Here is a 111,320-nt window from a genome sequence, read left to right as displayed (position 1 = left end):
GGGACGACGTTCGCACTCCGCGCACAATCTTGACCAGCCCTTTACCCCGATCACTGCGTTGGATCCAAGGATCTTTGTGCTCCGCGCCTAGTGCACTTCCTGTGCGCTGCGACCAAAGTGGTGGCCGTCACACCGGGGCCCCACCCTCGACCTGGTCGACACCGTCCTCCCGCGGCGCCACCCCGCCGCGCGCGACCGACCCGCGACCGACCTGCGACGACCCCCGCCGACCCCCCGACGAAAGGGCGCGATGTCCGCGACCTCCTCCCCCGCTGCGCCGTCCCCCGGGGCCGCCTCGGCCACCGGCCCCGTGCTCGAGCTGCGCGACGTGACCGTCACCTTCGGCGGCGTCACGGCCCTCTCGGGCGTGGGCCTCGCCGTCCGTCCGCACCAGGTGCTGGGGGTCATCGGCCCCAACGGCGCCGGCAAGACGACCCTCTTCAACGTCGCGTGCGGCTTCGTCACCCCCGACACCGGCACGATCGTGCGGGAGGGTCGCGAGCTGGGCCGCCTGCACGCCCACCAGCTGGCCGGCCTCGGCATGGCCCGCACGCTGCAGGGCCTCGGCCTCTTCGACCGGATGAGCGTGCTCGACAACGTCGTCGTGGGCGCCGACCGCCACGCGAGCGTGGGGTTCCTGGGCTCGTTGCTCGCCCTGCCCCGGGCGGCCCGCGAGGAGCGTGAGCTGCGCGAGCGGGCCCGCGCCGTGCTCGAGGAGCTCGGCATCGCGGCGTACGCCGACCGCTACCCGCCCAGCCTGCCCTACCCCGTGCGCAAGCGGGTCGCCCTCGCCCGGGCGCTGGCCGCCGAGCCGACGCTGCTGCTCCTCGACGAGCCCGCCAGCGGGCTGTCCGCCGACGAGATGGACGAGCTCGGAGACCTGGTGCGCAGCCTGACCGACCGGATGTCGGTGATGCTCGTGGAGCACCACATAGACCTGGTCATGCGGGTCTGCGACGAGATCACGGTGCTCGACTTCGGCCGCGTCATCGCCCACGGCACACCGGCCGAGGTCCGCGACGACCCCGCCGTGCTGGCCGCCTACCTCGGCGAGGTCGTCGGCGACGAGGACGCCCCCGGCGCCCTGCCCGCGACGACCGAGGGAGGTCGCTGACGTGCTGACCCTCCACGAGCTGTCGACCAGCTACGGCCCCGTCAAGGCGCTGCAGCAGGTCTCCTTCACCGCCCGCGAGGGCGAGATCACCGCCGTCCTCGGGGCCAACGGCGCCGGCAAGACCACGCTGCTGCGCACGGTCTCGGGCCTGCAGCGCGCCGACTCCGGCACCATCGAGCTCGAGGGCAGGCGGCTGGGCAAGGTCGCGGCCGACCGGATGCCCGGGCTCGGCATGGCCCACGTGCCCGAGGGCCGCGGGGTGATCACCGAGCTGACCATCGAGGAGAACCTCCGCCTCGGGGGCCTGGGGCGCGGGCGCCGCGTGCAGCCCGCCGACCTCGACCGCGTCTACGACCTCTTCGCCATCCTCGGCGACCGTCGGGCGGCGCTGGCCCACACGCTCTCGGGCGGGGAGCGGCAGATGCTGGTCATCGGCCGCGCGCTGATGGCCGGGCCCCGGATGCTGCTGCTCGACGAGCCCTCCCTCGGCCTGGCCCCGCGCATCGTCGCCCAGATCTTCGACCTGCTGCGCGGGCTCGTGCAGTCCGACGGGCTGAGCGTGCTGCTCGTGGAGCAGAACGCCCGCAGCGCCCTGTCGGTCGCCGACCACGGCGTCGTGCTCAACCTCGGCCGTGTGGTGGCCGACGACGACGCGGCCACGCTGGCGGCCGACGACCAGCTCCGACACGCCTACCTCGGGTTCTGACCCGTGCGACGAGAAGGAGAGACCTCGTGCAGCAGCTGCTGAACACCGCCCTCGGCGGTCTGACCCTCGGCATGGTCTACGCCGCGTTCGCGCTGGCCCTCGTGCTGATCTTCCGCTCCACGCGGATCGTGAACTTCGCCCAGGCGCCGATGGCGATGGTGACCACCTTCATCGCCCTCACCCTCATCGACGCCGGCTACTCCTACTGGATCGGCTTCGCCGCCGCCCTGCTCGCGGGCCTCGTGCTCGGCGCGGTCGTCGAGCGGGTGCTGATCCGCCCGGTCGAGGACAAGCCCGAGATCAACGCCGTCATCCTCACCCTGGGCCTCTTCATCGTGCTCCACGCCCTCGCGGCCGTGGTGTTCGGCAACGCCTACCGCTCCTTCCCCGCGCCGTTCGGGATCCGCGGCTTCGAGGTCGGCGGCAGCACCATCGCGCTGACCGGCTTCGGGGTCTTCACCATCGGCGCGGTCGTGGTGGTGATGGCGCTGCTGGTGGCGCTCTTCCGCTTCACCGACGTGGGCCTGCGCATGCGGGCCGCGGCCTACAACCAGGAGGTCGCCCGCCTGCTGGGCGTCAGGGTCGGGCGCATGCTCACCCTCGGCTGGGCCCTGGCCGCGCTGGTCGGCTCCCTGGCCGGCATCCTCATCGCCGGCGGCAGCCTGGTCCACCCGGGCTACATGGACTCCGTCGTCGTCTACGGCTTCGTGGCCGCCGTGCTCGGCGGCCTGGAGAGCCCCATCGGCGCGGTGGTCGGGGGCCTGACCCTCGGTGTCTCGCTCAGCTTCGTCAGCGGCTACGTCGGCTCCGAGCTCGTCGCCCTGGCCGCCCTGGGCATCCTCATGCTGGTCCTGACCCTGCGACCCGGGGGCCTGTTCTCCCAGGCCGCGGAGAGGCGCGTCTGATGCCCGCGAAGCTGCAGCGCCTCTGGCGCGACTCCGTCCTGGGTCGCCACGTCCTCGTCGCGCTCGTCGGCCTGCTGGTCGTCCTGCTGCTGCTCGAGACGGTCAACGACTTCCGGGCCATCCAGCTCTCCTCGATGGCCTACCTCGGCATCGCCGCGGGCGGGCTGACCATCCTCACCGGCCTCAACGGCCAGATCTCGCTGGGCCACGGGGCGCTCATGGCGATCGGGGCCTACACCGCGGCCCTCATGCTGCCCGACCGCGACGCCTCGACGCCGCTGCCGCTGGTGGTGCTGGTGTCGGTGCTCGTCACGCTCGCGGTCGGTACGGCGGTCGGCGCGGCCGCCGCCCGTCTCCACGGCCCCTACCTCGCCGGCGCCACCCTCGCCCTGGCCGTCGCCGTGCCCGGCATCGCGCTCTACTTCGGCGAGACCCTCGGCGGGGAGCAGGGCCTGCGGGTCTCGATGCCCGACGTGCCGGTCTGGGCGCTGGACGCGGAGTACCTCCTCACCGGCACCGAGATGACCCGCAGCGGCTGGGTCGCCCTCATGGCGTGGACCACCCTCGCGATCACCTACGTGCTGCTGGCCAACCTCTCCCGCGGCCGGGTCGGCCGCCGGTGGCGCGCCGTGCGCGACGGCGAGGTCTCCGCGGAGCTGGCCGGCATCCGGCTGGGCCGCTCGCGGGTCTCGGCCTTCATGGTCAGCGCCGCCGCGGCGGGGGCGGCCGGCGCCATGCTGGCCTTCACCGTGCGGCTGGCCGCGCCCAGCGGCTTCACGCTCACCCTCAGCCTCACCCTGCTCACCGCGGTGGTCCTGGGCGGTCTGGGCAGCCTGGGCGGCGCCCTGGTCGGAGCGGCGCTGCTGACCTTCCTGCCGCCCTTCGTCACCAGCGTCGGCAGCGACGCCGGCCTCAGCGACCTGCGGGCCGCCGAGCTGGCGCCACTCGTCTACGGCCTGGTCATGATCGCGGTCATCCTGCTCGCCCCGGCCGGCATCGCCGGCTCCTTCCGCGCCTGGCGCATCCGCCGCCAGGCCCGGGTCGCCCTTGCCCCGGCGCCGGTCGCGGCCAGCACTACCGGCACGACCGGCACCCCCGACTCCCCCACCCGCAGCACCGTCCCCACCTCCTCGAAGGGAACACCCACATGACAAGACGAGCCAGGCTCATCGGCCCGCTGGCCGGACTGGTCGCCGCCTCCACGCTGCTCGCAGCGTGCGGCGCCGGCGGCGACCGCGAGTCCGACGGGGGCGGAGGTGACAGCGGCGGGTCGACCGACATCGGCGTCACCGACGACACCATCACCATCGGCGCGCACTTCCCGCTGACCGGGGTCGCGGCCCCGGGCTACAGCGAGATCCCGCTGGGCGCCGCGGCGTACTTCGACTACGTCAACGCCGCCGGCGGCATCAACGGCCGCCAGATCGACTACATCGTGCGCGACGACGGCTACAACCCCACCAACACCAGCACCGTCACCAACGAGCTGGTGCTCCAGGACGAGATCTTCGCGATGGTCGGCGGCCTCGGCACCCCGACCCACAGCGCGGTCGTGGACTTCCTCAACGACGAGGGCGTGCCCGACATGTTCGTCTCCTCGGGCTCGCTGCAGTGGGGCGACGACGTCGAGAACCGGCCCTACACCTTCGGCTGGCAGCCCGACTACGAGATCGAGGGCAAGATCATCGGCCAGTACGTCGCCGAGAACATGCCCGACGCCAAGGTGGGCCTCTTCCTCCAGGACGACGACCTGGGCGCCGACGCCGAGGTCGGGGTGCGCCAGTTCCTCGACGAGCAGATCGTCGAGGTGCAGCGCTACACCTCCGGCAACACCGACGTGGGCCCGCAGATCGCCGCGCTCCAGTCGGCCGACGCCGACCTCGTGCTGTCCTTCAACACCCCGTCCTACACCGCGCTGAGCCAGCTCGTGGCGCTGCGGCTGGGCTACGAGCCGCAGTGGTTCTACTCCAACATCGGCTCCGACCCCGAGCTCGTCGGCTCCCTGCTCTCGCGCTTCTCCGAGGGCGCGGTCGAGGGCGACAACTCCTCCCTCGACGGGATCCTGACCTCGGAGTACATCCCCGGCGTCGAGGACACCGACAACCCGTGGACCCAGCTGTGGCAGAAGGTCTGGGACCAGGAGGGCGAGGAGGGCGAGCTGAGCAACTTCCGCATCTACGGCATGTCCAGCGCCTACGCCTTCGTGCAGACCCTGGCCGCGGCCGGCGAGGACCTCACCCGCGACGGCCTCGTCGAGGCCCTCGAGGAGTCCGGCGAGTCGCTGGAGGGCCCGCAGCTGGCGCCCTTCCGCTACTCCGCCGACAGCCACCTCGGCATCTCCGGCGTGCAGCTGGTCGAGCTCAACGGCGGCGCCAGCGACCCGATCACCCCGGTGCTGGTCACCGACATCGGCGACGCCCCGATCGAGGAGGACAGCTCCGGCCAGGCCGACGACGCCCCGCCGGAGTCCGGCATCCCCGAGGCGCCCTGAGCCGGCCGCACCACCTGAGCCGCACAGCACGCCGAGCCGCACGGCACGGGCCGTCCGTCCCTCCGGGGGCGGGCGGCCCGTCTGCGTCCGTCCTCGGCCGGGCCTCAGCCCCGCCGCGTCTCCAGCACGCGGAAGCCCTTGGCGCTGGCCAGCCGCTCGGTGGGCCAGCCCTGCTCGCCCAGCCAGCGCTGCAACGAGTCGGCGCCGAGGTTCTTGCCCACCACCATCACCGCGCGCCCGCCCGGCGCCAGGCGCGGCAGCCAGGTGAGGAGCAGCTCGTGGAGCGCGGCCTTGCCGATGCGGATGGGCGGGTTCGACCAGATCTCGTCGTACGTCGCGCCCTCGGCCACCGCGTCGGGCGTGAGCGCGGTGAAGCGGTCCGCGACGCCGAGCGCCGCGGCGTTCTCCCCCGCCAGCAGCACCGCGCGCTCGTTGACGTCGACGGCGGTGACCTCGGCGCCGGGCACGGCGACGGCCACGGCCAGCCCGATGACGCCGTAGCCGCAGCCCAGGTCGAGCACCCGCCCGGCCGACGGCGGCTCGGTCTCGCGGAAGAGCACCGCGGTGCCGACGTCGACCCGGCCGCGGGCGAAGACGCCCGACCCGGAGACGAGCTCGAGGTCGTGGCCCCACACGTGCGCCGCGACGACGGCGCGGGTGAAGGGCACCGAGGGGTCGGCGGTGAAGTAGTGGTCCTCGGAGCGGTCCTCGGGCTGGTCAGTCACAGGTCCTCCTGGCGCGGGTCTGCTCGGCGCGGGCGGCGAGCTGGTCGTCCTCGGCGTAGGCGACCTCCTCGAGCGTGAGGCCGTGGGCGTGGGCCACGGCCACCGCGGGCGAGCGGACGCCGGCGGCCAGCACCTCGGCGGGCCACGTCGTGGGCCGGCGGCCGTCGCCGACGGCGAGCAGGCAGCCGACCAGCGAGCGCACCATCGAGTGGCAGAAGGCGTCGGCCCGCACGGTGGCCACGGCGAGACCGTCGGCGTCGCGGGACCACGCGAGCTCCAGCAGCGTGCGGATGGTGGTGGCCCCCTCGCGGCGGCGGCAGAAGGAGGCGAAGTCGTGCTGCCCGACCAGGTCGTCGGCGGCGGTCTGCATGGACGCCAGGTCCAGCGGGCGCGACCAGGCCAGCACGTGCAGCCGCGCGAGCGGGTCGACGAGGTCGGGTCGGTCGGCCACGCGGTAGGCGTAGCGGCGCCAGGTGGCCCCGAAGCGGGCGTCGAAGCCCGGCGGGGCCTCGCTCACGCGGTGCACCCGCACGTCGGCGGCGAGGATGCCGTTGAGGCGACGGGCCAGCGCCTCCAGCGGCGGCTCGGTCGCGCGCCCGGCCGAGGCCGCGAGCACCGCGGGGTCGACGTCGAGGTGCAGCACCTGACCGCGGGCGTGGACACCGGTGTCGGTGCGCCCGGCGCAGACCACCGGCACCCGCTCGCTGCGCAGCGCCGTGGCCAGCGCCGCCTCGACGTCGCCCTGCACGGTGCGCAGCGTCGGCTGCGCCGCCCACCCGTGGAAGCCGGTGCCGTCGTAGGCGAGATCGATCCGCAGGCGCACGGTGGACGATCCTAGGGCCCGGGCGGGCCGGGCGGCGGGCCGCCCGGTGTGCGCGGCGGTGCGGGTCGCGCGGCCGGGGCGGTGGCGGCGGCGGCGGCAGGCGCGTCGGCGGGCACGTCGTCCGGCGCGACGCCCGCGAGCCCGGCGGCGCGCAGCTCGAGGGTGGCCAGGGCGGCCACGGTCGCGGGGTCGCCGCGCCGCCAACCGGCGGCTGCGTCGGGCACGCGGGCCAGGACGCGCACGGGCTGGCGGGCGAGCGCCCGCACGGCGTAGAGGTCGGGGTCGCCGCCGGCGCGCAGGTAGCGCCGCGCCAGGGTCGCGGTGAGCACGAAGCGCACCCGCCCGGGCAGCCACCACGGCAGCGCGACCAGCACCAGCAGCAGGGCGGTGACCACCCCCGACCAGAAGGCCACGCGGTCGACGGCGTCGGCGCCGTCGGCGCCGGCCTGCGCGATGCCCGCGGAGGCCTCGGCGGCCCGGTCGAAGGGGGCGGCGACCTCGTCGCCCACGACCGGGGTGCCGTCGAGGGTGTCCCCGGCGCCGGTGAGGTTGTCGGCCAGGCTGGTCCCCGCGTCGTCGACCTGGCGCACCTGGTCGGCCACCCCGCCGAGGGCGTCGGTGACCTGGGTGCCGGCCCAGACGGCCAGCACCACCCACAGCACCACGAGGAGGTCGAGGAGCAGCTGCCACGTGCGGCGGGCCGGGTCGGCGGCGTAGAGCACCATCGGGCCACCCCACCACGCGCTGCCCCGGGTCCGGTTCACCCGCCTAGGCTCGGGGCGTGAGCGACGACCCGGCCACCGTGGTGCCCCTGCAGCACCCCACCGCCCCCACCATCGTGCTGGTCTCCGAGACCCGCGCCGACGAGCTGCGCGAGCACTTCGGGCGCTACGAGCGCGAGTACGACCTGCGCACGGCCACCTCGTGCGCCGAGGCCGAGGAGGTCGCCGCCCGGGTGCGCACCGAGGGCGGCACGGTCGCCCTCTTCGTCACCGAGTCGGTGCTGCCCGACTGCCACGTGCTCGAGGCCTTCGGGCGCTGGCGCACCGTGGTGCCGACCGCCCGGCGGATGATCGCCGCCCACTGGGAGCGCTTCATCCCCGACGGCCCCCCGCTGCGCGCGGGCATGGCGGCCGGCAAGTACGACGCCTACCTGCTGATGCCGCGCGGCACCCGCGACGAGGAGTTCCACCACGCCGTCACCGACCTGCTCTCCGACTGGGGCTCCACGGTCGCCGACCCCGAGGTCGTCTCGGTCACGATCGTCGCGCCGGAGCAGGACGGCCTCACGCTGGCCATCCGCGACTACCTCGACCGGATGGGCATGCCCAGCCGGGTCCACCACCCCGACAGCGAGGGCGGCCGGCACGTGCGGGCGCTGGCCCGGCCGGACGCGGCGTACCCGCTGGTCCACGCGCTGAACCGCGAGGTGGTCGAGGCGCGCAGCGTGCGCGACGTCGCGCTCTCGGTCTACGGCGCCCCCGGCGACGTCGCCGTGGACGAGGTCGTCGACCTGGTCGTGGTCGGGGCCGGGCCGGCGGGCCTGGGCGCGGCCGTCTACGCCGCCTCCGAGGGGCTCTCCACCGTCGTGCTCGAGGCCGAGGCGATCGGCGGCCAGGCCGGCACCAGCTCGATGATCCGCAACTACCTGGGCTTCCCCCGCGGCATCTCGGGCATGCGGCTCTCCCAGCGCGCCCGCAACCAGGCCCTGCGCTTCGGCACGCAGTTCTTCACCGGCTGGTCGGTCGAGGCACTCCTGCCCGGCGTCGACGGGGGGCCGCACGTCGTGCGCACGGAGGCCGGCGAGGTCAGGGCCCGCGCGGTCGTCGTCTCGACCGGCGTGGCCTACCGCAAGCTGCGCGTCGAGCCGCTGGAGGAGCTCGTGGGACGCGGCGTCCACTACGGCGCCGCGCTCACCGCGGCCCGCGAGATGGAGGGCCAGGACGTCTACGTCGTGGGCGGCGGCAACTCCGCCGGCCAGGCCGCGGTGCACCTGTCGCGCTTCGCCCGCTCGGTGACCGTGCTGGTGCGCCGGCCCTCGCTGGCCGAGACCATGTCGCAGTACCTCGTCGGCGAGATCGACCACAACCCGCGCATCGCGGTGCGCACCTGCACGGCCGTCGTCGACGGCGGCGCGGGCCGGCTGGAGCGCCTCGTGCTCGAGGACACCCGCAGCGGCGCCCGCGAGGAGGTCGCCGCCGGCGGGCTGTTCCTGCTGCTGGGCGCCGAGCCGCACTGCGAGTGGCTGCCGGCGGAGGTCGAGCGCGACGCGCAGGGCTTCGTGCTCACCGGGCGCGACGTGCCCCGCGAGCGCTGGACCGACGGCCTGCCGCCCGCCGACCTCGCCACGACGCTGCCGGGCGTCTTCGCGGCCGGCGACATCCGCTCGGGCTCGATGAAGCGGGTCGCCGCCGCCAGCGGCGAGGGCGCCTCGGTGGTGCCGCTGGTCCACCGGTGGCTGGCCGGGCGCTGACGTGCGGGCGCCGGGGCGTCAGGCCATCTCGTGGCGCCACGGCGGGTCGGCGCCGGGACGCGAGACGGTGATCGCCGCCGCCCGCGCCGCGTGCTCGAGCACCTCGACCACCACGTCGTCGCCGATCGGCCCGAGCCGGCCCCCGAGCAGCCCCCGCTCGGCGAGGGCGTCGACCAGCGCCGCGCCGAAGGTGTCGCCCGCGCCGATGGTGTCGGCCACCTCGACGCGTCGCGAGGCGACCACGACCTCGCCCTGGGCCGAGGTCCACGACGCACCGTCGGCGCCGCGCGTCACCACGACCACGGCCGCGCCGAGACCCCGCAGGTGCGCGACGGCCTCGGCGAGGTCGAGCTCGGGCCACAGCGCCTCGAGGTCCTCGTCGCTGGCCCGCACCAGGTCGGCGAGCCGGGCCACCCGCTCCACGCGCGCCACCACGTCGGGCCCGGTGCCGGTGATCGCGGGCCGGGCGTTGACGTCGTAGGTCACCGTGGCGGCGCCGCGCAGCTCCTCCAGCAGAGTCAGCACGTCCTCGGCCCCCGGGGCCAGCACGGCGCCCAGCGAGCAGGTGTGCACGGCCACCGGCGCCGGCTCGCGCTCCACGGGCAGCAGCCGCCAGTCGAGGTCGAACTCGTAGGACGCCGCCCCGTCGGCGCCGATCGTCGCCGCCGCGGTCGCCGTGCGGTCGATCGCCGCCGGGTCGCAGGCCAGCCGCACCCCGGCGGCCTCGAGGTAGTCGCGCACCATGGACCCGTGGTGGTCGTCGGCGAAGGCCGTCGCGAAGCGCACCGGGCGCCCCAGCCGGGCCAGCGCGACCGCGACGTTGGCCGCGCTGCCCCCGGCGTACTCGACCCGCTCCCCGCTCGCGCGGTGCACCACGTCGACCAGCGACTCCCCCACCACCAGCACCTGTGCATCCATAGGCATGCTTCTACCACGCCGGGCCCGGCCGCGGCCCGCGCCGGGCACTAGCGTGCAGCCCATGACCGTCCACCCGCTCGACCCCGCCTCCGGCGAGGCGCCCTTCGAGCAGCTGCGCACCCAGATCGCCCGCCGAGCCGCCTCCGGCGACCTTCCCGCCGGCACCCGGCTGCCGACCGTGCGCGCCCTGGCCGCCGAGCTCGGCGTCGCCGCCGGCACCGTGGCGCGCGCCTACCGCGAGCTCGAGGCCGACGGCGTGGTCGTGACCGAGGGACGCCGCGGCACCTCGGTCACCGCGGGCGCCGCCGCGTCCGGTCCGGCGGCCGGCGCCGCCGCGGCGGCGTACGTCGAGTCCGCGCGGCGCCTCGGCCTCTCCCTGGCCGAGGCGACCCGGCTCGTCGAGCAGGCCTGGCGCGGGTGAGCGGCCGGTGAGCCGGCTCCACCACGTCGTGGTCGGCGCCGGGGCGATCGGCGGCGCCGTGGCCGCGCTCCTCCACGAGTCCGGCGCCCGGGTCACCCTCGTCGCCCGGGGTGCCCACCTGGAGGCCCTGCGCGCCCGGGGGCTGTCCCTGGCGGTCGGCGACGACGTGCGCCGGGTCGACGTGCCCGTCGTCGGCGGGCCCGGCGAGGTCGCCTGGGACGCCGACGCCGTGGTCCACCTGGCCGTGAAGTCCCACCAGAGCGCCGACGCCCTCGACGCCCTGCTCGCCCATGCCCCGGCCACCACGCCGCTGGTGTGCCTGCAGAACGGCGTGGCCAACGAGCGCGCCGCCCTGCGGCGCATGCCCGCGGTGCACGGCGTCTGCGTGATGATGCCGGCCAGCCACCTGCGCCCCGGCGAGGTCGTGCTGCACTCGCTGGGCCGACCCGGCCTGCTCGACGTGGGCCGCTGCCCCGTCGGCTCCGACGAGGTCGACCACGCGGTGGGCGCCGCCTACCGCGCCGCGGGCTTCGACAGCGTCGTGCGCGAGGACGTGATGGCCTGGAAGCACCGCAAGCTGCTGCTCAACCTCGGCAACGGCGTCGACGCCACCTGCGCCGACTCCCCCGCCGCCGAGGAGCTCGTGCGCCGCGTCCGCGCCGAGGGCGAGGTGGTGCTGGCCGCGGCCGGGGTCGACGTGGTGACCGAGGTGGCCGACCGGGAGCGGCGCGGCGACCTGCTGCGCCCGCTGGCGCGACGCGACGAGGCGGGCAGCTCCACCTGGCAGAGCCTGGCCCGCGGGGCCGGCAGCAGCGAGGTCGACTACCTCAACGGCGAGATCGTGCTGCTGGGGCGCCTGCACGGGGTCGCGACCCCCGCCAACGCGCTGGTCCAGGAGGCGACGGCCGCCGCGGCGCGCACCCGTGCCGCACCGGGCACCCTGGATGCGGCCGGGCTGCTCGCCCGGCTGCCGGTGAGGCCGTGAACGGCACGAGGCCCGCCACCCCAGCGGGGTGGCGGGCCTCGGTGCGGTGAGGACCAGGCTCAGGCCTTGGTCTCGTCCTTGCTGTCGCCCTCGTCGGAGTCGGCCTCGGCGGCCTGCTCCTCGGCGACGACGCTGCCCTCGGGCGAGGCCTCGTCGGTCATCTCGACGGGCGCCTCGTCGGTGGCGGTCTCGTCGCTGGTGGTCTCCTCAGCGGGAGCCTCCTCGGCGGGCGCGGCCGGGGCTGCGGCGCCCGGAGCGGCGGTGCGGGGAGCCGAGGGGGTGTAGGCCTCGGTCACCAGCTCGATGACGGCCATGGGGGCGTTGTCGCCCTTGCGGGGGCCGAGCTTGGTGATGCGGGTGTAGCCACCGGGACGCTCCGACATGGTCGGGGCGATCTCGGTGAAGAGCACGTGCACGACGCCCTTGTCGCGGATGGTCTTGAGGACCTCGCGGCGGTTGTGCAGGTCGCCCTTCTTGGCCTTCGTGATCAGCTTCTCCGCGTAGGGACGCAGCGTGCGCGCCCGCGACTCGGTGGTGGTGATCCGGCCGTGCTCGAAGAGCGCGGTCGCGAGGTTGGCCAGGATGAGGCGCTGGTGGGCCGGGCTACCGCCGAGGCGGGGACCCTTCTTGGGCTTGGGCATGGCTCTCTCTCATTTCTCCCGGGCCGTACCAGGTACCCGGGTAGTCGACCGGCGCGGTGCCGGTCAGGGCTGGGTGCTGCGGGTGGTGCGGGGGTGGAGCGGGGTGGTGCTGGGACTCAGTACTGCTCGTCCTCGACGAAGGCGTCGTCGTCGTCCTCGCCGTAGGCGGCGAGAGCGGCGTGGGGGTCGAAGCCGGGGGCGCTGTCCTTGAGGGACAGGCCCATCTCGACCAGCTTGGCCTTGACCTCGTCGATCGACTTCGCGCCGAAGTTGCGGATGTCGAGCAGGTCCTGCTCGGAGCGGCTGATGAGCTCACCCACGGTGTGGATGCCCTCGCGCTTGAGGCAGTTGTAGGACCGCACGGTCAGCTGCAGGTCCTCGACCGGGAGGGCGAGGTCGGCGGCGAGCTGCTCGTCGACCGGCGAGGGGCCGATGTCGATGCCCTCGGCCTCGACGTTGAGCTCGCGGGCGAGGCCGAAGAGCTCGACGAGGGTCTTGCCGGCCGAGGCGATCGCGTCGCGGGGACGGATCGAGGGCTTGGTCTCGACGTCGATGACGAGCTTGTCGAAGTCGGTGCGCTGCTCGACGCGGGTGGCCTCGACCTTGTAGGTCACCTTCAGCACGGGGCTGTAGATCGAGTCGACCGGCATGCGGCCGATCTCGTTGTCGGCGCCCTTGTTCAGCACGGCCGAGACGTAGCCGCGGCCGCGCTCGACGACGAGCTCCATCTCGATCTTGCCCTTCTCGGACAGGGTCGCGATCTTGAGGTCGGGGTTGTGCACCTCGACACCGGCCGGGGGCGCGATGTCGGCCGCGGTGACGTCACCGGCACCCGACTTGCGCAGGTACATGGTGACCGGCTCGTCGTGCTCGGAGGAGACCACGAGGCCCTTGAGGTTCAGGATCAGCTCGGTGACGTCCTCGCGGACGCCGTCGATGGTCGAGAACTCGTGCAGGACGTTGTCGATCTTGATGCTGGTGACCGAGGCGCCGGGGATGGAGCTGAGCAGCGTGCGGCGCAGCGAGTTGCCGAGCGTGTAGCCGAAGCCGGGCTCGAGGGGCTCGATGACGAAGCGCGAGCGGAACTCGTCGACGGACTCTTCCGAGAGGGTGGGGCGCTGTGCGATGAGCACTGGTGTTTTCCTTTCCGGGCCCACCCGCTATTTGACGGGCCCGAACTGCGAGGATGTGGAAAGGGAGGGTGGAGCAGCAACAGGCGCCGCCCCCGGCCCGGAGGACGGGGGCGACACCCGAGGGTCACTTCTTCGAGTAGTACTCGACGATGAGCTGCTCCTGGACCGGAAGGTCGATCTGCGCCCGGGTCGGCACCTGGTGCACCAGGATCCGCATGCGGTTCGGCAGGGCCTCGAGCCAGGCCGGGACGACGCGCTCGCCGTGGGTCTCACGCGCGACGATGAACGGCGTGGTCTCCAGCGACTTCTCGCGGACGTCGATGATGTCGTGCGCGGTCACCTGGAACGACGGGATGTCGACCTTGTGGCCGTTGACCAGGAAGTGACCGTGGGTCACCAGCTGGCGGGCGTGGCGGCGCGTGCGGGCGAAGCCGGCACGGTAGACCACGTTGTCGAGACGGCACTCGAGCAGCTGCAGGAGGTTGTCACCGGTCTTGCCGGTGCGGCGCGAGGCCTCCTTGTAGTAGTTCAGGAACTGCTTCTCGAGCACGCCGTAGGTGAAGCGGGCCTTCTGCTTCTCGCGCAGCTGCAGGAGGTACTCGCTCTCCTTGATGCGGCCGCGGCCGTGGGCGCCGGGCGGGTAGGGACGACGCTCGAAAGCCTGGTCGCCACCGACGAGGTCGACACCGAGACGGCGCGACTTCCGGGTCATGGGTCCGGTGTAACGGGCCATGGTTCAGTCTCCTTCTAGGTCTCGGGTCAGACGCGGCGGCGCTTGGGAGGGCGGCAGCCGTTGTGCGGGGTGGGCGTGACGTCCTGGATGGTGCCGACCTCGAGGCCGATGGCACCCAGCGAGCGAATCGCGGTCTCACGACCCGACCCCGGACCCTTGACGAAGACGTCGATCTTCTTCATCCCGTGGTCCATGGCCCGACGCCCGGCGGCCTCGGCGGCCATCTGCGCGGCGTAGGGGGTGGACTTGCGCGAGCCCTTGAAGCCGACGGTGCCGGCCGAGGCCCACGAGATCACCGCACCGGTGGGGTCGGTGATCGTGACGATGGTGTTGTTGAACGTGCTCTTGATGTGGGCTTCGCCCTGAGCGACGTTCTTCTTCTCCTTGCGGCGCACCTTCTTGGCGCCAGCCGCTGCGCGGCTCTTGGGAGGCATGCGTTATCTCCTGGGGTAGCTGGTCGTTGAGGTGAGGAAGGGCAGGTGGGACGGCGCGGGCCGTCGCGTCACTTGGCCTTCTTCTTGCCGGCAACCGTGCGCTTGGGACCCTTGCGGGTGCGCGCGTTGGTCTTGGTGCGCTGACCGCGGACCGGAAGGCCCATGCGGTGGCGGCGACCCTGGTAGCTGCCGATCTCGATCTTGCGACGGATGTCGGCCTGGACCTCGCGACGGAGGTCACCCTCGATCTTGAAGTTGGCTTCGATGGCGTCGCGGAGCTTGACCAGCTCCTCGTCACCCAGCTGGTGCACGCGGGTGTTCGGGTCGACCCCGGTCTCGGCGAGCAGCTGCTGGGAGCGGGTACGGCCGATGCCGTAGATGTAGGTGAGAGCGATCTCGATGCGCTTGTCGCGCGGGAGATCCACTCCAACGAGGCGTGCCATGTGTCTGGCGGTCCCTTCGGGTAGTCCACAGAGGTTTCTGGTCGTGTCGCGCCCCGGGGGGATCTCGACGGCGAGCCGTCGTGCCCGGGCCCCGGCCTCTGCTCCGGGGGTGGTTCGCCGCGTCCAGGGCGGCTAAGCGATCACGTTGAGGTGTGTTCAGTTGTGGTGGTGCGGGTGGTGCGGGGTGCAGCCGGGCTGCAGCGGGCCTCTCAGCCCTGGCGCTGCTTGTGGCGCGGGTTCTCGCAGATGACCATGACGCGGCCGTGGCGACGGATCACCTGGCACTTGTCGCAGATCTTCTTGACGCTGGGGTTGACCTTCATCGCGGAGGTCCTTTCGTGGCCCCGGGGGGCTGTCGGCTTGACGCGTGCGCCGGCGAGCGGTCTCGCGGCACCGCTTACTTGTAGCGGTAGACGATGCGACCCCGGGTGAGGTCGTACGGCGAAAGCTCCACCACCACGCGGTCCTCGGGGAGGATCCGGATGTAGTGCTGGCGCATCTTGCCGCTGATGTGGGCGAGGACCTTGTGGCCGTTGCTCAGCTCGACGCGGAACATGGCATTGGGCAGGGCCTCCGTGATGGTGCCCTCGAGCTCGATCACGCCTTCTTTCTTCGGCATGTCCTCCACAATCTGTTGTCCGGTTGTCTACCGTGTGCTGCACCGCGGGGCGGGTGCCCTGCGGGTGGCCCGGGAACCTCCTCCGCCCGGGGGCGGGGGTGGACCTCGTGAAGCCGACCGGCGCTCCTCACCCGGCGGACGGGCAGCCTCGAGGAGCGCAGGACAGACCCACGTTGGGCCGACACGCCAGTTTAGTTCGCGCGCGCCCCAGAACCCTAATCAGCTCGGGCGCTGCGCTCGGATCACGCGGCGAGCAGCCGCAGCGTCTCCACGCGCGCGGGCGAGCTGCCCGGCTCGGTGCCCACGTGGGCCCCGGCCACCGGCACGACCATGACCTCGTCGACGTCGTACGTCGAGGCCAGCTCGGCGACCCGGGCGCGGGCCGCCTCGGGGGCGTCGATGACCCAGCGCGCGGCCATCGCGTCGATGACGTCCTGCTGCGCGGGCGAGGCCTGGACCTTCTCGGCCTCCTCCACCAGCACCTGGGCCTGCAGCGGCTGCCCGGTGCGCAGGGCCAGCATCATCTGCAGCTGCGGCAGGGCGCGCAGGCGGGCCTCCTCCGCGGTCGGCGCCACCGAGACGTTGACGGTCAGGAAGGTGCGCGGCTCGGCCAGTGCGGCGGACGGGCGGAAGGTCGAGCGGTAGAGCTCGAGCGCCTCGGCGGTGCCGCTGCCGGAGAAGTGGTGCGCGAAGACGTAGGGCATGCCCTTCTCCGCGGCCAGGCGGGCGGAGTAGTCGGAGGAGCCCAGCAGCCACATCTCGGGCACACCGGCGGCCGCCGGGGTCGCCTTGAGCACCTGCTGGCGACCCGCCACCGCGACGGCGACGCCCTCAGGCTCCATCATGGCCAGCACGTTGTCGACGTACTCGGGGAACCGGGTGACGGCCTCGTCGCTGACGCCGCCGGCCCCGTGGCGCAGCGCGTAGCTGGTGACCGGGTCGGTGCCGGGGGCGCGCCCGATGCCGAGGTCGATGCGACCCGGGTAGGCGGCCTCGAGGAGCGAGAACTGCTCGGCCACCACCAGCGGGGCGTGGTTGGGCAGCATGACGCCGCCCGAGCCCACGCGCAGCCGCTCGGTGGCGCCGGCGATCATCGCCATCACCACCGGGGGGTTGGTCGAGGCCACGGCCGGCATGTTGTGGTGCTCGGCCACCCAGTAGCGCCGGTAGCCCAGCGCGTCGGCCTCGCGCGCGAGCTCGAGAGTGGCGGCGAGGGCGTCGCCCGAGGTCTGGTCGCTGCGCACCGGCACGAGGTCGAGCACGGAGAGGGTGGGGCTGGTCTGGTGGCTGCGTGACTGGGTCATCACCGTCCCAACCCCACCCCGCGGAGGGCTATTCCGCGCCGATCGAGGCTTTGCGCCGGGTGCTGCGGTCCTTGAGCAGGCTGAGCACGGTGGTCACCGCGAGGGTGCCGACGATGACGAGCAGCGAGAGCCAGATCGGCACCTCGGGCGCCCACTCGATGTGCTCGCCGCCGTTGACGAAGGGCAGCTCGTTCTCGTGCATGGCGTGCAGGACGAGCTTGACGCCGATGAAGAAGAGCAGGAAGGCCAGGCCGTAGGAGAGGTAGACCAGGCGCTGCAGCAGGTCGCCGATGAGGAAGTAGAGCTGGCGCAGGCCCATCAGCGCGAAGACGTTGGCGGTGAAGACCAGGTAGGGCTCGCTGGTGAGGCCGTAGATGGCCGGGATCGAGTCAAGGGCGAAGAGCAGGTCGGTCACGCCGAGGGAGAGCACCACGATGAACATCGGGGTGAGCATCCGCTTGCCGTTCTCCGAGACGGTGAACTTCACGCCGTTCCAGTGCTCGGTCAGCGGCAGCCGCTTGCGCGCGATCGCGACCAGCTTGGGCTCCTCGTAGTGCTCGTCGTCGTCGCCGCCCTCCTTGGCCAGCTTGACGGCGGTGTAGATGAGGAAGGCGCCGAAGAGGTAGAAGACCCAGCTGAAGTTCTCGATCGCCGCGGCGCCGACGCCGATGAAGATGCCGCGCAGCACCAGGGCGAGCACGATGCCGATGAGCAGCGCGGTCTGCTGGTACTGCCGCGGCACCTGCAGCTTGGTCATGATGATGATGAAGATGAACAGGTTGTCGACCGAGAGCGAGTACTCGGTCAGCCAGCCGGCGAAGAACTCCCCGCCGTACTGGCCGCCGGCGAAGTACCAGACCCCCAGGCCGAAGACGACCGCGAGGGCGACGAAGCCGGCCAGGTGCAGCGAGGTCTCGCGGGTGGTGGGCTCGTGGGGCCGGCGTCCGATGACGAAGACGTCGACGAGGAGCAGGCCGGTGGTGAGGAGGACCGTGGTCCACCACAGCCAGGGGGCGACGTCCACGACGGGACCTTTCCGATTGGTGTCAGTGGTGCAGCCGGGTCGGGGACCCGGTGCGGAGCGGGCTCACGGTACCCGCCGGGGTCACCGTCCGCCGAACGGGACCCCGAGGCCGGTGAGGGCCTCCTCGCCGCCGTCGAGGGCGGTCAGGACCCAGGCGCCGTCGGCGGTGAGGGCGAAGGTGTGCTCGAAGTGCGCGGCGCGGCTGCCGTCGGTGGTCACGACGGTCCAGTCGTCGTCGAGCACGTCGGTCTCGGCGCTGCCGAGGGTGATCATGGGCTCCACGGCCAGGGCCAGACCGCGGACGAGCTTGGGGCCCTTGCCGGGCTTGCCGTAGTTGGGCACGTTGGGCGGCAGGTGCATCTCGGTGCCGATCCCGTGCCCGGTGTAGTCCTCGAGGATGCCGTAGTCGCCCTGCGAGCGGACGTAGGTCTCGACCGCGTGACCGATGTCGGAGACCCGTCCGCCGAGCCGCGCCGCGGCGATGCCGCGCCACATCGACTCCTCGGTGACGCGCATCAGCTCCACGAGCTCCGCCGACACCTCGCCGACCGCCACGGTGATCGCGGCGTCGCCGTGCCACCCCTCGACGATCGCGCCGCAGTCGATGGAGATGACGTCACCGGGGGCCAGCACCTCGTCGGGGCCGGGGATGCCGTGCACCACCCGGTCGTTGACCGAGGCGCAGATCGAGGCGGGGAACCCGTGGTAGCCCTTGAAGGAGGGCACTCCCCCGCCGCTGCGGATCGCGTCCTCGGCCACGGCGTCGAGCTCGGCGGTGCTGATGCCGGGACGCACCGCGGAGCGCAGCAGCTCCAGGGTCTCCCCCACGAGCAGGCCGGCGCGACGCATCGCGACGACCTGCTCCGGGGTCTTGATCTCCAGGCCGCGGTCGAGCAGGCCCACGGTCAGCTCTGCGGCAGGTCGTCGAGGGCGTCGAAGATCCGCTTGGTCACGTCGGCGACCTCGCCCATGCCGTCGACCTCGACCAGCAGGCCGCGGTCGCGGTAGACCCCGATGAGCGGCTCGGTCTGCTCGGCGTAGACCTCCTGGCGGCGTCGGATGACGTCCTCGGTGTCGTCGGCGCGACCCTCGACCTGGGCGCGCTGCACCAGCCGGGCCACCAGCTCGTCCTCGTCGACGGTGAGCACGACCACGGCGTCGAGGGAGTGGCCGGTGAAGGCGATCATCCCGTCGAGCTCCTCGACCTGCGCCAGCGTGCGCGGGTAGCCGTCGAGCAGGAAGCCGGGCGTGGCGTCGTCCTCGTCGATGCGGTTGCGCACCATGAGGTTGGTGACCTCGTCGGGCACGTAGTCGCCGGCGTCCATGTACCGCTTGGCCTCGACGCCGAGGGGGGTGCCCTGGGAGACGTTGGCGCGGAAGATGTCGCCGGTGGAGATGGCGGGGATGCCGAAGTGCTCGGCGACGAACTTGGCCTGGGTGCCCTTGCCGGCCCCGGGCGGGCCCATGAAGATCATTCGCATGTCAGCGGAGGAATCCTTCGTAGTTTCGCTGCTGGAGCTGGCTCTCGATCTGCTTCACCGTGTCCAGCGCGACGCCGACCATGATGAGGATCGAGGTGCCACCGAACGGGAAGTTCTGGTTGGCGTCGATCAGCACGAGGGCGATGAGCGGGATGAGGGCGATCAGTCCGAGGTAGAGCGCGCCCGGCAGCGTGATGCGGGACAGGACGTAGGACAGGTAGTCCTCGGTCGGCTTGCCCGCCCGGATCCCGGGGATGAAGCCGCCGTACTTCTTCATGTTGTCGGCCACCTCGACGGGGTTGAAGGTGATCGAGACGTAGAAGTAGGTGAAGAAGACGATGAGCAGGAAGAACGTCGCCATGTAGAGCGGGTGGGCCCCGGTGACGAAGTACTTGCTGATCCACTCCACCCACGGCGAGGGGTTGGTCTGGTTGAACTGCACCGCCATCGCCGGCAGGTAGAGCAGCGAGGAGGCGAAGATGACCGGGATGATGCCGGCCTGGTTGACCTTCAGCGGGATGTAGGTCGAGCTGCCGCCGAACATCTTGCGTCCGACCATGCGGCGTGCGTACTGCACCGGGATCCGGCGCTGGGCCTGCTCGATGAAGATGACCGCGGCGATGATGACCAGGCCGATCGCGATGACCAGGCCGAAGACCCACCAGCCCTGGCTCTTCTGCACCTCCCAGAGCGCGGCCGGGAAGGTCGCGACGACCTGGGTGAAGATCAGGATCGACATGCCGTTGCCGATGCCGCGCTCGGTGATGAGCTCGCCGAGCCACATGATCACCGCGGTGCCGGCGGTCATGGTGATGACCATGACCAGGAAGGTCTGGGTGCCGTTGCTGTGCAGCAGCGGCAGGTTGCACTGCAGCAGGCTGCCCGATCGCGCCAGCGCGACGATGCCCGTGGCCTGCAGCAGCGCGAGGCCCAGGGTGAGGTAGCGGGTGTACTGGGTGATCTTCGTCTGGCCCGCCTGGCCCTCCTTCTTCAGCGCCTCGAGCCGCGGGATGACCACGACGAGCAGCTGCAGGATGATGCTGGCGGTGATGTACGGCATGATGCCGAGCGCGAAGATCGTGAGCTGGAGCAGCGCTCCGCCCGAGAACAGGTTCACCAGGCTGTAGAGGCTGGCGTTGTCACCTGTCTGCGCGATGTCGATGCACTGCTGGACGTTGGCGACGTTCACGCCGGGGGCGGGGATCTGCGACCCGGCCCGGAAGATCACGATGATCCCCAGGACGAAGAGCAGCTTGCGACGCAGGTCCGGTGTCCGGAAAGCGTTGGCGAAGGCGCCTAGCACGGGCAGATCCTCTTTCCTCACAACGATGAGCGGCTCCCACGGACGACCATGGAAGCCTCGGGAAGCCTAACAGGGGTGGTGACCCACACCTCGTCGGCCTCACGAGTGACGGCAAAGGCGCGGCCAGCACGCTGGTGAGCGGTGCCGGCCGCGCCTTGACGGGGCTGGGTCAGACCAGGCTGGTGGTGCCGCCTGCGGACTCGATCTTCTCCTTGGCCGACGCCGAGAACGCGTGGGCGCTCACGTCGACCTTGACCGAGCAGTCGCCCTGGCCGAGGACCTTGACCGGGTGACCGTCACGGACGGCACCGCGGGCCACGAGCTCGTCGACGGTGACGGAGCCACCCTCGGGGAAGAGCGCGCTGATCCGGTCCAGGTTCACGACCTGGAACTCGACCTTGAACGGGTTCTTGAAGCCCTTGAGCTTGGGCAGACGCATGTGGATCGGCATCTGGCCACCCTCGAAGGCCACCGGGACCTGGTACCGGGCCTTGGTGCCCTTGGTACCGCGACCCGACGTCTTGCCCTTCGAGGCCTCACCGCGACCCACACGGGTCTTCGCGGTCTTGGCGCCCGGAGCGGGGCGCAGGTGGTGCAGCTTGAGCGTCATGTCAGTCGACCTCCTCGACCGTCACCAGGTGACGGACCGTGTTGACCATGCCGCGGATCTCGGGACGGTCCTCCTTGACGACGACGTCACCGATCCGCTTCAGGCCGAGGGTGCGCAGCGTCTCGCGCTGGTTGGCCTTGAGGCCGACCGTGCCCCTCTTCTGCTGGACCTTGAGCTGTGCCATCAGGAGGACACCTCCTGCGAGACGCCCGCGGGCACCTCGGTGCGCGCCTTGAGCAGCGCCGCCGGGGCGACGTCCTCGACCGGCAGGCCACGACGGGCGGCCACGGCCTCGGGCTGCTCGAGCATGCGCAGCGCCTCGACGGTCGCGTGCACGATGTTGATCTGGTTCGACGACCCGAGCGACTTGCTCAGGATGTCGTGGATGCCGGCGCACTCGAGCACCGCACGCACCGGGCCACCGGCGATGACGCCGGTACCGGGCGAGGCGGGACGCAGCATGACCACGCCGGCCGCCTTCTCACCCTGGACGGGGTGCGGGATCGTGCCCTGGATCCGGGGGACCCGGAAGAAGGCCTTCTTGGCCTCCTCGACGCCCTTGGCGATCGCCGCGGGCACCTCCTTGGCCTTGCCGTAGCCGACTCCGACCAGACCTTCGCCGTCACCGACGACCACGAGGGCGGTGAAGCTGAAGCGACGACCACCCTTCACGACCTTCGCGACGCGGTTGATCGCCACGACGCGCTCGATGTAGGCGGTCTTGTCAGCCTGGCCACCGCGACGGTCGTCGCGACCGCGACGGTCACCAGACTGGCGCTCGCCACTGCGCTGTCCGCGCTGGGCTCCGCTCATGAGACTGTTCCTCTTCTCTTCACTTGCGATGTCTGGATCAGAACGTCAGGCCGCCCGAACGGGCGCCGTCCGCGAGGGCCGCGACGCGGCCGTGGTACTTGTTGCCGGCGCGGTCGAAGACGACCCCGTCGACACCGGCAGCCTTGGCGCGCTCGGCGACGAGCTCGCCGACCTTCTTCGCCTTGGCGGTCTTGTCGCCCTCGTAGCCGCGCAGGTCGGTCTCCATGGTGGAGGCCGAGGCCAGCGTCTTGCCGACCAGGTCGTCGACGACCTGGACGGTGATGTGCTTGGAGGAGCGGGTCACGACCAGGCGAGGGCGCTCGGCGGTGCCGGCGACCTTCTTGCGGCCACGGACCTGGCGACGCAGGCGCGACTTGACGCGAGCGGCGGTGTGCTTGTTGTTCGAGAGCGAGATGCCCATGTCACTTACCAGCCTTTCCGACCTTGCGGCGGACCTGCTCGCCGGCGTAACGAACACCCTTGCCCTTGTAGGGCTCGGGCTTGCGCAGCTTGCGGATCTTCGCGGCCGTCTCGCCGACGAGCTGCTTGTCGATGCCCTGGACACCCAGGCGGGTCGGGCCGTCGACGGTGAAGGTGATGCCCTCGGGGGCGTCGAAGATGATCGGGTGGGAGTACCCGAGCTGGAACTCCAGCTGGGTCGGGCCCTTCGACAGGACGCGGTAGCCCACGCCGACGATCTCGAGCTTCTTCTCGTAGCCGTCGGTGACACCGACGACCATGTTGTTGATGAGCGTGCGGCTCAGGCCGTGCAGCGACTTGCTGATGCGGTGGTCGTCGGGGCGGGTGACGTCGAGGACGCCCTCCCCCTTCACCACGGCGATCGGCTCGGCGACGGTGTGCGTCAGGGCACCCTTGGGGCCCTTGACGGTCACCAGCTGGCCGTCGATCGCCACGTCGACACCGGACGGAACCGCGACGGGGAGCTTGCCAATACGCGACATGCTTTCAGTTCTCCTATCTCGGTTTCGTCGTCACCAGACGTAGGCGAGGACTTCTCCGCCCACGCCCTTCTGGTTGGCCTGTCGGTCGGTCAGCAGGCCCTGGCTCGTCGAGATGATCGCGACGCCCAGCCCGCCCAGCACCTTCGGGAGACCCGTGTGCTTGGCGTAGACCCGCAGGCCCGGCTTGCTGATCCGGCGCACGCCCGCGATGGAGCGCTCCCGGTTGCGGCCGTACTTGAGCGTGATGGTCAGCGTCTTGCCGACCTCGCCCTCACCCGGCTCGGTGACGTCGTAGGAGGTGATGTAGCCCTCCTGCTTGAGGATGTCGGCGACACCCTGCTTGATCTTGCTGTACGGCATGGAAACCGCGTCGTGGTACGCCTGGTTGGCGTTACGCAGACGAGTGAGCATGTCTGCGATCGGGTCTGTCATCGTCATGGCCTGCTGCGGCCCTTTCTCCACCGTGGTTTCGCACCTGTAGCTCAGGTGCGACCTGCAGCGATCTTTGAATTGGGAAGGATTACCAGGAGGACTTGGTCACGCCGGGCAGCTCGCCCCGGTGCGCCATCTCTCGCAGGCAGATGCGGCACAGGCCGAACTTGCGGTAGACGGCCTTAGGCCGGCCACAGCGCTGGCAGCGGGTGTAGCCGCGGACAGCGAACTTCGGCTTGCGAGCGGCCTTGACCTTCAGAGCGGTCTTCGCCATGTCAGTTCTCCTTGAACGGGAAGCCCAGCTGCTTGAGCAGCGCGCGGCCCTGGTCGTCGGTCGTGGCCGTCGTGACGATGGTGATGTCCATGCCGCGGGAACGGTCGATCCGGTCCTGGTCGATCTCGTGGAACATGACCTGCTCGGTCAGACCGAAGGTGTAGTTGCCCCGGCCGTCGAACTGCTGGGGCGAGAGGCCGCGGAAGTCGCGGATGCGCGGGAGCGCCAGCGACAGCAGCCGGTCGAGGAACTCCCACATGCGGTCGCCGCGCAGCGTGGTGTGCGCACCGATCGGCATGCCCTCGCGCAGCTTGAACTGCGCGATCGACTTGCGGGCCTTGGTCACGAGCGGCTTCTGGCCGGTGATCGCGGTGAGGTCGCGCACGGCGCCCTCGATCAGCTTGGAGTCGCGGGCAGCCTCGCCCACACCCATGTTGACCACGATCTTGACCAGGCCGGGGACCTGCATGACGTTCCCGATCTCGAACTCCGACTGCAGCGCGGGGAGGATCTCCTCGCGGTAGCGGGTCTTGAGGCGGGGGGTGACCTTCGCGGACGCAGCCACGTCGGGGGTCTGGGTCTCGGTCATCAGATCTCCTTGCCGCTCTTGCGCGAGATGCGGACGCTGCGCTCGGCCTGGTACGTCGAGCCGTCGGGGCGACGCTTGGTGACCTCGTCACGGCGGAAGCCGATCCGGGTCACGCCGTCGCCCTCGACGAGCATCACGTTGGACACGTGGATGGGGGCCTCGGCGGTGATGATGCCGCCGGTGCTGCCCGAGCCGCCCTGGTTGACGACCTTGGTGTGCCGCTTGACGCGGTTGACACCCTCGACGATCACCCGCTGCTCCTCACGGAGCACCTGGATGACCTTGCCCTCGGCGCCCTTGTCCTTGCCGGCGATCACCTTGACGGTGTCGCCCTTCTTGATGTTCACGGACGACTTGGCCATCAGAGCACCTCCGGTGCGAGCGAGATGATCTTCATGAAGCGCTTGTCGCGCAGCTCGCGGCCCACGGGGCCGAAGATGCGCGTGCCGCGGGGCTCGCCGTCGTTCTTGAGGATCACGGCGGCGTTCTCGTCGAAGCGGATGTAGGAACCGTCGGGACGGCGACGCTCCTTGACGGTGCGCACGATCACGGCCTTGACGACATCGCCCTTCTTGACGTTGCCACCGGGGATCGCGTCCTTCACGGTGGCGACGATGACGTCACCGATGCCCGCGTAGCGCCGACCCGAGCCGCCGAGAACACGGATGCAGAGGATCTCCTTCGCACCGGTGTTGTCGGCGACCTTGAGTCGCGACTCCTGCTGGATCATTGAGTTTCTCCTGGTTGTCGAGCTGGTTCTCGCCGGCCGCGCGGGCCGTGAGCCTTGCCGAACTGGTGGGGTTGGATCTCGCCCGGCGAGGGCGAGGGGTTACTTCGCCTTCTCGAGGATCTCGATGACGCGCCAGCGCTTGGTCGCCGACAGCGGTCGGGTCTCCATGAGCAGGACGCGGTCACCGATGCCGCACTCGTTGGCCTCGTCGTGCGCCTTGAGCTTGCTCGTGCGGCGCAGGACCTTGCCGTAGAGGGCGTGCTTCACGCGGTCCTCGACGGACACGACCACGGTCTTGTCCATCTTGTCGCTCACGACCAGGCCCTCGCGGACCTTGCGGGCGTTGCGCTCCGTGGTCTCGGCAGTCTGCTCGCTCATGCGGCACCATCCTCGTTGTCAGAACCCGGCGCCGTGCGGATGCCGAGCTCGCGCTCGCGCACCACGGTGTAGATCCGGGCGATGTCCTTCTTGACCGTGCGCAGCCGGCCGTGGCTCTCGAGCTGGCCGGTGGCGGCCTGGAACCGGAGGTTGAACAGCTCCTCCTTGGCCTCGCGCAGCTTCGCCTCGAGGTCGACGTCGTTCATCTCGTCGAGCTCGTGGGCAGCGATACCGTTGGGCATCAGAATTCACCCGCCTCTCGCGAGATGAACCGGCACTTCATCGGGAGCTTGTGCATCGCGCGGCGCATGGCCTCGCGTGCGGTGCCCTCGTCGACGCCGGAGAGTTCGAACATGACGCGGCCGGGCTTGACGTTCGCCACCCACCACTCGGGGGAACCCTTACCGGAACCCATGCGGGTCTCGGCAGGCTTCTTGGTCAGCGGGCGGTCGGGGTAGATGTTGATCCACACCTTGCCGCCTCGCTTGATGTGACGGGTCATCGCGATACGGGCCGACTCGATCTGTCGGTTCGTGACGTAGTGACCCTCGATGGCCTGGATCCCGAACTCGCCGAAGGCGAGACGGGTGCCACCCTTGGCCGCACCGGTCCGCTTGGGGTGGTGCTGCTTGCGGTGCTTGACGCGTCGGGGCATCAGCATGTCGGTCAGGCCTCCGATCCGGACTCAGCGGCGACGGGGGCAGCGGCCTCGGCCGGCGCCTCCGTGGTGGTGGCGGGAGCCTCGGCGCCGCGGTCGGCACGCGTCGGGCGGTCGCCGCGCGAGCCACGGCTCGGGCGCTCCCCGCCACGCTGCGGGCGACCACCGCGACCGGGGACCCCGGCGCGGGCGGCAGCCTGGGCCTGGCGCTCGGCACGGGTGCCGGCGACCTCGCCCTTGTAGATCCAGACCTTCACGCCGATGCGGCCGAAGGTCGTCTTGGCCTCGTAGAAGCCGTAGTCGATGTCGGCGCGCAGCGTGTGCAGCGGCACGCGACCCTCGCGGTAGAACTCGGTCCGCGACATCTCGGCGCCGTTGAGGCGGCCCGAGCACTGGATCCGGATGCCCTTGGCACCCGAGCGCATCGTGGTCTGCATCGCCTTGCGCATGGCGCGACGGAACTGCACACGGCCGGCGAGCTGCTCGGCGACGCCCTGGGCGACCAGCTGCGCGTCGACCTCGGGGTTCTTGACCTCGAGGATGTTCAGCTGCACCTGCTTGCCGGTGAGCTTCTCGAGCTCGCCGCGGATGCGGTCGGCCTCGGCGCCGCGGCGACCGATGACGATGCCGGGACGCGCGGTGTGGATGTCCACACGCACACGGTCACGGGTGCGCTCGATCTCCACCTTCGAGATCCCGGCGCGCTCCATGCCCTTCGACAGCAGCTTGCGGATGGCGACGTCCTCGCCGACGTACGACTTGTACAGCTTGTCGGCGTACCAACGGGACTTGTGGTCCGTCGAGATGCCGAGGCGGAAGCCGTTCGGGTTGATCTTCTGGCCCATCAGGCCTTCCTGCCCTTCTTCTCGGCGACCACGGCAGCCGGCTGGACGACCAGCGTGATGTGGCTGGTGCGCTTGTTGATCCGCGTCGCACGGCCCTGGGCCCGGGGGCGCCAGCGCTTCATGGTGGGACCCTCGTCGACCATCGCGACGGAGACCACCAGGTCGCCACGGTCGAGACCCTCGGTGGTCTCGGCGTTGGCGACGGCGCTCTCCAGCACCTTGTAGACGGTCTCCGAGGCGGCCTGCGGCGCGAACTGCAGCAGGGCCAGGGCCTCGTCGACGTGCATGCCGCGGACCAGGTCCACGACACGACGGGCCTTCAGCGGGGTGATCCGCGTGTGACGCGCGCTCGCGAAGGCGCCCGGCTGGTCGCCGAGCAGCGACTCGCGTCGGGCGCTCGTGCGCCCTCGCTCAGTAACGCTCATAGCTCGTTCTCTCCAGTTCCCAGAGCCGGCCGCATCAGCGGCGGCGGCCCTTCCGGTCTTCCTTCACGTGCCCGCGGTAGGTGCGGGTGGGGGCGAACTCGCCCAGCTTGTGGCCGACCATCGAGTCGGTCACGAACACCGGGACGTGCTTGCGCCCGTCGTGCACGGCGATGGTGTGACCGATCATGTCGGGCACGATCATCGACCGGCGCGACCAGGTCTTGATGACGTTGTGCGAGCCCTTCTCGTTCTCGGCGTCCACCTTCTTCTGAAGGTGGTCGTCGATGAAGGGGCCCTTCTTCAGGCTGCGAGGCATGTCGGTTACTTCCTACCCTTGCCGGACTTGCGACGACGGATGATCTGGGAGTCGGAGGCCTTGCGCTTGCGCGTGCGGCCCTCGGGCTTGCCCCAGGGGGACACCGGGTGACGACCACCCGAGGTCTTGCCCTCGCCACCACCGTGCGGGTGGTCGACCGGGTTCATCACGACGCCTCGCACCGTCGGGCGCTTGCCCTTCCAGCGCATGCGGCCGGCCTTGCCCCAGTTGATGTTCGACTGCTCGGCGTTGCCGACCTCGCCGATCGTGGCGCGGCAGCGCACGTCGACGAAGCGCATCTCGCCCGAGGGCATGCGCAGCGTGGCGCGGCTGCCCTCACGGGCGACCAGCTGGGCGCTGTTGCCGGCGGAGCGGGCGATCTTCGCGCCGCCGCCGGGCCGCAGCTCCACGGCGTGGATGGTCGAACCGACCGGGATGTTGCGCAGCGGCAGGTTGTTGCCGGTCTTGATGTCGGCGTGGGGGCCGCTCTCGACCGGGGTGCCCTGCGTCAGGCCCTTCGGCGCGATGATGTAGCGCTTCTCGCCGTCGGCGTAGTGCAGCAGCGCGATGCGCGCGGTGCGATTCGGGTCGTACTCGATGTGGGCGACCTTCGCCGGGACGCCGTCCTTGTCGTAGCGACGGAAGTCGATGATCCGGTAGGCGCGCTTGTGACCGCCGCCCTGGTGCCGGGTGGTGATCCGACCCTGGTTGTTGCGACCGCCCTTCTTGGGCAGCGGCACGACCAGGGACTTCTCCGGCGTGGTGCGGGTGATCTCGACGAAGTCGGCGACCGACGAGCCACGACGGCCCGGGGTGGTCGGCTTGTACTTGCGGATAGCCATTGTCTATGTCCTCGTATCCAGCTGCCCGGTCAGGAGACCGGACCCCCGAAGATGTCGATGCGGTGACCCTCGGCGAGGCTGACGATCGCGCGCTTCGTGTCCTTGCGCTTGCCCAGACCGTTGCGGGTCCGACGGGTCTTGCCCGCGCGGTTCAGCGTGTTCACCGAGGTGACCTTGACGCCGAAGATCTTCTCGACCGCGATCTTGATCTCGGTCTTGTTGGCGTCGGGGTGCACGACGAACGTGTACTTGTTCGCGTCGAGCAGGCCGTAGCTCTTCTCCGACACGACCGGCGCGAGCAGGACGTCGCGGTGGTCCTTGTGCAGGGTGCTCACTTGGCATCCTCCTTGGCGCTCACGAGCACGTCGTACGCGCCCTTGCTGAAGACCACGTCGTCGGCAGCGAGCACGTCGTAGGTGTTGAGCTGGTCGACGGCCACGATGTGCACGTGCTGCGCGTTGCGCAGCGAGAGCCAGGTGACGGAGTCGTTGCGCTCGAGCACCACGAGGAACTTCGTGCGCTCCGAGAGGCCGGCCAGGTTGGCCAGGGCGCTCTTGGTCGAGGGGACGTCGCCGGTGACGAGCGACTCCACGACGTGGATGCGGTCGTTGCGGGCCCGGTCGGAGAGGGCGGCGCGCAGGGCGGCGGCCTTCATCTTCTTGGGGGTGCGCTGGTCGTAGCTGCGCGGCTGCGGGCCGTGGACCACGCCACCGCCGGCGAACTGCGGCGCGCGGGTCGAGCCCTGGCGGGCGCGGCCGGTGCCCTTCTGCTTGTAGGGCTTGCGACCACCACCGCGGACCTCGGCCCGCGTCTTGGTGGCGTGCGTGCCCTGGCGCGCAGCGGCCTGCTGGGCCACGACGACCTGGTGCATCAGGGGGATGTTGACCGCCACGTCGAAGATCTCGGCGGGCAGGTCGACCTTGACGGTCTTGATAGCCATGTGCTCAGGCCTCCTGCGTCTTCTTGGCAGCCGAGCGGAGCACGATCAGCCCGCCGCGGGGGCCGGGAACGGCACCCTTGAGCAGGATCAGGCCCTTCTCGACGTCGACGGCGTGCACGGTGACGTTCTGGGTCGTGACCGTGTCACTACCCATCCGGCCGGCCATGCGGACGCCCTTGAACACTCGGCCCGGCGTGGCGCAGGCGCCGATCGAGCCGGGCTTGCGGTGGTTGCGGTGGGCACCGTGCGAGGCGGACACACCGGCGAAGCCGTGACGCTTCATGACACCGGCGAAGCCCTTGCCCTTGCTGGTGCCGGTGACGTCGATCTCCTCGCCCGCGGCGAAGGTGTCGACGGCGAGCTCCTGGCCCACGGTGTAGTCGCCGGCCGCAGCGGTGCGGATCTCGACGAGGTGACGGCGGGGGGTGGTGCCCGCGGTCTTGGTGAAGTGACCGGCCTGCGGCTTGTTGACCTTGCGGGCCTCGATCTCGCCGAACCCGATCTGCACGGCGTTGTAGCCGTCCTTCTCGGGGGTGCGGACCTGGGTGACCACGTTGGTGCTCGCGGCGATCACGGTCACGGGGACGATGCGGTTGTTCTCGTCCCACAGCTGGGTCATGCCGAGCTTCGTGCCCAGCAGGCCCTTCTGGTTGCGTTCCATCGTCATGTCAGTGACCTCAGAGCTTGATCTCGATGTCGACGCCGGCAGGCAGGTCGAGGCGCATGAGCGAGTCGACCGTCTTCGGCGTCGGGTCGATGATGTCGATGAGGCGCTTGTGGGTGCGCATCTCGAAGTGCTCGCGGGAGTCCTTGTACTTGTGGGGCGAGCGGATCACGCAGTACACGTTCTTCTCGGTCGGCAGCGGCACCGGGCCGGCGACCTTGGCACCCGTGCGGGTGACCGTGTCCACGATCTTGCGCGCCGAGGTGTCGATCACCTCGTGGTCATAGGCCTTGAGCCTGATGCGGATCTTCTGTCCCGCCATAGGTCTCGTCCGTCCTTCTTCTCAGCTGCCGCGTGCGTGTCCGGGATTCCTCGGGCTTGAGTGGGTCCCGCCCTGTTGCCATCACCTAGTGGCCGACCCCCGCGGTCGGGCGTGTCGCGCGGCCTGCACAAGGATCTGCGCTGGGCACGACACAGGACCGGGATCCTGCTCACGTCTGATCGGTGACGCCCGACGGTTCGTCAGGCTGATCGGGTCTCCTGGTGCGGTGCCGCCACGGGCCGACCACCACCGATCTCCCCATCACTGGGTGCCCCTCGAGGGAGCGGAGACGCGATTCAGTAGTCAAGATGTGGCGCACCCCGGCAACCCGCCGAAGCAACCGGACTATCTTGGCAGATCCCTCCGGTGGGGCCAAATCGTCCTGGCGGCCGCCGGTGGAGGTCGGGTCGGGCGCCGGGTCGAGCACCGCCGATCGGGCCCACCTGCGAGGATGGCGACCCACGCAGGTCGTGCCGGACCGGGCACGCACGACGGGAGAGCGATGTCGAACGACCACGGCCATCCGCCGCCCGGCGGCTGGGGCCCGCCGCCTCCGGGGTGGACCCCTCCTCCCCCGGGTCCGACCCCGCCGCCCGGCATGTGGGGCCCGCCCCCGGTCCCACGGCCGGTGCACCGGCCCGGCGCGGTGCCGCTGCGCCCGCTGGGCCTGGGCGACCTCTACGACGCCGCCTTCCGCACGATCCGGCACAACCCGCAGGCCACCGTCGGTGCCGCCGTGCTGGTCGCCGCGGTGGCGATGGTGGTCCCCGTGCTGGTCACCAGCGTGCTGACCTTCACCGTCGACCTCAGCCTGCTCTCGGCCGACTCGCCGTCGACGGAGTCGGTGGTGGGCTTCCTCGGGTCGTTCGGCGCCCTGGGTGTCGGCGCGCTCCTGCAGCAGGTGGGGCTCATCCTCGTGGCGGGCATGGTGGCCCACGTCGTGGCCGCGGCCGCCGTCGGTCGCCGCCTGAGCCTCGGCGAGGCGTGGCGGGCCACGGCCGGCCAACGGCTGCGGCTCGTCGGCCTCGCCGCGCTCCTCCTCGTGCTGACGCTGACGGTGGTGGCGCTCTACGCCGCCACCTACGTGCCCGTCGTGCTGCTGTCGACCGCCACCTGGCAGGTCGTGGTCTACGCCGTGCTCAGCGGACTGCTCCTCGTGGCGTTCATGACGTGGTTCTGGATCCGGGTCTACTACCTGCCCGCGCCGGCGCTGATGATGGAGGGCCTCACGATCCGCCAGGCCCTGCGCCGCGGCTACGGGCTGACCCGGGGCGCCTTCTGGCGCACCTTCGGCATCGCGCTGCTCACCGTCGTGCTCACCGGCGTGGCGAGCTCGGTGCTCACCCTGCCCTTCTCCTTCGGCGGACAGCTCGCCCTGCTGGCGGTCGGGCCGGAGTACCAGGTGCTCGGCCTGGTGCTGCTCCAGGCCCTGTCGACGGTCGTCTCCACGGCGTTCGTGGCCCCCTTCACCACCGCCGTCACGGCGCTGCAGTACCTCGACCTGCGCATCCGCCGCGAGGCCTACGACGTCGACCTGATGACCCAGGCGGGGATCACCCGGCCGTGACCCCGCTGCTCGTGGCGGGGCCGACCCCCTCCCCCGACGACGCCCGCACGGCGCTGCGCCAGGAGCTGCTGCGCCCGGAGTACCACGAGCGCGACGTGCTCCAGCAGGTCCTCGACGCGCTCCAGCGACTCGTCGACGACGCCCTCGTCGCCGCGTCGGGGGCGCCTCCGCTGACCGCGCTCGCCGCCGTCGTCGTGGCGCTGCTGCTCGTGCTCGCCCTCGGCTGGCTCCTCTCGCGGACGCGCGGGTCGGCGCGCCTCGCTGGGCCCGACGACGCCGTGCTCGCCGGCACCGGTGTCGGAGCCGACGAGCTCACCCGCCGCGCGCACGCCGCCGCGGCCGACGGGCGCTGGGACGACGTGGTCGTCGAGGCCTTCCGTGCGCTCACCCTGCGCGAGGTCGAGCGCGGCCTGCTCGCCGACAACCCCGGGGCGACGGCCCGCGAGGTGGCCCACGCCCTCGGTGCGGGCCACCCCCCGCTGGCCGACGCGGCCGCAGCCGCCGCCCGGACCTTCGACCTGGTGCGCTACGGCGAGCGGCGCGCCGACGAGGCCTCCGCGCGCGGTGTGCTCGACCTCCTCGACACCCTGGTCGGGGCGCGCCGGTGAGGCGGCTGCGGCGCCACACCTCCGCCCTGGTCGTCGCGACCGCCCTCGCGGTCGCCGTGGTCGTCGCCGTGCTCCTCGGCGGCGGCGCCCGCACCACCGACCCCCTCGACCCCGACAACCCCGACCCCGACGGGGCGCAGGCCGTGGCCCGGGTGCTCGCCGACCGTGGCGTGCGGGTGGAGGTGGCCCGCGACACCGCGGCGCTCGACGCGGCCGACGTCGACGCCGACACCACCGTGGTCGTCACCGGCACCGAGGCGCTGGGCCGCAGCACGGCCGAGGGCCTGCTGCGCGCCGCCGCCCCCGGCCGCCTGGTCGTGGTCGACGCCCGCCCGGGAGCGCTCGACGCCCTCGGCCTCGCCGCCGAGCCCCTGGCCGTCGACCCCGGCGACGGGCTCGCCGCCGGGTGCGGCACCCCGGCGCTAGCCGGACTCGTGCTCGCCACCGACACGGCCACGGCGTACGACGCGCCGGGCTGCTTCGGCAGCGGCGGACGCGCGGTGGTGGCCGAGGTCGGGGGCGTGACCCTCCTCGGGGCCGGGCAGGCGCTGGGCAACGACCAGGTGCTGCGCGCCGACAACGCCGCGGTGGCGCTGCGCCTGCTCGGCCAGGGGCAGCGCCTGGTGTGGTACGTGCCGTCGGCGGGTGACCTCGAGGGTGGCGACGCCGTCGGTCTTTCCGGGCTCGTGCCCCGCTGGGTCGCACCCGGTCTCGTGCTCGCCGTGGTCGTGCTCCTGGCCGTCGTGCTCTGGCGCGGGCGGCGGCTGGGCCGGCTGTCGGTCGAGCCGCTGCCGGTGGCGGTGAGCGCCGTCGAGACCACCCTGAGCCGTGGACGGCTCTACCACCACGCCTCCGACCGCGGCCACGCCGCGCGGGCGCTGCGCGAGGCCGCCCGACGGCGCGGTGCGGCCCGGCTGCGCCTCCCGATGGGCGCCGGGCCCGACGTCGTCGCGGAGCAGGTCGCCGCCCGCACCGGCCGGTCCGCGGCCGACGTCGCCCGTCTGCTCGACCCCGACGCCCCCGCTCCCGGCACCGACCGGGACCTGATCGCCCTGGCCGGCGCGCTGGCCGAGCTCGACCGAGAGGTACGCACCCCGTGACCGACACCCCCCGACCCCTGACCGGGACCCCCGCCCCGACCGGCGACCCCCGCGAGCGCATCGCGGCGGTCCGCGCCGAGGTGGCCAAGGCCGTCGTCGGCCAGGACGCCGCCGTCTCCGGCCTGCTCGTGGCCCTGCTGTGCGGCGGCCACGTGCTCATGGAGGGGGTGCCGGGCACGGCCAAGACCCTGCTCGTGCGCAGCCTCGCCGGTGCGCTCTCGGTCGGCACCCGGCGCGTGCAGTTCACCCCCGACCTGATGCCGGGCGACATCACCGGCTCGATGGTGATCGAGGGCCAGGGCGGTGAGCTGCGCTTCCGGGAGGGGCCCGTCTTCACCCAGCTGCTGCTGGCCGACGAGATCAACCGGACCCCGCCCAAGACCCAGTCGGCGCTGCTGGAGGCGATGGAGGAGGGCCAGGTCTCGGTGGACGGCACCTCCCACCCGCTGCCCGTGCCCTTCCTGGTGGCGGCCACCCAGAACCCCGTGGAGCACGAGGGCACCTACCCGCTGCCCGAGGCCCAGCTCGACCGGTTCCTGCTCAAGGTCGTGCTGCCGGTGCCCGGGCGCGACGACGAGCTGGAGGTGCTGCGCCGCCACGCCGCGGGCTTCGACCCTCGCGACGTGGCCGCCGCCGGCGTCGGCCCGGTCGCCGGCCCCGACGACGTCGCCGCGGGACGCGCTGCCGTGGCCGCCGTGCAGGTCTCCCCGGAGGTCGTCGGCTACATCGTCGACATCGCCCGCGCCACCCGGACCTCCCCCTCGCTCAGCCTCGGGGTCAGCCCCCGCGGCACCACCGCGCTGCTGAGGACCTCCCGGGCGTGGGCCTGGCTCAACGGACGCGACTTCGTCACCCCCGACGACGTCAAGGCCCTCGCCCACGCCACGCTGGTGCACCGGCTGGGGCTGCGGCCCGAGGCCGAGCTCGAGGGCGTCGACGTCGGCCAGGTGCTCTCCTCGGCGATCGGCTCCGTGCCGGTCCCGCGCTGAGGAGCGCCGTGGCCGTCTCCGGTCGCCTCCCCCTGCTGCTGGCCCTCGGGCTGGTCGCGGTGGTGCTGCGCCCCGCCGTGGGCACGGTGTGGCTGTGGGTGCTGGTCGTCGGCGTGCTCGCGACGGCCGACCTCCTGCTCGCCCCGCGACCCGCCGCCCTGCACCTGGAGCGCCGGCCGGTGCCGACGACCCGGCTGCACGAGGAGGTCGAGAGCGCGCTGCTGGTGCGCAACGACGGGCGCCGACGGGTGCGCGGCGTCCTGCGCGACGCCTGGCAGCCCACCGCCGGGGCCGGCCCCGACCGGCACCGGCTCGACCTGGCTGGCGGCGCGACGGTGCTGCTGCGCACCCCGCTGCGCCCGCGCCGGCGCGGCGACCTGCGCGCCGTCGGCATCACCGCGCGCTGCTGGGGGCCGCTCGGGCTCGTCGCCCGCCAGGCCACGACGGACCTGCCGGGCAGCGTGCGGGCGCTCCCGGCGTTCGAGTCGCGCAGGCACCTGCCCTCGCGCCTGGCCCGGCTGCGCGACCTCGACGGGCGCGCCGCGGTGCGGGTGCGGGGCCAGGGCACCGAGTTCGACTCGCTGCGCGAGTACGTGCGCGGCGACGACGTGCGCTCCATCGACTGGCGCTCCACGGCCCGCAACCGCTCGGTGGTCGTGCGCACCTGGCAGCCCGAGCGCGACCGCCGGGTGGTGCTCGTGCTCGACACCTCGCGCACCTCGGCCGGCCGCGTCGACGACGTGCCGCGCCTGGACTCCGCCATGGACGCCGCGCTGCTGCTGGGGGCGCTGGCCGCGCGCGCCGGCGACCGGGTCGACCTCCTGGCCGGTGACCGGGTCGTGCGGGCCCGGCTGCGCGCGGCCGGGGCCCGCGACGTCGCGGCGCGGCTCCAGGAGCAGATGGCCGACCTGGAGCCCGTGATCGTGGAGGCCGACTGGCGCGCGCTGGCCGGCGCCGTCACCGGCCTGGGGCGGCAGCGGGCGCTGGTCGTGCTGCTGACCCCGCTCGAGCCCGCCGCGGTCGAGGAGGGTCTGCTGCCCGTGCTGCCCGTGCTGGTGCGCCACCACCGAGTGGTGCTGGCCTCCGTGCGCGACCCCGCGCTCGACCGGCTGACCGCCGCCCGCGGCACCGCCGAGGAGGTGTACGCCGCCGCGGCGGCCGAGCAGGTGCTCGAGCGCCGGACCCGCACCGCCGAGCTGCTGCGCGCCCTCGGGGTCGACGTGGTCGACGCCGACGCCGAGCGGCTGCCCCCTGCGCTGGCCGACCACTACCTCGGGCTCAAGGCCCGCGGGCTGCTGTAGGGGCTCAGGCCTGGGTGGCGACCCTGTCCTCGAGCAGCGCGGCGTCGAGGTCGCCGGTGTGGCCCCGCTGCACCGCGCGGCGGCCCAGCACGAGGACGTAGGCGAGGAACACCGCCTCGGCGAGCACGCCGATGCCCACCCGGGCCCAGGTGGGTAGCCCCGAGGGCGTCACGAAGCCCTCGATGGCCCCCGAGACGAGGAGCACCACGACCAGGCCCAGTGCGACCGTGCCCGCCGTGCGGCCCTCGCGCGCGATCGACTGCGCCCGCGACAGCGCGCCGGGCTCGATCCACGACCAGAACAGCCGCAGGCCCACCCCGCCGGCCACGAAGACGGCCGTGAGCTCGAGCAGCCCGTGGGGCAGGATGAGGCCCCAGAACTGCTGCCCCCGGTCGGCGCGGTGCATGATCGAGCCGATGATCGCGAGGTTGCTGATGTTGGTGAAGAGCACGTAGACCACCGGCAGGCCCAGCACCCCGAGGGCGATGCAGAGCGCGGCGACCCAGGCGTTGTTGACCCACACCTGGGTGGCGAAGCTGCCAGCGGCGTACTCGCTGTAGTAGCCCTCGAAGTCCTGCTGCACCAGCTGGTCGACCTCGGCGGGCGAGAGCAGCGACTGCTCGACCACTGGGTTGTCGAGCAGCCACAGCATCATCACCGCGGTCACCACCACGTTGCCGGCCAGGCAGCCCAGCCACCACCAGCGCAGCCGGTAGAGAGCGGCGGGGAAGCGGTCGACGAAGAACGACGCCACCGTGCGCCACGAGCCGACCCGGGTGCCGACGGCGCGGTTGCGGGCGCGCGCCAGCAGCGAGGAGAGGTGGGCCACCAGCGTCGGGTCGGGAGCCGAGGCCCGCACGACCGAGAGGTGGGTGCCGACGCGCTGGTAGAGCTCGACCAGCTCGTCGCTGGCCGCCCCGTCGAGGCGCCGGCGGCCCACGAGCTCCTCGAGCTGCTGCCAGTCGCGCGCATGCGCCTGCACGTAGGCGTCGAGGTCCACGCGCCCAGCCTAGACTGGCGGCGATGTCGACCCCCGAGCGCGCGCACCTCACCGCCGACGACCTCGTCACCGGCGACGCGGTCGCCCTCGACCTTCCGGCGGCCGGGCTCGGCGCCCGGATGGTGTCGGGGCTCATCGACGTGGTGCTCACCGTGGCGCTGCTCGTGGCCGTCGTGCTCCTGCTGCTCACCGCGACCCTGCAGGCCGACCAGGCCCTCGCCACCGTGGGCATGATCGGCTCGCTGATCGTGGTCTTCCTGGTCGTGCCGACCACGGTCGAGACGCTCACCCGCGGCAAGTCGCCGGGCAAGTGGGCGATGGGGCTGCGCACGGTGCGCGACGACGCCGGGCCGATCTCCTTCCAGCACGCCTTCGTGCGGTCGCTGGTCGGCTTCGTGGAGGTCTACGCCTTCACCGGGGCCCCGGCCTTCCTCTCCGCGCTGGTCAGCTCCCGGGGCAAGCGGCTGGGCGACTACGCCGCCGGCACCTTCGTCGTGCGCGAGCGGGTGCGTCTGCAGCTGGCGCCGCCGCTGCCGATGCCGCCACCGCTCGCCGCGTGGGCCCGCGGCGCCGACATCGCGCCGCTGCCCCTGGGCCTCGCGGTCGCCGTGCGTCAGCTGCTGGGGCGCATGGGTCAGGTGGACCCCGCGGCGCGCGCGGGCCTGGCGGCGCGCCTGGCCGAGCAGGTGGCCCCGCACGTCTCACCGCCCCCGCCGCCCGGCACCCCGCCCGAGGCGTTCCTGGTGGCCGTCGTGGCCGCGCGCCGCGAGCGCGACACCGCTCGCCTGGAGCGCGAGGCCCGGATGCGCCAGCGGCTCACCGCACGCGGCTGAGCCCCCGACCGCGTCAGTCGGGGGCTCAGCGCGGGGAACCTGCTCAGTAGCTGGTGAAGAGCAGGCGGTTGGGCGAGCCGTTGACGCCGGAGACCACGTTGGTGGTGGCGTTGCCGAGGAGGGCGTTGGTCACCGTGGCCGGGGAGGCCGAGGGGTTGGTCTGGAGGTACTGCGCGGCCACGCCCGCGACGTGCGGGGAGGCCATCGAGGTGCCCGAGATGGTGTTGGTGGCCGTCGAGCTGCCGATCCACGCCGAGGTGATCGAGGAGCCCGGAGCGAAGATGTCCACGCAGGAGCCGTAGTTGGAGTACGACGCACGGGCGTCGCTCGACGTCGTGGCGCCGACGGTGATGGCCGACGCGGCGCGGGCGGGCGAGACGTTGCACGCGTTCTGGTTCTCGTTGCCGGCCGCGACGACGGTGGTGACACCGGCGTTGACCATGCGCTGGATGGCGGCGTCGGTGGCGCTGTCGGCGGGGCCGCCCAGGCTCATGTTGGCCACGGCCGGGCGCACGCCCTGGCCGGCGACCCAGTCCATGCCCGCGATGACGCCGGAGTTGGCGCCCGAGCCCTGGCAGTCGAGCACGCGCACGGGCACGAGGGTGACCTGCTTGGCCACGCCGTAGGTCGAGCCGCCGACGGTGCCGGCGACGTGGGTGCCGTGGCCGTTGCAGTCGCTGGTGCCGCGGCCGTCGTTGATGGCGGTGGCGCCCGCGGCGACGCGGCCGGCGAAGTCGGCGTGCGAGGCGTTGATGCCGGTGTCGATGACGTAGGCCCGCACGCCGGAGCCGGTGGCGTTGTAGGTGAAGGTGCCCGAGCGGGGCAGCGAGCGCTGGTCGATGCGGTCCAGGCCCCAGGTGGCGTTGCTCTGGGTGGCGGAGATCGTCACCACGGCGTCCTGCTGCACGAACTGCGTGTCGGGGTCGGCACGCACGGCGTCGAGCTGCTCGGGGGTCAGCCGCGCGGCGTAGCCGCCCAGGTCGTCGTAGACCTCGGTGACCTTGCCGCCCTCGCCGGCGACGGCGCCGTCGGCCTCGGCGCGGACCTTGTCGGCCCCCTCCTTCAGCACGACGATGTAGCGCCCGGAGATCGCGTCGGAGCTGCGCAGCAGCGGGGCGGAGCCTGCCTCGGCCGGCGCGGTGGCGACGGTGTCGGAGCCGGCGGGGAGCGCGGTGGCGGCGGGGCTGCCCGCGACGCCGACCGCACCGAGGGCGAGCGCGGCGAGGGCCGCGGTCGACAGGGCTGCGTGCTTGACCATCTTCATGACCTCCAAGGACCGGGTCCCGGTCCCCACGTAGGACACTCGTCCCGAGAGCGGACGGTGGACGACACCACGTCGTCGGGCACAACCTCTCCCGCACGCACACCCGGTGACTAGCGGGGAAACCCTCGCAGCGACCCTCGCGGCACCCTCGCCGACCGGTCGGGTCAGACCCGGCGGTAGACCAGGTCGCTGATGGCCCGGCCGGCCTCGACGCCCTTGCGCTCGAACTTCGTCACCGGACGCTCGCCCCAGCGCTCCACGACGCCGCCCTCCAGGGCGGGCTCGGCGTCGAGGACGGCCTCCATCTGCTCGGCGTAGTCGCCCCAGTCGGTGGCCAGGCGCCACACGCCGCCGGGGCGCAGGCGGGAGGCGACCAGCGCCGCGAAGTCGGCGTCCACCAGGCGACGCTTGCGGTGCTTCTTCTTGTGCCACGGGTCGGGGAAGAACGTCCAGACCTCCTCCAGGGCGCCCGGGGCGATGCGGTGCTCGGTGGTCCACACGGCGTCGACCCCGCAGAGGCGCACGTTGGTCGCCCCCGTCTCGGCCAGCCGCCACAGGGTGTCGGCCACGCCCGGGCGCCACACCTCCAGTGCCAGCACGTCGTACGTCGGTCGCGCTGCGGCCAGGACCGCGGTGGCCTCCCCCACGCCCGAGCCGATCTCGAGGATCATCGGCGCCTGCCGGCCGAACCAGGCGGCCCAGGAGAAGTCGGGGTCGTCGACGGCCTCGTCGGGCACGACCAGACCGTCGTGGTGGGCCTCCCACGCCTCGGCCTGGCGCGGGGTGAAGCGCTGGCCGCGCCGGGAGTAGCTGAGCACCTCGCGCACCCGACGGCCGTCGTCGGTGAGCTTGAGGTGGGGGCGGGCCGGGGTCACCCGGTCGGTCATGTCTCTCCTCGGCGTTGCTGGCGCTGGTGCGGGTGCTGGGGTGGTGCGGACGCGCAAGAGCCCCCAGCCCGAAGGCTGGGGGCTCTCACAGGTGCTTCAGTCGATCACTTGGTGATCTTGGTGACCCGACCGGCGCCGACGGTGCGGCCGCCCTCGCGGATCGCGAAGCGCAGACCCTCGTCCATGGCGATGGGCTGGATCAGCTCGACGGCCATCTCGGTGTTGTCACCGGGCATGACCATCTCGGTGCCCTCGGGCAGCGTCACGACGCCCGTCACGTCCGTGGTGCGGAAGTAGAACTGCGGGCGGTAGTTGTTGAAGAACGGCGTGTGACGGCCGCCCTCCTCCTTCGACAGGATGTAGACCGAGGCGTCGAAGTTGGTGTGCGGGGTCGTGGTGCCCGGCTTGATGACGACCATGCCGCGCTCGATGTCCTCGCGCTTGGTGCCGCGCAGGAGGAGACCGACGTTCTCGCCGGCCTGGCCCTCGTCGAGCAGCTTGCGGAACATCTCGACACCGGTGACGGTCGACTTCTGGGCCTTCTCGCGGATGCCGATGATCTCGACCTCCTCGTTGACCTTGACGATGCCGCGCTCGATGCGACCGGTGATGACGGTGCCGCGACCGGTGATCGTGAAGACGTCCTCGACGGGCATGAGGAACGGCTTGTCGGTCTCACGCTCGGGGGTCGGGATGGCCTCGTCGACCGCGTCCATGAGCTCCATGATCGAGTCGCCCCACTTGGCGTCGCCCTGCAGCGCCGGGAAGGCGGCCACGCGGACGACCGGGATGTCGTCGCCGGGGAACTCGTACTCCGAGAGGAGCTCGCGCACCTCCATCTCGACGAGCTCGATGAGCTCCTCGTCGTCGACCATGTCGCACTTGTTGAGCGCGACGACCAGGGCGGGCACGCCGACCTGGCGGGCGAGCAGCACGTGCTCACGCGTCTGGGGCATGGGGCCGTCGGTCGCGGCGACCACGAGGATCGCGCCGTCCATCTGAGCCGCGCCGGTGATCATGTTCTTGATGTAGTCGGCGTGACCGGGGCAGTCGACGTGCGCGTAGTGGCGGTTCTCGGTCTGGTACTCGACGTGCGCGATCGAGATCGTGATGCCGCGCTGACGCTCCTCGGGAGCCTTGTCGATGTCCTCGAACGCCGAAGCGGCGTTGAGGTCCGGGTGCTTGTCGTGCAGCACCTTCGTGATGGCAGCGGTCAGCGTCGTCTTGCCGTGGTCGATGTGACCGATGGTGCCGATGTTGACGTGCGGCTTGGTCCGCTCGAACTTCGCCTTAGCCACGGTGGGCTCCTCCTGTGGTGGTTGTTGCTTGACTCGTACTTGCTGGGGGTGGTGCCGAGGATCTGTCGCTGCGCAACCCTAGAGGGTCACTCGCCACGGACCTTCTTGATGATCTCGTCGGCGATGTTCGAAGGAACCTCGGCGTACGAGTCGAACTCCATCGAGTACGACGCCTGGCCGGAGGTCTTGGACCTCAGGTCGCCGACGTACCCGAACATCTCGGACAGGGGCACGAGGGCGTTGATGACCATGTCACCGTGCCGCTCCTCCTGCGCCTGGATCTGGCCGCGCCGCGAGTTGATGTCACCGATGACCGTGCCGAGGAAGCCCTCGGGGGTGGTGACCTCGACCGCGAACATCGGCTCGAGCAGGACCGGCTTGGCCATGCGTGCGGCCTCCTTGAAGGCCTGGTTGCCGGCGATCTTGAACGCGAGCTCGGAGGAGTCGACGTCGTGGTAGGCGCCGTCCTCGAGGGTGAACTTCACGTCGACCATCGGGTAGCCGGCGAGCACGCCGAACTCCATGGCCTCCTGGCCGCCCTGGTCCACCGACGGGATGTACTCGCGCGGGACGCGACCGCCGGAGACGCTGTTGACGAACTCGTAGCCGGCACCCGTGCCGGTCTCCGGGTCGATGTTGGGGCCGAGGTTGATGACGACCTTCGCGAACTGGCCCGAGCCACCGGTCTGCTTCTTGTGGGTGTAGCTGTGGCCCTTGACCTCCTTGCGGAGGGTCTCGCGGTAGGCGACCTGCGGCTTGCCGACGGTGGCCTCGACGCGGAACTCGCGCTTCATGCGGTCGACGAGGATCTCCAGGTGGAGCTCGCCCATGCCGGCGATGATCGTCTGGCCGGTCTCCTCGTCGGACTTGACCGTGAAGGTCGGGTCCTCGTCGGAGAGGCGCTGGATCGCCATGCCCAGCTTCTCCTGGTCGCTCTTCGTCTTGGGCTCGATCGCGACCTCGATCACCGGGGCCGGGAACGTCATCGACTCGAGGACGACCTGGTTCTGCGGGTCGGACAGGGTGTGACCGGTCTTGGTGTCCTTCAGACCCATCACCGCCACGATCTGGCCGGCGCCGACCGACGCGATCTCCTCACGCTTGTTGGCGTGCATCTGGTAGACCTTGCCGATCCGCTCCTTGCGGCCGTTGACCGAGTTGACCACGGTCGAGCCGGCCTCGAGCTTGCCGGAGTAGACCCGGACGTAGATCAGCTTGCCCAGGTGCGGGTCGGAGGCGATCTTGTAGGCCAGGCCGGAGAAGGGCTCGTCGTCGGAGGGCTTCCGGACGATCTCCTGCTCCTCGTCCTTGGGCGAGTGACCCACGATGCCGTCGATGTCGAGCGGCGAGGGCAGGTACTTGACGACCGCGTCGAGCAGGGGCTGGACGCCCTTGTTCTTGAACGCGGTGCCACACAGGACGGGGTTGAGCTTGTCGGCGAGGGTGGCGCGACGGATCGCGGCCTCGAGCTCCTCGACGGTGAAGTCCTCGCCCTCGAGGTACTTCTCCATGATGGCGTCGTCGGCGTCGGCGAGGGTCTCGAGGAGCTTGGTGCGGTACTCCTCGGCCTGCTCGGCCAGCTCGGCCGGGATCTCCTCGACCTCGTAGTCCTCACCCATCTTGGTCTCGCCGCGCCAGGTGAGGGCACGCATGCCGACCAGGTCGACGACACCGAGGAAGTCCGACTCCGCGCCGATGGGCAGCTGGAGCACGAGGGGGGTGGAGTTGAGGCGCTCGACCATCATGTCGACGCAGCGGAAGAAGTCGGCGCCCGTGCGGTCGAGCTTGTTGACGAAGCACATGCGGGGCACGGAGTACTTGTTGGCCTGGCGCCACACGGTCATGGTCTGGGGCTCCACACCGGCGACACCGTCGAAGACCGCGACGGCACCGTCGAGGACGCGCAGCGAGCGCTCGACCTCGGCGGTGAAGTCGACGTGGCCCGGGGTGTCGATGATGTTGACCTGGTGGTTCTTCCACCAGCAGGTGGTCGCGGCGGACGTGATCGTGATGCCGCGCTCCTGCTCCTGCTCCATCCAGTCCATCGTGGCGGCGCCGTCGTGGACCTCACCGATCTTGTACGAGATGCCGGTGTAGAACAGGATCCGCTCGGTGGTGGTGGTCTTACCGGCGTCGATGTGAGCCATGATGCCGATGTTGCGGACCTTGTTGAGGTCCGTGGTGATGTCGACAGCCACTGTGAGTGCGTTCCTTAGAAAGTGGGAGTGGTGCGGTGGGGACGGAGTCCCTCACGAGGTGAGGGACTCCGCCGTGGTCACCAGCGGTAGTGCGCGAAGGCCTTGTTGGACTCGGCCATCTTGTGCGTGTCCTCGCGCTTCTTCACCGCGGCACCGAGGCCGTTGGAGGCGTCGAGGATCTCGTTCATGAGGCGCTCCGACATCGTCTTCTCGCGACGGTCGGCGGCGTAGCCGACGAGCCAGCGCAGCGCGAGCGTGGTGCCGCGCGTGCCCTTGACCTCGATCGGGACCTGGTAGGTCGCACCACCGACGCGGCGGGACTTGACCTCGATGGCCGGCTTCACGTTGTCCATCGCACGCTTCAGCGTGACGACGGGGTCGGTGCCGGTCTTCTCGCGGCAGCCCTCGAGCGCGCCGTAGACGATGCGCTGAGCGACCTGCTTCTTGCCGTCCATGAGGACCTTCGACACGAGCTGGGAGACCAGCTGCGACCCGTAGACGGGGTCGATGTCGATCGGCCGCTTGGGAGCGGGACCCTTGCGCGGCATGTCAGCTCTTCTCCTTCTTGGCCCCGTAGCGGCTGCGCGCCTGCTTGCGGTTCTTCACGCCCTGGGTGTCGAGCGACCCACGGATGATCTTGTAGCGGACACCGGGGAGGTCCTTCACACGACCGCCGCGGACGAGCACGATCGAGTGCTCCTGGAGGTTGTGGCCCACGCCCGGGATGTAGGCCGTGACCTCGACGCCGCTGGACAGGCGCACACGGGCGACCTTGCGCAGGGCGGAGTTCGGCTTCTTCGGGGTGGTGGTGTAGACGCGGGTGCAGACACCGCGTCGCTGGGGCGAACCCTTGAGGGCAGGCGTCTTGTTCTTCGACACCTTGTCCTCGCGGCCCTTGCGGACCAGCTGGTTGATCGTGGGCACCTGGTGGTTCCCCTTCTGTGTCGCTCTCAGTGCGCGGCGCCTTGCCGGGCACGATCTTCGTGCGCAGGTCGACTGCGCAGGTCCTGCATGTCCGGGTGGTGCGGAGCCAACCGGCGTTGCTCACCCCCGAGGTCGGGCGTGTCGCCCGGGTGACGGTGGCTTTCGTGCAGGTGGCCGGACGGTCAGGACCCGCCGATCACTTCCGAGCACGCGCAACGGCCTGGTTGTCCCAGACACGATGACCGAGGCTACCCGGCGCCTCCAGCCCGGTCAAAACGCTGCGGAGCCCGCCACTGAGCCGCACGAGCACCGTCACGGCGAGCGCCACGCCGACCAGGGTGAGACTACCGCCGACCACCAACGTCCACCGGGCGCCGAGGTGCTCCCCCACCCAGCCGATGAAGGGCGAGCCCAGCGGCGTGCCGCCCATGACGATGGTCATGTAGAGCGCCATGACCCTCCCTCGCAGCGCCGGGTCGGACTCCAGCTGGAGGGTGGCGTTGGCGGAGTTGAGCAGGGTGAGGGTGCAGAAGCCGATCAGGGGCACGAAGCAGGCGAAGACCAGGTACGACGGGAGCAGCCCGGCCACGATGTTGGCCACGCCGAAGCCCACCCCCGAGAGCACGAGCAGCCGCAGCCGGATCCGGGTGCGCCGGGCCGCCAGGAGCGCCGCCACCAGCGAGCCGACCGCCATCGCCGAGCCCAGCACGCCGAACTCGCTGGCGCCCAGGCCGTAGACCTCGGTGGCCATGAGCGCGGAGGTGATCTGGAAGTTCATCCCGAAGGTGCCGGCGAAGAAGACCAGCACCAGGATCATCATCATCTTCGGCTGGCTGCGCACGTAGCGCACCCCCTCGCGCAGCATGCCCGGGGTGCGCCCGCGCAGCTCGGTGGTGTGCAGCTGCGCGGTGTCCATGCGCTGCAGCTGCCAGATCACCGCGGCGTAGGACACGGCGTTGACCAGGATCACCCAGCCCGTCGCCCGGGCCCCGCCGCCGAGCGCGCCGATCATCAGCCCGGCCAGCCCGGGGCCGGCGATGCGGGCGGTGTTGAAGGCCGCGGAGTTGAGGCTGACGGCGTTGGTGACGTCGTCGCGACCGACCATCTCCGAGACGAAGGACTGCCGCGCGGGGGCGTCGAAGGCCGACCCGATCCCGAAGAGGAAGGCCAGCACGAAGACGTGCCACGTCTGGGCCGCGCCGGTCACCGCGACCACGCCCAGCACCAGCGAGCAGACGGCCATCGTCACCTGCGTGACCTGGAGCAGCCGGCGCTTGGGGAAGCGGTCGGCGACGACCCCGGCGTACGGGGAGAGCAGGAGGACGGGCAGGAACTGCAGGCCCGTAGTGATGCCGAGGGCCGTGCCCCCGCCGCCGAGGCTGAGCACCAGCCAGTCCTGGGCGACCCGCTGCATCCACGTCCCGGTGTTGGAGACCACGCTGCCGGCGAGGTAGAGCCGGTAGTTGTGGTTGGCCAGGGCGCGGAACGTGGGGCTCACGCAGCGATCAGTCCTTCGGGGTCCAGGGGGCGGGGCGTCAGTCGAGGCGGGCGAGCCGCTCGAGGATGGGGGCGGCGCCGCGCAGGGCGGCACGCTCGTCGGGGCTGAGCGAGGCCAGCGCGGTGGCCAGCCACTCGTCGCGGCGGCGGCGGTCGGCCAGCACGGTCGCGCGGCCGAGGTCGGTGAGCGTCACGAGCACCTTGCGGCCGTCGTCGGCGTCGGCGCGACGGTCCACGTGACCCCGCTCGGCCAGGGCGTTGACCACCCGGGTCATGCTCGGCGGCTGCACCCGCTCGTGGGCGGCGAGCGCGCCCACCGTGAGGTCGCCCTGACGGAAGAGCGCGCCGAGCACGGCCATGGCGTTCATCGACAGGTCATTGTCGGGGTGGCGCTCCGCGGCCAGCCGGCGGCGCAGCCGCATCACCGAGAGCCGCAGCTCCGAGGCGAGCCCCGCGTCGGTGCGGGCGACCTTCTCCGTGGTGGGCATGTCGTGAGCATAACTCATTACCCTTGCTAAGCATTCCCGCGACGGGAGGCCCGACCCGGTCGCGCCGGGCCGGGCCTGCCCGGGTCAGGCCAGCAGGTCGGTGATCGGGTCAATCGCGAAGTAGACGACGAACAGCGCGGCCACGACCCACATCAGCGGGGCCACGGCGCGCGCCTTGCCGCGCACGACCTTGATCAGCACGAAGGCGAGGAAGCCGGCGCCGATGCCGACGGTGATCGAGTAGGTGAAGGGCATGAGCACGATGGTGAGGAAGGCCGGCAGCGCGATCTCCAGGTCGTCCCAGTCGATCTCGCGCACCTGCTGCATCATCAGGAAGCCCACCAGCACCAGGGCCGGCACGGCCGCCTCCGACGGGATCACCGCGACCAGCGGCGCGAGGAAGATGGTGAGCAGGAACAGCACCCCGGTGACCACCGAGGCCAGCCCGGTGCGCGCGCCCTCGCCGACCCCGGAGGCCGACTCGATGTAGGAGGTGTTGGACGAGACGCCAGCCGCGCCGCCACCGGCCGCGGCCAGCGAGTCGACGACCAGGATGCGCCGGGTGCGCGGGGGCATGCCGTCCTCGTCGAGCAGGTCGGCCTCCGCACCGATGGCGGTCATGGTGCCCATGGTGTCGAAGAAGTCGGCCAGCAGCAGGGTGAAGACCAGCAGCAGCGCGGCGACCACGCCGATGCGGTCGAAGGAGCCGAGCAGGGAGAACTCCCCCAGCGTGCCGAAGTCGGGCGAGGCCACCAGGTCGGAGGGGAGCTCGGGCGTGGTGAGGCTCCAGCCGCCGACGTGGCCGATCTCCTCGACCAGCACGGCCACGGCGGTGGTCACGACGATGGCCACGAGGATCGCCCCGCGCACCTGGCGCACCCACAGCGCCACCACGAGCACCAGGCCGAGGGCGAAGACGAGGACGGGCCAGCCCGAGAGCTGACCGGTGGCGCCGAGCTGCACCGGCACGGTGGTGCCGGCGGCGTCGGGGATGCGCTGCACGAAGCCGGCGTCGACGAAGCCGATGAGGGCGATGAAGAGCCCGATGCCGACCGAGATGGCCACCTTGAGCTGCGCGGGCACGGCGTGGAAGACGGCCTCGCGGAAGCCGGTCAGCACGAGCACCAGGATCACCAGGCCCTCGAGCACGACCAGGCCCATCGCGTCGGCCCAGGTCATCTGGGAGGCCACCGAGAAGGCCACGAAGGCGTTGAGCCCCAGCCCGGTGGCCAGCGCCATCGGGTAATTGGCCACCACCCCCATCAGGATCGTGGCCACCCCCGCGACCAGCGAGGTGCCCGCCGCGATCACCGCGAGGTTGCCCGGCCCGGGGCCGCCCAGCGTCTGGCCGTCGGCGTCGAGGGCGAAGCCCAGGATGAGGGGGTTGAGCACGACGATGTAGGCCATGGTCACGAACGTGACCACGCCGCCGCGCACCTCGCGGGCCACCGTCGAGCCGCGCTGGGAGATCTGGAAGAAGCCGTCGATGCCGGCAGGACGGCCCACGGGGCGCACAGGACTGCTCACGGGGAGCAACCTTCTCAGCCCGGGCACCGTCGCTGTCAACGCGGACCGACCTGTGGTCCTCCCCGTGGTCCTCCCCGTGGTCCGCGTGGTGAGGCGAGGGCCACTACAGTCGCCCGCGTGGAGCTCCGCGACGACCAGCCGACGCAGCACGAGATCGGCAACCGCACCTACGTCGTCGCCGACGTCGAGCCGCTCGACATCGACGGCGTGCGCACCGTCTGGGTCGGGGTCGGGCTGTGGTTGCTCGCCTTCGTCGCCCTCCTCCCGTTCTACGGCCGGCTCGAGGAGTCGGGACGCACCTGGTGGCTGTGGACGTGCCTGTCCGGCTTCGGCCTGGGCCTGCTGGGCGTCGAGTACTGCCGCCGGCGCCGCCGGGCCCGCGCCGACCAGGCCGACCAGGCCGACCGGGCCGATGACTGAGCCGTCGCCGCCGACGCGCTGGGCCCGGGGCGGGGAGGCCAACGCCGGCTACGCGCTGCGCTTCGCCGAGCTGGTCGAGGCCGGCGACGACGTGGACGGCGAGGCCCGGCTGGCCGACGCGCTGCTCCCCCGCGGCGGGCGCGTGCTCGACGCGGGCTCGGGCATGGGGCGCGTCGGCGCCGCGCTCCTCGGTCGCGGGCACCAGGTCGTGGGCTGCGAGCCCGACGCGGCGCTCGTGGCGCAGTCGCGACGCACCTACCCCGGGCTGACGGTGCTGCCGGTCGACGTCCTCGAGCTCAACCCCGCGGTGCTGGAGGCCGCCGGCGCCCCGACCGGCTTCGACCTGGTCACCTGCGTGGGCAACGTCATGATCTTCCTGGCCGAGGGCACCGAGCGGGCGGTGCTGCGCCGGCTGCGCGACCTGCTCTCACCGACGGGACGCCTCCTCGTCGGCTTCCACCTGGAGGGCGGGCCCACGACCAGCCGGGTCTACCCCGCCGCGGAGTTCGTCGCCGACGCCGAGGCCGCCGGCCTGCGCGTCGACCTGCGCCTGGGCGGCTACGACCTGCGCCCCGTCGACCCGGCGTACGCCGTGTGGGTGCTGAGCCGCGACGACGCGCCGGCCGCCGCGGGCGACCACCGCACCGTCACCCACGACCCGGCCTGAGCGGCCCGGCGCGGGAGGCAGGGCTCAGAAGCGCTCGACGTCGCCCGGGGTGAGGGTGTCGAAGACCGGCTCGGGCACGGGCACGGGCTCGTGCTTCTTGGCCAGGCGCACCTCGGAGTGGGCGCCGCAGCCGTGGTCGAAGGAGACCACGCGACCGTCGTCGTTGGCGTCGCCGTTGGCGCAGACGCCGAAGGTGTCCGACAGCGGGCCGGCCAGACGCACGAGGAAGCCGCAGGAGTGGCAGTGGTCGGGGGCGGCCTGGGCCAGCGCCGAGCCGGGGCCGGCGTCACCGTCGTACCACCGCTGGGCCGCGAGGTCGCGGCCCTCGACCGACAGGGTGCGGACGCGGCCCAGGCCGAGGTCCTGGGCCACCTGGCGCACCTGCGCGCGGTCGTCGGCGTCGAGCGGGTCGTCGCCGTAGGACCAGGTCGGCACGAGGCGCGGGTCGTCGTCGTCGACGGGCAGCAGGTCGCCGGGCGAGAGGTCACCGGGCTGCAGGCGCTCGCGGTAGGGCACCCAGGCCGGCGCGACGATGGCGGACTCGCCGGGGATGAGGACGACCTCGTCGACGGTGACGGCCTTCTGCCGCGAGGCGCGCGCGACGGTGACCGACCAGCGCCAGCCGGAGTAGCCCTTGCGCAGGCACGCGAACTGGTGGGTGACGACGCGCTCGCCCTCCACGAGGTGCCCGAGGTGGTCGCCGACGTCGACGGCGTCGACCTCGGCGAGCAGGGCCTCCCGGGCGGCGTCGACGGCCGCGACCGTCGCGGGGTCGGGCTTGGCGCGCAGCACAGTGGTCACGGCGGGCAATCATGCCTCCTCCCACCCCGCGTGTCAGGTCGGGGTCCCGTGTCCCTCCCCTCGGACGGTCGGACCCCCAGGGCAGGATGTGCCCATGACCTCGCACGGACCCGACCCGGCCGACGAGCCGACCGTGCGGATGCCGCGTGCGCGCACCCGGTCGGTGGGGCGCGGCCTGGGCACGGGCGTGCGCGCCGGAGCCCGCGGGGTGGCCGGTGTCGCCCGCGGCACCGGGCGCGCCAGCCGCTACGTCGGGCGCCAGGCCGTGCGTGCCTCCCACGCCCAGGGCGCCGACCGCTCCGGGCTGTCGCGGCTGATCCAGATGCACTTCTTCAACACCGCCGGCGACGCGGCGGTGGCGATCTCGCTGGCCGGCAGCCTGTTCTTCCAGGTGCCCTCGGGCGAGGCGCGCGGGCAGGTGGCGCTCTTCCTGGGGCTGACGATGCTCCCCTTCGCGATCGTGGCGCCGCTCATCGGCCCCTTCCTCGACCGCTTCAGCCACGGTCGCCGATGGGCCATCGGGGCGACCATGGCGATCCGGGCCGTGCTGTGCCTGACCCTGGCCGGGGCGGTCAACGGCGAGTCGCCGCTGCTCTTCGCCGCCGCCCTGGGGGTGCTGGTCTCCTCCAAGGCCTACGGCGTGACCCGCGCCGCCGCGGTGCCCCGGCTGCTGCCCGACGACTTCACGCTGGTGAAGGCCAACGGGCGCGTCTCCATGGCCGGCATCGTCGGTGCCACCGTCTCCGCCCCCCTCGCCGGGCTGGCCTCCCTGGCCGGCCCCGAGTGGTCGCTGCGCTACGCCTTCCTGCTCTTCGTGGCCGCCACGGTCGCGGCCATCCGGCTGCCCGCCTCCGTCGACTCCAGCCAGGGCGAGGAGACGATGGTGCTGATGGCGCCGCCGGCCGACCGCGCCGTCGGCGACGGCACCACGCGCTCGGGGCGGCCCCGCACCCGGATCCCCACCGCCGTCGCCTTCGCGCTGCGCGCGAACTGCGGGCCGCGCTGGCTCTCCGGCTTCCTGCTGATGTTCATGGCCTTCCTGCTGCGCGAGAACCCTCCCGCGAGCAGCCTGCGCCCCGAGCTGCTCATCGGGATCGTCGTGGGCGCCGCCGGCGCCGGCAACGCCCTCGGTGTCGCGGCCGCCGCCCTGCTGCGGCGGATCAACCCCGCCGTGACCGTGGTGCTCGCGCTGCTGGCCGGCACCGGGGCGGCCCTGGTCGCCACGCTGTTCTACGGCGTGCTCCCGCTGGCCCTGCTCGGCCTGGTGGCCGGTCTGTCGCAGTCGCTCGCGAAGTTCTGCCTCGACGCCACCATCCAGCGCGACATCCCCGAGCGGGTGCAGGCCAGCGCCTTCGCCCGCAGCGACACCACCCTCCAGCTGGCCTGGGTGGTCGGCGGCTTCATCGGCATCGCGCTGCCGCTCGAGCCCGCCCGGCTCGGCCTCGGCGTCGCCGTGGCCGTGCTCGGGGCGTGGTCGGTCTTCGTGCTCAGCTCCTCGCGCGGGGCCGTGCGGTCGGTCGCGCGCGTCTCCTGAGCCGCCTCAGAGCTCCAGCTCGTCGGCGAGGGCCCGCAGCAGCTTGGCCGTCGGACGCGCGGTGCGCGCGTCGGGGTGGCGGCCGTGACGGTAGGCCTCGCCCACGCCGTCGAGCAGCGTGATGAGGTCCTCCACGATCGGCGCCATCTCGTCGGGCTTCTTGCGCCGCGCCTGCGACTGGTTGCGCGCCACCGAGGTCGGGGCGTCGAGCACACGCACCTGGAGGGCCTGCTCGCCGCGACGACCCTGCGCCACCCCGAACTCCACCCGGGTGCCCGGCTTGATCGACGTCGTGCCGGCCGGGAGGGCGTCGGCGCGGACGTAGACGTCGTCGCCACCGTCCTGGGAGAGGAAGCCGAAGCCCTTCTCCGCGTCGAACCACTTGACCTTGCCACTGGGCACGGCGACTTCCCCCGTCAGCTCTGCGTCGGGCCCCTGCGGACCGACCGACGGGAAGGATATGTGGGGCCCGGTGAGCCCCGCCATCGGGTTCAGAGCAGCTCGGGCGCCAGGGTCGAGACCCCCACGACCAGGCCCGCGAGGTTGGCCGCGAGCAGCACCAGCACCCACACCACGACCGGCAGCCGGGTCAGCCGGGCCAGCTGGTCGGGGTCGGAGCCCCGGCGTCGCGCCGCCCCCGCGCCCAGCAGCTCCAGCAGCGGCCGGGGCGAGGCCAGCAGCAGCAGCCAGGCGATGAGGTACGCCGCCACCGCCTGCGCGGTCGGGCCGCCGGCCCAGGAAACCAGGCCCACGCCGGCCCCGAGGACGACCAGGGCCAGGGCGCCGTACAGGTTGCGGACCCACAGCAGCATCAGCGCCGACAGCACCACCAGGCCCCACAGCAGGGCGAGGCTGCGCCCCGCCGCGAGCGCGAGGGCGGCCACGAGGCCCAGCAGCGCCGGGGCGAGGTAGCCCGCGGCCAGCATCGCCACCATGCCCGGACCACGCGGACGGCCCCGCGACAGCGTCACGCCGGAGGTGTCGGAGTGCAGCCGGATGCCCTGCAGCCGGCGCCCGACGAGGACGGCGACGAGGGCGTGGCCGGCCTCGTGGACGACGGTGACGGCGAGCCGGACCCGCGGCCAGGTGCCGGGGGCGAGCACGAGCAGCGCCGCGACGGCGCCGGTGAGCAGCACGAAGCGGGCCTCGGGCACGGGCTGGCGCGAGGTCACGTCGCCCCAGAGCCGGGCCCAGGTGTCGGCCCAGGTGTCCCCCGCGCTCACCGCCAGCGCTCGGGGTCGGGCAGGGCGTCGTTGAGCCCGCCGGAGCGGAAGCCGCGCTCGGCCACCTCCGCGTGGGCGAAGCCGGCCTCGCGCACCCGGGCCAGCACGGCGCCGACGAGCACCGACGGCAGCGGGAGCAGGGCGGCGTCGAGCTCGACGGACGCGCGGTCCTCGCCCAGGTCGCGCACCCGCAGGTCGCGCAGCGGCAGCCCGGCGCCCGTGACCGACTCGCGCACCGCGGCCTCGGCCCGCTCGACGCGGGCCAGCCGGTGGGGGGTGACCTCGACGCCGTAGGCGACCCGGGAGGACAGGCAGGCCGCCGCCGGCTTGTCCCAGGTGGGCAGGGCCCAGCGACGCGAGACCTCGCGCACCTGCGCCTTGGTGAGGCCGGCGTCGGCGAGCGGGGTGAGCGCCCCCCGCTCGGCGGCGGCGCGGATGCCGGGGCGGAAGCCGGCGACGACGTCGTCGGCGTTGGTGCCCGTGGCGACGTGCTCGACCCCGCGCTCGCGGGCCAGCGGCACGAGCACGTCGAGCAGCTCGGCCTTGCAGAAGAAGCACCGGTCGCCGTCGTTGGCGCGGTAGCCCTCGCGCTCCATCTCGTGGGTGCGCGGGGTGAGCACCTCCACGCCGAGGCCCTCGGCGAAGGCGCGAGCGGGGTCGCGCTCGGCCGCGGGCAGGGAGTCGGAGTAGCCGGTCACCGCCAGCACCCGCCCGGGCCCGAGGGCCCGCACGGCCGCGGCCAGCAGCAGGGCGCTGTCGGCCCCGCCGCTGTAGGCCACGGCCAGCGAACCCAGGTCGGCCAGCCGGGCCTCGAGCGCCGCCACCCGCGTGGTCAGCACGTGGTCGTCGAGCCACCCGGGGAAGTCCTCGAGGCTGTCGAGCACCACGTGGGTGCCGGCGTCGAGCAGCTCCTCGCGGGTGCAGCCGCCGGTGAGCACCGAGACGCTCGTGGCTCCCGCGGCCAGCGCGCCCTCGACGTCGTGCACGTGGTCGCCGACGTAGACGCCCGCGCCCTCGCGGCGCAGCGCGGTCGCCTTGCCCGCGCCCCAGACCCACCCCTCGAGCACGTCGACGTCGAGTCCGAGGTGCTCGACGTGACGCCGGGCGTTGTCGGGGAACTTGCCGGTCACGAGCACGATGCGGCCGCCGTGGCGGCGAACGGCCGCCAGCGCCTCGTGGGCGCCCGGCAGCACGGGCGTGGTGGTCACGGCGTGGTCGGGGTAGAGCGCGCGGAAGCGGTCGCCGGCCGGACCCACCGCCTCGGCCGGCAGGTGGGGTGCGAGGAGCTGGTCGAGCGGGGGGCCGAGCCGGGCGGTCATCTCCTCCACCGGCAGGGCGACACCCAGCTCGTCGCCGAGCACGCGCAGCAGCGCACGGAAGCCGGGGGCGGTGTCGATGAGGGTCATGTCGAGGTCGAAGCCGACCACCGGCGGCACGGCGGAGGGCGTCAGGGGCATGCCCGGAGCCTACGTGCGCGCACCCCTCGACCCCCGGCTGTGGGGTTCGCCTCCCGCTGCGCCCGGCTGTCGGTCACAATGGGTGGTTCCCGCCCCCGCGCCCCGCCCCCGCGCCCGCCCCGCGACCCACCGACGAGGACCCCGTGACCGCCGCCCGCCGCTCCCGCAGCCGCCGCGCCGTCCGTCGCGCCGTGGCGGCCGCGGTCGCGCTGGTCGGGGCCGCGGCCCTGGCCGGTCCCGCCCCGGTCGCCGCTGCGCAGGACGGCACCGACCTGTGGCTGGTCACCCTCGCCGGACCCGGCACGGCCGGCGACACCTCCCCGCTGCCCGAGACGATGCTCGAGCTCAGCATGCGCGGCCAGCAGGACGCCGTGCTCGCCGCCGTGGGCGCCCCGGAGCCGGTCTACCGCTGGACCTCCGCGCTCAACGGCGTCGCCGTGCGCCTGACCCGGGCCCAGGCCGACGAGATCGCCGCCCAGCCCGGCGTCGTGGCCACCGAGCGCGACACCGTGCGCCCCCTGGCCGCCGCGCCCGGCCGCGGCAGCGCCACCGAGCGGCTGGTGCCCTCCGGACGCCAGCGCGGAGGCGCCGGCGTCGTCATCGGCGTCGTCGACTCCGGTCTCAGCCCCGACAGCCCCGCCTTCGCCTCGGTGCCGGGCCTGGGTGAGCGGCCCGCGCGCTTCCGCGGCGACTGCTCGCAGTCCGCCGACTGGGGCGCCAGCGCGTGCAACGGCAAGGTCGTGGGCGGCTCCTGGTTCCTCGCCGGCTTCGGCGAGGACGCGGTGCGCTCGGCCTCCTCGCTCTCCCCCCGGGACGACGACGGCCACGGCACGCAGGTCGCCTCGATCGCCGCCGGCAACGCCGGGGTCGCGGTGCGCGTCGACGACGACGAGCTCGGGTCCTACGCCGGCGTCGCGCCGCAGGCCAGGCTGGCGGTCTACAAGGCCTGCTGGACCGCGCCCGACCCCGCCGACGACGGGTGCTCCACCGCCGACCTGGTCTCGGCGGTGGACCGCGCCACCCACGACCGCGTCGACGTGCTCAACCTCTCGGTGGGCGGGAGCCCGGGCTTCGACGTGCTCGAGCGCGCCCTGCTGGGCGCGGCCGAGGAGGACGTCGTGGTGGTGGCCGCCGCCGGCAACGACGGCGAGCGCGCCTTCGCCTCCCACCCCTCGCCCTGGGTGACGACCGTGGGCGGCACCACCGGTCCCGACCGTCGCGGGAGCGTGGCGCTCGGCGGCGGTGGCCCCGTGGTCGAGGGCCTGATGGCCTCGCCGCGCGACGTCGGGCCGGCACGGCTCGTGGTCGGGGTCGACGTCAGCGCGCCGGGTGCCCGCATCGACGACGCCCGCGTGTGCGCGCCCGGCAGCCTCGACGCTGCGCGGGTGACCGGTGCCGTGGTGCTGTGCGACCGCGGCCGCGTGGGCCGGGTGGACAAGTCCGCGGCGGTGGAGCGGGCCGACGGCGTCGGCATGGTGCTGGCCAACGTGCGGCGCCAGTCGCTCGACACCGACCTGCACAGCGTGCCGACGGTGCACCTCGACCGCGCCGACGGCGACGCCGTGCGCACCTGGTCGCGCTCCCACCCGCTGGCCCGCGTCACCCTCACCTCGCTGGGCACCGACCGCGCCGCGTCGCAGGTCCTGGCGTGGTCGGGCTCCGGCGACCCCGCCGGGGCGGTGGTCAAGCCCGACGTCGTGGCCCCGGCGACCGGCGTGCTCGGCGCCGTGCCCTCCGACGTCCGTGGCACCCGGTGGGCCTTCGCCTCCGGCACCTCGGCCGCCACGGCCATCACCAGCGGCACCGCCGCCCTGCTCGTCGACCGGCGCGGGTGGTCGGCGACCGCGGTGCGCTCCGCCCTCGCCACCAGCGCGGCGCCCGTGCGCGGCACGTCGCCGCTGCGGGCCGGGGCCGGCCGGGTCAGGGCCGAGCGCGCCCTGCGCCCCGGGCTGGTCTACCTCACCGACCCCGCCGACTACCGCGCCTTCATCGACGGCCGGCTCGCCGGACGCGACCCCGAGCAGGTCCTCAACCTGCCCTCGGTGCTGCTGGGTGCCGAGGAGAGCCGCACGCGACGCACGATCACCAACGTCGGCGGGCGCGCCCTCTACTTCTCCTCCTCCGCCCGCGGCTTCGCCCACCACCGCGCGGTGGTCACCCCGGCCGCCGTGCGCCTCGACCCGGGCGAGTCGGCCCGCTTCACCCTGACGCTGACGGCACGCCCCGGGGCGCCTCGCGGCGACGACGGCACGGTCGTGTGGCGCGGGGGCGACGGCACCCGGGCCAGCATCCCGGTCGTCGTCAGCCGCTGACGGTCCCCTCAGGCCAGGCCCAGCGCCTTGGCGCTCTCCTCGCGCATGGCGACCTTGCGGATCTTGCCGGTGACGGTCATCGGGAACTCCTCGACCACCATGACGTAGCGCGGGATCTTGTAGTGCGAGAGCCGTCCCGAGGCGAAGGCCCGCACGGCGGCGGCGTCGAGGGGGGCCGCACCGGGTCGCATCCGCAGCCAGGCGCACAGCTCCTCGCCGTACTTCTCGTCGGGGACGCCGACGACCTGGACGTCCTCGACGTCGGGGTGGGTGTAGAGGAACTCCTCGATCTCGCGCGGGTAGATGTTCTCCCCGCCGCGGATCACCATGTCCTTGATCCGACCGACGATCGTGCAGTAGCCGTCCTCGCGCATCTCGGCGAGGTCTCCGGTGTGCATCCAGCCGTCGGCGTCGATCGCCTCGGCCGTCTTGGCGGGGTCCTCCCAGTAGCCGAGCATCACGCTGTAGCCGCGGGTGCACAGCTCACCGGGCCGGCCGCGCTCCACGGTGAGCCCGCTGACCGGGTCGACGACCTTGATCTCCAGGTGCGGGTGGACCCGGCCGATGGTGGCGGTGCGTCGCTCCAGGTCGTCGTCGTCACGGGTCTGGCAGGAGACCGGGCTGGTCTCGGTCATGCCGTAGGCGATCGACACCTCGCTCATCCCCATGTCGTCGATGCAGCGTCGCATCACCTCGACCGGACAGATGGAGCCGGCCATGATCCCGCCCCGCAGCGCGCTCAGGTCGTGCGCGGCGACGTCGGGGAGGCTCTGCATGGCGATGAACATCGTGGGCACGCCGTAGAGCACGGTGCACCGCTCGTCCTGCACCACGCGCAGCGTGGTGGCGGCGTCGAAGCCCGGCGCGGGGATCACCATCGTCGCGCCGTGGGTGGTGCAGCCGAGGTTGGCCATGACCATGCCGAAGCAGTGGTAGAAGGGCACCGGGATGCACAGCCGGTCCTCGTGGGTCAGGTTGATCGCCTCGGTGACCATGAAGCCGTTGTTGAGGATGTTGCGGTGGCTGAGCGTCGCGCCCTTGGGGTAGCCCGTTGTGCCGCTGGTGTACTGGATGTTGATGGCGTCGTCGGGACGCAGCCCCGCCTGCCGCTCGGCGAGGGCCTCGGCGGCCACCGCCTCCCCCGCGGCCACCAGGTCGGCCCAGTCGTCGGTGTCGACGTAGACGGCCCGCTCCAGCGCGGGACAGTCCCCGCGGACCTGCTCGACCATGGCGCGGTAGTCGCTGCCCCGGTGGCTGCTGGTCGCCAGCAGCAGGCGGATGCCCGACTGCTCGACCGCGTAGGCCAGCTCGTGGGTGCGGTAGGCGGGGTTGACGTTGACCAGGACGATCCCGGCCTTGGCGGTGGCGAACTGCACGATCGTCCACTCCGCGCAGTTGGGCGCCCACATGCCGACCCGGTCGCCGGGCTCGAGGCCCGCGGCCATCAGCCCGCGGGCCACCGCGTCGACGTCGCGGTCGAGCTCGGCCCAGGTCCACCGGCGCCCGGTGGCGACCTCCACGAGGGCCTCGCGCTCGGCGTACGTCGCGGCCGTGCGGGTGAAGCTCTGCCCGATGGTCTCCTCCAGCAGCGGGGGCGTGGTCTCTCCGGCGGCGTAGGACTCCATGGGAGCAACGTAACGCCCGTCACGTTGTCGCGGGGTTGGCGCGGGCCGCGGCGGGGGCCCTGACGACGACGGACCCCGCCGATCCGGGGATCGACGGGGTCCGAGGAGGACGGGCGGGTCAGCTCGAGCGGCCGACCTTCACCGTCATGTTGCCGTTCTTGGCCACCTTCACCACGCGGATCGTGGTGCCGGTCTGCGGCACGTCGACACCGAACCAGCCGGGCTGGTAGAAGCCCGGGTGGGTGCCGACGCCGTGCTCGTCGCTGTCGAACCACCACGGGCGGGTGTCGTCGAAGACGGGCTGGGCGCGTCGCGCCGGGACCGTGAACTCGCGGCCCGCGTTGCTCAGGGTCTGGGCCTTGATGCGGCGCAGGCCGAAGGCGGAGTCGGCGGTGTTGACCCGGGTGCGGGCCAGCGTGTCGTCGGCGTAGTGGACGAAGTCCGGGTGCGCGTCGACCGGCAGGACCTGGCCGGAGCCGGGGTGGTCACCGACGTTGTTGTCGGTGTAGGAGGTGTCCCAGTAGGAGATGAGGGCACCGGGGGCGTAGCGGAAGAACTCCACGGTGTCGGGCTTCTTCTCGAGGTCAGGGAAGTTGTAGAGGTGCTTCAGCTGCTTGTCGCGACCGACGTACTGCCGGTTGTCGACGATGTAGGCGTTGAGGAACTCCTCCACCTCGGTGCCGGTCGAGGTCGTGAACCCGTCGAGCTCGAAGGCGGTGTCGCCCTCCTCGGCGGTGCCCACGGTCTCACCGTCGACGGCGACGTTGTCGACCGCGAAGCCCGAGAGCACGAAGGCGCTGTCGGTGCGGTAGCGGAAGCGGATCGTGTCGGTGTCGGCCGGCAGGGTGGCGGTCAGGTCGACCCAGGCCCCGTCGGTCGTGCCCGAGATGCCGGTGCCGTCGGGGTTGAGGCCGCTGGCGTCCTCGCCCTCGAAGCTGACGCTGGTCGGCACGCCGGCGAAGGTCTCGCCGCCGTCGCTGGAGGCCTCGAGGTAGGCGTAGTCCCAACCCTCCTCGATGTCGTAGCGCGTCGTGGCGGTGAGCTCGCCCCCGCCGTCGACGGCCGCGGTCATGCGGGTGTCGAGGTCGTTGCCGGAGGTGGAGTAGTAGAACCGCTCGCCGCCGTCGGCGGCCGGCTCGCCGAGCTGGGAGACGACCTCCTTGTCGGGCAGGATCGTGATCAGGCCGTTGGCGGCGCTGCCCGAGGTCGACTGACCGGGTCGCAGCACGTGGGTGGAGCTGCGTCCGGCGCGGGCGACGTCGTAGTCGAGCCAGCCGAGCTGGAACTTCTCCCAGGCACCGAAGGGCTGCGGGCGGTCGCCGATGCCCGGGTCGCCCGGCAGCGTGCCGCGCGACTGGCTCATCAGGCTCCAGAACTCCACGCTGTTGGAGGCGCCGCCGGTGTTGCCGGAGGTGTCGTAGAGGTCGGGCAGGCCGAGGTCGTGGCCGAACTCGTGGGCGAAGACCGACAGGCCGCCGTTCTCGGGCTGGATGGTGTAGTCGCCCACCCAGACACCGGTCGGGTTGTCGGGGATCTGCACGTTGGCGCCGCTGGCGTCGGAGACGCCGCCCTCGCCGACGTTCACGCCGCCGAGCTGGGCACCGTCGGCCGGGCCCGTGCCGAGCGGCTCGATCTGGGCGTACCAGCGGTGGCTCCAGATGGCGTCCTCGCCGTAGGTCGGGTCGCCGTCGGCCTCGTCGCCGCCGGCGTGCACGACCTGGAAGTGGTCGATGTAGCCGTCGGGCTCGGAGAAGTCGCCGTCCTCGTCGAAGTCGTAGCGGTCCTGCTGGTCGAAGGTCTTGAGGTAGGCCTGGATCTGCTCCATCGACTGGCCGGCGTCGAGCCGGTCCTGGGTCCACTGCGCGAGGCCGTCGCGGATGAGGAACCAGGTGTTGTTGCAGACGATGTCGCCGCAGGTGTTGCGGCCGTAGCGGGCCTGGTTGAAGGGGACCTTCACCCAGGCGGTCACGTCGCCGTCGACGGAGTACTCACCGGAGGACTGCTGCTCGTAGAACGTGCGCATCCGGTTGAAGTACATGTCGCGGTAGTGCTTGCGGTCGTAGTCGGCCTGCCACAGCGTGGAGTTGTCGGTGGCGCGGTCGGGCTTCGGGATCTCGTTGTGGAGCGGGCCGTCGTAGGTGGTGGCCGGCTCCTGGCCCTCGGTGGTCCCACCGTCGGGGTAGGCCGAGTGGCGGGTGTCGCCGAACTCCGCCAGCACGACGAAGATCTTGTCGGTGCCGGACTGGGCCACGCGGCCGTAGGTGTCCTTGCCGATCTTCTGGCTCTCCCCCGAGCCGCCGTTGCGCAGGCGCTTCTCCACGGCGACCTGGCGCTCGGCCTCGTACTTGGCCTGCCAGGGCATGGTGAGGGAGTCGGTGGGGCGGGGCGCTGCGGCCTCGCCCGACGGGGCCGCCGAGGCGGCCGGGGCAGCCGGCGCGGCGCCGGACTGCGAAGCGGTCAGCGGCAGCGCGAGCGCTGCGGCGACCAGTGACGTGCTCGCGACGACGGCGAGTCTGGACCTGCGCAAAGTCATCCTCCTGGGACGGTTCCGAGTGGCGCTCCAGCGCCCGAGACAGGCCGCTCGGCGAGCCCCGTCGGATCACGGCAGGGTCGGGCGGTCGACCTCGTGCAGTCGACACGCCCGACCCCGGGCACCGGAAGAGGCACAGGCCATCGTTACCGAGTCGTGACCGGTCCGCAGCCCGGCCGACCCGGGGGTCACGACTCGCGCGAGACGTCCATGGAGCGGTCGCCGAAGCGGACCTTGTCGCCCGGCAGCAGCGTGACCGCCTTGCCCGCCGACAGCTCGCGGGTGACACCGGAGCGCACCAGCATCGAGCCGTTGGTGGACCCGCGGTCCATGACCACCAGGGCGCCGTCGGGGGCGACGAGGAACTGGGCGTGGGTCTTCGACAGCGACATGTCGGAGGAGGGCAGCGGCACCAGGTGGCGCACGTCCTCCCCGCCTCGGGCCTGCGGCCCGCGACCGACCAGGGCGAGGCCCTCGACGACGAACGACTCCCCGGTGTCGAAGGCGACCCGCCAGCGCGTGGGGGCCGTGGTCGGGGACGACGGCGGGGCGGGCTCGGTGCGGATCCGGCGCCCCGCGGGGGGCGACGGGGGCGGGGGCGGCGGTGCCTGGGGGGCCTGCGGTGCCTGGGGGGCCTGCGCGGGCTTGGCACGGGCCGGGGCGGGCACGGCGGCCGGGGCCGGGGCGGGCACGGGAGCGGTCACCGGCTCGGGCTCGGGGGCGGCCAGGCGCAGCGCGGTGAGGTTGACGACGGCGCGCGGACGCTCGGCCTCGCTCTCGACCTCCGGCGCGGGCCGCACGTCGACGACCACCGAGCGCCCCAGGTGGTCGTGCCAGCCGCGACGCCGGGCGCTGGCGTCCATGACCGCGGTCCACGCCAGCGTCGCCACCCCGAGGCCGAAGGTGGGCAGGGCGCCGACGCCGAGCACGAGCTGGCGCAGCAGCGCACGGCCCACGCCGATGGGCTCCCCCGTGCCGACGGCGACGACGCGCAGGCCGACGGCGGCCTTGCCGAGCGACACCCCGCGCAGGCCCAGCACGACCGCCGAGGCGAGCGAGACGACCAGCACGACCCCCACCACGGCGAGCACCGCCACGAGGGTGCCCGACCCGTCGGCGAGGAAAGCCCAGGCGGCCCAGCCCGCGGCGGCGTAGAGACCCCACGCCACGAGGCGGTCGAGGGTGAAGGCGTAGAACCGGCGGTCGAGCTCGGCCGCGGGGAAGCTGGTGGGAGCCGCCTCGCGGGCGGACACGTGGGACACCTCGACGCGCCTCAGGGCCGGGTGACCTGGATGGTCACGCCGTCGCCGAGGTCGATGAGCGCTCCGGGGATCAGCTGCACCGGGATGCCGGGCTGCAGCGACTCCGAGGGCAGGCCGGGCTGCACCAGCACGGTGCCGTTGGTCGAGCCCATGTCGGTGACGACGGCGCTGCCGTGGTCGGCCCCCGACCCGGGGCGCACCTCGAGGTGGGTGGAGCTGATCTCCTGCTGCGGGCTCGGCACCGTGACCAGGCGCGGCTGCTCGGTGGACGTGAAGCGCCGCGCCTCGGGGGCGCGGCCGACCAGGATCACCCGGTCGACGTCGACGGTGTCGCCGCTCGACACGACGAGCCGTGCCACGGGACGCGAGGTGACCGACGGCGCCTGCGGCTGGCCGGGGATGCCGGCCTGGGGGCGCGCGAACTCGTCGGGGTCCCAACTGCCGGCGCGGGTCATGCCGTCGTGGTCGTGGTCGGCCGGCGGCGGGTCGGGCTGGGAGTCGGGCTGGGGCTCGGGGGTCGGGTCGGGCTCCGGGGCCGGCGGCGGGGCGCTGGGCGGCGGGCCCGTCGGCGCCCCCCAGGCCGGGGGCGCGGGCGGGAGGCTGTCGAAGCGCTCGGTCGGCAGGTCCTCGTACGCCGGCTCGACGGGCTCGGCCGCGGCCGCGGGCTCGGGCTCCGGCTCGGGCTCGGGCTCGTCGGGCACCGCGGCCTCCGCCGCGGCGGCGACCACCGGGGAGGGCTCCTCCTCGGCCTGCGGCACCTCCGCGGGGGCGGGCACGTCGACGGGGGCGGGGACGTCGAGCGGCGCCGGCACGTCGAGCGGCGCGGCGGGCGCGGCCTCGACGGCGGCGGGTGGGTCGTCGACGCGGGCGACGCGCACCAGGCCGGGGCCGATCACGAGGTCGGGCCCGGCGGTGTCGCCGGAGACCGACACGGTGGTGGCGGTGACCCCGGGCAGGGAGCGCTCCACCCAGGTCGTGGCCGCGGTGCCGTCGAGCTCGACCACCTCTCCCCCCGCGGTGAGGGTGCAGGTGACCGAGCCGCGCACCACGGCGCGGGTCGTGCCGTCGACCTCGCTGACGAGCACGAAGCCCGGCAGGTGGCGCAGGCCGCCGGCGATGAGGGCGTCGAGGACGGCGTCGCCGTCGGCGCCGTCGTCGACCATCTCCCACAGGGCGGCCACGCGGCCGCGCTCGGAGGGGGGCAGGGCCACGAGGACGTCGGGGCCCAGCACGGCGTACCAGTCGCCGGGCCGGTAGGACCGGGGACGCGAGGGGGAGGGGGTCACGGCAGGGCTCCCAGCTTCTGCTCCAGGCTCACACGCTGGCGCTCGGAGTCGTAGGGGTGGTCGTGGGCCAATCCCACCACATCGACGACGACGGCGGTGGCGTTGTCCTTGCCCCCGGCGGCGACCGCGGCGCGCACGACCTGCTCGGCCGCGTCGCGGGGGTCGGCGGCGGCGGCGAGGATCCGCGCGACGTGGTCGTCGCCGATCATGCCGGTCACCCCGTCGGAGCACAGCAGGAGCCGCTCGACGGCCGGCAGGGGCAGCAGGAAGTAGTCGGCCTCGGCGCCCTCGGTGGCACCGAGGGCGCGGGTGATGATGTGGCGCTCGGGGTGCACGGCGGCGTCGTCGGCCGTGATCGTGCCGGCCTCGACGAGCTCCTGCACGACGCTGTGGTCGACGCTGACCTGCTCGAGCACGCCGTCGCTGAAGCGGTAGATGCGGGAGTCGCCGAGGTTGGCCAGCAGCCACTTGGTCTCCCCGGCGTCCTCGACCAGCAGGGCGACGACGGCCGTCGTGCCGGCGTGGAAGGAGCCCGCGCCGCCGAGGCGCTGGTGCGCGCCGTACTGCTCGATGCGCTGCTGGCAGGCGGTGAGGGTGGCCGCGACCACCTCCGCGCCGCGACGGGGGTCGTAGCCCTCGTCGGCCAGCCGGGCGAACTCCTCGACCACGATCGCGCTCGCGACGTCGCCGCCGTCGTGGCCGCCCATGCCGTCGGCCACGACGAAGACCGGAGGCGCGACGAGGAAGGAGTCCTCGTTGACCTGGCGCACCAGCCCGACGTCGGTGGCCGCCCCGTGCTGCAGCTCGACCTGTCCCAGGGGGCGGCTCATCGGCGGACCGACGCCCGCGACGAGGACCGGGTCGGTAGCGTGGGAGGGATGTCCGAGACGGGGTACCGATCGTTGGCCGACCAGCTGCGCGCCTGGTCGGACGAGCGGCTGTCCCGTCTGCTCGTCGCTCGACCCGATCTCGCCACTCCCGCCCCTCACGACTCCAGCCAGCTCGCCTCGCGGGCTGCCACCCGGTCGTCGTTGCTGCGCACGCTCGACCAGCTGTCCCGGCTCGAGCTCTGCGTCCTTGATGCCCTCGTCGTCGCAGGTCAAACCACACCCGACGAAGTCGCCTCGCTGGTGCACGCCGACCCCGCCCGGGCCCGTGCCGCGCTCGAGCACCTCGTCGACGTGGCGCTCGTCTGGGAGTCGACGTCGGGCCCCCGCCCGCTCACCGGCGTGGCCGACCTGCTGACCGGCGGCGGCGACGTCGGGGTGAGCGGCCTGCGCCCGCGCAGCCAGCCCGCGCCCGACCCCACCGCGGTCGCGTCCCACCTGGCCGCCCTCTCCCCCGCGGCGCGCGCGATGCTCGACCACGTCGCCGCCCAGGGCGGCGAGGCGACCACCGGCGCCGCCCGCCACACGGTGCTGCCCGAGGACGCCACCACCCCCGCCGAGGAGCTGCTGTCGCGCCGCCTGCTGGTGGCCCGCGGCGGCGGCACCGTGGTGGTGCCCGGGGAGGTCGGCCTCGCGCTGCGCGGCGGGCGCACCACCACCGAGCCGGTCGACGCCGTGCCCGAGCTGGTCACCTCCGAGCGCGACCAGGCCCTCGTCGACCGCACCGCCGCCGGCGCGGCCTTCGACGCCGTACGACGCACCGAGCTGCTCCTCGACGCCTGGGGCACCCGGCCCCCCTCGGCCCTGCGCAGCGGCGGCCTCGGGGTGCGCGACCTGCGGGCCGCGGCGCTGCTCCTCCACGTCGACGAGGCGACGACCGCGCTGCTGGTGGAGACCGCCGTCGCGGCGGGTCTGCTCGCGACCGGCGTCGGCGCCGACGGGGCGCCGGCGTGGCTGCCCAGCGACGACTACGACGCCTGGGCCGCACGGCCCGCGGCCGACCGGTGGCGACGCCTCGTCACCGCGTGGCTCGACAGCCCCCGCCTGCCGGGCATGGTGGGCAGCCGCGACACCGCGGGCAAGGCGTGGAACGCCCTGTCGCCCGACCTCTCGGGGGTGCACGTTGTCGAGACGCGCCGGATGACCCTGGAGGCGCTGGCCTCGGCCGGGCCGGGGCGCGTGCTGGCCAGCGGCACCGGGCCGCCCTCGCTGCACGCGCGGCTGTCGTGGCTGCGTCCGCGCCGGCCCCGCGCCCGCACCGAGCAGGTCGGCTGGGTCGTCGCCGAGGCGGCCGCGCTGGGCCTGACCGGCCTGGGCGGGCTGGCCGGCTTCGCCCGCCCGCTCGTGGCCGACGAGCCCGACCGCGCCGCGGCCGAGCTCGCGCCGCTGCTGCCCGAGCCCCTCGACCACGTGCTGCTGCAGGCCGACCTGACGGCGGTGGCCCCCGGGCCGCTGGAGTCGGCGCTCGCGCGGCGCCTCCAGGTCGTGGCCGACGTGGAGTCGCGCGGCGGCGCGACCGTCTACCGCTTCACCCCCGGCTCCGTGCGGCGCGCGCTCGACACCGGCTGGACCGCGGTGGAGCTGCACGACTTCCTGGGCTCGGTCTCGCGCACGCCGGTGCCGCAGCCGCTCACCTACCTGGTCGACGACACCGCACGGACCTTCGGCTCGGTGCGGGTGGGGCACGCCGAGGCCTTCCTGCGCGCCGACGACGAGACCGCGCTCTCGGAGATCCTCGGCCACCCGCAGGCCGCGGGCCTGGAGCTGCGCCGCCTGGCCCCGACGGTGCTGGTCTCGACGCTGCCGATCGACCTGCTGCTGCCCCGGCTGCGCGAGCTCGGTGCCGCGCCGGTCGTCGAGGCGCCCGACGGCACGGTCCACGTGGCCCGCCCCGACCAGCTGCGCGCCCGCACCCCCCGCGAGCGGCGCTCGCCGGGCCAGCGCGACGCCCGCGAGGGCGCGCGCGTGGCCGCGGTGGTCACCGCGGTGCGCTCGGGCGACCGCGCCACGAGCACCCGGCTCCAGGCGCCCGCGAGCGCCCTGACCCCGTCGGGATCGCTGGCGGCCCTGCGCGAGGCGGTCGAGCTGGGCCTGAGCGTGCTCATCGGCTACGTCGACAACCACGGCACCCGCACCGAGCGGATCGTCGACCCGCTCGCGGTGGAGGGCGGCCAGCTCACCGCGCGCGACCACCGCGTCGACGACGTGCGGACCTTCGCGGTGCACCGGATCACCACGGTCAAGCCCGTCGAGCCCGGCGCCGCCGGCTCGTAGGCTGGGCGCCATGGACGTCGCGGGCCACGCCGAGCAGGCCGCCCGGCTGGTCAACGCCACGGTGCTCGACGTCGACGACCTCGTCGCGGTGCTCTCGGAGCGCCCCGCGCTGGCCGCGCGGGTGACCGACCGCGACTGCATGCTCGTGCGGCGGCTCCAGCGCGACCTCGACCCCGTCTTCCGGGCGGCCGCCGAGGGTCGCGACGCGGCCGCCGTCGAGGCCCTCGACGCCCTGCTGGCCGCGCACCCGGTCACCCCGCGACTCACGCCCGACCCGCACGCGCCGTCGGGCCTGCGCCTGGCCGTCGGGGGTCGCTCCGACGCCGTGGCCGAGCAGCTCCTCGCCGAGTCGCTGGTGGGCCTGGCCACCCTGGTGGCCGACCTCGGCGCCGCCCGGCTCGGCGTGTGCGGGGAGCCGCGCTGCTCGCAGGTGTGGGTCGACACCTCCTCCAACCGCTCCCGGCGCTACTGCTCCGGGCGGTGCGCCTCGCGGGTCCACGTGGCCGCCCACCGCGCGCGACGGCGTACGCCGGCCTGAGCCGACCGCCCGCCGCCCGGCGGCTCCGTAGACTCGCCAGGTGAACGACGGCCCCCTCATCGTCCAGTCCGACAAGACCCTGCTGCTCGAGATCGACCACGAGCGGGCGCAGGACTGCCGCAAGGCGATCGCCCCCTTCGCCGAGCTCGAGCGCTCCCCCGAGCACGTGCACACCTACCGGCTCACGCCGCTGGGGCTGTGGAACGCACGCGCCGCGGGCCACGACGCCGAGCAGGTCGTGGACACGCTGCTGGAGTACAGCCGCTACGCCGTGCCGCACTCGCTGCTGGTCGACGTGGCCGAGACGATGGCCCGCTACGGCCGGCTGCGCCTGGAGAAGCACCCGGTGCACGGGCTGACCCTGGTCAGCTCCGACCGACCCGTGCTCGAGGAGGTGCTGCGGGCCAAGAAGATCGCCGGCATGATCGGCGCCCGCCTCGACGACGACACCGTGGTGGTCCACGGCTCCGAGCGCGGCAACCTCAAGCAGGCGCTGCTCAAGCTGGGCTGGCCGGCCGAGGACTTCGCCGGCTACGTCGACGGCGAGGCCCACCCCATCGACCTCGACGAGAGCGAGTGGCACCTGCGCGACTACCAGCGCGACGCCGCCGACTCCTTCTGGCACGGCGGCTCCGGCGTCGTCGTGCTGCCGTGCGGCGCCGGCAAGACGCTGGTCGGCGCGGCCGCGATGGCCCACGCCAAGGCCACCACGCTGATCCTGGTGACCAACACCGTCTCGGCGCGGCAGTGGAAGGACGAGCTGGTGAAGCGCACGTCGCTCACCGAGGACGAGATCGGCGAGTACTCCGGGGCGATGAAGGAGATCAAGCCGGTCACCATCGCGACCTACCAGGTGCTCACGCTGCGCCGCAAGGGCGCCTACCCCCACCTCGAGCTGCTCGACGCCCGCGACTGGGGCCTCATCGTCTACGACGAGGTGCACCTGCTGCCCGCGCCGATCTTCCGGATGACCGCCGACCTCCAGGCGCGCCGGCGCATCGGCCTCACCGCGACCCTGGTGCGCGAGGACGGCCGCGAGGGCGACGTCTTCTCCCTCATCGGGCCCAAGAGGTACGACGCGCCCTGGAAGGACATCGAGTCGCAGGGCTGGATCGCGCCGGCCGACTGCGTCGAGGTGCGGGTCTCGCTGCCCACCGACGAGCGGCTGGTCTACGCCACGGCCGAGCCCGAGGAGCGCTACCGCCTGGCCGCCTGCACCCACCACAAGGTCGACGTGGTGCGCGAGCTGGTCGCCCAGCACCCGGGCCAGCCCACCCTGGTCATCGGGCAGTACATCGAGCAGCTCGACGAGCTCGCCGCCGCCCTCGACGCCCCGGTCATCAAGGGCGAGACGACGGTCAAGGAGCGCCAGCGCCTCTTCGAGGCCTTCCGCTCGGGCGAGATCGGCCTGCTGGTGGTGAGCAAGGTGGCCAACTTCTCCATCGACCTGCCCTCGGCCGAGGTGGCCATCCAGGTGTCCGGCTCCTTCGGCTCGCGCCAGGAGGAGGCCCAGCGCCTGGGCCGGCTGCTGCGGCCCAAGAGCGAGGGCAAGACCGCGCACTTCTACACGATCGTCTCGCGCGACACCGTCGACGCGGAGTTCGCCCAGAACCGCCAGCGCTTCCTGGCCGAGCAGGGCTACGCCTACCGCATCGTCGACGCCGAGGACCTGCCCGCCTGAGGAGGGCCCCCGCCGGGGCCGCCCGCCGGGGCCGCCGGCCGGGTCAGCGGCCGCGGCGGGACCGGCGCACCAGCCACACGCCGAGACCGAGCACCGCGAGCACGAGCACGACGGCCACGGCGATCTCCGCCGGGGCGGGCAGCAGCGGGTCCAGCCCGCCGTCGTCGGTGACGGTCAGGAGGCGGGCGGTCGACAGGCGCATGGGCGCATGGGCGCATCCTCGCCCGCCGCACCCCTGCACGCGCAAAACCGGGGGTGCAACCCGATTCCTGCTCCGTAGCGTCGCCGGTCGCCGGCCACCGTGGTCGGCGACCGATCAGGGGAAGGACGATGGAGAAGATCACCCCGAAGCTCCTCAGCTGGGCTTCCATCCTCGAGGACACCACCCGCGAGCAGGCGATGACGACGGCGCGCATGCCGTTCATCCACCCGCACCTCGCGCTGATGCCCGACGCCCACCTGGGTCTGGGGGCGACCGTCGGGTCGGTCATCCCGACCCTCGGCGCGATCATGCCCGCCGCCGTCGGCGTCGACATCGGCTGCGGCATGATCGCCGTGCGCACCCAGTGGACGGCCGACCGGCTGCCCGCCGACCGGCGCCCCGTGCGCGAGGCCATCGAGCGGGCGGTGCCGCTCTCGGCCGGCGGGGTCAACCGCCGCGTCAGCCGCGAGCACACCCGGCAGCGGCTCGAGCTGCTGACCCGCCTCGCCCAGCAGGCCGGCTTCGAGCCGGCGGCGTACGCCCGGCGCTGGGAGCTGCAGCTGGGCACCCTGGGCTCGGGCAACCACTTCATCGAGGTGAGCGTCGACGAGGAGCAGCGGGTCTGGCTCTTCCTGCACTCGGGCTCGCGCGGGGTGGGCAACCGGATCGCGCAGCACCACATCGCCGTCGCGCGCGACCTCTGCGAGCGCTGGTGGGTGCCGCTGCCCGACAAGGACCTCGCCTACCTCGTCGAGGGCACCGCGGAGCTCGACGCCTACGTCGCCCAGATGCGGTGGGCGCAGACCTACGCGCTGCTCAACCGCGAGGAGATGATGGACCGCGTCGTGCGCCAGGTCGAGGAGTGGGTCGGCGAGGCCGTGGTGCGCACCGAGGAGATCAACTGCCACCACAACTACACCGAGCGGGAGCGGCACTTCGGTCGCGACGTGTGGCTCTCCCGCAAGGGCGCCATCAACGCCGAGGCCGGTCGGCCCGGGCTGATCCCCGGGTCGATGGGCACCGCCTCCTACGTCGTCGTCGGCAGGGGCGACCCGGTCTCGCTGCACTCCGCACCCCACGGCGCGGGGCGGGAGTACTCGCGGGCACGGGCCCGGCGCACCTTCACCCGCGAGCAGCTGCGGGAGGCGATGACGGGCATCGAGTGGCGCGACTCCGAGGCCTTCCTCGACGAGATCCCGGGGGCCTACAAGGACATCGACCGCGTCATGGCCGACGCCTCCGACCTGGTGGAGGTCAGGCACGTGCTGCGGCAGGTGGTCAACGTCAAGGGCGACTGAGTCGCACCTACGGCGACTGGTACGTTGTTGCGCATTGTTCGCAACAACTCCGGAGCGTCGTGATCCCCACCGCCACCCCGTCCGCCCGTCCGGGCCCCGCGCCCGGACAGGCGGACGACCCGCTCGGCCTCCGCGCGCGGCGCCGGCGTACGACGCTGTGGCTGCTCGGCCTGGGGGCCGGGCTGGTCGTCACCGTGCTGGTCGGGGTGGGCGCGGGGGCGGTCGGCATCGACCCCGCCACCGTGGCGCGCATCGTGGGGCACCACCTGCTGGGCCTGCCCGGAGCGGCCTCCGTCGACCCCACCAGCGACGCCATCGTCTGGCAGGTGAGGCTGCCGCGGGTGGCGCTCGCCGTGCTGGTCGGCGCCGGGCTCGCCGTCTGCGGGGTCGCCCTGCAGGCCATGGTGCGCAACGTGCTGGCCGACCCCTACCTGCTCGGCATCAACTCCGGCGCCTCCACCGGCGCCGCGGCGGCCATCCTCTTCGGCCTCGGCGCCGGCCTCGGACAGCACGCGCTGCCCGCCAGCGCCTTCCTCGGCGCCGTGGCGGCCTCCGCGCTCGTGCTCGCGGTGGCACGCTCCGGCGGGCGGCTCACCTCGACCCGGATGCTGCTCGCCGGGGTGGCGGTGGGCTACGCGCTGTCGGGGCTCACCAGCTTCCTGGTCTTCGCCTCCGGCTCCGCCGAGGGCGCGCGGTCGGTGATGTTCTGGCTGCTGGGCTCCCTCGGACTGGCCCAGTGGGGCGCGCCGCTCGCGGTGGTCGCGGTCGTGGTGTCCCTCACCGTCGCGCTGCTGGCGGTGTGGGGGCGCGGGCTCGACGCGCTCGCCGTCGGCGACGAGACCGCCCACACCCTCGGGATCTCCCCCGACCGCTTCCGGACCCTCCTGCTGCTGGTCGTGTCGCTGTGCGTCGCGGTGCTCGTCGCCGCCGCCGGCAGCATCGGCTTCGTCGGCCTCGTGGTGCCCCACCTCGCGCGCCGCGCGGTCGGCGCGGGTCACGTGCGCGTCGTGCCGACCGCCGCGCTCATGGGCGCGATCCTGCTCGTCTGGGCCGACGTCGCCAGCCGCGTGCTCCTCCAGCCGCAGGAGATCCCGATCGGGATCATCACCTCCGTCGTCGGCGCACCCTTCCTGCTGCTGCTCATCCGTCGCCTCCACGCCACCGCGGCCTGACCCCCTGCCCGCTGCCCGCTGTCCCCCCGAGCCCCGCCCCAGCCCCCAGGAGAACCGTGCCCCGCTCCCGCCGCCCCGTCCTCACCGCCTCCGCCCTCACCGCCGCCCTCGCGCTCGCCGGCTGCGGCACGGCGACCGACACGTCGGGCGCTGCCGGCGGCGAGCCGGTGACGGTCACCAACTGCGGCAGCGAGGTCGTCCTCCCCGCCGCCCCCGAGCGGGTGGTGATGCTCAAGAGCGCTGCGGTGCCCTACCTGCACGACCTCGGCGTGCTCGACCGCGTCGTCGCCCGCGCCGGGCTCTACCCCGCCGAGTACTACGACGAGCAGACGCTCGCCGAGCTCGACGCGATCCCCGAGCTGACCAGCGACACCGACGCCGGCGGGCACCTGCAGATCTCGAAGGAGGTCGTGGTCGCCCAGCGGCCCGACCTGGTGCTCGGCGAGGTCGACACCCTCTCGCGCAGCGGCCTCGAGGCCGTCGACGTGCCGCTGCTGGAGGAGCCGGCGCTGTGCGGCACCTCGACCGGCGAGACCGGCTTCGACGACGTGTGGTCACAGCTGGCGCTCTACGGGGAGGTCTTCGACCGCCCCGACGAGGCCGCGGCCGCCACCGCCGACCTGCAGGAGCGCCTCGCCGCCGTCGAGGCCGAGGTCGACGGGCCGTCGGGGCGCACGGCCGCGGTGCTCTACCCCACGGTGGGCGGAGGCACGACGTACGCCTACGGCACCGGGTCGATGGCCCACCCGCAGCTGGAGGCCGCCGGCCTCGAGAACGTGTTCGGCGACGTCGACGAGCGGGTCGTCGAGGTCACCCTCGAGGAGCTGCTGGGCCGCGACCCCGACGTGATCGTGCTGCTCCACACCGACGGCGACCCCGCCGAGGTCGAGGAGGCGCTGGTGGGCCTGCCCGGCGCGGAGCGGCTCACGGCCGTGCGCGAGGGAGAGGTGATGACCCAGCTCTTCAACTTCACCGAGCCGCCGAGCCCGCTGGCCGTCGACGGGCTCGAGGCGATCGTGGCGAGGTTCGGGGAGTGATCACCGCGACCGGGGTCTCCTGGTCCTACGCCGGTCGCCCGGTCGTCCACGATGTCGACCTCCTCGCGCGGCCCGGCCGGGTGCTGGGCCTCATCGGCCCCAACGGCAGCGGCAAGACCACCCTGCTGCGCCTCCTGCACGGCGCGCTGCGCTCCCCCACCGGCCGCGTCGAGGTCGACGGCGAGCCGGCCGCGTCGCTGGGCGCGCGGGAGGCGGCCCGGCGCCTCGCCGTCGTGGTGCAGGAGACCGGCGGCGAGACCGCCCTGACGGTGGCGGAGATGGTGCTGCTGGGCCGGGGGCCCCACCTGTCGACCTTCCAGCGCCTCGGACCCGGCGACCACGCGCTGGCGCTGGAGTGCCTGCGCCGCGTGGGCGCCGAGCACCTCGGCGCCCGCGCCTTCGCCGGGCTCTCCGGGGGCGAGCGGCAGCGCGTGCTCATCGCCCGCGCGCTGGCCCAGCAGGCGACCCACCTGCTGCTCGACGAGCCGACCAACCACCTCGACGTGCGCTACCAGCACGAGGTGCTCGGTCTCGTGCGGCGACTCGTCGTCGGCGCCGACCCCACCGCGGTCGTCGTCGTGCTGCACGACCTCACCCTGGCCGCCCGCTACTGCGACGACCTCGTGCTGCTCGGCGACGGCGCGGTCGTGGCCGCCGGGCCCGTCGGCGAGGTGCTCGACCCGGCCGTGCTCGAGCCCGTCTACGGCATCGGCATCCGCCGGGTCGAGGTCGACGGCCAGGTCCACCTGCTCTTCCAGCCCACCGACCCGCCCACCGACCGAGGAGCCCCCGCATGAGCGTCCAGGACCGCATGAACGACTACTGGAGCCGCCGGGCGCCGGCCTACGACGCCGGCCAGCACCGCCCCGAGCACGGGGGCCGCGACCGCGCGCTCTGGGCCGAGGTCTGGTCGGCGGCGCTGCCCCCGGCCCCCGCCGACGTGCTCGACCTCGGCTGCGGCAGCGGCTACGTCACCACCCTGCTGGCCGACCTCGGGCACCGCGTCACCGGGATCGACCTGGCCGACGGCATGCTCGAGGTGGCGCGGGAGCGGGTCGCCGGGCTGCCCCCGACGACCCGTCCGCCGCGGCTGCTCCACGGCGACATGGTGGCCCCCGACTTCCCCGACGACAGCTTCGACGTGCTCGCCGGGCGCTACGTGCTGTGGACGCTGCGCGAGCCCGGCACCGCCCTGGCGGCCTGGCGCCGCGTGCTGCGCCCCGACGGGGTGCTGGCCATGGTGGACAGCACGTGGTTCCCCGACGGGCTCGGGAGCCACGGCAGCGAGGACTTCACCGGCTCCTACGACGACCGCGTGCGCGCCGCGCTCCCGCTGGCCGAGACCACCAGCATCGAGGCCAGCGCCCAGGCCCTGCGCGACGGCGGCTTCCGCGACGTCGAGGTGACCCCGCTGACCGGGCTGCTGGAGCTCGACCGGGCCCACGGCGCGGCGCCCGGGCACGACGTACGGCTGCAGTTCCTGCTGACCGCGCGCCCCTGACCGACCCGGGCGGGCCGCCTCAGCCGCGGCCCCGGCGGTCGTCGTCGATGACCGACGCGCGGGCGACGTACTGGTCGGTCATGACGCCGTCGAGGGCCCAGGCGGTGAGTTGGAAGTCGTAGCGACGCGCCCCGCGCTCGTCGTCGGGCTGGTAGGTCAGCGGAACGACGCCACCGGTCTGCCCGGGGGCGAGGTCGAGCACGTAGCGCTCCAAGGAGCCGCGCGACTGACCGGTGGTGAGCACGAGCACCCGCGCCGGGCGGGTCAGGCCGGTGACCGTGAAGGGCAGGTCGACCGTGGCGGGCGCGGGGCCGTCGCCCTCGGGCCGGCGGACGTCGGCGAAGCTGATCGTGGCCATCCGCCGCTGCGGCACGGCGGCGAGGCGGTCGGGGGCGGCCGAGACGTCGGCGACCCAGACCCTCCCGTCGCCGCTGCGCGCGACCAGGTCGACCGCGGTGACGCGGGCGGGGTCGATGCCGGCGGCCTCGGAGGCGTCGACCAGCAGCGTCTGCCCCCAGATCTTGGTGCTGCCGCGCGGCAGCGCGCGCAGCACGCCGTCGCCCTCCGGGGTCACCACGGCGGTGGCGCCGTCGGCGTCGGTGAGGCGCACGTCGACCTGCACGTCGCCCAGCCGCGGGTCGACGAGGGTGCGCAGCTCGAGCCGACGCCCGGCGAGGTCGAGCGGCTCCTCCAGCACCAGCCCGGCGCGCTGGCCCGGGGCGTCCCACGACACCTCCAGGAAGCGGTGGGTCGGGGTGCGCTCGCCCGACGTGGTCCAGTGCGGGGTCACCTGGCCCGTGATGCCGCGCCCGCAGTCGGCGGCGCGCTGGGCGTAGGACGCGGTGCCGCGGCAGAAGCGCGAGGCCGCGCCGTCGGGCAGCGAGCGCCCGGCCTCGTCGCCGGGCGCGCGCACGTCGCGCCCGCCACCGACGGCGTGGCTGAGCACCTCGGCGTCGCCGGCCGACGCCGCGGTGACCCGCGAGCCGTCGAAGAGCGGCAGCACCGCGTCGTCGCCGGTGAAGAGCCGCACGGCCCCGGCGGTGTAGGTCGCGCCCACGGCGCGCTGCTCGGCGCCGTCGAGACGGCGCGGGTCGGCGGTGCCGCAGGAGCGGTTCTCCCCGCCGTACCAGTCGTCGACCGACGGGGCGGCGGCCACGCCGGGGGTCCACTCGGAGTTGAAGAAGTTGTGGTTGGCGCCCAGCACCAGCACCGAGCTCTTCAGCGAGGTGTCGTCGGGGGCGACGTCACGGCCGTAGTCGGTGAAGCGCTGGCCCTGGAGGTCGAACACGTCGCCGTCGCAGGCCGGGAGCAGGGTCACGGTGGGCACGTAGGGCGCGGTCTGGGTGCCGAAGTCGGTCGGCGCGATGAGCACCTGACCGGCGACGCGGTAGGGAGCCGACAGCGGGATCTGGATCGAGGCGCGGTCCACGCCCTCGCCGCCGCGGCTGTGGCCCACCAGCACGACCCGGTCGAGGTCGACGTCGTGGGAGGGCGCCAGGTCGACCCAGTGGTCGAGGTGGCGCGCGATGATCTCGGCGCGGGCGCCGGCACCGCCGTCGTCGAGGCGGTAGTCCTGGGCGTTGATGCCGTTGACGCGGATCGAGACCGTGGCGTAGCCCTGGCTGGCCAGCAGCTCCTGGGTCTGCACGTAGCCCAGGTGGCTCGGGATCTCCTCGAAGCGGCCCGCGCAGGGCCAGTCGAAGCTGTAGGCACGCGGTCGGTCGGGGTCGTAGCACACGCCGTGACGACCGTGCTGGAAGAGCACGAGCGGCCGGGGCCCGGTCGCGGCGTCGGCGGCGGGCTCGACCACGTGGCCGACCATCTCGACCGGCTCGGGCATCCCCGGCAGCTTGACCGGGTCGAGCTCGTAGTCGCTGGCGACGGTGGCGAACGGCCCGGCCACGCCGGGGTCGTCGGCCAGCTCGGCGAAGCCCTGCGTGTACGGCGCGGTGGCCGCGCGACCCGCGGCGAGCGGCGCGGTGGCCCGGGCCGCGTCGAGCCCGGACTCGTCCAGGCGGTCGCCCGAGAGCAGCACGTCGAGGTCGGCGGGGTCGGGGCGCTGCGCGGAGCGCACCGTGGCGCTCACGGTGCGCCCGTCGGCGCTCACGGTCGGGGCCCCGAAGCCGAGGCCGGCGCCGGCGAGGGTCGGGCGGTCGGAGCCCAGCGGCAGCCGGCCCGGCGCGGTCCACGCCACGCGCCAGGTCACGGCGTCGACCCGCGACACCTGCCAGGTGCCGCGGTCGGCGGAGGTGGCGGTCGGGGCCGGCGGCGCGGCGGCGGTCGGGGAGGGCACGACGGCCGCGGCCGTCAACGGGAGCAGGATGGCGGCGAGCGCCGCGGCGGCACGGCGGGTGGGGCGCTGGAGCACGGGTGGGGTCCGTTCTTTCGGGGTGGGCGGTCTGCCCACCGACTCCTAGACGCACGAGAGCGTCGTCCGGTTGCCTCGCGACCGAGACGTCGACGCTCAGCCCACCACGTCGACGGCCAGCACGTCGAGGGACCAGGCCCCGCGTCGGTCGCCGTCGAGCGGCACCACCCGCACCACCGCGCCGGTCCCCAGGTCGAGGGCGACGTCGTGGGCGCTGGGGTAGTCGATGCCGGTGAGGTCGCGCTCCTCGCCGTACTCGAGGCGGTCGCTGACCCGCGACCACAGCAGCGGACAGCAGCTGCACGTGGGGTCGTAGCCCTCGACCGGGACCGCGCGGGCCCACCACACGCTCCTGCCGGCCACCTCGCCGGCGCGCGGGTCGTCGAGCAGCACCCCCGAGCTCAGCTCGACGGGGTCGAGCACGGCGACCCAGAGGTAGGACTGCCACATCGCGTCGGCGTAGTCGATCCTCCTGTCGGCCGTGGCACGCGTGGGGCGGCTGGCCACCAGTCCGTCGGCGTCGAGCGCGGGCGTGACCGCCCACGGTCGCCCGGGCGCGGAGTGCGGCGCCGCCGCGACGTGGTGGATGCCCCGGGGGTCCCGCACGACGAGGGTGCCGCGCGCACGGTCGAGGCTCGCCTCCGCCGGAGCCGCGGTCCCCTCCACGAAGCGCACCTCGAGAGTGCGCCAGCGCCACGGTCCGCTCCGGGCCAGCGCGCGGAATCGGTCGAGGGTGGGCTCCATGCGCCCAGCAGACCACGGGCGGCGTCCACGCCTCATCGGGTTTTCGGCGCAGCGGCGCGGCTTCTCTACCCTTGTCGGAGTGAAGGCACTGCTGCTCGAGAACATCCATCCGCTCGCCGTCCAGATCCTCGAGGGTCGCGGCTTCGAGGTCGAGCTGCGCGCCGGCTCCCTCTCCGAGGACGAGCTCGTGGAGACGCTCCCCGGCGTCGACCTGCTCGGCATCCGCTCCAACACCCACCTCACCGAGCGGGTGCTCGACGCCGCCACCGACCTGCAGGCCGTCGGCTGCTTCTGCATCGGCACCAACCAGGTCGACCTGGCCGCGGCCGCGGCCCGCGGCCTGGCCGTCTTCAACGCGCCCTTCTCCAACACCCGCAGCGTGGTGGAGCTGGTCATCGGCGAGATCATCGCGCTGGCCCGTCGCCTGCACGAGAAGTCGGGCAAGATGCACGCCGGTGTCTGGGACAAGTCGGCCAAGGGCAGCCACGAGATCCGCGGTCGCACCCTCGGCATCGTGGGCTACGGCAACATCGGCACCCAGCTGTCCAACCTGGCCGAGTCGATGGGCATGCGGGTCATCTTCTTCGACACCGCCGACCGGCTGGCCCACGGCAACGCGCAGCGCATGAAGACCCTCGACGACCTGCTCGAGCAGGCCGACGTCGTCACGCTGCACGTCGACGGCCGCCCCGGCAACGCCGGCTTCTTCGGCCCCGAGCAGTTCGCGCGCATGAAGCCGCGCTCGCTGTTCATCAACGCCGCGCGAGGCATGGTCGTCGACAACGAGTCGCTGCGCGAGCACATCCTCTCGGGCCACATCGCCGGCGCCGCCCTGGACGTCTTCCCGATCGAGCCCAAGGCCCAGGGCGACCCCTTCGAGTCGCCGCTGCGCGGTCTCGACAACGTCATCCTCACCCCGCACGTCGGCGGCTCCACGCAGGAGGCGCAGGAGGAGATCGGCTTCTTCGTCGCCAACAAGCTCGCCGGCTTCGCCCTCGAGGGCCGCACCGAGCTGTCGGTCGACCTGCCCGCCGTCATGGCCCCGCAGCTGCAGAGCGGCCACCGGCTGGGCTACCTCCACGTCAACGTGCCCGGCGTGCTCGCCTCGGTCAACCGGCTCATCGCCGAGTCGGGCAGCAACGTCACCGGTCAGTACCTCGCCACCTCCGGCGAGCAGGGCTACGTCGTCACCGACACCTCCGACCCCGTCCCGGAGTCGGCGATCAAGGCCCTGGCCGACTCCGAGCACACGCTCTGGGTCCGCACCTGGTCGGCCTGAGCCCCACCGCCCCGTCCGTAGGCTCGGGGCATGGGGACCGCGAGGGTGAGCGTGCGCGACCGGCTGGGCCAGGCGCTGTTCGAGCGCGTGGCCGGGCCCGACGGCGCCAAGCAGAGCGACCGGATCCACAACCGGCCCGGGCCGCGGTGGTTCGAGCCCGACAGCGCGATCGTGCGGGTGCACAGCGACGCCTCGATGTTCATCGGCGGGATCCGCGCGCTGCTCCTGCAGACGCTGCACCCGGCGGCGATGCGGGCGGTGGCCGAGCACTCGGGCTACCGCGGTGACATGTGGGGCCGGCTGGCGCGCACGAGCACGTTCCTCGCCACGACCACCTTCGGCCACGCCGAGGACGCCCAGACCGCGGTCGACGTCGTGCGCCGCATCCACGCCAAGGTCACCGGCACGATGCCCGACGGCACGCCGTACGCCGCCTCCGACCCCCACCTGCTCAGGTGGGTGCACGTCGCGGAGGTCGACTCCTTCCTGCTTGCCCACCAGGTCTACGGCAAGCAGCCGCTCGACCAGGCCGGGCGCGACGAGTACGTCGCCCAGGTCGGGGTCATCGCCGAGAAGCTGGGCGTCGTCGACCCGCCGCAGACCGAGGCCGAGCTGCGCGAGGCGCTGGCCGCCTACCGCCCCGAGCTGCGCGGCACCCCCGAGGCGCGCGAGGCCGTGGGCTACCTGCTCTTCAAGCCGCCGCTCCCCCTGCCCGCGCGGGCGCCTTACGGCGTGCTGGTGGCCGCCGCCGTCGCGCTGATGCCGGTGTGGACCCGCCTGCCGCTGCGGCTGCCCTGGCTGCCGGTGGGCGAGCGCACCGTCGTGCGGGCGCTGGGCGGCCTGGCCACCGGCACCATCCGGTGGGCGATGACGCCCTCGCAGGCCGCCCGCGCCGCCGCCGACGCCTGATCCACCCCCGACCCGGGCTGGCACCGGTGGGTGCGTCCCCGTTGAATGGACCCATGGAACCTCCGCATCCGGACCTCTCCTCACGCTGGCCGCTCGCCGGCGCCACCGACGTGCGCGACGCACTGCTGGCCGCCTACGGCGACCCGAGCCGCGGCTACCACGACCTGCGCCACCTCGCCGAGGTGCTCGACCGGCTCGACGAGCTCGCTGCGCGGGGTGCGGCCTACCCGCGGCGCCCGGTGGTGCTCGCCGCGTGGTTCCACGACGGGGTCTACGACGGCGAGCGTGACGCCGAGGAGCGCTCGGCCGCCTGGGCCGAGCACGCCCTCGCCACCCACCTGCCGGCCGAGGAGGTCGCCGAGGTCGTGCGCCTGGTCCGGCTGACCGAGACCCACCAGCCCGAGGACGACGACGCGGCCGGCTGCGCGCTCTCCGACGCCGACCTGGCCATCCTCGCCGCGCCCCGTGCGCGCTACGACGACTACGTCGCCGCCGTGCGTCGCGAGTACGCCCACCTCGACGACGAGACCTTCCACGAGGGCCGTGCCCGGGTGCTGGAGAGCCTGGCCGAGAAGCCGGGGCTCTTCCACACCGCGCACGCCCGCCGCACCTGGGAGGCCCCCGCCCGCGCCAACCTCGACGCCGAGCTCGCCTCGCTGGGGGCCCGCACGGGCCGTTCCGAGGCCGTCAGCCGCTAGGGCGCCCACGCTTCTGCGTCGTGCGCAGCCCGGCCGCGCGCAGCCGAGCGACGAGCTCGCGGCTGCTGACCGGCGTGGCGCCGGCGGCCACGACGTCGTCATACCACTCCGAGGGCACGTCGTAGTGGTCGCGGTCGAAGCCGCGCTCGGAGAAGCCCTGCGCCCGTGCGAAGGCGTGCAGCTCCTCGTAGGACGTGTCGCTGGCCAGGTGCGACCAGAGCCGGCCGTGGCCGGCGGCGTTGGGCGGGTCGATGAGGATCATCGGGTGCTCACGCACCCCATCCTGGCACCGCGCGCCGCACGAGGTGCCCGAGCGCCCGCAGCGAGGCGGCCTCGTCGAGACCGCCCACGTCGAGGTCGAGGAGGTCGGGGCGCTGGCCGGTGAGCGCCTCGAGGCGCGAGATCCACAGCGCCGGACCCTGCTCGCCCTCGCCGTCGACCACGCCGGCGACAGCCTGCGCCAGCGGCGTCGAGTCCTCGCGCCGCGCGCACCGCGTGGCGACCTCGGACGCCGGTGCCCGCAGCAGCACCGAGCAGACGTCGGCCCCGGCGGCGTGTGCGGCCTGCTCGAAGCCGGCCAGGCCCGCGGGGTCGGCGAGCAGCTGCGGCAGCACGACGTCGCGCCCGCCGCGCAGGTGGGCCGTGACCATGGCGTGCGCGACGGGTCTGGCCACCTCCCCGGTGGCGGCGAAGTCCTCCCGCCACCCACCGACCCACGTGCGCAGCGCGTCGACGTCGAGCAGCAGCGTGCCCGGGTGGGCGTCCGCCCACCGGGCGGCGAGGGCCGACTTGCCGATGCCGGGCGGTCCGTTGAGGTGGAGGAGCAGGCTCACCCCTCGACCCGGTTGCCGTCGTCGTCCCAGTGGGCGGCGACCTTCTTCGAGGGCTGCACGCGCGGCGGCTCCCCCGGCATCTTGGGGTGGTCGGGCGGGTAGTTGAGCTCCCCGCCGGGCAGCTCCTCCCACAGGTCGAGCAGCGGCTGGAGCGAGCCCGCCGAGTCGTCGATGCCGGCCCACGGGTCGCCGTGCTCGCGCAGCCGCTTGGGCACCGTGACGATGTTGAGCTCGCGGGGGTCGCGCAGCTCGGCCAGCTCCTCCCACGACAGCGGGGTCGACACGGGCGCCCCCGGCAGCGGGCGCAGGGAGTAGGCGGAGGCGATGGTGCGGTCGCGGCAGTTCTGGTTGTAGTCGACGAAGATCCGCTGCCCGCGCTCCTCCTTCCACCAGTTCGTGGTGACGCCGGGGTCGCGGCGCTCGAGCTCGCGGCCCAGGCCGATGGCGGCGTGGCGCACGTCGGCGAAGTCCCACTCCGGACGGATGCGCACGTAGACGTGCACGCCGCGGTTGCCCGACGTCTTGGGCCACCCGACCAGACCGAGCTCACGCAGCAGCGCGTCGGCCACGCCGGCGACGCGCACGGCGTCGGCGAAGGTCGTGCCGGGCTGGGGGTCGAGGTCGATGCGCAGCTCGTCGGGGCGGTCCTGCCAGCCCTCGACCGCGGGGTCGCGGCGCACCGGCCAGGGGTGGAAGGTGATCGTGCCCATGTGGGCGCACCACACCGGCACCGCGATCTCGGTCGGGCAGATCTCGTCGGCGGTGCGCCCCGAGGGGAAGGTGATGCGGGCGGTCTCGAGGTAGTCGGGCGCCCCCTTCGGCACCCGCTTCTGGTAGAACGCGTCGGCGTCCTTGTCCTGCGGGCCCGTGGCCAGCCGCATGCCGGGGCGCACCCCGGAGGTCCAGCGCTCCAGCGCCGTGGGACGACCGCGCAGGGCCCGCATCAGCCCGTCGTCGACGGAGGCGACGTACTCCGCCACGCCCAGCTTGGTGACCTCCGGGGTGCGGTCGGTGGCCTCGAAGACCACCCGGTCGGGGCTCGAGACCCGCACAGCGCGCCCGCCCGCCTGCACCTCGACCGCGCTCGCCTTCGCCATGGGCGCCACCGTAGCGGCGAAACCCGGTCGTGGCGGGCGGCGCACGCGCCGTAGCGTGACCGCGTGCGCCCCGACCCCCTCTCCGATCCCCACGCCGACCCCCACCCCGACCCCCACGCCGACCCCCATCCCGACCTGGTCTTCGACCAGCTCGACGTCCACAGCACCGACGCGGGCGTGCTCTCCCGCCTGCGGGCGTATGCCGACGCCTGGAGCCTGGGCTTCCACGAGGGCGGGCTCGACGACGACAAGCACCGCCGCTGGCTGGAGTCGACCCGCGCCGACGACGCGGTGCTGCGGGCGGTGTGGCCGCGCACCAGCCGGGTGGCGGGCACGCCGGCGCCGGTCGGCACCTTCACCAGCTGGCAGCAGCAGGTCAACGTCGGTGGCGGGCGCCTGCTGCCGCTGCACATGATCACCGACGTCACCGTGGCCCCCACCCACCGCCGCCGCGGCCTCCTGCGCCGGCTGATGGGCGAGGACCTCGCCGAGGCCGCCGACCGGGGGCTGCCGCTGGCCGCCCTCACGGTCTCGGAGGGCTCCATCTACGGCCGTTACGGCTTCGGCGTGGCCACCCGCCGCCGGCGCATCGAGGTCGACCTCACGACCCGCTTCGCCCTGCGCGACCAGGTCGAGGACACCGGGGCGCTCGAGCTGGCCACGCCCGCCGAGGCCTACCCGGTGTGCCGCGCGGTCTTCGAGCAGGTCCTGGCCACGACGCGGGGCATGGTGGCGCGCCCAGCCCACCACGCGGTCCACGACAGCGGTGAGCACGACTGGGAGACCGGTGGCCCCGACCGCGCGTCGCGGGTGGCGGTGCACCTCGACCCCTCGGGCACGCCCGACGGCTACGTCCGCTTCCGTGTCAAGGACACCGACGGCGGGCTGGTGGAGGTGCGCGACCTGCAGGCCCTGACCCCGCAGGTGCACCTGCGGCTGTGGCGCTTCCTCGCCGACCTCGACCTGACCGCGAAGGCGCGCGCCATCGCCCCGGTCGAGGACCCGCTCGACCTCGCGCTCACCGACCCCCGGGTCGTCACCACCACCGAGGTGCGCGACGTGCTGTGGCTGCGCGTGCTCGACCCGGTCGCGGCGCTGGAGGCGCGGCCGTGGAGCGACGACGCGACGGTCGTGCTGGGCGTCGACGACCCGCTCGGTCACGCCGCGGGGACCTTCCGGGTCACCACCGAGCAGGGACGGGCACGGGTCGAGGCGACCGACGAGACGCCCGGCGTGCGGCTCGGCGTCGACACGCTCGGCGCCCTCTACCTCGGCGACCGCTCCGTGCTCACCGCGGCCGCCGCGGGTCGGGTCACCGGGTCCGACGTGGCGACGTGGGCCGCGATGGCCGACCACGCCGGTCCGGCCCCCTGGAACACCACCGGCTTCTGAGCGCCGCCGCCGGGGTCCGACACCGCGGGACCGGGGCTCCCCCCGGATGTCCCGGCTCCCGCGGCGCGGGGTCGGTGGGGCGGCCCTCAGCCGCGGGAGGCCTCGCCCAGCAGCGAGTTGGGGCTGAAGACCGGTCGGCGGTCCTCGTCCTCGGCGGTGGCGCGCACGAACTCGAAGCCCGACGTGGTGACCACCCGCCAGTGGTCGACCCGGGCGGCCAGGTCGGCCGCGCACGTCAGGTGCAGGGGCGGGGCGTGGAAGGCGTTGCGCCCGATCTCCAGGTCGTCGCCGACGAAGGCCACCGGGCGCCCCAGCGACTCCGCGCAGGCCCCGCAGATGCGGCTCAGGGCGCACTGGGTCACCCGGCGGGCCACGAGCTGGAGGTCGCCGGCGTCGTCGCGCTCCCAGGCGAAGGGAGCGTCGACGGCGTCGACGTCACGGCTGAGGCCCCGGATCATGACGCCTTCCGCGACCAGCCGCCCAGCTCGGCGCGGCGCGAGGGACGCTCGGCGTCGCTCTTGCGGCCGCGCTCGACCGGGGCCCGGTCGGGGCTCGGGGGCTCGGGCTTGTCGGAGGTGGTGAAGCCGTTGGGCACCGAGAGCTTGATGATGGTGCGCAGCGCCTGGCCGTACTGCTTGTGCAGCGGCCCGATCGTGTAGGGGATGTCGTACTTGTCGCACAGCGCGCGGACCTTGACCGCGATCTCGCCGTAGCGGTTGCTCGGCAGGTCGGGGAAGAGGTGGTGCTCGATCTGGTAGCCCAGGTTGCCCGACATGATGTGCAGCAGCGGGCCGCCCTCGAAGTTGGCCGCGCCGAGGATCTGGCGCAGGTACCACTCCGCACGGGTCTCGTCCTCGATTTCCTCCTCGGTGAAGTGCATCGCACCGTCGGGGAAGTGGCCGCAGAAGATGATCACGTAGGACCACAGGTTGCGGGTCACGTTGGCCGTGGCGTTGGCGGTGAGGGTCGTGCGCCAGTGCGGCCCGCTGAGCGCGGGGTAGACGACGTAGTCCTTGAGCACCTGGTTGCGGCCCTTGCGCCAGATCTGCCCGAGCTGGCGCTTCATCTCCTTCGGGTCCTTCTTGCCCTTGCGGATGGCCTCGATGTCGAGGTCGTGGAGGGCCACGCCCCACTGGAAGAGGCTGGCGAGCAGCGCGTTGTAGACCGGCTGGCCGAGGTTGGCGGGGTGCCACTTCTGCTCGCGGGCCATGCGCAGGATGCCGTAGCCGATGTCGTTGTCGTGGCCGAGCACGTTGGTGAACTGGTGGTGCACGTAGTTGTGGGAGTGCTTCCACTGCTCCGCGGGCTGGGCGGTGTCCCACTCCCAGTTGGAGGAGTGGATCTCGGGGTCGTTCATCCAGTCCCACTGGCCGTGCATGACGTTGTGGCCGATCTCCATGTTCTCCAGGATCTTGGCCACGCCGAGCATCGCCGCCCCGGCCGCCCAGGCGGGCTTGCGGTGCGAGGCGAGCAGGGTGACGCGGCCGGCGAAGGCCAGGCCGCGCTGCACCTTGATCATCCGGTTGATGTACGCCGCGTCCGCGGCCCCGCGCGACTCCTCCACCTCCGCGCGGATCGCGTCGAGCTCGCGGCCGATCTGCTCGACCTCCTCGTCGGTGAGGTGGGTGTACTCCCGGACGTCCGAGATGGCCATGGGTCCTCCAGTGGGTGCAGCGGTGCGGGGGGCTGGTGGGTCGGGTGGGTCAGATGTCGAGGGTGCAGTCGCCGGCGGCGGCGGTCACGCAGGTCTGGATCTGCTCGTTGGGCTGGGCGTACTCCTCGCCGTTGCGCAGGTCGCGCACCGCGCCGGAGACGAGGGTGACGGTGCAGGTGTGGCAGATGCCCATGCGGCAGCCGTAGGGCATGCCCACGCCCGCCTGCTCGCCGGCCTCGAGCACGGTGGTGGCGCCGTCGGCGTCCACCGTCTTGCCGGAGTTGCGGAAGGAGATCGTGCCACCCTCGCCGCCGGCGTCGCCGAGCTTCAGCGAGAAGCGCTCGAGGTGGAGCCGCTCGGCGACCCCCTCGGCCTCGAAGTGCTCGCTGAGCGCGTCGAGCATCGGGCCGGGTCCGCAGGCCCACGTCTCGCGCTCGCGCCAGTCGGGGCACACGCGGTCGAGGTCGGCGGGCGCCAGCATGCCCTCGGTGTCGGTGTGGAGGCGGTGCACGGACAGGCCCTCGTGGCCCTCCTCGAGCCGGTCGAGCTCGTCGCGGAAGATCATCCGCTCCGCCGTCGGCGAGGAGTAGTGCATGACGACGTCGGGCATCGAGCCACGGCGGTCGAGCGTGCGCAGCATCGACATCACCGGGGTCACCCCGGAGCCGGCCACGAGGAAGAGCATCCGCGCCGGCGGGGGGTCGGGGAGCACGAAGTCACCCTCGGGCAGCGCGAGGCGCACGATCGTGCCGGGGGCCAGGCCGTTGACCAGGTGCGAGGAGAGCAGGCCCTCGGGCATGGCACGCACCGTGATCGCGATGGTGCGGCCGCTGCGCTTGGGCGCTGAGCTCACCGAGTAGGAGCGCCACTGGTACTTGCCCTCGACCTGCACGCCGATGCCGACGTACTGGCCGGGCTTGTGGTCGTAGCGCCAGCCCCAGCCGGGCCGGATCACCAGGGTGGCGGCGTCCTCGGTCTCGGGCACGACCTTCTCGATGCGGCCGCGCAGCTCGCGGGTCGACCACAGCGGGTTGACCAGCGAGAGGTAGTCGTCGGGGTGCAACGGGGTGGTCAGCTTCGAGCCCGCCCTGCGGACCCGCTCCCACGGGATCGTCCCTGCCATCGGGCCAGTGAACAGGCGTTCTCCCACTCGCGTCAACGGGTCGGAGGGGTGAACCTCCCCGACGTACTGTGGGGGTATGACCTACTCCGTTGAGAAGACCGACGCCGAGTGGCGCGAGCAGCTCTCCCCCGACGAGTACGCCGTCCTGCGCAAGGCCGGCACCGAGCGGGCCTTCACCGGCAAGTACACCGACACCGAGACCACGGGCGTCTACCGCTGCAAGGCCTGCGAGGCCACGCTCTTCGAGTCCGACACCAAGTTCCACTCCGGCTGCGGCTGGCCGTCGTTCTACCAGCCGATCAGCGACACGATCGAGTACATCGAGGACACCAGCCACGGCATGAAGCGCGTCGAGGTCCGCTGCGCCAGCTGCGGCTCCCACCTGGGCCACGTGTTCCCCGACGGCTACGGCACCCCCACCGGCGACCGCTACTGCATCAACTCGATCAGCCTCACGCTGGAGGAGAAGCACTAGGTCGGTCGGCGTGACTCTCCGGGTCGCCATGTGGTCGGGGCCGCGCAACCTCTCCACGGCCCTGATGCGCAGCTTCGAGCACCGCGCCGACTGCACCGTCGTCGACGAGCCGCTCTACGCCGCCTACCTCGCCACGACCGGTCTCGACCACCCCGGCCGCGACGAGGTCATCGCCTCCCAGTCGACCGACTGGGGGGCGCTGGTGCGCGAGCTGACCGCGGGCCCCGTGCCCACGCCGGTGCAGTACCAGAAGCACATGACCCACCACGTGCTCCCCGACCTCGACCAGGGCGCCCTGACCGGGCTGCGCCACGCCTTCCTCGTGCGCGACCCCGAGCGCGTGCTCACCTCCTACGCCAAGGTGCGCGAGGAGCCGACGCTGGAGGACCTCGGCCTGCCGCAGCAGCTGGCGCTCTTCGAGCGCTTCGGCGGCCCGGTGGTCGACGCCGCCGACGTGCTCCGCGACCCGCGCGGCACGCTCACGGCCCTGTGCGCCGCGCTCGGCCTCGCCTTCGACGAGGCGATGCTGTCCTGGCCCGCGGGCCCGCGCGAGACCGACGGCGTGTGGGCCCCGCACTGGTACGCCGGGGTCGAGGCCTCCACCGGCTTCGCCACCTCCTCCCCCGGCGGGCACGACCCGCTGCCCGAGCGCCTGGCGCCGCTGCTCGAGCGCTGCCGCCCCTTCTACGACGCACTGGCCCCCCACCGGCTGCGCCCCGCCACCGACCAGGAGTCCTGAATGCTGCAGCAGTTCGACCCCCGCAACGCCGACCTCCAGGTCAACGTCGGCGGCCGGATCACCCACCGCGACGAGGCGGCGGTGAGCCCCTTCGACTCCGTGGTGCAGGGCGGCGACGCCGTCTGGGAGGGGCTGCGGCTGCACCGGGGCCGGATCTTCGCGCTCGACGAGCACCTCGCCCGGCTGCGCCGCTCGGCCAAGGCGCTGGCCTTCGCCGAGATCCCCTCCGACGCCGAGATCGTCGAGCAGCTGCGCCGCACCCTGGCGGCCAACGACATGCACGACGACGTGCACGTGCGCCTCACGCTGACCCGCGGGGTCAAGGTCACCAGCGGCATGGACCCCCGGCTCAACACCTCCGGGCCCACGCTCATCGTGCTCGCGGAGTTCAAGTCACCGGTCTACGACGCCTCCGGCATCACCCTGGCGACCTCCTCGGTGCGCCGGCACCGCGCCGACTCCCTCGACCCCAAGATCCACCACAACAACCTGCTGACCTCGATCATGGCCAAGGTCGAGGCCACGGTGGCCGGCGCCGACGACGCCCTCATGCTCGACGACGCGGGCTTCGTGGCCGAGACCAACGCCACCCACGTCTTCCACGTCGCCGGCGGCCGCGTGCGCACCTCCACGACACGGGCGTGCCCCGAGGGCATCACCCGCGAGACGGTGCTCGGGCTCTGCGCCGACCTCGGCCTGCCCACCGAGGTGTGCGAGCACTCGCTGGTGGAGCTCTACACCGCCGACGAGGTGTTCGTGACCGGCACCATGGGCGGGGTCACGCCGGTGGTCGCGATCGACGGGCGCACCATCGGCGACGGCGCGCCCGGCCCGGTCGCCGCGCGCATCTCCGCGGCGTACGCCGAGCTCACCGCCCGCTCCGGCACCGTCGTGGCCTGAGCCAGCCGCCGCTCAGGGCAGGCGCTGGACCAGCTCGGCCACCGGCACCAGGGCGCCGGTGTAGAACGGGATCTCCTCGCGCACGTGGCGGCGCGCGCGGCTCGCGCGCAGGTCGCGCATGAGGTCGACGATGCGGTGCAGCTCGTCGGCCTCGAAGGCGAGGAGCCACTCGTAGTCGCCGAGGCCGAAGGAGGCGACGGTGTTGGCGCGCACGTCGGGGTAGGGCCGCGCCTGCATGCCGTGCTCCTTGAGCATGTCGCGGCGCTCCTCGTCGGGCAGGAGGTACCACTCGTAGGAGCGCACGAAGGGGTAGACGCAGACGTGGCGCTTCGGCTCCTCGTCGGCGAGGAACGCCGGCACGTGCGACTTGTTGAACTCCGCGGGCCGGTGCAGCGCCATCTGCGACCAGACCGGCGCCAGGCGCGAGCCGAGCGCGGTGCGGCGGAAGCGGTGGTAGGCCGACTGGAGGGCCTCGGAGTCGGCGGCGTGCCACCAGACCATGACGTCGGCGTCGGCGCGCAGGCCGGCGACGTCGTAGACGCCGCGCACCACGACCCCCTCCTCGGCCAGCTCGGCGAGGAGCTTCTCGACCTCGGCGCCCTCGGCCTCGCGGTCGGCGTCGCCGAGCACCCGGTCGAGACGGAAGACCGACCACGTGGTGTAGCGGATGGAGTCGTTGATCTCGCGCAGCCGGGCGGCGTTGGTCTGGGTGTCGCTCATGGCTCCATCATGCCGCGCGGGGCCTCGTCGGCCCACGTGACCCTGGTCGCCAGCAGCTCGCGCACCGCGCGGTGGGCCGAGCCGACGGCTGCGGGGATGCCGACCCCGTCGTAGGCCGCGCCGCAGACCGCCAGGCCCGGCACCTGCGCGACCGCGGTCCGCACCCGCGCGACGCGCGCGACGTGGCCCACGGCGTACTGCGGCAGCCCGCCGCCCCAGCGCTGCACGTGGGTGTCGACGGGGCGGGCGTCGAGCCCGGTCAGCGCGTGCAGGTCGGACAGCGACGCGGCGACGAGCTCGGCGTCGTCGGCCTGCAGGGTGCGCTCCTCGCGGTGACGGCCCAGCGAGGTGCGCAGCAGCAGCACGTCGTCGCCGTCGACCAGCCCGCGGCCGGCCTCGCGCACCCACGCCCACTTGGAGAAGGAGTACGTCGCCGCCTTGATCCGGCGCCGCTCGACCGGTGGCACCAGGAAGCCCGACGTGTCGGCGGCCGCCAGCGCCGGGGCGTCGGCGGCCCGCACGGCGAGGGTCACCACCGCCACCGAGGCCGTCTCCACCGCGGCCAGCTCGCTCGCGGCGGCGGGCGCCACGTCGGCGAGCAGCCGCGCGGTCGGTGCGGGCGGGGTGGCCAGCACGACGAGGTCGGCGCGCAGCAGCTCGGGGTCGGTGGTGGGGCCGAGCAGCAGCTCGAGGCCCTCGGGCGTGCGGCGCAGGCCGCGCACGGTGGTGCCGGTGCGCACGCGCAGATCACCGGCGGCGACCACCGCGTCGGGCAGCGCCCCCATGCCGCCGGACAGCCCCGCGAAGACCGGGCCGGCGTACGTCGTGGGCACCGCGCCGCCGTGGGTGACCACCGAGCCGCGGGCGGCCAGCGCGACCAGCTGCGGCACCGCGGCGCGCGCGGAGATCTCGCGGGCCAGGCCGGAGTAGACCCCGCCGAGCAGGGGCTCGACGAGCCGGTCGGTCACCTCGGGGCCGAAGCGGGCGTCCACGAGGTCGCCGACGGTGACGTCGGCACCCGGGTCGCCCGGGTCCCCCAGGTCGCTGGCGGGCAGGTCGACCTCCCGGGCGGCCCGCGCCAGGCCCTCGGGCGAGAGCACGCCGGAGGCCTCGAGCGCGGCCAGGTCGAGCGGCACCCCCATGAGCGAGCGCGGCAACGGCCGCATCGCCCCGCGGCTGTGGATGCGCGAGCTGACCACGGCCGGGTGCTCGACCTCGAGCCCAACCGCGCGGGCCAGGTCGACGCCCTCGGCTCGGCGGTTGAGCATCGCCTCGGCGCCGACGTCGACCAGCGCGCCGGCGACCTCGTGGCGGAGCAGCTTGCCGCCGACGCGGTCGGCGGCCTCGAGCACGACGACCTCGTGGCCGGCCTGGGCCAGGTCGCGGGCCGCGGCGAGGCCGGCGATGCCGCCGCCGACCACCACGGCCAGGGCGCGGGGGGTGCCGGGTGCAGCCATGCCACCAGCGTCTCAGAGCGGCCCACGCCGCGACGACCGGGTGCGGGGTCGTCGCGGCGTGGGAGTCGGGGGGTGGGAGTCGGGGGGTGGGAGTCGGGCGGTGGAGTCGGAGCAGCGGCGGGGGGCGCTCAGGCCGAGGCGGCCATCCGTCCGAAGCCGCTGCGGTGGAAGACCAGCGGGGCGTCGGCGACCGCGCCGTCGACCGACTCCACGGCGTGCAGCTGGAGCAGCACGATGGTGTGGTCGCCGGCCTCGACCTCGCGGTAGAGCGAGCAGTCGAAGCGGGCCAGGCCCTCGTCGAGGGTCACCGCACCGTCGTCGGTGGTGGAGATGTCGATGCCGGTGAAGCGCTCGTCGACCGGCCCGGCGAGCTGGCGGCAGACCCCGCCGTGGTGGTCGGCCAGCACGGTGACGCCGAGGTGGTCGGCGCGGCGCAGGTCGGGCCAGGTCTTGGAGGTGTTGGCGATCGAGAACGACACCAGCGCCGGCTCCAGGCTGACCGAGGTGAACGAGCTCGCGGCCAGCCCGACCGGGCGTCCGTCGACCTGCGCGGCCACGGCGACGACCCCGCTGGGGAAGATGCCGAAGGCCTCGCGCAGGCGCTGGGGGTCGAGGTCCTGGTTGGTGGAGAGGGCGGTGAGGCTCATGCGGGGGCTCCTGTCGGGAGGTGGGGGTGGAGCGCGGGGTCGAGCAGGGCGGCCACGCGGGCCCGCGCCGTCGCGAGCCAGTCGGCGTAGGCCGCCGGGTCGTCGTGGTGCTGGTCGAGCACGTAGAGGCCGCGCGCCGGCACCGTGGCGCCGAGCTCGGTGAGCACCGGGCGCAGGGTGAGCTCGGGGGCCAGGGCGTGCGCGGGGCCGGCGCCGAGCATGAGGGGCACCGCGACGCCGCGCAGCCCCGTGCCGGCGGCGAAACGGTCGAGGAAGAGCTTGAGGAGGCCGGTGTAGGTGGCCTTGTAGGTGGGGCAGGCCACGACGACGAGGTCGGCCTCCCCCACGGCCTCGACGAGGTCGGCGACGACCGCGCTGGACCAGTCGAGCAGGGCCGGGCCGAGCTCGGCGAGGTCGACGGTCAGGTCGGGCTCCTCCCCCGACAGCTCACGGGCCAGCAGCGTGGCCGCCCCGAGGGTGCGCGAGCGCGGCTTGGGGTTGCCGACCACCACCGCGACGCGCGGGCGGGCCGTCACGACGCCGCCGTGCGGCCGGCGGCCTGGAACGGCACGGCGGTGTTGTGGTGCACCGGCGGGGCCGGGTGCTCCCACAGGCCGCGCTCGGCCAGGATCGGCAGCACGCCCTCGCCGAAGTGGTAGGCCCCCTCGAGGTGGGGGTAGGCCGAGAGCACGAACTCGTCGATGCCGACGGAGTGGTACTCCTCGATCCGGTCGGCGACCTGCTCGTGGCTGCCCACGAGGGCCGTGCCGGCGCCGCCGCGCACGAGGCCCACGCCGGCCCAGACGTTGGGGTGGATCTCCAGGTCGTCCTTGCTGCCGCCGTTGAGGTCGAGCATGCGGCGCTGGCCCTCCGACTCGCTCTTGCGCAGGCCCTCCTGCACGGCCTTGATCGAGGCCGGGTCGATACCGGCGAGCAGGCGGTCGGCCTCGGCCCACGCCTCCTCGGCGGTGTCGCGCACGATGGTGTGCATCCGGATGCCGAAGCGGATCGGGCGCTCGGCACCGCGTGCCTCCTCGGCCGCGAGCTTCCGGATCCAGTCGACCTTCTCGGCCACCGCGGCTGGCGGCTCGCCCCAGGTGAGGTAGACGTCGGCGTGCTTGGCCGCGACCCTGCCGGCCGCCGGTGAGGAGCCACCGAAGTAGATCGCGGGCACCGGGTCGGGGATCTGCCCGAGCGTCGCGCTCTCGACCTGCAGGTGCTCACCGGCGAAGTCGACCGTCTCCCCGGCCCACAGCCGGCGCACGATCTCGAGGAACTCGTCGCAGCGGGCGTAGCGGGCCTCCTTGTCGAGGAAGTCGCCGAACATGCGCTGCTCGTGGCTCTCGCCACCGGTGACCACGTTGAGCAGCAGGCGGCCGCCAGTGAGGTTCTGGAAGGTGCCGGCCATCTGCGCGGCGAGGTAGGGCGCGACCAGCCCGGGCCGGAAGGCGACCAGGAACTTCAGCCGCTCGGAGACCTGGCTCAGCATCGCGGTCGAGAGCCAGGCGTCCTCGCACCACGCACCGGCCGGGGTGAGGGCGGCCTCGAAGCCCATCTGCTCGGCGCCGCGGGCGATCTGGCCGAGGTAGGGCACGTCGGCGGGTCGACCCGACGGCCCGGCGCTCACGCCGTGGCCGCCGCCGACGACCTGGCGGCCGTCACCGCCGTTGGTGGGCAGGAACCAGTGGAACGTCAACGGGCTCATGGGGGGTTCTTCCTCTCAGATCTGACCGTGGTTGGGCGGCAGCGTGCCCTCGAGGGCGTGGCGCCCGAGGTGCTGGACCTTCCAGCTCGCAGGGTCGTGGAGCGTGTGGGTGCGGGCGTTGCGCCAGTGGCGGTGCAGGTTGAGCCCGTCGAGGGCCGAGCGGGTGCCGGCGACCTCGAAGAGCCGGCTGGCGACGGCCACCGACACCTGGGTGGTCGAGGCGCGCGCGGCGGCCACGGCGAGGCTGGCCGCCCCGGCGCTCTCGACCGTGAGGTGGGCGTCGGCGCGGTCGACGGCGCGCCCGGCCTCGGCCACCAGGGCCTCCGCGCCGCGCACGGCGAGGTCCATCTCGCCGAAGGCGTGCACGACGAGCGGGTCGTCGGCGGCCCGCTCCACCCCGGCGTCGGGGTAGGGCCGCGACGTCGTGGTGACGAAGGCCGCCGCGTCCTCGATCGCCGCGCGGGCGATCCCGGCGTCGATCGCGGCGTGCAGGAGCTGGGCGAAGGCACCGTAGGTCTGCGGGCCCTCGAAGGTCAGGTGGTAGGGCGTGATCCGCGAGTCGTCGACCGCCACACCCTCGAGGCGCACCGTGCCGCTGGCGGTGGTGCGCTGGCCCATGCCGGCCCAGTCGTCGACGACCGTGACGCCGGGAGCGGTGCGCTCCACCCACGCGACGTGCATGGGACCGTCCTCGCCGAGGTGGGCGAGCACGGGGATCCAGTCGGCGAAGAGCGCGCCGGTGCTGTAGCCCTTCTCGCCGTCGAGGCGCCAGGTGCGGGCGCCCTCCGCCGTGGGCCCGGTCGGGGTCAGGGTGGTGCGGTGCTCGCGCACGTGCTTCGTGCCGACCTCGGACTGGGCGTTGCCCAGCCGGCGCCCGCGCAGCACCTCGCCGAAGAAGAACGCCTGCTGGGCCGGCGTGCCCTGGTGGCGCAGCGCGTTGACGTAGACGAAGTGGCTGTGCGGCACCTGGGCCACGCTGGGGTCGCCCGCGCCGAGCAGGCGGAAGACCTCGGCCACGACCTCCACCGGCAGGTCGGCGCCGCCGTGCTCGGCCGGCACCGTGATCGCCAGCAGCCCCGAGGCCGACAGCAGGTCGAGCTCCGCGGCCGGCAGCACCCGCTCCGCGTCGCGGCGTACGGCGCCCTGCGCCAGCTCGCCCGCGAGGTCGGCGGCGACGCGCAGCGCGGCGTCGGCGTCGAGCACGGGCACCGTCGCGGGGGCGGTCAGCGTCGTCATCGGCCGACCCTCGCGAGCTCGGCGGCCTCCAGCTCGCGCACGATCGGCAGCACCTCGCGACCGAAGTGCTCGACGTCCTCGATGAAGTGCAGGAAGCCGAGCAGCATCATCTGCACGCCCTGCCGCTTGTACTCCATGATCCGGTGGGCGACCTGCTCGGGCGTGCCCACCAGGCCGGTGCGGAAGCCGTCGTTGTACTGCACGAGGTCGGAGAAGTCGGAGTCCTGCCACATGCCCTTCTTGTCACCCGTCGACTGGCCGGCCTGCTTGACCGCGGAGCCGAAGCCCTCGACGGCCTCGACGTCGGCCTGGTCGATGATGTCGTGCAGCACCTGGCGGGCCTCGGCCTCGCTGTCGCGGGCGACCACGAAGCCGTTGACGCCGAACTTCACGGCCCCCTCGGGGCGGCCGTTGACCCGGGCCACGTCGGTGACGTCGCGGACCTGCTCGGCGACGCCCTCGGGGGTGTTGCCGTTCATGAAGTACCAGTCGGTGACCCGCCCGCCCATGCCGCGGGCGTCGGTGGAGTTGCCGCCCATGAAGATCTCGGGGTGGGCCCGGCCGGGCACGTCCAGCGGCTTCGGCTTCAGGTCGAAGTCGTGCAGGCGGTAGAAGTCGCCCTGGTGCTCCGCGTGGTCGCTGGTCCAGATCTCGCGGACGTAGCGGATGAACTCCTCGGCGCGGCGGTAGCGCTCGCCGTGCTCGAGCCACGGCTCGCCGAGCCGCGTGAACTCGTCCTTGAACCAGCCGGAGACGACGTTGATCGCGGCGCGCCCACCGGAGATCTGGTCGGCGGAGGCGATGAACTTGGCGAGCACGCCGGGCTGCCAGAGGCCGGGGTGCACCGCGGCGATGACGTTGAGCCGCTCGGTGGCGAGCAGCAGCGCGAGCGACAGCGAGGTCGACTCGTGCTGGTAGGCCGCGCCGTAGGAGGCCATGTAGCGCACCTGCGACAGGGCGTACTCGAAGCCGCTGTCCTCGGCGACCTTGGCCAGGCGCTTGTTGTACTCGTAGCTCCAGTCGGTGCGCTGCTCGATCTTGCTGACGACCAGGCCGCCGCTGACGTTGGGCACCCAGTAGGCGAACTTCAGCGGCTCGTGACCCGGCTGCACGCCGGTCTCGCCGCGGGTCTGCTGCACGGTCATGGGGACTCCTCGTGGTCTCTCGCGGCCGAAGCCGCTTATGTCGATAAGATTGCTGGACAATAGGCCGGGATGCAAGGCGGGACCCCCGGGAGCCCCACCGGAAGCGGCGACGGGGTGACAGGCACCGCCTCTCACCGCCCGTCACCGGTCACGTCACCGGTCGCGCCGCGTGGCCCCGATCGACCAGGCGTACGGCGGGGTCGCTCCGTTGACGAGGTGGTCGCCGACCACCCGCGCCTTGAGGATCCGGGGGTTGTGCGACGACACCGTGCGGGCGTTGCGCCAGTGCCGGTCGAGGGCCCGGCCGCGCGCGGTGGCCGAGGCGCCGAGGGTGTCGAAGAGGTCGTTGGTGGCGCGCAGCACGAGATCGGTGACGACGACCTGCGCGGTGGACGACTCGATCTCGCCGACCTCGACCAGGCGCCGGGTGCGCTCGGGGTCGCCGTGCGCGGAGTCGGCGACGGCCTGGAGGGCCTCGGCGACCCGCAGCGTGGCGGCCTCCGCGGCGTAGACGGCGGCGGCGATCTCGCCGATGCGGGCGAGCACCTGCGCGTCGTCGCGCACCCGGGCGGCGTTGGCGTGGGAGTAGTTGCGCTCGCGGCGGCGCACCTCGGTGACCGCGTCGGCGAGCGCTGCACGCCCGATCCCGGCGAGGATCGCGAGCAGGTTGAGTTGGTAGAGCGCGGTCTGGTGCGGGAAGCGCTCCTCGAAGGCGAGCACGTCCTCGGCGGGCACGCGCACGGCGTCGAAGCTCGTCGTGCCGCTGCCGGTGCCGCGCTGGCCGAAGCCGTCCCAGTCGTCGACGACGCTGACCCCGGAGCGGCGGGTGTCGACGATCGCGATCGCGAAGTCGTCGGCGGCCCCGCCGCCGGGCCCCTCGCCCTCGGCGCCCTCGTCACGCACGGCGTAGACGTCGACCCACTCGGCGTAGATGGTGCCGGTCGTGTAGTACTTCGTGCCGTCGAGGCGGTAGTCGCCGCCCGCGAGGCGGGTGAGCACCGTGCGCTGCGTGCCGATCTCGGTGGCACCGACCTCCGACCAGGCGTTGCCGGCGATCTCGCCCGCGGCGAACCGGTCGAACCACCGCGCCTGGTCGGAGCCGCGGGCGTGCTGCCACAGCCGGTCCTCGACGAGGGCGAAGTGGCCGCGGAAGGCCTGCGGGAGGTTGCTGTCGACCGCCGCGAGCTCGACCCACAGCTGGGTCACCTCCGGCAGCGACAGCCCCTCCCCGCCGTGCTCGCGCGGCACGCGCACCGCGCCGAAGCCGGCCGCCTTGAGCCAGGCGACCTGCTCGACCGGCAGCTCGCCGTCGAGCTCGCGCCCGACGGCCCCGGCCGCGATCCGCTCCCACAGCGGGGCGTAGGTCGCGCGCAGCCCCGCCAGGCGCGGGGAGTCGACGGCGACGTGGGGCACGAACGGCACGGCGGCCTCCCGGGCGGGGGCACGCCCCACGGACGACCGCGCGGCGGGCTGGACGGACGGCTGGACAGACATGGGCGCTCCTCGGCTACAGTCATGACACGGTTTGTCTACTGACTTTGTCGACTATGACTTCGAGGAGCCCCGGGGGCAAGCCGACACCCGCCCCTCCCAGGAAGGATCCCCGGTGCGCATCGAGCAGCTGGAGTACCTCGCCGCCGTCACCCAGCACGGTTCCCTGCGCCGCGCCAGCGAGCGACTGCACATCTCCCAGCCGGCGCTCAGCGAGGCGGTCAGCAAGCTCGAGCGCGAGCTCGGCGTGACGCTGCTCGACCGGCGCCGGTCCGGCGCCCGGATCAGCCGCCAGGGGCGCGACCTGCTGCAGAACATGGTCGACGTGCTCGAGGCCGTCGACCGGCTGCGCACCGCCGCGGGCGACCAGACCGCCTCGGCCCGGCTGATCCGGCTCGGCACGGTCAACGCCGCCACCTCCAGCCTGCTGGTGCCGGCCGTGCGCGGACTGCAGGACAGCCACCCCGGCACCACGGTCGAGGTGATGACCATGCAGCAGGCCGAGATCGACGCCGGCCTGCACGAGGGCTCCCTCGACCTCGGCCTGGTCAACGTGCTCTCCGGCGACGACACCCCCACCGACCTGGTCGGCACCGATCTCCTCCACGGGCGCCCGGTCGCCGTGCTCCCGGCCGGTCACGCGCTCACGGCGTACGCCGAGGTGGGCGTCGACCAGCTGCGCGCCGAGCGGTTCGTCACCATGCGCGCGGGCTACCTGATGCACCGCTTCGCCCACCGACTGTTCGCCGGCCACATGCCGGCCACCTGCCACAGCACCGACGGCGCGGAGCTCGGCAAGGTGATGGTCGCCGAGGGGCTGGGTCTCACCGTGCTGCCCGACTACAGCGTCGTCGACGACCCCCTCGAGCGCGCGGGCCTCCTCACCACCCGGCCCATCGCCGGCGACCGCACGGTGGTGTCGCTGGTGCTGCGCCACCGCGCGCCCGACCGGGTGCCGGTGCAGGTGCGCGAGCTGCGGGGCCTGCTGGTCGACCTGGCGCGCCGGCGCAGCAGCGGAACCGCCCTGGCCGTCGCGGCGTCCCAGGGGGCATGACCCGACGCCACCGCAGCGCCCCGGCCGCCCTGCCGACCGCTCTCCTGCTCGCCCTGCTCCTCGGCCTCACCGCCTGCTCCGGCGGCGGCTCCGACGAGGCGTCCGGCGCCGGCAGCACCGCCGACACCGCCGACACCGCCGCCGACGCCGTCGGGCCCGAGTCGGCCCTGTCCTCGGCGGTCGAGGGCGGCTCCGGCAGCAGCGCCGCCCGCGCCCGGCCCGCGGCGGTCGAGCCGGCCACACCGGCGATCATCTCCACCGGCAGCCTCGAGGTGCGCGCCGACGACGTGGCGGCGGCGCGCGACGAGGTGCAGGACGTGCTCGACCAGACCGGTGGGACGGTCGCGGAGGAGCGGTCGACCAGCGACGACGACGGGGCCGTGGAGTCGACCCGTCTGGTGCTGCGCGTGCCGAGCGAGGACTTCGCCGTGGCGATGGAGGCCCTGGAGGGCATCGGGGTCACCGAGGACTCGCGCCGCGCGAGCGAGGACGTCACGACCCAGGTGGTCGACAACGAGGTGCGGGTGCGGGCCCAGCGCGCCAGCATCGCGCGCATCGAGGCCCTGCTGGCGCGGGCCGAGACCATCGGTGCCGTCATCAGCATCGAGGGCCAGCTGACCCGTCGCCAGGCCGACCTCGACTCGCTGCTGGCCCAGCAGGCCTACCTCACCGACCAGACCTCGCTGTCGACGATCACGGTCAGGCTCGCCCGCACGCCTGACCCGTCCTCGGACCAGCGGCCCGAGGAGGACCGGTCGGGCTTCCTGGCCGGGCTGGCCGCCGGCTGGGACGGCCTGTCGTCGGTGGCGGTGGGTGCGGCCACCGCGCTCGGCGCCGTGCTGCCCTTCGCGGTCGTCGCGCTGCTGCTCGGCGTGCCGCTCGCGCTGCTGGTGCGCTCGCTCAGAGCGGGTAGGACTGCACGAACTCCGTGAGCCGGGCCAGCTGGTCGGGGTCGGTGGAGGGGATCACGCCGTGCCCGAGGTTGAAGACGTGCCCCCGGGCCGCGCGGCCGGCCTCGATCACCTCGGCGGCGCGCGAGGTCATGACGTCGGTGGGGGCGAAGACCAGCGTCGGGTCGAGGTTGCCCTGCACGGCGCGGTCGCCGACCTGGCCGATGGCCTGCGTCAGCGGCGTGCGCCAGTCGACGCCGACCACGTCGGCGCCGGCCTGACCCATCAGGCCCAGCAGGTTGGAGGTGCCGACCCCGAAGTGGATGCGCGGCACGCCCAGCGCGCCGGCCCGCTCGAGCACGCGGGCCGAGTGGGGCATGACGTGCTCGACGTAGTCGGCCGGGGTCAGCGCGCCGGCCCAGGAGTCGAAGAGCTGCACGGCAGAGGCGCCGGCGGCGACCTGCACCTCGAGGTAGGCCGCGGCGATCCCGGCGATCTTGGCCATGAGCGCCTCCCACACCTCGGGGGCGCCGAACATCATGGCCTTGGTCTTGGCGTGCTCCTTCGACGGCCCGCCCTCGACGAGGTAGGAGGCGACCGTGAACGGCGCGCCGGCGAAGCCGATCAACGGGGTGGCGCCGAGCTCGCCGACGAGACCCTGCACGGCCTGGGTGATGAAGGGCACGTGCTCGGGGGTCAGGTCGGGGATGGCGGCCACGTCGGCCAGCGTGCGCACCGGCTCGGCGACCACCGGGCCGATGCCGGGCTTGATGTCGAGGTCGACCCCGACGGCCTTGAGCGGCAGCACGATGTCGGAGAAGAAGATCGCCGCGTCGACGCCGTAGCGACGCACCGGCTGCATCGTGATCTCGACCACCAGGTCGGGATCCATGCAGGACTCGAGCATGCCGACGCCCTCGCGCACCCGGAGGTACTCGGGGAGGCTGCGGCCCGCCTGGCGCATGAACCACACCGGCGTGTGGGGCACCGGCTCCCCCCGGACGGCCTTGAGGAAGGCGCTGTCGGCGAGGTCCTGCGCGGGCGCGGTGGCAGTCGTCACGGGCACAAGGGTCGCACTCCCCCCGGCGTGTTCGCACATCGGTTCGAGTCCTCCCGACCTACTGTGGCCCCATGGTCGTCCGCCAGGAGACGCGCCCGGGTGCGGGCGCGGACGCGCAGCCCCCCGAGTTCCGGCATGCTGTCGCCAGCATGCAGGGTGCGCGGCTGCGCCCCGAGGTACTCTGCGAGCAGATGCCGGCGCCGCAGCGGATCGCCCCCTACGCCTCCGCACTGTCGGCCGACGTGACGGTCGACGGCACCGACGTCGGCACCGGGCGGATCATCGTGCTCCACGACCCCGACGGCAACGACGCCTGGGAGGGCACCTTCCGCTGCGTCGCCTACGCCCGCGCCGACATCGACGTCGACCTCGTGGCCGACCCGATGCTGCCCGAGGTCGGCTGGTCCTGGCTGGCCGAGGCGCTGGAGTCCCACGGCGCCGCCCACCTGGCCGCGTCGGGCACCGTGACCACGGTGACGACCGAGAGCTTCGGCGGCATGGCCGAGGAGGGGCGCACCGCGCAGATCGAGGTGCGCGCGTCGTGGACGCCCGCCCTCGGCGACGACGGCGCCCCCGACCTCGCCCCGCACGTCGAGGCCTGGGGTGAGCTGCTGTGCACCGCCGCGGGCCTGCCTCCCGTGCCCGACGGGGTCACGATGATGCCGAGCCGCCGCGGGCAGCGCGGCCCCACCCGCTGATGACGGACGAGCCCGACACCACCCCGATCCCCGAGCAGGCCCCCGAGCAGGCTCCCGAGCTGCCGCTGCTGACCCTGCGCGACGGCCTGCCGCCGCTCACCGACACCGACGCCGGCCTGCGCGAGGTCTGCGCGTCGTTGGCCGCCGGCACCGGCCCGGTCGCCATCGACGCCGAGCGCGCGTCGGGCTACCGCTACTCCGGTCGCGCCTACCTCATCCAGCTGCGCCGTGAGGGGTCCACGACCTTCCTCGTCGACCCGATCGGCCTGTCGAGCCTGGCCCCGCTCCAGGAGGCGCTGGCGGGCACCGAGTGGATCCTGCACGCCGCCACCCAGGACCTCCCCTGTCTCACCGAGCTCGGCCTGCACCCCGACGCGCTCTTCGACACCGAGCTCGCGGGCCGGCTGCTCGGCTACCCCCGCGTCGGGCTGGCCACGCTCGTCGAGACGCTGCTGGGCGCCCGGATGAAGAAGGAGCACTCCGCGGTCGACTGGTCGACCCGGCCGCTGCCCGAGCCGTGGCTGGAGTACGCCGCGCTCGACGTCGAGGTGCTCGTCGAGCTGCGCGACCGGCTCGCCGCCGAGCTGGTCGAGTCCGGCAAGGACGAGTGGGCGCGCCAGGAGTTCGACGCGCTGCGCGGCTTCGCGCCGACACCGCGGGTGGATCCCTGGCGGCGTACGTCGGGCCTGCACCGGGTGCGGGGACGACGCTCGCTGGGCGCGGCCAAGGCGCTGTGGGAGGCGCGCGACGAGATCGCCGAGCAGCGCGACGTGACGCCGGGGCGGATCATCCCCGACGCCGCCATCGTGGCGGCCGCGACCGCGATGCCGGAGGACCGGGCGGCCCTGCTGGGCACCAAGGGCTTCCACGGCCGCGGCGCGGAGCGCTACTCCAGCCGCTGGGTCGCCGCCGTGCGCGGCGCCGCCGAGGCCGAGGAGAAGGACCTGCCGACGCGCTCGCCGCGCTCCGACGGACCGCCCCTGCCCCGCGCGTGGGCCGAGCGCGACCCGGTCGCCGCCCGCCGGCTCCAGCTCGCCCGCGAGCAGATGGCGGCCCTCGCCGAGGAGCAGCACCTCCCGGTCGAGAACGTCCTCACCCCCGACTACCTGCGCCGCACCCTCTGGGACCCGCCGCACACCCGCGAGCCCGCGGCCCTCGCGGAGGCGGTCGCCGCCCTGCTGAGCGGCTACGGCGCACGTCCGTGGCAGGTCGCGCTGGCCGAGCCGGTGCTCACCGCCGCGATCCTGGAGGCCGACCTCCCCGTGGAGGAGCCGGTCGAGGAGGACTGAGCCTCACTCCTCCTCGGAGTCGTCCTCCACGGGCTGCTCCAGCACCTCGCGCGACTCCTCGTCGATCTGCGTGGTGAGCTCGTCCAGCGGCAGCACGCCCGGCGCGCTGACCAGCTCGCCGATGGTCGGGTCGACCGCGGCCTGGAGCTCGCTGTAGGTGTCGAGCAGCGGCGGCAGCACCATGAAGCGGTTGGTGTAGGTGAAGACGCCCGCGCTGGCCGGCTGCTCGTCGGTCTGCAGGAAGTCCTCGGAGAGCGCGACCTCCTGGTTGGCCGGCACGAGGTGCCCGGCCCGGGTGACCACGGCGACCTCCGGCGAGGAGATCATGTGGACCAGGAAGTCGGCCGACTCCACCAGGCTCTCGGTGTCGGGGTCCAGGCACAGCCCGGTGAGGTCGCCGATGGTGGCGGTGGTGTCGAGGGTCGGCATCGGCAGCACGTCGAAGTCGAGCCCGTCGACCTCGCGCAGCTCCGGCACGAGGTCGCGGAAGCCGGCGATCATGCCGACCTTGCCGCGCTTGAACCACTCCAGCCCGGAGGCCTGATCGAGCTGGTCCTGGCTGAGGGTCAGGCGCGGGTCGCGCAGCACCTCGAGGGTCGTCTCGAGCGCCTCGCGGGTGTCGTCGCTGGAGAAGTCCAGCGACGTGGGCTGGTCCTCGTCGTCGAAGACCTCTCCTCCCCCGGCGTAGACGAAGGGCGAGAGGCCGCGCAGGGTGGGGTCGATGTAGACGCCGCGGGTGCCGCGGCGCGGCTTGGCCGCGAACTCCGCGGCCGCGCGGAACTGGTCGAAGGTGAAGCGCGAGTGCGACTCCGGCGGCACCGAGATGCCGCGCTCGGCCATGGTGTCGAGGTCGACGAGGTCCTCGTTGTAGTAGATGACCATCGGGGAGACGCCGTAGGGCATGCACTGCAGCTTGAGGTCGGCCGAGAACGCCTCCTGGGCGTCGCGGGAGTAGACGTCGCCGAAGGAGACGTCGCGCTCGTCGAGCAGCTCGTCGACCGGACGGGTCCAGCCCTGCTCGCGCAGCCAGGTCAGGTCGCGGCGCGAGGCGAGGTAGACGTCGGGCACGTCGGTGCCGCGGCGCAGCGCGGCGACGAAGGCCTCGCGGGTGGGCCAGGAGCGCAGCTCCACGCGGCTGGCGTCGGAGACCTGGTTGAACTGGCGCACGGCCTGCTGGTAGGCGCTGATCTCCTCCGGGGCGCCCCAGGCGCCGAAGGTCAGGTCGACCTGGGGCACCTGCGAGGCCTGCCCGGTCGGCTCCGGCTGCGGGGCGGGGGCGTCGCCTCCCTCGTCGGAGCAGGCGGCCAGCCCGAGGGAGGCACCGAGCGCGAGCACTGCCAGGAGCGACGTACGCCGCCGGCCCGATCGTCCGAACCTGCTCACCGACACCCCGTCCCGCGCTCCGACACTGCCTGAGACACCCGTGGGGCGCCGCGGGTCAGCCTACCGAGCGGGTCCTCAGGGGTGTGGCGCGGCCTCGGCCGGGCCGTGCCGGGCCGTCTCGGGGCCCGCTCAGCGCCAGCCGTGCAGCGCCCGCGCGGCCGCGACGACCTCGTCGAAGCGCGCGCGGTCGAGCGCCGCGCCCTCCCGGCGCACCGAGGCGGGGTCGAGGTCGAGCAGCCGGTCGAGCCGCACCTCGCTCGGGCGGCCCTCGCGGTCCCACCCGCCGGCGCCGACGTCGAGCCAGTGCCGGCCGTGGCGTGCCTCGTCGGCGGCGTCGCGGTCGTGGTCCTTGCTGGTGAGCATGAGCGCCACGAGCCGCCGCCCGCGGGCCGCGCGGGCCAGGACCAGCACCGGGCGGTCCTTGCCACGCCCGTCGTCCTCCTCGTAGGGCACCCACGCCCAGACGACCTCGCCGGGGTCGGGGCGGCCGTCGGCCCGTGGCGCGTAGTCGAGACGGGGCCCGGACCGAGGGCCGGACCGGGGGCCCGACCGGGGCCCGGGGGACGACCCGGGCCCGGGGGACGACCCGGGCCGGGGAGCCGGGCGGGTGCTCCGGCGCAGGGCACGGACGACGCGGAGGGCGGTGCTCAGACGGGAGCTCATGGCCGCCACGCTAGTCGGAGCACGCCGGACCGGGAGCGCCTCACGGCGCGTGGCCGCTCGTAGCGGCTTATTGTGGGACCCGGGGCTGCCGCGGCCCGGCGTGCTCCTGAGTGAGAGTTTAACGACCCGAGGCCCGTCGTCCAACCGCACCGCTCCCGCGGGAGCCGGCTCAGGCCAGGCGCGAGGCCAGCTCGGCGTGGCCCGCGGCCTCGAGCTGCTCGGAGAGCCCGAGCATGCGCTGCACCTCGGCGTCGGTGCGCTCGGGCAGTCCGGCGCGGCCGGTGGCGACGACCCGGGAGAAGGCCGCGGCGCGGAAGAGCACGTCGGCGAAGTCGCCGGCGACGATGCCGCGCAGCACCTGGTCGACCATCGCCTGGAGGCCCTCGGGCGTCGGCGGGTCGGCGACGCCGGCGACGACCCGCGCCACCTGGGCGCGGGCGCGCCCGGCCTCGAACTCGCGCGCCACGGCGGTCGGGTCGGCGTGCACCCACTGCCGCAGCACGAAGAGCCGCCACAGGCAGCCGGCCAGCGAGTCGGCCGGCGAGCCGGCCCACACCTCGGCGATGGTCTCGATGCCCTCGGTCTCGGCGAGGTGCAGCAGCCGCTCGGCCACGGCGTCGTCACGCGAGTCGGCCGCGCCGCGCACCAGCAGGTGGGCGGCGCGGTCGGCGGCCTCGCTGACCATGGCGGGGTCGTCGCCGCCGACGAACTCGTCGAAGAAGGCCCCGGCCTTGCGCATGGGCCGGTGGTGGGGGCGCTGGGTCACCCGCTCGACACTACGCCCGGGCTGTGCGGCCGCGGACCCGTCAGCCCAGGGCCTTGCGGATCCGCTGGTCGCTGACCGGCACGGCGGTGCCGAGCTGCTGGGCCCACAGCGAGACCCGCCACTCCTCCAGCAGCCACCGCACCTGGCGCAGCGCCTCCCCCGGCGGGCGGCCCGGCGCCAGCGCCTCGGTCCGGTGCGCCCACGCGGCCTGCAGGTCGGCCACCTGGTCCATCAGCAGCCGGTCGCGGTGCGCCGCGGCGCCGCCCTGGTCGAGACGGGCCCGGCGCTGGTCGAGCGCGGCGAGGTAGGTCGGGTAGCGCCGCAGCCAGGTCGTGCCCGCCTCGGCGACGAACCCGCGGTGCACCAGCCGCGCGAGCTGGGCCCGCATGTCGGTGAGGGCCGGGAGCATGGCCATGTCGGCGCGGCCGGACAGCGACTTCTCGGTGCGCCGCCACGCGTCGAGCACGCGCACCACGTCTCCGAGCACGGCGCGCAGGTGGGCCTCCTGGTCGCGGCCGGCGGCCTCGCGCAGGGCGGCGTACGCCTCGGGGGTGCGGGCGGGCGGGCGGGCGTCGACGACGGCCTGCACCACGGCGGCGCGGCAGTCCTCGAGCAGCTCGGCCACCGAGGCGTACGGCGAGCCGGCCAGCCCGAGCTTCTCGGCGTTGGTGAGGGAGTCGAGCACCCGCTTGACCGGCGAGGGCAGCTCGAGCAGCAGCAGCCGCGCGACGCCCAGGCGGTGGCGGGCGTCGCGCTCGTCCTCGGAGCCCGCGACCGCGAGCCCGACGCTGGCGCCCTCGTCGACGAGCCCCGGGAAGCCGCGGACCTCGTGGCCGGCGCGGGTCTGCACGAAGGAGGGCTCGATGGTGCCGAAGGTCCAGCCGGTCTCACCGCTGCGGGCGACTCCGGAGTCGGCCGCGACCTCGGCCATCGCCTGGGCGAAGCGCGGGCGCAACGGCTCCTTGAGCGCCTCGAGGTCCTTGCCGCGGGCCTGCTCGGCCCCGGTGTCGTCGACGACGCGGTAGGTCGGTCGCAGGTGCTCGGGCACCTTGGTCCAGTCCCACGCCTCGCGGGGCACGACGACGCCGGTGGTCGAGCGGCACCAGCGCTCGAGGGCGTCGAGCAGCGGCTCCTCGCCCGCCGGCACGTCGCGCAGGAAGTCGCGGGCCCGGTCGGGGGCGGGCACGAAGCTGACGCGCAGGTTCTTCGGCAGGCTGCGGATCAGGCTGGTGACCAGCTCCTCGCGCAGCCCCGGCACGACCCAGGAGAAGTCGTCGGCCCCGACCCGGTTCAGGGTGGTGACGGGCACGTCGATGGTGAGGCCGTCGTCGGCGGCGCCCGGCTCGAAGTGGTAGGCGATGGGGAACGTCAGACCCTCGTCGGCGGCCCACTGCTCGGGGTAGTCGGCCTCGCTGACCTCGGCGGCCGCGTCGTGGGTCAGCATCGCCGGGTCGAAGGTCAGCAGGTCGGGGCGGCGGCGGCGCTCCTGCTTCCACCACTGCTCGAAGTGCGAGCCGCTGACGACGTCGGGGCCGATCCGGGCGTCGTAGAAGTCGAAGAGGGTGTGCTCGTCGACCACGATGTCGCGGCGCCGGGCGCGGTGCTCGAGCTCGGCGGCCTCCTCGAGCAGGCGCAGGTTCTCGGCGTAGAAGCGGTGGCGGCCCGAGGTGAGCTGCGCCCACTCGCCGTAGACGAGCGCGTGGCGGATGAAGAGCTCGCGCGAGAGCTCCTTGTCGACCTTGCCGTAGGCCACGAGCCGGTCGGCGACCAGCGGCACGCCGTAGAGGGTCGCCCGCTCGTAGGCCACGACCGAGGCGCGCTTCTTCGACCAGTGCGGCTCCGACCAGGTGCGCTTGACCAGGTCGCCACCGAGGCGCTCGGCCCAGGCCGGGTCGAAGCCCGCGGCCTGGCGGGCCCAGAGACGGCCGGTCTCGACGAGCTCGGCGGCCATGACGTACTGCGGGGGCTTCCGGGCCAGTCCGCTGCCGGGGAAGATCGCGAACCGGGCGCCGCGCGCGCCGAGGTACTCCCGCATCGGGCGGCGACCGGTGCGCGCCTTGGCGCCCGGGGCCTCCTTCTCGCGCTCCTCCAGCAGGCCGATCTGCGACAGCAGACCCGACAGCAGGGCCTGGTGGATGCCGTCGGCGTCGGGCTGGTCGGCGGGTCGGCCGACCTCGATGCCCATCTCCTTGCAGACCTGGCGCAGCTGCGACTCGAAGTCCTGCCACTCGCGCACCCGCAGGTAGTTGAGGAACTCCCGCTTGCACATGCGGCGGAAGGCGCTGCCGGAGAGCTCGCGCTGCTGCTCGCGCAGGTGCGACCACAGGTTGAGCCAGGTCAGGAAGTCGGAGCCCTCGGCCTTGAAGCGGGCGTGGAGCTGGTCGGCCTGGGCCTGCTGCTCCGCGGGGCGCTCGCGGGGGTCCTGCAGCGACAGCGCGGCCGCCACGACGAGCACCTCGCGCACGCAGCCGAGCCGCTCGGCCTCGAGGATCATGCGGCCCAGGCGCGGGTCGATCGGCAGCCGGGCGAGGCGCTGCCCGAGCCGGGTCAGCCGCCGGGCCTCCGGGGCGCCGGTCGAGGGCAACGCGCCGAGCTCCTCGAGTAGCTGCACCCCCGACTGCACGTTGCGCCGGTCGGGGGGCTCGACGAAGGGGAAGCGGGCCACGTCGCCGAGACCGAGGCTGGTCATCTGCAGGATGACGCTGGCCAGGTTGGTGCGCAGGATCTCGGGGTCGGTGAACTCCGGGCGCGCCTCGAAGTCCTCCTCGGAGTAGAGCCGGATCGCCACGCCGGCCGCGACGCGACCGCAGCGCCCGGAGCGCTGGTTGGCCGAGGCCTGGCTGATCGCCTCCACCGGCAGCCGCTGGACCTTGGTGCGCAGCGAGTAGCGGCTGATGCGCGCGACGCCGGTGTCGACGACGTAGCGGATGCCGGGCACGGTCAGCGAGGTCTCCGCGACGTTGGTCGCCAGCACGATGCGGCGCCCGGTGTGGGAGCTGAAGACGCGGTGCTGCTCGGCGGCCGAGAGCCGGGAGTAGAGGGGCACGACCTCCGTGCCGCCGCCGCGGGTGCCCTGGGTGGCCTCGGTCAGCGCCTCGGCGGTGTCGCGGATCTCCCGCTCGCCGGGCAGGAAGACCAGGATGTCGCCGGGTCCCTCGGCGAAGAGCTCGCGGCAGGCCTCCACGATCGCCTCGGTCTGGTCGCGCACGACGACCTCGCCGTCCTCGTCCTGGTCGTCGCCCGCCTCCTCCGGCAGCACCATGAGCGGGCGGTAGCGGATCTCGACGGGATAGGTGCGCCCCGACACCTCGATGATCGGGGCCGGCTTCCCGTCGCGGTCGGCGAAGTGGGCGGCGAAGCGCTCGGGGTCGATGGTGGCCGAGGTGATGACGAGCTTGAGGTCGGGTCGCTGCGGCAGGAGGCGGCGCAGGTAGCCCAGCAGGAAGTCGATGTTGAGCGAGCGCTCGTGGGCCTCGTCGATGATGATCGTGTCGTAGCGACGCAGCATGCGGTCGCGCTGCAGCTCGGCGAGCAGGATGCCGTCGGTCATCAGCTTGACGCGGGTGGCGCGGGTCGTGCGGTCGGTGAAGCGCACCTGGTAGCCGACCACCGACTCCTCCCCCAGCGGCTGGCCGAGCTCGTCGGCGATCCGCTCCGCCACCGACCGGGCCGCGATCCGGCGCGGCTGGGTGTGGCCGATCAGCCCGCCCGAGCTGCGCTCCTTGCCGTCGCGGCCCTTCCTCGTCGTACGCCGGCCGCGGCCGAGCTCGAGGCAGATCTTGGGCAGCTGCGTGGTCTTGCCGGAGCCGGTCTCCCCGGCCACGATCACGACCTGGTGGTCGCGGATGGCCTGCGCGATGTCGTCGCGGCGCTGGGTGACGGGGAGCTCGGCGGGGTAGGTGATCGAGAGCTCGGGCGGCGCCTGCTCTCCGGCCGGGCGCGGGGAGGACATGATGCTCCCCATTCTGCCTGCGGCCGGGTGACGGGGGCCAACGGGTTGCCGGCGCGGGCCCTCGGCCTCTGGTCGCGCCGGCTGCTGGCGGCGCACCCTGGGTCATGCGCCGTCTGCTGATGCTCGTGCCCGCCGCCCTCCTCGCGCCGCTGCTCGCCGTCGCGGGGCACGTCGGACCCGCGCAGGGCGGTGAGACGTTCATCCGCCCCACCCACGGGCTCGACCCCGACGACTGGTCGCTGCGTCGGCTCGACTGCGACCTCGTGGAGGCCGACACCACCCGCGTCGGCCTCACTGCCGGACCCGCCACCTCCGGCCAGGGCAGCCTGCTCGTCGAGGGCACCGCCGACTCCCTGCGCGGGGTGGTGCGGCACCGCTCGGGGTCGTTGCCGTCGGTGTCGGTGGTGGTCATGGGCGCGGGGGGCGGCGAGGACGCGCCGGAGGGCGTCGCGCCGCAGGGTGTGTGGTGGGTCGAGGCCGGCGGCGTCACCTACACCAGCGACCCGGTCGACCTCGGCGACGGCGTCTTCGAGCGGGTCCACCTCGACACGGCCGTCCTCCACGGTCCCGACTTCACCGGCAGCGTCCGCGACGTGCCCGGCAACCAGGACGACTGGACGGCTGGCCTCCTCACCGGAGGCTGCGTGGGGAGCCCGACGGCCCGCCTCGACGTCTTCTTCTGGAAGAAGAGCCGCTTCGGCGACGACCTGGAGCCGAGCGACTGGCTGCGCCTCGACCACGTCGCCGACGTCGGCGACCCGCCGCCCGTCGGCAGCCGCTTCACGCTGCGCGCCCGCGCCCTCCACGCCGGGCTGCTCACCGGCGTGGTCACCCCGGTCGACGGCGCCCGGGTCCACTTCCGACGGGTGCTCACCGACGGCGCGGTGCGCACCACCTCCGAGCAGCGCGCCAACGCTCGCGGCTGGGTGACCCTGCGACGCACCGCGGACCAGAGCGCCACGTGGCGGGCACGGCGGGACCGCTCCGGTGGTCGACCCGACGTGGTCAGCCCGGCCCACGACGTCTACGCCGCCCTGGCGCTCTCCCGCCCCCGCCTCGACGGCACCCCCTGCCCGGGCGTCCGGGCCTGCGAGGACATGACCGTCGACGGCCCCCGGGTCGTCGTCTCGGGCACGCTGGCGCCACCGCGCGGTCGGGTCGAGGTGCACGTCACCCCGGTCAACGGCGACCCGACGGTGCACATGGTCCGCCCCGGACCACGACAGCGCTGGCGCACCGCCTTCTCCCTGCCCGCGGGTCGCTACCACGTCTTCGTCGACGCCCTCTCGACCTCGCCCGAGTACGTCGACGCCAACGCCTGGTGGCTCGACCTCCGCGTCCGCTGACGCGCACTCGTCGGGGGTGCGATCGGCCGTGAGGCCCCGCGCCTCAGCCGGCGCGGACCAGCGTGGTCCAGCCGTGGGGGTTGGTCCAGGCGTAGGTGCCGTCGGGATGCCGGTGGTAGCTCCAGGGTGGGCTGCCCTCGGAGCCGGTGGTCTTGAGGCGGTGGTGGTGGCGGCACAGGGGCGCGAGATTGGAGGGGTGCGTCTGACCGGGGCGTCCGTCGTGGTCGAGGGGTCGGTAGGGGGTGATGTGGTCGAGGTCGCAGCGTCGTGAGGGCACGGTGCAGCCGGGGAACACGCAGCGTGGGTCGCGCAGGGTGACGTGTTCGCGCATCCAGGGTGGTGGGTCGTGGCGCATCCAGGGTGGTGGGTCGTGNTGCTACCTCTGGCTCGACCGCTACGAGGGTAGGGGGTGATGTGGTCGAGGTCGCAGCGTCGTGAGGGCACGGTGCAGCCGGGGAACACGCAGCGTGGGTCGCGCAGGGTGACGTGTTCGCGCATCCAGGGTGGTGGGTCGTGGCGGTCGACGGCGCCGGCGGTGGTGGGGTCGAGGTCGATGACGGGTCTCACGTAGACCTTGGTGCCGTCCAGCCAGCGGCGCAGGGTGGTGGTGGAGACGACGCCGAGGCCCTCGACGACCGCGGTGCCGGGTGGTGGGCCGGTGCGGTCGATCTGGGACAGCCAGCTGGTCTCGTGGTGGCGATGGACCGCTGTGGGGCGTAGGTCGGGGCCGGTGGTGCGGTACGGGTCGCCTGCAGGGTGCTCGGGTGGGGACTGTTCGGGTGCGGGCTGTTCGTCGGGGGTGGGGTGGCTTCGAGACGCTCGCTGCGCTCGCTCCTCAGCCACCGGGGCCGGGGCCTGTCCGGCGGTGGTCTCGGGGGCGTTGCCCGCGGCGGGGCGTCGAGACGCTCGCTGCGCTCGCTCCTCAGCCACCGGGGTCGTGGCCTGTTCGGCGGATGTGGTCTCGGGGTCGCCGCCGGCGGAGGCCTGGCTTCGAGACGCTCGCTGCGCTCGCTCCTCAGCCACCGGGGTCGTGACCTGTCCCGCAATCGGCGGATGTGGTCTCGGGGTCGCCGCCGGCGGAGGCCTGGCTTCGAGACGCTCGCTGCGCTCGCTCCTCAGCCACCGGGGTCGTGACCTGTCCCGCAGGGACGGTCTCGTGGTCGGCGGGGGCGGGGGTGGGCAGGTCCCGGGGGTCGGGTGGGGGCTCGTCGGCCGGGGCCTCGGCGGGTGGCGGGGGCTCCTCCGGCGCTGGTTCTTCTCTACTCGTGCGGGCTGTGTCGAGGGCGGCGAGGGTCTCGGCACGCTCGAGGTCCTCGGGGCGCAGGTGGAGGTAGACCACCCGCTCCTTCGCCGTCGTGGGCTCCAGTGCGGGCTGTGTCGAGGGCGGCGAGGGTCTCGGCACGCTCGAGGTCCTCGGGGCGCAGGTGGAGGTAGACCACCCGCTCCTTCGCCGTCGTGGGCTCCACCGAGTCCAACGCGGTCAATCCTTGGGCGCGGTCGGTGATCACCCCGAYCGCCCTGGCTTTACGGACCTCCAGCGACTCGACCACGGCTCCAGTGGTGCTCTGGTGGCGGCCGAGCTCGGCGGCGGTGGCGCAGATCAGGTCGTGGAAGCGGGTGAGGTCCTGGGTGTCACCGGTGGCCTCCAACCACGAGGTGCCGGACGCGGAGCCGCGGTCGACGTCGTGGGTCACCCGCACGTTCCACCCACCGCGGGCTCGTTCTTCGAGGGCGGCCTTCGCGTGGGGGTCGTGCCTGGCGGCCGCCTCGGCCACGAACAGCTCGATGCGCCGCGCGCCGAGGCTCTGCACGCGGGGGCCGAGGGCGGCGACCTTGCGGTCCACGAACGCAGCMCCGGTGTCGTTGAGCACCTGGGTCTGGGAGGCGTTGAGCACCTGGGTCTGGGAGGTTCGGGATCATCCAGTACGGCCTGTACTTCTGGG

General features: G+C 73.5%; 117 protein-coding genes. 38 read left to right on the top strand and 79 right to left on the bottom strand.

Annotated elements, in window-relative coordinates:
• Window positions 1-250: 250 nt before the first annotated feature.
• From ASF47_RS00585 to ASF47_RS00565, 5 genes are read left to right on the top strand one after another with little or no spacing between them, the layout of a single operon-like run.
• Entirely contained in the window at window positions 251-1,114 is an 864-nt protein-coding gene (locus tag ASF47_RS00585) for an ABC transporter ATP-binding protein (RefSeq protein WP_056862109.1), read from the top strand.
• A 1-nt stretch (window position 1,115) separates the two neighbouring features.
• On the top strand, window positions 1,116-1,820 hold the full coding sequence (locus tag ASF47_RS00580) for an ABC transporter ATP-binding protein (protein WP_056862108.1): 705 nt from the start codon (window positions 1,116-1,118) through the stop codon (window positions 1,818-1,820).
• Between the two features lie 26 nt (window positions 1,821-1,846).
• A complete protein-coding gene (locus ASF47_RS00575; protein WP_056862107.1) occupies window positions 1,847-2,725 on the top strand; it encodes a branched-chain amino acid ABC transporter permease in 879 nt (292 codons plus the stop codon).
• The gene (locus tag ASF47_RS00570) at window positions 2,725-3,876 is read left to right on the top strand and encodes a branched-chain amino acid ABC transporter permease (RefSeq protein ID WP_082499869.1); all 1,152 of its coding nucleotides are present in this window, start codon (window positions 2,725-2,727) and stop codon (window positions 3,874-3,876) included. The genes ASF47_RS00575 and ASF47_RS00570 overlap by 1 nt, the downstream gene beginning before the upstream one ends.
• Window positions 3,873-5,216: an ABC transporter substrate-binding protein gene (locus ASF47_RS00565; protein WP_056862106.1), complete on the top strand. Its 1,344-nt coding sequence runs from the start codon at window positions 3,873-3,875 to the stop codon at window positions 5,214-5,216. Before ASF47_RS00570 ends, ASF47_RS00565 begins: the two co-directional genes overlap by 4 nt.
• A 104-nt stretch (window positions 5,217-5,320) precedes the next feature.
• Here ASF47_RS00565 and ASF47_RS00560 read toward each other — a convergent pair whose 3' ends face one another.
• The 3 genes from ASF47_RS00560 to ASF47_RS00550 are packed head-to-tail and all read right to left on the bottom strand — an operon-like array spanning window position 5,321 to window position 7,528.
• On the bottom strand, window positions 5,321-5,941 hold the full coding sequence (locus ASF47_RS00560) for a class I SAM-dependent methyltransferase (RefSeq protein ID WP_056862105.1): 621 nt from the start codon (window positions 5,939-5,941) through the stop codon (window positions 5,321-5,323).
• Window positions 5,934-6,764, bottom strand: a complete 831-nt coding sequence (gene truA / locus ASF47_RS00555; RefSeq protein ID WP_056862104.1) for a tRNA pseudouridine(38-40) synthase TruA — start codon at window positions 6,762-6,764, stop codon at window positions 5,934-5,936. Before truA ends, ASF47_RS00560 begins: the two co-directional genes overlap by 8 nt.
• An 11-nt stretch (window positions 6,765-6,775) precedes the next feature.
• On the bottom strand, window positions 6,776-7,528 hold the full coding sequence (locus tag ASF47_RS00550) for a hypothetical protein (RefSeq protein WP_200918903.1): 753 nt from the start codon (window positions 7,526-7,528) through the stop codon (window positions 6,776-6,778).
• 17 nt (window positions 7,529-7,545) lie between these two features.
• Between ASF47_RS00550 and ASF47_RS00545 the strand changes: the two genes are divergently transcribed.
• Window positions 7,546-9,237 (top strand): FAD-dependent oxidoreductase, encoded by a 1,692-nt coding sequence (locus ASF47_RS00545; RefSeq protein ID WP_056862103.1) that lies wholly within the window; start codon window positions 7,546-7,548, stop codon window positions 9,235-9,237.
• Window positions 9,238-9,255: 18 nt separating this feature from the next.
• Here the strand turns inward: ASF47_RS00545 and ASF47_RS00540 are convergent, their stop codons facing one another.
• The gene (locus tag ASF47_RS00540) at window positions 9,256-10,155 is read right to left on the bottom strand and encodes a PfkB family carbohydrate kinase (protein WP_228942203.1); all 900 of its coding nucleotides are present in this window, start codon (window positions 10,153-10,155) and stop codon (window positions 9,256-9,258) included.
• A 61-nt stretch (window positions 10,156-10,216) separates the two neighbouring features.
• On the opposite strand from ASF47_RS00540, the gene ASF47_RS00535 reads away from it, so the two are divergent.
• On the top strand, window positions 10,217-10,576 hold the full coding sequence (locus ASF47_RS00535) for a GntR family transcriptional regulator (protein ID WP_056862101.1): 360 nt from the start codon (window positions 10,217-10,219) through the stop codon (window positions 10,574-10,576).
• Window positions 10,577-10,583: 7 nt separating this feature from the next.
• Window positions 10,584-11,561, top strand: coding sequence for a ketopantoate reductase family protein (locus ASF47_RS00530; protein WP_056862100.1), 978 nt, complete (start codon window positions 10,584-10,586; stop codon window positions 11,559-11,561).
• A gap of 59 nt (window positions 11,562-11,620) precedes the next feature.
• On the opposite strand, the gene rplQ is transcribed toward ASF47_RS00530, so the two are convergent.
• From rplQ to rpsJ, 33 genes are all read right to left on the bottom strand, one after another.
• Window positions 11,621-12,202 (bottom strand): 50S ribosomal protein L17, encoded by a 582-nt coding sequence (gene rplQ, locus ASF47_RS00525; protein WP_056862099.1) that lies wholly within the window; start codon window positions 12,200-12,202, stop codon window positions 11,621-11,623.
• Between the two features lie 116 nt (window positions 12,203-12,318).
• Complete coding sequence (locus ASF47_RS00520; RefSeq protein ID WP_056862098.1) at window positions 12,319-13,335, bottom strand: DNA-directed RNA polymerase subunit alpha; 1,017 nt, start codon at window positions 13,333-13,335, stop codon at window positions 12,319-12,321.
• Window positions 13,336-13,459: 124 nt separating this feature from the next.
• Window positions 13,460-14,068 carry a 30S ribosomal protein S4 gene (gene rpsD / locus ASF47_RS00515; RefSeq protein WP_056862097.1) on the bottom strand — a complete coding sequence of 203 codons (609 nt, stop codon included), beginning with the start codon at window positions 14,066-14,068 and terminating at the stop codon, window positions 13,460-13,462.
• Window positions 14,069-14,094: 26 nt separating this feature from the next.
• Window positions 14,095-14,502 (bottom strand): 30S ribosomal protein S11, encoded by a 408-nt coding sequence (gene rpsK / locus ASF47_RS00510; RefSeq protein WP_056862096.1) that lies wholly within the window; start codon window positions 14,500-14,502, stop codon window positions 14,095-14,097.
• A 68-nt stretch (window positions 14,503-14,570) separates the two neighbouring features.
• A complete protein-coding gene (gene rpsM / locus ASF47_RS00505; RefSeq protein ID WP_056862095.1) occupies window positions 14,571-14,945 on the bottom strand; it encodes a 30S ribosomal protein S13 in 375 nt (124 codons plus the stop codon).
• Between the two features lie 209 nt (window positions 14,946-15,154).
• A complete protein-coding gene (gene rpmJ / locus ASF47_RS00500) occupies window positions 15,155-15,268 on the bottom strand; it encodes a 50S ribosomal protein L36 (protein WP_056862094.1) in 114 nt (37 codons plus the stop codon).
• A gap of 74 nt (window positions 15,269-15,342) precedes the next feature.
• Entirely contained in the window at window positions 15,343-15,564 is a 222-nt protein-coding gene (infA, locus tag ASF47_RS00495) for a translation initiation factor IF-1 (RefSeq protein ID WP_026145687.1), read from the bottom strand.
• Between the two features lie 242 nt (window positions 15,565-15,806).
• On the bottom strand, window positions 15,807-16,868 hold the full coding sequence (locus ASF47_RS00490; protein WP_056862093.1) for an LLM class flavin-dependent oxidoreductase: 1,062 nt from the start codon (window positions 16,866-16,868) through the stop codon (window positions 15,807-15,809).
• 28 nt (window positions 16,869-16,896) lie between these two features.
• A complete protein-coding gene (locus ASF47_RS00485) occupies window positions 16,897-17,892 on the bottom strand; it encodes a TerC family protein (protein ID WP_056862092.1) in 996 nt (331 codons plus the stop codon).
• Between the two features lie 81 nt (window positions 17,893-17,973).
• On the bottom strand, window positions 17,974-18,789 hold the full coding sequence (gene map, locus ASF47_RS00480) for a type I methionyl aminopeptidase (RefSeq protein WP_442937557.1): 816 nt from the start codon (window positions 18,787-18,789) through the stop codon (window positions 17,974-17,976).
• Between the two features lie 8 nt (window positions 18,790-18,797).
• Window positions 18,798-19,373: an adenylate kinase gene (locus tag ASF47_RS00475; protein ID WP_056862091.1), complete on the bottom strand. Its 576-nt coding sequence runs from the start codon at window positions 19,371-19,373 to the stop codon at window positions 18,798-18,800.
• A 1-nt stretch (window position 19,374) separates the two neighbouring features.
• Window positions 19,375-20,676, bottom strand: coding sequence for a preprotein translocase subunit SecY (gene secY / locus ASF47_RS00470; protein ID WP_056862090.1), 1,302 nt, complete (start codon window positions 20,674-20,676; stop codon window positions 19,375-19,377).
• Between the two features lie 169 nt (window positions 20,677-20,845).
• Complete coding sequence (gene rplO, locus ASF47_RS00465; RefSeq protein ID WP_056862089.1) at window positions 20,846-21,286, bottom strand: 50S ribosomal protein L15; 441 nt, start codon at window positions 21,284-21,286, stop codon at window positions 20,846-20,848.
• Between the two features lies 1 nt (window position 21,287).
• Entirely contained in the window at window positions 21,288-21,470 is a 183-nt protein-coding gene (rpmD, locus tag ASF47_RS00460) for a 50S ribosomal protein L30 (protein ID WP_056862088.1), read from the bottom strand.
• Complete coding sequence (rpsE, locus tag ASF47_RS00455; protein WP_056862087.1) at window positions 21,470-22,099, bottom strand: 30S ribosomal protein S5; 630 nt, start codon at window positions 22,097-22,099, stop codon at window positions 21,470-21,472. The genes rpmD and rpsE overlap by 1 nt, the downstream gene beginning before the upstream one ends.
• 37 nt (window positions 22,100-22,136) lie before the next feature.
• Window positions 22,137-22,520 carry a 50S ribosomal protein L18 gene (gene rplR / locus ASF47_RS00450; RefSeq protein WP_056862086.1) on the bottom strand — a complete coding sequence of 128 codons (384 nt, stop codon included), beginning with the start codon at window positions 22,518-22,520 and terminating at the stop codon, window positions 22,137-22,139.
• Window position 22,521: 1 nt separating this feature from the next.
• Window positions 22,522-23,061, bottom strand: coding sequence for a 50S ribosomal protein L6 (gene rplF / locus ASF47_RS00445; RefSeq protein WP_056862085.1), 540 nt, complete (start codon window positions 23,059-23,061; stop codon window positions 22,522-22,524).
• Between the two features lie 30 nt (window positions 23,062-23,091).
• On the bottom strand, window positions 23,092-23,499 hold the full coding sequence (gene rpsH / locus ASF47_RS00440) for a 30S ribosomal protein S8 (protein ID WP_056862084.1): 408 nt from the start codon (window positions 23,497-23,499) through the stop codon (window positions 23,092-23,094).
• Window positions 23,500-23,581: 82 nt separating this feature from the next.
• Window positions 23,582-23,767 (bottom strand): type Z 30S ribosomal protein S14, encoded by a 186-nt coding sequence (locus ASF47_RS00435; protein WP_011757321.1) that lies wholly within the window; start codon window positions 23,765-23,767, stop codon window positions 23,582-23,584.
• A 1-nt stretch (window position 23,768) separates the two neighbouring features.
• Complete coding sequence (gene rplE / locus ASF47_RS00430) at window positions 23,769-24,356, bottom strand: 50S ribosomal protein L5 (protein ID WP_056862083.1); 588 nt, start codon at window positions 24,354-24,356, stop codon at window positions 23,769-23,771.
• Window positions 24,356-24,718: a 50S ribosomal protein L24 gene (gene rplX / locus ASF47_RS00425; RefSeq protein WP_056862082.1), complete on the bottom strand. Its 363-nt coding sequence runs from the start codon at window positions 24,716-24,718 to the stop codon at window positions 24,356-24,358. Before rplX ends, rplE begins: the two co-directional genes overlap by 1 nt.
• Window positions 24,718-25,086, bottom strand: a complete 369-nt coding sequence (gene rplN, locus ASF47_RS00420) for a 50S ribosomal protein L14 (protein ID WP_056862081.1) — start codon at window positions 25,084-25,086, stop codon at window positions 24,718-24,720. The genes rplX and rplN overlap by 1 nt, the downstream gene beginning before the upstream one ends.
• Window positions 25,087-25,185: 99 nt before the next feature.
• Window positions 25,186-25,464: a 30S ribosomal protein S17 gene (gene rpsQ / locus ASF47_RS00415; protein WP_056862080.1), complete on the bottom strand. Its 279-nt coding sequence runs from the start codon at window positions 25,462-25,464 to the stop codon at window positions 25,186-25,188.
• The gene (gene rpmC, locus ASF47_RS00410) at window positions 25,461-25,706 is read right to left on the bottom strand and encodes a 50S ribosomal protein L29 (RefSeq protein WP_056862079.1); all 246 of its coding nucleotides are present in this window, start codon (window positions 25,704-25,706) and stop codon (window positions 25,461-25,463) included. The genes rpsQ and rpmC overlap by 4 nt, the downstream gene beginning before the upstream one ends.
• Complete coding sequence (rplP, locus tag ASF47_RS00405) at window positions 25,706-26,125, bottom strand: 50S ribosomal protein L16 (protein ID WP_056862078.1); 420 nt, start codon at window positions 26,123-26,125, stop codon at window positions 25,706-25,708. Before rplP ends, rpmC begins: the two co-directional genes overlap by 1 nt.
• A 5-nt stretch (window positions 26,126-26,130) precedes the next feature.
• Window positions 26,131-26,967 (bottom strand): 30S ribosomal protein S3, encoded by an 837-nt coding sequence (gene rpsC / locus ASF47_RS00400; RefSeq protein WP_056862077.1) that lies wholly within the window; start codon window positions 26,965-26,967, stop codon window positions 26,131-26,133.
• Entirely contained in the window at window positions 26,967-27,392 is a 426-nt protein-coding gene (gene rplV, locus ASF47_RS00395) for a 50S ribosomal protein L22 (RefSeq protein WP_082499867.1), read from the bottom strand. The genes rpsC and rplV overlap by 1 nt, the downstream gene beginning before the upstream one ends.
• Window positions 27,393-27,426: 34 nt before the next feature.
• Complete coding sequence (rpsS, locus tag ASF47_RS00390; protein WP_056599671.1) at window positions 27,427-27,708, bottom strand: 30S ribosomal protein S19; 282 nt, start codon at window positions 27,706-27,708, stop codon at window positions 27,427-27,429.
• A gap of 5 nt (window positions 27,709-27,713) precedes the next feature.
• Complete coding sequence (gene rplB / locus ASF47_RS00385; RefSeq protein WP_056862076.1) at window positions 27,714-28,550, bottom strand: 50S ribosomal protein L2; 837 nt, start codon at window positions 28,548-28,550, stop codon at window positions 27,714-27,716.
• 29 nt (window positions 28,551-28,579) lie between these two features.
• The gene (gene rplW / locus ASF47_RS00380; protein WP_056862075.1) at window positions 28,580-28,885 is read right to left on the bottom strand and encodes a 50S ribosomal protein L23; all 306 of its coding nucleotides are present in this window, start codon (window positions 28,883-28,885) and stop codon (window positions 28,580-28,582) included.
• Window positions 28,882-29,490 (bottom strand): 50S ribosomal protein L4, encoded by a 609-nt coding sequence (gene rplD, locus ASF47_RS00375; protein ID WP_056862074.1) that lies wholly within the window; start codon window positions 29,488-29,490, stop codon window positions 28,882-28,884. The genes rplW and rplD overlap by 4 nt, the downstream gene beginning before the upstream one ends.
• A 4-nt stretch (window positions 29,491-29,494) precedes the next feature.
• Window positions 29,495-30,157: a 50S ribosomal protein L3 gene (gene rplC, locus ASF47_RS00370; protein ID WP_082499866.1), complete on the bottom strand. Its 663-nt coding sequence runs from the start codon at window positions 30,155-30,157 to the stop codon at window positions 29,495-29,497.
• 10 nt (window positions 30,158-30,167) lie between these two features.
• On the bottom strand, window positions 30,168-30,476 hold the full coding sequence (gene rpsJ / locus ASF47_RS00365) for a 30S ribosomal protein S10 (protein WP_008360994.1): 309 nt from the start codon (window positions 30,474-30,476) through the stop codon (window positions 30,168-30,170).
• 628 nt (window positions 30,477-31,104) lie between these two features.
• Here rpsJ and ASF47_RS00360 point away from each other — a divergent pair.
• From ASF47_RS00360 to ASF47_RS00340, 5 genes are read left to right on the top strand one after another with little or no spacing between them, the layout of a single operon-like run.
• Window positions 31,105-32,043, top strand: a complete 939-nt coding sequence (locus ASF47_RS00360) for a hypothetical protein (RefSeq protein ID WP_056862073.1) — start codon at window positions 31,105-31,107, stop codon at window positions 32,041-32,043.
• Complete coding sequence (locus ASF47_RS00355) at window positions 32,040-32,651, top strand: DUF4129 domain-containing protein (protein ID WP_056862072.1); 612 nt, start codon at window positions 32,040-32,042, stop codon at window positions 32,649-32,651. The genes ASF47_RS00360 and ASF47_RS00355 overlap by 4 nt, the downstream gene beginning before the upstream one ends.
• The gene (locus tag ASF47_RS00350) at window positions 32,648-33,751 is read left to right on the top strand and encodes a DUF4350 domain-containing protein (RefSeq protein ID WP_056862071.1); all 1,104 of its coding nucleotides are present in this window, start codon (window positions 32,648-32,650) and stop codon (window positions 33,749-33,751) included. Before ASF47_RS00355 ends, ASF47_RS00350 begins: the two co-directional genes overlap by 4 nt.
• A complete protein-coding gene (locus ASF47_RS00345) occupies window positions 33,748-34,740 on the top strand; it encodes an AAA family ATPase (RefSeq protein ID WP_056862070.1) in 993 nt (330 codons plus the stop codon). The genes ASF47_RS00350 and ASF47_RS00345 overlap by 4 nt, the downstream gene beginning before the upstream one ends.
• Before the next feature lie 8 nt (window positions 34,741-34,748).
• On the top strand, window positions 34,749-36,041 hold the full coding sequence (locus tag ASF47_RS00340) for a DUF58 domain-containing protein (RefSeq protein ID WP_056862069.1): 1,293 nt from the start codon (window positions 34,749-34,751) through the stop codon (window positions 36,039-36,041).
• A gap of 4 nt (window positions 36,042-36,045) precedes the next feature.
• On the opposite strand, the gene ASF47_RS00335 is transcribed toward ASF47_RS00340, so the two are convergent.
• Window positions 36,046-37,041 carry a stage II sporulation protein M gene (locus ASF47_RS00335; protein ID WP_056862068.1) on the bottom strand — a complete coding sequence of 332 codons (996 nt, stop codon included), beginning with the start codon at window positions 37,039-37,041 and terminating at the stop codon, window positions 36,046-36,048.
• 23 nt (window positions 37,042-37,064) lie between these two features.
• On the opposite strand from ASF47_RS00335, the gene ASF47_RS00330 reads away from it, so the two are divergent.
• Entirely contained in the window at window positions 37,065-37,874 is an 810-nt protein-coding gene (locus ASF47_RS00330; protein WP_056862067.1) for an RDD family protein, read from the top strand.
• Between the two features lie 43 nt (window positions 37,875-37,917).
• Here the strand turns inward: ASF47_RS00330 and ASF47_RS00325 are convergent, their stop codons facing one another.
• The 9 genes from ASF47_RS00325 to ASF47_RS00285 form a co-directional block, all read right to left on the bottom strand.
• Window positions 37,918-39,132, bottom strand: coding sequence for a S8 family peptidase (locus ASF47_RS00325; RefSeq protein WP_056862838.1), 1,215 nt, complete (start codon window positions 39,130-39,132; stop codon window positions 37,918-37,920).
• 170 nt (window positions 39,133-39,302) lie between these two features.
• Window positions 39,303-40,025, bottom strand: coding sequence for a tRNA (guanosine(46)-N7)-methyltransferase TrmB (gene trmB / locus ASF47_RS00320; protein WP_056862066.1), 723 nt, complete (start codon window positions 40,023-40,025; stop codon window positions 39,303-39,305).
• Between the two features lie 104 nt (window positions 40,026-40,129).
• Window positions 40,130-41,323 (bottom strand): elongation factor Tu, encoded by a 1,194-nt coding sequence (tuf, locus tag ASF47_RS00315; RefSeq protein WP_056862065.1) that lies wholly within the window; start codon window positions 41,321-41,323, stop codon window positions 40,130-40,132.
• 86 nt (window positions 41,324-41,409) lie between these two features.
• A complete protein-coding gene (gene fusA, locus ASF47_RS00310) occupies window positions 41,410-43,521 on the bottom strand; it encodes an elongation factor G (RefSeq protein ID WP_082499865.1) in 2,112 nt (703 codons plus the stop codon).
• A gap of 77 nt (window positions 43,522-43,598) precedes the next feature.
• Window positions 43,599-44,069, bottom strand: coding sequence for a 30S ribosomal protein S7 (gene rpsG, locus ASF47_RS00305; RefSeq protein WP_056862064.1), 471 nt, complete (start codon window positions 44,067-44,069; stop codon window positions 43,599-43,601).
• A gap of 1 nt (window position 44,070) precedes the next feature.
• Window positions 44,071-44,445, bottom strand: a complete 375-nt coding sequence (gene rpsL / locus ASF47_RS00300; protein ID WP_056862063.1) for a 30S ribosomal protein S12 — start codon at window positions 44,443-44,445, stop codon at window positions 44,071-44,073.
• Between the two features lie 196 nt (window positions 44,446-44,641).
• Window positions 44,642-45,943 carry an MFS transporter gene (locus ASF47_RS00295; protein ID WP_056862062.1) on the bottom strand — a complete coding sequence of 434 codons (1,302 nt, stop codon included), beginning with the start codon at window positions 45,941-45,943 and terminating at the stop codon, window positions 44,642-44,644.
• Window positions 45,944-45,980: 37 nt separating this feature from the next.
• Window positions 45,981-46,430 carry a MarR family winged helix-turn-helix transcriptional regulator gene (locus ASF47_RS00290; protein ID WP_056862061.1) on the bottom strand — a complete coding sequence of 150 codons (450 nt, stop codon included), beginning with the start codon at window positions 46,428-46,430 and terminating at the stop codon, window positions 45,981-45,983.
• 84 nt (window positions 46,431-46,514) lie between these two features.
• Window positions 46,515-47,957 (bottom strand): NCS2 family permease, encoded by a 1,443-nt coding sequence (locus ASF47_RS00285; protein ID WP_228942191.1) that lies wholly within the window; start codon window positions 47,955-47,957, stop codon window positions 46,515-46,517.
• A 117-nt stretch (window positions 47,958-48,074) separates the two neighbouring features.
• Here ASF47_RS00285 and ASF47_RS00280 point away from each other — a divergent pair, with 117 nt between their 5' ends.
• Complete coding sequence (locus tag ASF47_RS00280) at window positions 48,075-48,377, top strand: DUF2530 domain-containing protein (RefSeq protein ID WP_200918902.1); 303 nt, start codon at window positions 48,075-48,077, stop codon at window positions 48,375-48,377.
• Window positions 48,370-49,044 carry a class I SAM-dependent methyltransferase gene (locus tag ASF47_RS00275; RefSeq protein WP_056862060.1) on the top strand — a complete coding sequence of 225 codons (675 nt, stop codon included), beginning with the start codon at window positions 48,370-48,372 and terminating at the stop codon, window positions 49,042-49,044. The genes ASF47_RS00280 and ASF47_RS00275 overlap by 8 nt, the downstream gene beginning before the upstream one ends.
• A 24-nt stretch (window positions 49,045-49,068) precedes the next feature.
• Here the strand turns inward: ASF47_RS00275 and ASF47_RS00270 are convergent, their stop codons facing one another.
• A complete protein-coding gene (locus ASF47_RS00270; RefSeq protein ID WP_056862059.1) occupies window positions 49,069-49,845 on the bottom strand; it encodes a DUF3027 domain-containing protein in 777 nt (258 codons plus the stop codon).
• Between the two features lie 94 nt (window positions 49,846-49,939).
• On the opposite strand from ASF47_RS00270, the gene ASF47_RS00265 reads away from it, so the two are divergent.
• The gene (locus ASF47_RS00265) at window positions 49,940-51,379 is read left to right on the top strand and encodes an MFS transporter (protein WP_228942189.1); all 1,440 of its coding nucleotides are present in this window, start codon (window positions 49,940-49,942) and stop codon (window positions 51,377-51,379) included.
• Window positions 51,380-51,385: 6 nt separating this feature from the next.
• Here the strand turns inward: ASF47_RS00265 and ASF47_RS00260 are convergent, their stop codons facing one another.
• The 3 genes from ASF47_RS00260 to ASF47_RS00250 all read right to left on the bottom strand — a co-directional run bounded on the left by ASF47_RS00260 (window position 51,386) and on the right by ASF47_RS00250 (window position 54,059).
• Window positions 51,386-51,781 (bottom strand): cold-shock protein, encoded by a 396-nt coding sequence (locus ASF47_RS00260; protein ID WP_056862058.1) that lies wholly within the window; start codon window positions 51,779-51,781, stop codon window positions 51,386-51,388.
• A gap of 89 nt (window positions 51,782-51,870) precedes the next feature.
• Window positions 51,871-52,602, bottom strand: coding sequence for a M50 family metallopeptidase (locus ASF47_RS00255; RefSeq protein ID WP_056862057.1), 732 nt, complete (start codon window positions 52,600-52,602; stop codon window positions 51,871-51,873).
• On the bottom strand, window positions 52,599-54,059 hold the full coding sequence (locus ASF47_RS00250; RefSeq protein WP_200918901.1) for an HAD hydrolase-like protein: 1,461 nt from the start codon (window positions 54,057-54,059) through the stop codon (window positions 52,599-52,601). The genes ASF47_RS00255 and ASF47_RS00250 overlap by 4 nt, the downstream gene beginning before the upstream one ends.
• A 143-nt stretch (window positions 54,060-54,202) precedes the next feature.
• Between ASF47_RS00250 and ASF47_RS00245 the strand changes: the two genes are divergently transcribed.
• Window positions 54,203-56,371 (top strand): S8 family serine peptidase, encoded by a 2,169-nt coding sequence (locus ASF47_RS00245; RefSeq protein WP_056862056.1) that lies wholly within the window; start codon window positions 54,203-54,205, stop codon window positions 56,369-56,371.
• 8 nt (window positions 56,372-56,379) lie between these two features.
• Here the strand turns inward: ASF47_RS00245 and ASF47_RS00240 are convergent, their stop codons facing one another.
• The 5 genes from ASF47_RS00240 to ASF47_RS00220 all read right to left on the bottom strand — a co-directional run bounded on the left by ASF47_RS00240 (window position 56,380) and on the right by ASF47_RS00220 (window position 63,904).
• Window positions 56,380-57,996: an AMP-binding protein gene (locus ASF47_RS00240; RefSeq protein ID WP_056862055.1), complete on the bottom strand. Its 1,617-nt coding sequence runs from the start codon at window positions 57,994-57,996 to the stop codon at window positions 56,380-56,382.
• 118 nt (window positions 57,997-58,114) lie between these two features.
• Entirely contained in the window at window positions 58,115-60,523 is a 2,409-nt protein-coding gene (locus ASF47_RS00235) for an immune inhibitor A domain-containing protein (protein ID WP_200918900.1), read from the bottom strand.
• 191 nt (window positions 60,524-60,714) lie between these two features.
• A complete protein-coding gene (locus ASF47_RS20895) occupies window positions 60,715-61,788 on the bottom strand; it encodes an RDD family protein (protein ID WP_162242253.1) in 1,074 nt (357 codons plus the stop codon).
• Between the two features lie 11 nt (window positions 61,789-61,799).
• Window positions 61,800-63,074, bottom strand: coding sequence for an FHA domain-containing protein (locus ASF47_RS21410; protein ID WP_056862052.1), 1,275 nt, complete (start codon window positions 63,072-63,074; stop codon window positions 61,800-61,802).
• On the bottom strand, window positions 63,071-63,904 hold the full coding sequence (locus tag ASF47_RS00220; RefSeq protein ID WP_056862051.1) for a PP2C family protein-serine/threonine phosphatase: 834 nt from the start codon (window positions 63,902-63,904) through the stop codon (window positions 63,071-63,073). Before ASF47_RS00220 ends, ASF47_RS21410 begins: the two co-directional genes overlap by 4 nt.
• Before the next feature lie 48 nt (window positions 63,905-63,952).
• Between ASF47_RS00220 and ASF47_RS00215 the strand changes: the two genes are divergently transcribed.
• From ASF47_RS00215 to ASF47_RS00205, 3 genes are read left to right on the top strand one after another with little or no spacing between them, the layout of a single operon-like run.
• Window positions 63,953-66,235, top strand: a complete 2,283-nt coding sequence (locus tag ASF47_RS00215) for a helicase C-terminal domain-containing protein (RefSeq protein ID WP_056862050.1) — start codon at window positions 63,953-63,955, stop codon at window positions 66,233-66,235.
• Between the two features lie 10 nt (window positions 66,236-66,245).
• Window positions 66,246-66,773 carry a CGNR zinc finger domain-containing protein gene (locus ASF47_RS00210; protein ID WP_056862049.1) on the top strand — a complete coding sequence of 176 codons (528 nt, stop codon included), beginning with the start codon at window positions 66,246-66,248 and terminating at the stop codon, window positions 66,771-66,773.
• A 40-nt stretch (window positions 66,774-66,813) separates the two neighbouring features.
• Window positions 66,814-68,454, top strand: coding sequence for a DNA repair helicase XPB (locus ASF47_RS00205; RefSeq protein WP_056862048.1), 1,641 nt, complete (start codon window positions 66,814-66,816; stop codon window positions 68,452-68,454).
• Window positions 68,455-68,497: 43 nt separating this feature from the next.
• Here ASF47_RS00205 and ASF47_RS20890 read toward each other — a convergent pair whose 3' ends face one another.
• Window positions 68,498-68,656 carry a hypothetical protein gene (locus tag ASF47_RS20890; protein ID WP_156697669.1) on the bottom strand — a complete coding sequence of 53 codons (159 nt, stop codon included), beginning with the start codon at window positions 68,654-68,656 and terminating at the stop codon, window positions 68,498-68,500.
• 128 nt (window positions 68,657-68,784) lie between these two features.
• On the opposite strand from ASF47_RS20890, the gene ASF47_RS00200 reads away from it, so the two are divergent.
• From ASF47_RS00200 to ASF47_RS00180, 5 genes are read left to right on the top strand one after another with little or no spacing between them, the layout of a single operon-like run.
• Window positions 68,785-69,954: an RtcB family protein gene (locus ASF47_RS00200; protein WP_056862047.1), complete on the top strand. Its 1,170-nt coding sequence runs from the start codon at window positions 68,785-68,787 to the stop codon at window positions 69,952-69,954.
• A 59-nt stretch (window positions 69,955-70,013) separates the two neighbouring features.
• On the top strand, window positions 70,014-71,126 hold the full coding sequence (locus ASF47_RS00195) for a FecCD family ABC transporter permease (RefSeq protein WP_235558564.1): 1,113 nt from the start codon (window positions 70,014-70,016) through the stop codon (window positions 71,124-71,126).
• A 56-nt stretch (window positions 71,127-71,182) separates the two neighbouring features.
• Window positions 71,183-72,163, top strand: a complete 981-nt coding sequence (locus tag ASF47_RS00190; protein ID WP_056862046.1) for an ABC transporter substrate-binding protein — start codon at window positions 71,183-71,185, stop codon at window positions 72,161-72,163.
• Complete coding sequence (locus ASF47_RS00185; RefSeq protein WP_056862045.1) at window positions 72,160-72,960, top strand: ABC transporter ATP-binding protein; 801 nt, start codon at window positions 72,160-72,162, stop codon at window positions 72,958-72,960. Before ASF47_RS00190 ends, ASF47_RS00185 begins: the two co-directional genes overlap by 4 nt.
• A complete protein-coding gene (locus ASF47_RS00180) occupies window positions 72,957-73,664 on the top strand; it encodes a class I SAM-dependent methyltransferase (RefSeq protein WP_056862044.1) in 708 nt (235 codons plus the stop codon). The genes ASF47_RS00185 and ASF47_RS00180 overlap by 4 nt, the downstream gene beginning before the upstream one ends.
• 19 nt (window positions 73,665-73,683) lie before the next feature.
• On the opposite strand, the gene ASF47_RS00175 is transcribed toward ASF47_RS00180, so the two are convergent.
• Window positions 73,684-76,032 carry a S9 family peptidase gene (locus ASF47_RS00175; protein ID WP_056862043.1) on the bottom strand — a complete coding sequence of 783 codons (2,349 nt, stop codon included), beginning with the start codon at window positions 76,030-76,032 and terminating at the stop codon, window positions 73,684-73,686.
• A gap of 96 nt (window positions 76,033-76,128) precedes the next feature.
• Window positions 76,129-76,776, bottom strand: a complete 648-nt coding sequence (locus ASF47_RS00170; RefSeq protein WP_056862042.1) for a hypothetical protein — start codon at window positions 76,774-76,776, stop codon at window positions 76,129-76,131.
• Window positions 76,777-76,855: 79 nt separating this feature from the next.
• Between ASF47_RS00170 and serA the strand changes: the two genes are divergently transcribed.
• Genes serA through ASF47_RS00155 form a run of 3 tightly spaced genes read left to right on the top strand, consistent with a single transcriptional unit; the run spans window position 76,856 to window position 79,662 of the window.
• Window positions 76,856-78,055, top strand: coding sequence for a phosphoglycerate dehydrogenase (gene serA / locus ASF47_RS00165; RefSeq protein ID WP_056862041.1), 1,200 nt, complete (start codon window positions 76,856-76,858; stop codon window positions 78,053-78,055).
• Window positions 78,056-78,085: 30 nt separating this feature from the next.
• On the top strand, window positions 78,086-78,964 hold the full coding sequence (locus tag ASF47_RS00160; protein ID WP_056862040.1) for an oxygenase MpaB family protein: 879 nt from the start codon (window positions 78,086-78,088) through the stop codon (window positions 78,962-78,964).
• Between the two features lie 53 nt (window positions 78,965-79,017).
• On the top strand, window positions 79,018-79,662 hold the full coding sequence (locus ASF47_RS00155) for an HD domain-containing protein (RefSeq protein ID WP_082499861.1): 645 nt from the start codon (window positions 79,018-79,020) through the stop codon (window positions 79,660-79,662).
• Here the strand turns inward: ASF47_RS00155 and ASF47_RS00150 are convergent.
• From ASF47_RS00150 to ASF47_RS00140, 3 genes are read right to left on the bottom strand one after another with little or no spacing between them, the layout of a single operon-like run.
• Window positions 79,652-79,939: a DUF4031 domain-containing protein gene (locus ASF47_RS00150; protein WP_235558563.1), complete on the bottom strand. Its 288-nt coding sequence runs from the start codon at window positions 79,937-79,939 to the stop codon at window positions 79,652-79,654. The two genes, ASF47_RS00155 and ASF47_RS00150, sit on opposite strands and share 11 nt — an antisense overlap.
• Window positions 79,932-80,495 (bottom strand): AAA family ATPase, encoded by a 564-nt coding sequence (locus ASF47_RS00145; RefSeq protein ID WP_056862039.1) that lies wholly within the window; start codon window positions 80,493-80,495, stop codon window positions 79,932-79,934. Before ASF47_RS00145 ends, ASF47_RS00150 begins: the two co-directional genes overlap by 8 nt.
• Complete coding sequence (locus tag ASF47_RS00140; protein ID WP_056862038.1) at window positions 80,492-81,592, bottom strand: DNA polymerase domain-containing protein; 1,101 nt, start codon at window positions 81,590-81,592, stop codon at window positions 80,492-80,494. The genes ASF47_RS00145 and ASF47_RS00140 overlap by 4 nt, the downstream gene beginning before the upstream one ends.
• A 63-nt stretch (window positions 81,593-81,655) precedes the next feature.
• On the opposite strand from ASF47_RS00140, the gene ASF47_RS00135 reads away from it, so the two are divergent.
• Complete coding sequence (locus ASF47_RS00135; protein ID WP_056862037.1) at window positions 81,656-82,984, top strand: GNAT family N-acetyltransferase; 1,329 nt, start codon at window positions 81,656-81,658, stop codon at window positions 82,982-82,984.
• Between the two features lie 86 nt (window positions 82,985-83,070).
• On the opposite strand, the gene ASF47_RS00130 is transcribed toward ASF47_RS00135, so the two are convergent.
• The 3 genes from ASF47_RS00130 to ASF47_RS00120 are packed head-to-tail and all read right to left on the bottom strand — an operon-like array spanning window position 83,071 to window position 85,761.
• On the bottom strand, window positions 83,071-83,442 hold the full coding sequence (locus ASF47_RS00130) for a hypothetical protein (RefSeq protein ID WP_056862036.1): 372 nt from the start codon (window positions 83,440-83,442) through the stop codon (window positions 83,071-83,073).
• The gene (locus ASF47_RS00125; RefSeq protein ID WP_056862035.1) at window positions 83,439-84,638 is read right to left on the bottom strand and encodes a fatty acid desaturase family protein; all 1,200 of its coding nucleotides are present in this window, start codon (window positions 84,636-84,638) and stop codon (window positions 83,439-83,441) included. Before ASF47_RS00125 ends, ASF47_RS00130 begins: the two co-directional genes overlap by 4 nt.
• 49 nt (window positions 84,639-84,687) lie before the next feature.
• On the bottom strand, window positions 84,688-85,761 hold the full coding sequence (locus ASF47_RS00120) for a ferredoxin reductase (RefSeq protein WP_056862034.1): 1,074 nt from the start codon (window positions 85,759-85,761) through the stop codon (window positions 84,688-84,690).
• A gap of 76 nt (window positions 85,762-85,837) precedes the next feature.
• Here ASF47_RS00120 and msrB point away from each other — a divergent pair, with 76 nt between their 5' ends.
• The 3 genes from msrB to ASF47_RS00105 are packed head-to-tail and all read left to right on the top strand — an operon-like array spanning window position 85,838 to window position 87,875.
• A complete protein-coding gene (msrB, locus tag ASF47_RS00115; RefSeq protein WP_056862033.1) occupies window positions 85,838-86,236 on the top strand; it encodes a peptide-methionine (R)-S-oxide reductase MsrB in 399 nt (132 codons plus the stop codon).
• Window positions 86,237-86,246: 10 nt separating this feature from the next.
• Window positions 86,247-86,975: a hypothetical protein gene (locus ASF47_RS00110; RefSeq protein WP_056862032.1), complete on the top strand. Its 729-nt coding sequence runs from the start codon at window positions 86,247-86,249 to the stop codon at window positions 86,973-86,975.
• The gene (locus ASF47_RS00105) at window positions 86,976-87,875 is read left to right on the top strand and encodes an aminotransferase class IV (RefSeq protein WP_056862031.1); all 900 of its coding nucleotides are present in this window, start codon (window positions 86,976-86,978) and stop codon (window positions 87,873-87,875) included.
• 12 nt (window positions 87,876-87,887) lie between these two features.
• Here the strand turns inward: ASF47_RS00105 and hemQ are convergent, their stop codons facing one another.
• From hemQ to ASF47_RS00065, 8 genes are all read right to left on the bottom strand, one after another.
• Window positions 87,888-88,595: a hydrogen peroxide-dependent heme synthase gene (hemQ, locus tag ASF47_RS00100; protein ID WP_056862030.1), complete on the bottom strand. Its 708-nt coding sequence runs from the start codon at window positions 88,593-88,595 to the stop codon at window positions 87,888-87,890.
• Window positions 88,592-90,052 carry a protoporphyrinogen oxidase gene (hemG, locus tag ASF47_RS00095; RefSeq protein WP_056862029.1) on the bottom strand — a complete coding sequence of 487 codons (1,461 nt, stop codon included), beginning with the start codon at window positions 90,050-90,052 and terminating at the stop codon, window positions 88,592-88,594. The genes hemQ and hemG overlap by 4 nt, the downstream gene beginning before the upstream one ends.
• 128 nt (window positions 90,053-90,180) lie before the next feature.
• Window positions 90,181-90,699 (bottom strand): flavin reductase family protein, encoded by a 519-nt coding sequence (locus ASF47_RS00090; RefSeq protein WP_056862028.1) that lies wholly within the window; start codon window positions 90,697-90,699, stop codon window positions 90,181-90,183.
• Entirely contained in the window at window positions 90,696-91,235 is a 540-nt protein-coding gene (locus ASF47_RS00085) for an NADPH-dependent FMN reductase (protein WP_056862027.1), read from the bottom strand. The genes ASF47_RS00090 and ASF47_RS00085 overlap by 4 nt, the downstream gene beginning before the upstream one ends.
• Window positions 91,232-92,404: an LLM class flavin-dependent oxidoreductase gene (locus ASF47_RS00080; RefSeq protein ID WP_056862026.1), complete on the bottom strand. Its 1,173-nt coding sequence runs from the start codon at window positions 92,402-92,404 to the stop codon at window positions 91,232-91,234. Before ASF47_RS00080 ends, ASF47_RS00085 begins: the two co-directional genes overlap by 4 nt.
• Before the next feature lie 15 nt (window positions 92,405-92,419).
• Complete coding sequence (locus ASF47_RS00075; protein ID WP_056862025.1) at window positions 92,420-93,640, bottom strand: SfnB family sulfur acquisition oxidoreductase; 1,221 nt, start codon at window positions 93,638-93,640, stop codon at window positions 92,420-92,422.
• Complete coding sequence (gene sfnG / locus ASF47_RS00070) at window positions 93,637-94,785, bottom strand: dimethylsulfone monooxygenase SfnG (RefSeq protein WP_056862024.1); 1,149 nt, start codon at window positions 94,783-94,785, stop codon at window positions 93,637-93,639. The genes ASF47_RS00075 and sfnG overlap by 4 nt, the downstream gene beginning before the upstream one ends.
• 153 nt (window positions 94,786-94,938) lie before the next feature.
• Complete coding sequence (locus tag ASF47_RS00065; protein ID WP_082499859.1) at window positions 94,939-96,279, bottom strand: acyl-CoA dehydrogenase family protein; 1,341 nt, start codon at window positions 96,277-96,279, stop codon at window positions 94,939-94,941.
• A gap of 112 nt (window positions 96,280-96,391) precedes the next feature.
• Here ASF47_RS00065 and ASF47_RS00060 point away from each other — a divergent pair, with 112 nt between their 5' ends.
• Together ASF47_RS00060 and ASF47_RS00055 are read left to right on the top strand one after the other, a co-directional pair.
• Window positions 96,392-97,330, top strand: a complete 939-nt coding sequence (locus ASF47_RS00060) for a LysR family transcriptional regulator (protein ID WP_056862023.1) — start codon at window positions 96,392-96,394, stop codon at window positions 97,328-97,330.
• Window positions 97,327-98,262, top strand: a complete 936-nt coding sequence (locus ASF47_RS00055) for a DUF4349 domain-containing protein (protein WP_056862022.1) — start codon at window positions 97,327-97,329, stop codon at window positions 98,260-98,262. The genes ASF47_RS00060 and ASF47_RS00055 overlap by 4 nt, the downstream gene beginning before the upstream one ends.
• On the opposite strand, the gene hemE is transcribed toward ASF47_RS00055, so the two are convergent.
• Entirely contained in the window at window positions 98,231-99,280 is a 1,050-nt protein-coding gene (gene hemE, locus ASF47_RS00050) for a uroporphyrinogen decarboxylase (RefSeq protein ID WP_235558562.1), read from the bottom strand. The genes ASF47_RS00055 and hemE overlap by 32 nt on opposite strands.
• Window positions 99,281-99,351: 71 nt before the next feature.
• On the opposite strand from hemE, the gene ASF47_RS00045 reads away from it, so the two are divergent.
• Together ASF47_RS00045 and ASF47_RS00040 are read left to right on the top strand one after the other, a co-directional pair.
• Window positions 99,352-99,978 (top strand): DUF3000 domain-containing protein, encoded by a 627-nt coding sequence (locus ASF47_RS00045; RefSeq protein WP_056862020.1) that lies wholly within the window; start codon window positions 99,352-99,354, stop codon window positions 99,976-99,978.
• Window positions 99,978-101,267, top strand: coding sequence for an HRDC domain-containing protein (locus ASF47_RS00040; protein WP_056862019.1), 1,290 nt, complete (start codon window positions 99,978-99,980; stop codon window positions 101,265-101,267). The genes ASF47_RS00045 and ASF47_RS00040 overlap by 1 nt, the downstream gene beginning before the upstream one ends.
• A 3-nt stretch (window positions 101,268-101,270) precedes the next feature.
• Here ASF47_RS00040 and ASF47_RS00035 read toward each other — a convergent pair whose 3' ends face one another.
• The 4 genes from ASF47_RS00035 to hrpA form a co-directional block, all read right to left on the bottom strand.
• Entirely contained in the window at window positions 101,271-102,650 is a 1,380-nt protein-coding gene (locus tag ASF47_RS00035) for an ABC transporter substrate-binding protein (RefSeq protein WP_162242252.1), read from the bottom strand.
• A 129-nt stretch (window positions 102,651-102,779) separates the two neighbouring features.
• Window positions 102,780-103,313, bottom strand: coding sequence for a type II toxin-antitoxin system PemK/MazF family toxin (locus ASF47_RS22050; protein ID WP_056862017.1), 534 nt, complete (start codon window positions 103,311-103,313; stop codon window positions 102,780-102,782).
• A gap of 169 nt (window positions 103,314-103,482) precedes the next feature.
• A complete protein-coding gene (locus tag ASF47_RS00025) occupies window positions 103,483-104,079 on the bottom strand; it encodes a hypothetical protein (protein WP_228942954.1) in 597 nt (198 codons plus the stop codon).
• Window positions 104,080-104,119: 40 nt separating this feature from the next.
• A complete protein-coding gene (hrpA, locus tag ASF47_RS00020) occupies window positions 104,120-108,031 on the bottom strand; it encodes an ATP-dependent RNA helicase HrpA (RefSeq protein WP_235558561.1) in 3,912 nt (1,303 codons plus the stop codon).
• 104 nt (window positions 108,032-108,135) lie between these two features.
• On the opposite strand from hrpA, the gene ASF47_RS00015 reads away from it, so the two are divergent.
• Window positions 108,136-109,377, top strand: a complete 1,242-nt coding sequence (locus ASF47_RS00015; RefSeq protein WP_056862015.1) for a hypothetical protein — start codon at window positions 108,136-108,138, stop codon at window positions 109,375-109,377.
• 1,259 nt (window positions 109,378-110,636) lie between these two features.
• On the opposite strand, the gene ASF47_RS00005 is transcribed toward ASF47_RS00015, so the two are convergent.
• Window positions 110,637-111,272, bottom strand: coding sequence for a hypothetical protein (locus tag ASF47_RS00005; RefSeq protein ID WP_056862013.1), 636 nt, complete (start codon window positions 111,270-111,272; stop codon window positions 110,637-110,639).
• Window positions 111,273-111,320: the final 48 nt, after the last annotated feature.

The sequence above is a fragment of the Nocardioides sp. Leaf285 genome, from assembly GCF_001422955.1.
Classification (GTDB): domain Bacteria; phylum Actinomycetota; class Actinomycetes; order Propionibacteriales; family Nocardioidaceae; genus Nocardioides; species Nocardioides kribbensis.
The sequence above is the reverse complement of the archived record's forward strand: the minus strand, read 5'-3'. Positions and strand labels throughout refer to the sequence as shown.

Coding starts and splice junctions, on each gene's coding strand:
- hemG (WP_056862029.1), bottom strand. CDS start 90,052: ATGGCTGCACCCGGCACCCCCCGCGCCCTGGCCGTGGTGGTCGGCGGC.
- ASF47_RS00170 (WP_056862042.1), bottom strand. CDS start 76,776: ATGGAGCCCACCCTCGACCGATTCCGCGCGCTGGCCCGGAGCGGACCG.
- trmB (WP_056862066.1), bottom strand. CDS start 40,025: ATGACCGACCGGGTGACCCCGGCCCGCCCCCACCTCAAGCTCACCGAC.
- ASF47_RS00200 (WP_056862047.1), top strand. CDS start 68,785: ATGGAGAAGATCACCCCGAAGCTCCTCAGCTGGGCTTCCATCCTCGAG.
- ASF47_RS00565 (WP_056862106.1), top strand. CDS start 3,873: ATGACAAGACGAGCCAGGCTCATCGGCCCGCTGGCCGGACTGGTCGCC.
- rplQ (WP_056862099.1), bottom strand. CDS start 12,202: ATGCCCAAGCCCAAGAAGGGTCCCCGCCTCGGCGGTAGCCCGGCCCAC.
- ASF47_RS00090 (WP_056862028.1), bottom strand. CDS start 90,699: ATGAGCCTCACCGCCCTCTCCACCAACCAGGACCTCGACCCCCAGCGC.
- rplF (WP_056862085.1), bottom strand. CDS start 23,061: ATGTCGCGTATTGGCAAGCTCCCCGTCGCGGTTCCGTCCGGTGTCGAC.
- sfnG (WP_056862024.1), bottom strand. CDS start 94,785: ATGACCGTGCAGCAGACCCGCGGCGAGACCGGCGTGCAGCCGGGTCAC.
- ASF47_RS00490 (WP_056862093.1), bottom strand. CDS start 16,868: ATGACCCAGTCACGCAGCCACCAGACCAGCCCCACCCTCTCCGTGCTC.
- rplR (WP_056862086.1), bottom strand. CDS start 22,520: ATGGGCATCTCGCTCTCGAACAACAAGCACACCGCCGCTCGCGTCAAG.
- ASF47_RS20890 (WP_156697669.1), bottom strand. CDS start 68,656: ATGCGCCTGTCGACCGCCCGCCTCCTGACCGTCACCGACGACGGCGGG.
- ASF47_RS00065 (WP_082499859.1), bottom strand. CDS start 96,279: ATGTCTGTCCAGCCGTCCGTCCAGCCCGCCGCGCGGTCGTCCGTGGGG.
- ASF47_RS00140 (WP_056862038.1), bottom strand. CDS start 81,592: ATGGCGAAGGCGAGCGCGGTCGAGGTGCAGGCGGGCGGGCGCGCTGTG.
- rplD (WP_056862074.1), bottom strand. CDS start 29,490: ATGGCTATCAAGACCGTCAAGGTCGACCTGCCCGCCGAGATCTTCGAC.
- rpsH (WP_056862084.1), bottom strand. CDS start 23,499: ATGACGATGACAGACCCGATCGCAGACATGCTCACTCGTCTGCGTAAC.
- rplC (WP_082499866.1), bottom strand. CDS start 30,157: ATGACGATGGAACGCAACCAGAAGGGCCTGCTGGGCACGAAGCTCGGC.
- ASF47_RS00325 (WP_056862838.1), bottom strand. CDS start 39,132: ATGGTCAAGCACGCAGCCCTGTCGACCGCGGCCCTCGCCGCGCTCGCC.
- ASF47_RS00105 (WP_056862031.1), top strand. CDS start 86,976: ATGCTGCAGCAGTTCGACCCCCGCAACGCCGACCTCCAGGTCAACGTC.
- ASF47_RS22050 (WP_056862017.1), bottom strand. CDS start 103,313: ATGAGCTCCCGTCTGAGCACCGCCCTCCGCGTCGTCCGTGCCCTGCGC.
- ASF47_RS00015 (WP_056862015.1), top strand. CDS start 108,136: ATGCGCCGTCTGCTGATGCTCGTGCCCGCCGCCCTCCTCGCGCCGCTG.
- rpsD (WP_056862097.1), bottom strand. CDS start 14,068: ATGGCCCGTTACACCGGACCCATGACCCGGAAGTCGCGCCGTCTCGGT.
- ASF47_RS00435 (WP_011757321.1), bottom strand. CDS start 23,767: ATGGCGAAGACCGCTCTGAAGGTCAAGGCCGCTCGCAAGCCGAAGTTC.
- rpmD (WP_056862088.1), bottom strand. CDS start 21,470: ATGGCACAGCTCAAGGTCCAGCAGAAGAGGGGCACGGTCGGCCTCAAG.
- rplN (WP_056862081.1), bottom strand. CDS start 25,086: ATGATCCAGCAGGAGTCGCGACTCAAGGTCGCCGACAACACCGGTGCG.
- rpsQ (WP_056862080.1), bottom strand. CDS start 25,464: ATGAGCGAGCAGACTGCCGAGACCACGGAGCGCAACGCCCGCAAGGTC.
- rpsK (WP_056862096.1), bottom strand. CDS start 14,502: ATGCCTCCCAAGAGCCGCGCAGCGGCTGGCGCCAAGAAGGTGCGCCGC.
- hemQ (WP_056862030.1), bottom strand. CDS start 88,595: ATGAGCGACACCCAGACCAACGCCGCCCGGCTGCGCGAGATCAACGAC.
- rpsS (WP_056599671.1), bottom strand. CDS start 27,708: ATGCCTCGCAGCCTGAAGAAGGGCCCCTTCATCGACGACCACCTTCAG.
- ASF47_RS00570 (WP_082499869.1), top strand. CDS start 2,725: ATGCCCGCGAAGCTGCAGCGCCTCTGGCGCGACTCCGTCCTGGGTCGC.
- rplV (WP_082499867.1), bottom strand. CDS start 27,392: ATGAGCGTTACTGAGCGAGGGCGCACGAGCGCCCGACGCGAGTCGCTG.
- ASF47_RS00160 (WP_056862040.1), top strand. CDS start 78,086: ATGGGGACCGCGAGGGTGAGCGTGCGCGACCGGCTGGGCCAGGCGCTG.
- rpsC (WP_056862077.1), bottom strand. CDS start 26,967: ATGGGCCAGAAGATCAACCCGAACGGCTTCCGCCTCGGCATCTCGACG.
- rplO (WP_056862089.1), bottom strand. CDS start 21,286: ATGACGCTCAAGCTGCACCACCTGCGCCCCGCTCCGGGCGCCAAGACC.
- rplP (WP_056862078.1), bottom strand. CDS start 26,125: ATGCTGATGCCCCGACGCGTCAAGCACCGCAAGCAGCACCACCCCAAG.
- ASF47_RS00210 (WP_056862049.1), top strand. CDS start 66,246: ATGGACGTCGCGGGCCACGCCGAGCAGGCCGCCCGGCTGGTCAACGCC.
- rplE (WP_056862083.1), bottom strand. CDS start 24,356: ATGACCGAGACCCAGACCCCCGACGTGGCTGCGTCCGCGAAGGTCACC.
- ASF47_RS00215 (WP_056862050.1), top strand. CDS start 63,953: ATGTCCGAGACGGGGTACCGATCGTTGGCCGACCAGCTGCGCGCCTGG.
- ASF47_RS00045 (WP_056862020.1), top strand. CDS start 99,352: ATGGTCGTCCGCCAGGAGACGCGCCCGGGTGCGGGCGCGGACGCGCAG.
- ASF47_RS00130 (WP_056862036.1), bottom strand. CDS start 83,442: ATGATCCGGGGCCTCAGCCGTGACGTCGACGCCGTCGACGCTCCCTTC.
- hrpA (WP_235558561.1), bottom strand. CDS start 108,031: ATGTCCTCCCCGCGCCCGGCCGGAGAGCAGGCGCCGCCCGAGCTCTCG.
- msrB (WP_056862033.1), top strand. CDS start 85,838: ATGACCTACTCCGTTGAGAAGACCGACGCCGAGTGGCGCGAGCAGCTC.
- ASF47_RS00475 (WP_056862091.1), bottom strand. CDS start 19,373: ATGCGAATGATCTTCATGGGCCCGCCCGGGGCCGGCAAGGGCACCCAG.
- ASF47_RS00055 (WP_056862022.1), top strand. CDS start 97,327: ATGACCCGACGCCACCGCAGCGCCCCGGCCGCCCTGCCGACCGCTCTC.
- rpmC (WP_056862079.1), bottom strand. CDS start 25,706: ATGCCCAACGGTATCGCTGCCCACGAGCTCGACGAGATGAACGACGTC.
- rpsM (WP_056862095.1), bottom strand. CDS start 14,945: ATGGCACGCCTCGTTGGAGTGGATCTCCCGCGCGACAAGCGCATCGAG.
- ASF47_RS00535 (WP_056862101.1), top strand. CDS start 10,217: ATGACCGTCCACCCGCTCGACCCCGCCTCCGGCGAGGCGCCCTTCGAG.
- rplB (WP_056862076.1), bottom strand. CDS start 28,550: ATGGCTATCCGCAAGTACAAGCCGACCACCCCGGGCCGTCGTGGCTCG.
- ASF47_RS00180 (WP_056862044.1), top strand. CDS start 72,957: ATGAGCGTCCAGGACCGCATGAACGACTACTGGAGCCGCCGGGCGCCG.
- rpmJ (WP_056862094.1), bottom strand. CDS start 15,268: ATGAAGGTCAACCCCAGCGTCAAGAAGATCTGCGACAAGTGCCAGGTG.
- ASF47_RS00040 (WP_056862019.1), top strand. CDS start 99,978: ATGACGGACGAGCCCGACACCACCCCGATCCCCGAGCAGGCCCCCGAG.
- ASF47_RS00155 (WP_082499861.1), top strand. CDS start 79,018: ATGGAACCTCCGCATCCGGACCTCTCCTCACGCTGGCCGCTCGCCGGC.
- rplX (WP_056862082.1), bottom strand. CDS start 24,718: ATGGCCAAGTCGTCCGTGAACATCAAGAAGGGCGACACCGTCAAGGTG.
- ASF47_RS00240 (WP_056862055.1), bottom strand. CDS start 57,996: ATGGAGTCCTACGCCGCCGGAGAGACCACGCCCCCGCTGCTGGAGGAG.
- ASF47_RS00080 (WP_056862026.1), bottom strand. CDS start 92,404: ATGAGCCCGTTGACGTTCCACTGGTTCCTGCCCACCAACGGCGGTGAC.
- ASF47_RS00290 (WP_056862061.1), bottom strand. CDS start 46,430: ATGCCCACCACGGAGAAGGTCGCCCGCACCGACGCGGGGCTCGCCTCG.
- ASF47_RS00265 (WP_228942189.1), top strand. CDS start 49,940: ATGACCTCGCACGGACCCGACCCGGCCGACGAGCCGACCGTGCGGATG.
- ASF47_RS00075 (WP_056862025.1), bottom strand. CDS start 93,640: ATGACGACGCTGACCGCCCCCGCGACGGTGCCCGTGCTCGACGCCGAC.
- ASF47_RS00125 (WP_056862035.1), bottom strand. CDS start 84,638: ATGGCCATCTCGGACGTCCGGGAGTACACCCACCTCACCGACGAGGAG.
- ASF47_RS00220 (WP_056862051.1), bottom strand. CDS start 63,904: ATGAGCCGCCCCCTGGGACAGGTCGAGCTGCAGCACGGGGCGGCCACC.
- ASF47_RS00540 (WP_228942203.1), bottom strand. CDS start 10,155: ATGGATGCACAGGTGCTGGTGGTGGGGGAGTCGCTGGTCGACGTGGTG.
- ASF47_RS00585 (WP_056862109.1), top strand. CDS start 251: ATGTCCGCGACCTCCTCCCCCGCTGCGCCGTCCCCCGGGGCCGCCTCG.
- rpsJ (WP_008360994.1), bottom strand. CDS start 30,476: ATGGCGGGACAGAAGATCCGCATCAGGCTCAAGGCCTATGACCACGAG.
- rpsG (WP_056862064.1), bottom strand. CDS start 44,069: ATGCCGCGCAAGGGTCCCGCTCCCAAGCGGCCGATCGACATCGACCCC.
- ASF47_RS00120 (WP_056862034.1), bottom strand. CDS start 85,761: ATGGCAGGGACGATCCCGTGGGAGCGGGTCCGCAGGGCGGGCTCGAAG.
- ASF47_RS00330 (WP_056862067.1), top strand. CDS start 37,065: ATGTCGACCCCCGAGCGCGCGCACCTCACCGCCGACGACCTCGTCACC.
- ASF47_RS00250 (WP_200918901.1), bottom strand. CDS start 54,059: ATGCCCCTGACGCCCTCCGCCGTGCCGCCGGTGGTCGGCTTCGACCTC.
- infA (WP_026145687.1), bottom strand. CDS start 15,564: ATGCCGAAGAAAGAAGGCGTGATCGAGCTCGAGGGCACCATCACGGAG.
- ASF47_RS00275 (WP_056862060.1), top strand. CDS start 48,370: ATGACTGAGCCGTCGCCGCCGACGCGCTGGGCCCGGGGCGGGGAGGCC.
- rpsE (WP_056862087.1), bottom strand. CDS start 22,099: ATGAGCGGAGCCCAGCGCGGACAGCGCAGTGGCGAGCGCCAGTCTGGT.